The organism is Paenibacillus sp. J22P143, assembly GCF_059692035.1.
The window spans coordinates 115,344-230,686 of sequence record NZ_JCAUAQ010000006.1 but is presented as its reverse complement, the minus strand read 5'-3'; the positions used below and the strand labels follow the sequence as shown (position 1 = coordinate 230,686).

Below are 115,343 nucleotides of genomic sequence, written 5' to 3'. Positions count from 1 at the left end.
AGAGGCTTCAAATCCTTTGAATTAGGTGCAGATGGTACCGGAGGTCCTCTTCTGAAAATTGAAGGCGGCGGTTCCCGTAATCCAGCTTCACAGAACTCCCTTGACCAACGTTTGCATTATATCTATATGGCTGGAGCCGAGGTATTCAAGTTTGCTGTTCGCATTATGGGGAATGCAGCGGATGAAGCTCTGCGTAAAGCGGGCTGGGAAAAAACAGACATTGATCTGCTTGTCCCTCACCAAGCCAACATGCGAATTATTCAATCCTCACTGAATCGCTTGGAATTGTCGGCAGACAAATGTATGATTAACTTGGACAAGTACGGCAATATGTCGGCTGCCTCCATACCAGTTGCGCTAGCAGAAGCTTCTGAGCAGGGTAGATTAAGTCAAGGTGATCGTCTGGTCTTAGTTGGCTTTGGCGGCGGACTCACTTGGGGTGCTGCGGCTTTGGTTTGGTAATTCGTTTTCTAAATAAAAAATGACTGAATATACCGTGGAAGGGGATCCTTTTCTCGTATGGGTAAAATAGCATTTGTATTTCCTGGTCAAGGTTCACAGTCCGTGGGTATGGGGCAAGACCTATACACATCGCTGCCAGCGGCCAAAGCTTATTTTGACCGCGCGAACGCAGCGCTGGGCTTTTCCTTGTCTGATCTGATCTTCCAAGGTCCAGAGGACCAATTGAAGATCACGTACCACACGCAGCCCGCGCTGCTCACGACAAGCATCGCTTGTCTCGAAGCGTTCAAGGTTGCAGGCATCACGCCAGACTATGTCGCAGGACATAGTCTCGGTGAGTACAGCGCGCTCGTCGCAGCCGGCGTGCTCGCGTTTGAAGACGCGGTCCGCACCGTACGTGCCCGCGGCGAGTTCATGGAGCAGGCCGTCCCAGGCGGCCTGGGCGCCATGGCAGCCGTGCTGGGAGCCGAGCGCGGAGCGCTGGCGGAGCTTTGCGCGGCTATCACAAGCGGCGGCTCCGTCGTGGAGCTCGCCAATGTGAACTGCCCGGGACAGATTGTCGTCTCGGGCAGTAAGGAAGGCGTTGCAGCGGTTGTCGAACGCTGCAAGGAAGCTGGCGCGAAGCGTGCCATCCCGCTCGAGGTGAGCGGGCCGTTTCACTCTTCCCTCATGAAGCCAGCCTCGGAGCGCCTCGCAGAGGTGCTCGCGTCCATCGAGATGAGGGATGCAGCCGTGCCCGTTGTCGCCAACGTAACGGCGCGTCCTGTGACCCAGCCGAGCGATATTCGCGGCTTGCTGGTGGAGCAGGTGTATTCCCCTGTTCTTTGGGAAGACACGATTACGTACCTGATCAGCCAAGGCGTGGATACGTTCATCGAGCTAGGCTCGGGAACGGTGCTTGCTGGCTTGATCAAAAAGGTCGACAAAACGGTGAAATCCGTGTCGATTGGCAGCCTGGAAGCGCTGGATAAGTACATACAGGAGGTACACAATCATGTTAACGGGTAAAGTGGCACTCGTCACAGGAGCTTCACGCGGTATTGGCCGTGCGATTGCTTTGCATTTGGCTGAACACGGAGCAGATGTTGCTGTGAACTACGCAGGCAGCGAAGCAGCGGCTGGTGAGGTTGTAGCAGCGATTGAAGCAATGGGGCGCAAAGCTATTAAATTGCGCGCTGATGTGAGCAGCTATCAGGAATCCGAAGATTTGGTCAAGCAAACGATAGAAGTTTTTGGTAAAATTGATATTCTCGTGAATAATGCGGGCATAACAAGAGACAATTTAATCATGCGAATGAAAGAAGAAGAATTCGATCAAGTGATCGCGACGAATCTCAAAGGCGTGTTCAATTGTGTCAAAGCTGTTACACGTCCAATGATGAAGCAGCGCTTCGGTCGAATTATCAATATATCTTCTGTAGTTGGCGTGCTCGGTAATCCGGGTCAAGCTAACTATGTAGCAGCAAAAGCTGGCGTAATTGGCTTAACGAAAGCTACTGCGAGAGAATTATCTTCCCGTGGTATTACGGTTAATGCGGTGGCGCCAGGCTTTATTGAAACCGATATGACAGACAAATTGTCTGCCGAGATGCGTGAGCAAATGCTGAAGCAAATCCCGCTGGAACGCCTTGGGCAGCCAGAGGAGATTGCGAAGGTTGTTCGCTTCTTGGCTTCTGACGATGCCTCTTACATGACAGGGCAAACGCTCCATGTAGACGGCGGAATGTACATGTAAGTTTCTAGAAAATGAGAATTACAAAATTGCCTACTGGCAATCTGTCAAAGATTCTCGTATAATACCAAATGAGGAGGTGAACCGGATGTCCGACGTATTGGATCGTGTTAAACGAATTGTAGTCGATCGTCTAGGGGTTGATGAAGCTGAAGTCACCCTCGAAGCATCTTTCAAAGAAGATCTAGGTGCTGATTCTCTCGATGTAGTTGAATTAGTAATGGAATTAGAAGATGAGTTCGATTTAGAAATTTCAGATGAAGATGCTGAGAAGATTACGACAGTAGGAGAAGTTACGAATTACATAAAATCTCATACGTAATAGTCTACAGAGTCCCGTTTCTAATAAAGACGGGACTTCTCTCCATTCTCACAATAAAAAATATGGAATCACTACATAGAAGGTGGTACAAATGAACAGAGTTGTAATTACAGGTATGGGCGTAGTTACTGCCCTTGGTCAGGATTTAGAAACATTTTGGGGAAATCTGACTTCTGGTAAATCAGGCGTGGGTTTGATCGAGAATTTTGATGTAAGCGAATACCCGACAAGGATTGCAGCTGAGATCAAAGATTTCAACATTGAGAACTACGTAGATCGCAAAGAATCTCGTCGGATGGACCGTTTCGTTCAATTTGCGGTTGCAGGCGCTTTGAATGCGCTCAAGGACGCGAATTTGAACGTGAAGGATGATACCGATCCGGAACGCGTAGGCGTTTCAGTAGGATCAGGCATTGGCGGTTTGAACACGTGGGAAGAGCAACATCGCATTTTGTTGGAAAAAGGGCCTAAACGGGTTTCGCCTTTCTTTATCCCGATGATGATTGCGAACATGGCCTCTGGTCATGTATCGATGGTTACGGGTGCGAAAGGGCCGAACTCCACAGCCGTAACGGCTTGTGCAACAGGTACGCATTCCATCGGTGACTCATTCAAAATGATTCAACGTGGCGATGCTGACGTGATGATTTGCGGTGGTGCTGAGGCAACGATTACTCCGATTGGTGTAGCTGGTTTCTGCGCATTGCGTGCGATGTCAACTCGCAATGAAGAGCCGCATTTGGCAAGTCGTCCGTTTGATACTGGTCGTGATGGCTTTGTTATGGGTGAAGGCGCTGGTGTACTCATTCTGGAGTCACTTGAGCATGCTCAGAAACGTGGCGCACGTATCTATGCGGAAGTTATCGGTTATGGCATGAGCGGAGACGCCTATCACATGACAGATCCAGATCCAGATGGCGCTGCGCGTTGTATGGTGAAAGCGATTAAGGATGCGAAGATTGAGCCTGAGGCGATTTCCTACATTAACGCACACGGAACTTCGACACCTGTTGGAGATAAATCAGAGACGATTGCCATCAAGAAAGCGCTAGGCGAGCATGCCTACAAGGTCGCAGTTAGCTCGACGAAATCCATGACAGGTCATTTACTTGGCGCTGCAGGCGGTGTGGAAGCTGTGATTTGCGGTCTAACGATTGCAAACAGTCTCATTGCACCAACGATCAACTTGGACAACCAAGATCCAGAATGTGACTTGGATTATGTACCGAACACTGCTCGTGAAGCGAACGTAGGCATTGCGATGTCGAACTCCTTCGGCTTCGGCGGTCATAATGCAACCATCATCATGAAAAAGTTTGAAGCATAATTTACCTGCCTGCGACGAAAGATAACGGAATATCATTCTCTCCGGGTGGTGAAGTAAGGCGTGAACCGTGATATTAAGGATTTACAGAAGCAGATAGGTGTCTCGTTTCGCAAAACGGAGCTGCTGAAGCAAGCTTTTACACATTCGTCCTATGTGAATGAACATCGCATTGCTGGACACAAAGATAACGAACGGCTTGAGTTTCTTGGAGATGCCGTACTTGAATTAACAGTTTCGGAATTTTTATATGAATCTTATCCTGGGCGTTCTGAAGGTGAATTAACGAAGCTGAGAGCCTCCATTGTCTGCGAGCCCTCGCTTGTGACATTTGCCGAAGATTTGGATTTCGGTGCCTTTGTCTTACTAGGTAAAGGGGAAGAGTTAACGGGGGGACGATCACGGCCAGCACTTCTCGCAGATGTGTTCGAATCCTTTGTTGGCGCTCTATACTTAGACCAAGGCTTAGAAACCGTTAAAGCTTTTCTTCAGAAGCATGTATTCGCCAACATTTCCAGTGAAGGCAAGCTGCTCGTGATCGATTACAAGACGCAATTACAAGAGCATACCCAGCATCATAATATGGGTTCCTTGGAATACCGGATTGTGAACGAACGGGGTCCTGCACATGAGCGAGAGTTCGTTGCTGAAGTGCATATGGATAGCGAGCTATTGGGAACTGGTGCAGGTCGTTCGAAGAAAGAAGCGGAACAGCAGGCTGCTGCTGGCGCGCTGTCCAAATTAAACGTAACGGTACAACGATAGTGAAAAACCAGAAGAGGCGGCAGCTGCTGCCTTTTTTGTATTTTTCTCTTATTTTGACATGCGATATGTTACAATACTTTTTGAGGTGAGACCATGTTTTTGAAACGGATCGAATTATCCGGGTTTAAATCATTCGCGGACCGGACGGAACTCGAATTTGTGAGAGGCATTACCGCGGTTGTAGGTCCTAACGGGAGTGGAAAGAGTAATATCTCGGACGGGATTCGTTGGGTGTTAGGGGAACAAAGCGCGAAGTCCTTGCGTGGCGGTAAAATGGAAGATGTCATTTTCGCTGGCAGCGATGCACGTCGTGCAGTGAATTATGGGGAAGTCTCATTAACATTAGATAATTCATCGCAGTCGCTTCCGTTGGATTTTAATGAAGTTACCGTGACACGAAGAGTACATCGCAATGGGGATAGTGAATATTTGATCAACAAACAGCCTTGTCGATTGAAGGATATCACAGAGTTGTTCATGGACACGGGTATCGGGAAAGAAGCATATTCCATTATTGGACAAGGTCGTATTGAAGAAATTTTGAGTACGAAATCGGAAGATCGTCGAGGCATCTTTGAAGAAGCTTCGGGGATTGTTAAATATAAATCGCGGAAGCGCGAAGCAGAGAAGAAATTAAATGATACTGAGCAAAATTTGCTGCGAATTCATGATTTAGTCTCAGAGCTTGAGGATCAAGTTGAACCGTTGCGTGAACAATCGGAGAAAGCGATTCGTTTTAAAGAGCTGAAGGAAACACTCAAAAGCAGTGAGATCTCCATGTATGTCCATCAGATCGATCAGATTTATGTGGCTTGGAATGACGCTACGCAGCTGCTAGAAAAGTTAACGAAAGAGCAAACGGAGCTGTCAACGATCGTAAACCAGCATGATGCGCATTTGGAGAAGCATCGTTGGGAAACACGTAGGCTAGAAGAAGAGCTAGAAACGCTGCAAGAAAGTCTGCTAGGTCTAAGCGAAGAGTTCGAGAAGTGTGAGGGTCACGGTGAGGTTCTTAAAGAACGGAAAAAGAACTATGTGACGAATCATCAGCAGCTAAGCACGACAATCGCGATGCAAGAGCAGCGTAAATTAGATAAAGAAGCAGATTTGAGCGAGCAACGTGATAAAATCATCCAAATTGGCGCACAGCTATTCGAATTCCAAGCCAAGCTGACTGCGGAAGAGCAGCGCTTACAAGGGGTAAGCGGAGGCATCAGTTCCTCGCCTGAGGATCAGTTGAAGGGTGAATTGCTTGAAACCCTTAACCGCATGGCACAGTCTCGCAATGAAATTCGTTACGCCGAGCAGCAAATCGAAAGCATCGGACGCCGTTTGGACAGACTTGATGAAGAGCGTCAGAAATGGGCGGATCAGCGTGAGAGTATTTCGCGTCGTAAGCAAGAGCTATCAGCCAAGTTGGCAGAAACAGTAGGAGATATTGAGAAAGCAAGACAAGAATATGTCCAACTAACCCAAGCTCTCAAGAGCAAGCAAGGGCTGCTGGATGAAGCGCAAGCTATGGTGCGGAAATGGGAGCAAAAGCTCGATGGCTTAATTTCCCGCCGCGACACCATGAAGGAGATGGCCAATGATTACGATGGCTTCCAACAAGGTGTTAAGGAAGTACTTAAAGCGAAAACGCGCAAAGATCTACGCGGAATTCGCGGTGCGGTGGCTGAGCTTGTCAAAGTACCTGCCAATGTGGAAGTGGCCATTGAAACAGCACTAGGCGGTGCCCTGCAAAATATTATCGTTGAGACAGAGGCAGATGGCCGTGAAGCGATCGCATTCTTGAAGCGTCGTCAAATGGGACGAGCTACCTTCCTGCCTATGAATGTCATTCGCGGACGTTCGATCTCCGATCATGAGAGCCAAACATTAAAAGCTTCGAAAGGGTTTGTGGGGATTGCGGTTGATCTTGTCTCCTTCGATGCAACGTATACCAATATATTCTCCAGTTTACTGGGGAATGTGGTTGTAGCGGAGAGCCTAGAAGATGCTAACCACATCGCAGCCAAAGCGCAATATCGTTACCGTGTTGTGACACTGGAAGGTGATGTTGTCAATCCAGGCGGCTCCATGACGGGCGGAAGCTTGCAGAAGAAGTCGACGAATTTATTAGGCCGCCAGCGTCAGATCGAAGAGCTTGATGCTGAAATCGCAACATCCGAGGGTCAGCTTAGCGGTTTGCGCAGTCAATCTAGTTCATTGAAGCGTGAAATTACAGATGAAATGCTGAAGGTAGAACAGCTTCGACAATTGGGTGAGCAGCAGCGTATTACGGAGCAACAAATTCGCGCGGAACTGAATCCGTTGGAATCGGAAAGCCGTACCGTAGAACAGCAGCTAACACTGGATAGTCAAGATAGAGGCGCCCTACTGGAAGAACGTACTGAATTTAGCCGTAAAAAAGTCGAAAGCGAAGCAGCACTCGCTCAGCTCCAAGAAGAGGAAGCATCGCTACAACAAGCGATTCGTGATGCGGAGAGCTCTCGTAAAGCGAGTGAATCCGTGAAAGAAGAGCTGCAAAGCCAATTGACAGATTTGAAGGTCAAGGTAGCCTCGACATCGCAAGAGAAGCAGTCCCTTCAAGATCAACAACGACGCTTACAACAGGATCTAAGCGATGTGGAGCGTGAGGTTGAAGTCAATCGTGGCCTACTATCCCAATTGGACAGCGATATGGCAACACTTGAGCAGGAAACTGTGCAGCAAATTGAGCTTTTGAATGATTTGAAGCTAAAGAAGCAGCAATGCTCCGAAAGCATAGATTTCAAGCGGGCGGAACGTGCTGACTGGTTACAGAAACTTGAACACGGCGAAAATGAGACTCGTACGCAGCGTATTCAACTAAAGCAGGTTGAAGAAAATCTCCATCAAACCGAAGTGCGCGTAACGCGCCTAGATGTGGAGCTTGAGAATCTGCTCAAAAAGCTTGCCGAAGAATATGAGCTAAGCTATGAGCTGGCGAAAATGCGCTATCCTGTGCCTCAGGATATTCAAGGCACACAGAGTAGAGTGCGTGAGCTGAAACGTGAAATTGCTTCGCTGGGTGATGTGAACCTAGGAGCGATTGAGGAGTATGCGCGCGTATCAGAACGCTTCGAGTTCCTGAATTCGCAAAAGGATGATTTGATCGAAGCGAAAACAACACTGTATCAGGTTATTCGCGAGATGGATCAGGAAATGTCCAAACGATTTAAAACGACTTTCGATGCGATTCGCTCCCATTTTGGGGTCGTATTTGCGAAATTGTTCGGCGGCGGTCGCGCAGATTTAATTCTGTCCGAGCCTGAGAACATGCTCGATACGGGTATTGAGATTGTCGCTCAGCCGCCAGGCAAAAAGCTGCAAAATCTTCAATTACTGTCCGGTGGCGAACGTGCGCTGACAGCAATTGCTCTCTTGTTCTCAATTATTCGCGTGAAACCAGTGCCATTCTGCGTACTGGATGAGGTAGAAGCCGCGTTAGATGAAGCGAACGTATCTCGATTTGCCGAGTATTTGCGTGAGTTTTCAGAAATGACGCAGTTTATTGTAGTAACACATCGTAAAGGGACGATGGAAGAAGCCGACGTGTTGTACGGCGTCACCATGCAAGAGGGCGGCGTTTCTAAGCTTGTATCGGTAAGATTAGAAGACGAGGAAGCGACGATGACGGCGTCTTAAAATGAAATCAAAGGATTCATTTAGGAGGAACTATGAGTTTTTTTAAACGATTGAAAGATAGTATTTCGAGTAAGGCCGAGGCGGTAACGAATAAATTTAAGGAAGGTTTAACGAAAACGCGAGATGCGTTCGTGAACCGTGTCGATGATTTATTTAGCCGCCGTAAGAAAATAGATGAAGATTTTTACGAAGAACTGGAAGAAATCCTAATCGGGGCAGACGTTGGCGTGAATACGGTTCTGAAATTAATTGATGAACTGCGTGCTGAAGTTAAAAAACGTAAAATCGAAGATCCAGCCGAGCTTCAGCCAATTCTTTCAGAGAAATTGATTGAGTTGCTGAAAGGGGATGCTGATGCGGGGCTGAATATCAATCCCAATGGCCTAACAGTCATCCTGTTCGTTGGTGTAAATGGCGTAGGCAAGACGACGACAATCGGTAAAATGGCCCACATGTTCAAATCTCAAGGTAAAAAGGTGTTGATGGCAGCTGGCGATACGTTCCGTGCTGGCGCCATTGAGCAACTTGAAACTTGGGGAGAACGCGTTGGTGTTGATGTGATTAAACAACAATCCGGCGCAGATCCTGCCGCGGTTATGTACGATGCTGTACAAGCAGCCAAAACGCGTGGTGTGGATATCCTTTTATGCGATACAGCAGGTCGCTTGCAGAATAAAGTGAATCTGATGGAGGAGCTTAACAAGATCTATCGTGTTATCCAACGCGAAGTTCCTGATGCACCCCATGAAGTCATTCTCGTTCTAGATGCAACGACGGGGCAAAATGCCCTTAGCCAAGCCAAGCTTTTTGGTGATAAAACAGGTCTTACGGGCTTAGTATTATCGAAATTGGATGGAACAGCCAAGGGCGGAATCGTTGTGGCGATTCGTCAGGAACTCTCACTTCCGGTTAAGTTTGTAGGACTTGGTGAGAAAATGGATGACCTGCAGCCGTTCGATTCCGAGCAGTTTGTTCATGCGCTTTTTGGCAAATGGATAGGCGAACAGACTGACAAGGTATAATGCTTGACAATCATCTTGGAATTCAGTATGATAGGTTCTGTTGTGCTGCTGTCAAGTGTGCAACCTTTACGGAGGTAGATTATGACTGTCGATCCTATGTTGGAGAAAACGAATCGCATTAACCTGCTGTTTGATTTCTATGAACCATTGTTGACCGATAAGCAGCGAACCTTCCTTGAACTGTATTTCCATGATGATTACTCCCTCGGGGAGATTGCTGAGAACTTCACGATTAGCCGTCAAGCGGTCTATGAACATATCAAACGTGCCGAAGTGACACTGCAAGAATATGAGAGTAAGTTAAGACTGCTACATAAACACGAACAACGCATGAAGCTGCGTCAAGACTTGGTTGTTGGATTGGATGATTGTGATCCGGCGCTAAAGAGGAAAGTGACTGAGCTTTTTGATACAATAGTAGGCATGGATTGAAACCATTGGTAGAAGCAGGAGGTGAAGCGCATGGCATTTGAAGGATTAGCAAACCGATTGCAGAATGTTTTCGGCAAGCTGAGAAGCAAAGGTAAGCTGACGGAAGAAGATGTAGGCGAAGCGCTTCGCGAGGTACGATTGGCACTGCTTGAAGCGGACGTTAACTTTAAAGTCGTCAAAGACTTTATTGCGAAGGTGAAAGAGCAAGCGATTGGCGTAGACGTTCTCAAATCTTTTACACCAGGCATGGTTGTTATCGATATCGTGAACAAAGAGCTTACGGCCCTTATGGGTGGCACACAAAGTAAGCTAGCACGTTCGAATCGACCGCCAACGGTTATTATGATGGCAGGTTTACAAGGGGCAGGTAAAACAACAACCTCAGGTAAATTAGCTAAAATGTTATTGAAACAGAATCACAGACCGCTTCTTGTTGCGTGTGATATTTATCGTCCCGCGGCGATTAAGCAGTTGGAAGTGCTTGGCGAACAGCTGAAGGTACCGGTTTTCTCCTTAGGTGATAAAGTGAATCCTGTTGAGATTGCGAAAGCAGGTCTTCAACACGCGAAGGATAACGGCAATGACTATGTGATTATAGATACTGCAGGTCGTTTGCACATTGATGAAAACCTCATGGACGAGCTCAAAAATGTCCGTGCAGCAACAAGTCCTGATGAGATTTTGCTAGTCGTCGATGCAATGACGGGGCAGGATGCTGTCAATGTTGCAGAAAGCTTCCACCAACAACTTGAATTAACAGGCGTTGTGTTAACCAAACTAGATGGAGACACGCGCGGTGGTGCTGCGTTATCCGTTAAAGCAGTAACAGGTTGTCCGATCAAGTTCGTAGCTAGCGGTGAGAAAATGGATGCGTTAGAGCCATTTTATCCTGACCGTATGGCATCAAGAATTCTCGGTATGGGCGATATGCTCTCCTTAATCGAGAAGGCGCAAGCCGGTATCGATATGGATAAGGCGAAAGAGATGGAGCGCAAAATGCGCAACGCTGAATTCACCTTCGAGGATTTCATTGAACAGATGGAGCAAGTGAAGAAGATGGGTCCTCTGGACCAAATTCTTGAGATGCTGCCTGGTGCGAACAAGATTAAAGGCATGAAGGATATGAAGGTTGACGAGAAGCAGATGGCTCGCGTGGAAGCGATCGTGAAGTCCATGACGACTGAAGAGAAGCGTAAACCGGAGCTGCTGAATGCGAATCGTCGCAAACGGATTGCAGCGGGTAGCGGAAATTCCGTGCAGGAAGTCAATCGATTCATTAAGCAATTCGATGATATGCGCAAAATGATGAAGCAGTTCTCAGGTATGATGGGGCCGAAAGGTGCCAAAGGCATGAAAAAGTTAGGCAAAGGATTTAAATTTCCCTTTTAAATAAAGTTGTTTATTCTAAGTAGGAGGTGATTTTTCAATGGCAGTACGTATTCGTCTTAAACGTGTAGGCGCTCATAAAGCTCCTTTCTACCGTGTCGTGGTTTCGGATTCCCGTTCCCCGCGTGATGGTCGTTTTATCGAAGAAATCGGTACTTATAATCCAATTGCTGAACCAGCAGCTGTGGTTCTTGATGAGGAAAAAGCGCTTAAATGGCTTCAAACTGGCGCTCAACCGTCCGATACAGTTCGCAGCCTGTTCTCAAAAGCAGGTTTGATGACTAAGTTTCACGAGCTGAAATTACAGAAGTAATCTGTTATCTTTCGGAGGGTGGGTTCATGAAGGATCTTATCACCGTTATTGCTAAGGCTCTTGTCGATCATCCGGAAGAAGTACGTGTCGCTGTGGTGGAGAAAGAGGACAAGATCGAGTACAGGCTTTCTGTTCATCCCGACGATGTCGGAAAAGTGATTGGCAAGCAAGGCAAGATTGCGAAGTCGCTCCGCACGGTAGTCACGTCGGCAGCTGTGAAAGAAACGAAACGGGTAGCCGTTGAAATCGTTTCATAAGAAATGAGGTTAGGATTTATTTCCTAGCCTTTTTTCGCATATGGAGAAGAAGGTAATTTAATGTGGAGGTTGGGCAAGCGCATATGACGGAGAAATTAGTGACGGTTGGTAAAGTCGTAAATAGCCACGGGATACGTGGAGAGCTTAAAATAGTACCGGAAACGGATTTTCCTGAACGATTTGATGTAGGTAATACGTTAATCATTGTGGACTCTCAAAATAAGCAAACGCCGGTGACGGTGAAAACGTCCCGCTTACATAAAAACGTGTTTATCTTATTGTTTGATCAATTCTCGAACATTAACGATGTTGAGAAATATAAAGGCTCTCTTTTGAAAATTGAAGCTAAGAATCAGAAGCCTCTGGAAGAGGGAGAATATTATTATCACGAAATCATTGGTTGCAAAGTCGTTACGGAAGAAGACCAAGAATTAGGCTTGATTTCTGAAGTGCTAACACCAGGTGCGAATGATGTGTGGGTTGTTTCGTTGCCAAAAGGAAAACAGCTTTTGCTTCCGGTTATCGATGATGTCATCCTTAACGTGGATATTCCTAACAAAACGATTCGAATCCATCTGATGGAAGGGTTATTGGAATGAAAATTGATGTCTTAACCTTGTTCCCAGAAATGTTTGAGGGCGTGTTTTCATCTAGTATTCTGGGGAAAGCGCGTGATAAGGGAATCGTTTCGCTGAGCACGGTTAATTTTCGGGATTATTCCACGAACAAGCATAATACAGTCGACGATTACCCATACGGTGGCGGCGGGGGCATGGTACTCAAGCCTGAACCGATCTTTGGAGCAGTTGAAGATTTGCCGACTCATCAGACCGCTGAGGGGGAAGCCGTAAAGCCGCGCGTCATTCTGTTATGTCCGCAAGGGGAGACTTTTACGCAGAAAAAAGCAGAAGAACTAGCTGGTGAAGAGCATCTAGTCTTTATTTGTGGTCACTATGAGGGCTATGATGAACGGATCAGACAGCATTTAGTGACGGACGAGCTGTCCGTCGGTGATTATGTACTAACCGGCGGTGAAATACCCGCTATGGTCATTATAGATAGCGTGGTGAGGCTCTTACCAGGAGTACTCGGGAATGAGATGTCCGCTGTGACAGATTCTTTTTCAACAGGGCTTCTGGAGTATCCTCATTATACGCGGCCTGCCAAGTTCAGAGATTGGGAAGTTCCAGAAATGCTTCTATCGGGCCATCATGCCAATGTGAAAAAATGGCGCCTTAAAGAGTCGCTAATCCGAACCTTAGAGCGTAGACCCGATTTACTCGAGGGTAGAGTTTTATCCAAAGAGGAAAAGGTCTGGGTAGCGGAATGGCATAAGCAGAAGCAAGAACAGGAAATAAAGATGTGAAATGTGTCCTCGGAAACTTCTCTATTGAATTAATCCTTGGACTATGGTAATATATATTCTGTTGTGATTTTTTCAACAGTTCGAGTCTGGTGGTCCTCTACGCATAACAACTTAGATGTACTAACTATTAGCGGAATGAACACCTGTGTGGAAGGAGGGAGTCAACTATGAATCTTATTCAAGAGATTACGAAAGAGCAACTCCGTACGGATATTCCTAATTTCCGTCCAGGAGACACACTTAAAGTACACGTAAAAGTTATCGAGGGTACACGTGAGCGTATTCAGCTGTTCGAAGGTGTTGTTATTAAACGCCACGGCGGTGGAATCAGCGAAACGTTTACAGTTCGTAAAATTTCTTACGGTGTGGGTGTGGAAAGAACTTTCCCATTCCATTCTCCGAAGATTGACAAGATTGAAGTGGCTCGCCGTGGTAAAGTTCGTCGTGCGAAACTTTATTATCTGCGTGGTCTTCGTGGTAAAGCAGCAAGAATTAAAGAAATTCGATAGTAAAATGGGGGGCTTGTTCAGTCAAGTCTCCTTTTCGTTTTTTCTGTACATACTAGGATATAATAGAGATAAAACCAAAACTGGAAGCGAGGCCGTCAGTGATGGAAGAGAATGATCAAATGCAACCCAATCAGCCAATCAATGCTACCCAAGCAAAGATTGTGAAAGCAAAAAGTGAAACATGGGAATGGATTAAAGCGTTAGTAATTGCAGGTGTACTTGTCATTATTATTCGTTGGTTCCTGTTCTCCCCATTTATAGTTGATGGAGATTCGATGCATCCGAATTTCTTTACAGGTGAGCGACTGATCGTCAATAAAATTGTGTATGATATTCGTGATCCTAAACGAGGCGAAGTCATCGTATTTCATGCTCCTGAAGGTAAAGATTATATCAAACGTGTCATCGCGCTTCCTGGGGAAACTGTGAAGGTAGCAGGCGACAAAGTGTATATTAATGGTCAAGAACTGGCCCAACCTTATATTCAGGAAGCGATTGATCAAGCTGTTAAAGAAGGACATCCGTATAACACATTGTTGGATTTCCCTGAAACAAAAGTACCAGAAGGCGAGATTTTCGCCATGGGTGATAATCGTCCGAATTCCAAAGATAGTCGAACGAAAAGTGTCGGCTTTGTGCCTTACAATAAAATCGTTGGCCGTGCAGAAGTTATCTTCTGGCCGGTGAAAAAAATTAGTTTCATACATTTTTGAGGTGAAGAGAAATGACCATTCAATGGTTTCCCGGTCACATGACCAAGGCTCGCAGACAGATCGAGGAAAAGCTTAAACTGATTGACGTCGTGATTGAGCTCTTGGATGCCCGCATCCCGCTTTCCAGCCGGAACCCGATGGTTGATGAGATTTTAAAAGGCAAGCCGCGTCTCGTATTGCTTAACAAGAATGACCTAGCTGATCCACAAGTGACGGCCGAATGGGTGAAATATTTTGCGGATCAAGGCTTACCTGCCTTGCCGATAGACGCTGCAAACGGAACGCATGTGAAGGAGATTTTACCTAGAGTCAAACAGCTTTGGGCCCACAAAATTGAGACGATGCTGCGCAAAGGGATTAATCCTCGTGCGATTAGAGCGCTTATTGTTGGGATTCCGAATGTCGGTAAGTCCACACTGATTAATCAGTTAGCAGGCAAGAAAATTGCTGCGACCGGAGATAAGCCAGGTGTGACCAAAGGTCAGCAATGGATCAAGGTTGGCACGGAAATGGATTTATTGGATACGCCGGGTATTTTGTGGCCTAAATTCGAGGACCAGATGGTTGGCATGCGTTTGGCTGCAACTGGGGCAATCAAAGAAGAGCTTCTGCATTTAGATGACGTAGCATTGTTTACGATTAAATATATGGTTCAGCATTATGGAGCCGGTATTCAAGAACGCTTCGGTGTGCAGGAGCTACCAGATGATATGGATAATATTCAGGAAATGGTGAAGGTCATGGAGGCGATCGGGCGTAAGCGCGGCGCAATTGTGAGCGGGGGCAAAGTTGATTTGGACAAAGCTTCCCTCATCATTATACGTGATCTGAGAGCCGGGAAAATGGGCCGTATTTCCTTGGAAAGACCTTTTTAATCGAACGAAGCAGGAAGAACCTGGGGCGCAAGCCTTGGGTTTTTCTTTTTGTGCGGATAGGACGTAGAAAAAAATGGGTCTGGCTTGACGAAGCGCCGTTCCTTTATAATGAAATGATGGAAAGGGGCGGATGGCATGCTAGAACATGAGATAGATATATGGCAACAAGGTTACACGGCAATTGCTGGCATTGATGAGGTTGGTCGCGGGTGTTTGTTTGGGGATGTTGTGGCTGCTGCAGTTATTCTTCCTAAGGGATATGTTCTTGAAGGGGTCAATGATTCCAAAAAACTGTCGGAAAAGAAACGCGAACTGCTGTTTGATCAGATCATAGATGAGGCTATTTCGATTGGCATTGGCATTGTAGATGTCGAAGGCATAGAAGCATTGAATATCAAGCAAGCATCGAGATTAGCGATGAAACTAGCTGTTGAGAAGCTACATATTATACCGGACTACTTACTTGTTGATGCAGAAAAGGTGGAAATAGACCTGCCTCAATCAGCGATTATACATGGGGATGCGTTAAGTCAATCCATCGCAGCTGCTTCCATCATCGCCAAAGTGACGAGAGATCGCATGTGCGCGGAGTGGGACGAGCAGTTTCCAGAGTACGGAATTGCCGTACATAAGGGTTATGCAACGAAACACCATAGAGAAATGTTGCTTAGGTATGGTCCTACGCCTTTACACCGGAAATTATTTATCCGCAATATTATGGCGCAGCTCGAAGCGCAAGAGAATGAATTGCAAACGGAGCAATTAGTGTTTGACCTGATTTAACATTCTAATGTAACGAAACGGGCATGAAACGCCGATAATATACATACGTGTAATCAGATTTGAGGTGAGCAATTTGAATATTAGTAGTTTAATTCGTAGCTTGGTTGGGGATTTAACGGCAGCTGATCCGAAGACGCTCGAATTGAAGGTAGGACAGATTGTTAAAGGTGTTGTGCTTCAGCTCCTAAGTGAACAAGAAGCACTAGTGAATATAGGTGGTACGTTAGTTCGTGCAAAGCTGGAAACGCTGCTTAAGCAAGGTGATGTGACGATGCTGCAGGTTCAGCCCGAATCAAAGGGCGGTCAAATTTTGCTAAAGCCGCTGGTTTCTTCGGATGTGCAGATTGCGGATGATTCACTTGGTGAACTTCTTAAAGCTTTTGAAGTGAAAGATACAGCTAGCAATCGTCAAATGGTCCAGCACTTACAGCAGGAAGGCGTTCCTGTGTCTAAGGAAAATGTGAAGGCATTTGAGTCTGTGATGCGTGAGATGCCACAGGGAGCAAATAAAGAGGAATGGTTGCAAGCGGCCGTGCTTGCTTCGAAGAAGGGGCTGCCACTTACGCCTACGACAGTGGACGCTTTAAAGCAAGTAACCACCGGCCCTTCGGCAGGCCAGGTGTTGGAGAAGCTCGAGCAGCAGGCGACGGCGCTGCTCGAGCAAGACCCGACACACCCTGCGGCGGAAACCGCCAAGCAGGTTGTGTCGCTGCTCCAGGAGCTGCGCGCTACGGCCGCAGCTGTACGCCCTGCAGAGCTGGCTGCGCCAGGCTCCGCCGCGGACGAGCCTGCGGCTGCGCCGCGTGGCAGCGTGCCTGCGCTAGCTGCGGGCGAAGCACCTCCCGCGCCGGCTGCGCAGCCGGCAGCGGCACCAGTGGCCGCCTCGGCGCAGCCGGCGCCCTTGCCCGCGCAAGTCCCCCCTGCGAAGCAGGAGGGGGGGCTTGCCCCTAAAGAGGCGCAAGCAAGTGCGCCTCTCGCCCCACCCCAAGCTGATCCAGAAACGAACTGGATCAGCCGGATGCTCAAAGCCGTTGGCGTAGAGCATGAATCTACTGTTGCCGCGAAGCTTGACGAGCGCGGCAATCCAATGCCTGTGCGCCAACAAGCCACAGAAAACGCCTTTTCACTTTTTAGCGCAAACGCACCTGATCCACAAGGCGATACCACAAAGCCAGCTGCGGAAACGCTGAAAAGCCTTTTGCTTCAGCTTACAGCTTCTGACGATACACCTGCACCACTTAAAGAAGCCGCACAGCAAGCGGTTAGCCAAATTACGGGTCAGCAGCTAATGCTAACGAATGACAAGAATGCGATGTTTACGCAGATGACCATGTTTGTCCCATTCTTGGATAGTTCAGGTCAGCAAACGGCAGCTATTCATATTCAATCCCGCAAAGGAAGTCGTGGGGAGGTAGATGCCAGGAACTGTCGGCTTTTGTTTGATCTACAAATGAAGGTCATGGGCAATACATTGCTCGATGTGCAAGTCGTTAACAAAATTGTCTCGTTGAATGTTCAAAATGATCATCCGGCTTTAGCTGGGTTGATGGAGTCGTCCAAAGAAGAAATTGCCGCTGCCATGAACAGTGTCGGTTATCAGTTCATCTCATTAAAATGTTCGCCATATCCAAAACCTCTTGAAGTTCAGGAGGGCAAAGAAGAGGCAGCCCAAATAGGTTCTTTGGATGGACGCGTAGACTTAAGTGAGCTTTATCGACCTAAAACCTATAAAGGGGTTGATGTTCGCGCATGAGTCCTCCCAAAAAAACACTCGAGGAATCGCAGCTAACCCCCATAAAGAAAGCGGTAGCTCTCCGCTATTCACCAGAAGCACAGAAAGCCCCAACCCTCATTGCCAAAGGGAAGGGACATATGGCTGAGGCCATTTTACAAAAAGCGAAGGAAAATGGCATCCCGATTCAAGAGGATAAATCGTTAGTTGAGGTTTTATCTAAATTGGATTTGGATCAAGAAATTCCTCCAGAGTTGTATCAATTGGTGGCTGAGGTGCTTAGTTTTATTTATCGCTCAGATCAACGGATGAGACCAACGAGGCATGGGTAAATGGGCAATCTACATAAAGATGATCGAAAACAACTAGGGAAGCAAGGGGAGGATTTAGCAGTAGCAGTCCTACTTGAGCAAGAATTCCAGATTATCGAACGAAATTGGCGCTGTCGTTCTGGTGAGATAGATATCATCGCCGAGAAAGCGAATAAACTCATTTTCGTTGAGGTTCGAACGAGACGTCCTTCTAGCCGATTCGGTACTGCCAAAGAATCCGTGGATTACCGCAAGCAGGCGAAGATCCGAGACATTGCACAATTTTATTTGCATCGTTATCAGAAATACGAGCAATCTATTCAATTCGATGTCATCACAGTGGAAATGTCCGACATTAACGCGGAACCCCGAATTGTACATATACAAGGTGCCTTTTGACAGTCATTGCCATAATGACGTGTCAAAAGGCTTATATTTTTACCAGGTACTCCAGAAGTAGTAGTAGCTCTCAGGTCAAATCTCAATCTCTTCAATACGTTGATTTTTATCCAGATTCCGATATTGGATGGCTTCCGCTAGATGAGAAGGATGAATACGATCACAACCGTCTAAGTCCGAAATCGTGAGTGCGAGCCGCAAGATCCGATCATGCGCTCGTGCGCTGAGTCCCAATGCCTCGAACGAAACCCTCAAGAGCTGATCTCCTTCGGGTGTTAATTGGCAAATTTCCCGCATCAATTTCCCGCTTAATTCATTATTATGTTGAATGTCTGTTCCTACGTAACGGTTCTGCTGCCGTAAATGAGCCTGCATTACTTTAGCACGCATTTCGCTGGAGGATAAATTAAAGGCACTGTCTTTTAATTGGGCATAGCTTGGTTTAGGGACTTCTACATGGAGATCGATTCGGTCGAGAAGTGGACCCGAAATTTTGGAACGATAATGGACAATCTTAGCCGGGCTGCAGATGCAAGCATTTGTCTCAGTTTCAGAACCATAATAACCACAGGGGCATGGATTCATAGCTGCCGCTAAAATAAAATGAGAAGGAAATGTATATACGGCTCTTGCTCTTGCAATCATGACGTAGCGATCTTCAAGCGGTTGCCTGAGCACTTCGAGTGCGTTTCGTGTAAACTCTGGAAGCTCGTCTAAGAAAAGGATCCCACGATGAGATAAGCTCACTTCACCTGGCTTGGGGATCGTTCCTCCGCCAACAAGACCAGCAGCGGAGATGGAGTGGTGCGGAGCACGGAATGATCTTGTGCGCATCAGTGTGGAGCGATCCGTCAATTTACCTGAAGCGCTGTATATCTTCGTAACCTCTAGTGCCTCTCGATCAGTCATAGGAGGAAGAATGGAAGGCAGACGCTTGATAAGCATCGTTTTGCCAGTTCCTGGCGGACCAAGGAGGAGCAAATTATGCATGCCTGCAGCAGCGATCATCATGGCACGCTTAACCTGATGCTGTCCGTTGACATCGGCATAATCTTCAACATAATTTGGGGGCTTATTGACTGAGATAGAAGGCTCATTTGATTCGGGGTCAGTCTTCTGATAAATAAATTCGTGATACGAACTTTTGCTCCAATTTTTGAAATCAGATAGATTTGTTATGACACATACCTCAACACCCTCAATTAATGCGGCTTCAGACGCATTCGCAGTTGACAAGCAAACTCTCTTAATGCCCATCTTTTTGGCCGCATAAACCATCGACAACACACCAGGGATAGGACGAAGAGAACCGTCTAAAGCAAGTTCTCCTAGAAATAATGTGGTGGGATAGCCTTCTAAATGAACTTGTCCAGTGGTGATGAGAATGCCAACCGCAATGGCAAGATCGAAAGACGACCCTTCCTTACGCAAATCAGCAGGAGCGAGATTAACGGTAATCCGGTCCATAGGGAACGTGAACCCACAGTTTTTAATCGAAGAACGAACTCGTTCCACGGATTCTCGAATCGCAGAGTCTGGTAGACCAACCAGATTAATCTGAGGTAAGCCGCTTGAAATATCAACCTCGACTTCGATCGGTCTTCCTTCAATCCCTTGTAAACAAGCGCTCATGACTTTGCCATACATAAAAACACCTTCTTCTCCTTTGAAATCACAGTTGCAAGAACTGAGCTCGAATTGGATAAAAGGTGCTTCCTCATTGATCCGATTAATTTCTTTTATTATAATCGCAATTGGTAAAATTACGCAAATATTGTCAAGAGGTTTTCACGGTTTAAAAATGTGCGACATGCACATACTGGAAGATGAGGTGATGATATGCAAGAAAAACCATATTTTTGTCCCAATTGCCGGTCAAATCGTATTAAATTTAATGTAATCACGAGCTATTCGCAGTCATTTTTAAAGGACGCATTATCTGGGAATATTACTGAATTCCATGATCCAGGTGTCATTCCTGAGCCTGAACCAACGATTCAATGCTTGATCTGCAACTTTTCTGCGAATGAAATGCGTTTTATTAAGCAGGCAGAGCGTGAACCTCGGATCAACTCAACACCAACTTCGTTCTATTAACCAAGTTGAAGCATGACGTATTTTTCATTAAATGAGAAATACGTTTTTTTATTTGTAGAGTGATAGCTAAAGTTTTTCAGTGTGAAAGGAAAATTTGAATGGATTAACTAAAAAAATAAAGAAACTGTCGAAAATAATGTGTTACAATGGTTAGGGCTTGCGAAGAAGTGTGATACTAATTCCGGTAGCAAGATATATTCTCGTGCACAACGTCAATTGGAAGTTACACTTTTCCCTGTATAGCACGTATAGAAAGTCCATACTGATAGGAGGATTTAGGAAATGAATATCCATGAGTATCAAGGCAAAGAAGTCCTGAGACAGTACGGAGTCAGCGTTCCTAACGGAAAGGTTGCTTTTACTGTTGACGAGGCAGTTGAAGCAGCGAAAGAACTTGGAACTTCCGTTGTCGTAGTAAAGGCACAAATTCATGCCGGTGGTCGCGGTAAAGCAGGCGGCGTTAAGGTAGCCAAAAGCCTCGATGAAGTTCGTACATATGCTAGCGAAATTCTAGGTAAAGTACTTGTCACTCACCAAACAGGTCCAGAAGGTAAAGAAGTTAAACGCCTTTTGATCGAAGAAGGCTGTGACATTAAGAAAGAATATTACGTAGGTGTTGTTGTTGACCGTGCGACAGGCAGCGTCGTATTGATGGCTTCCGAAGAGGGCGGTACGGAGATTGAAGAAGTAGCCGAGCACTCCCCAGAGAAAATTTTCAAAGAAGTTGTTGACCCAGCAATCGGTCTTCAATCTTTCCAAGCACGTAGACTTGCTTACGCAATCAACATCCCGAATGAGCTTGTAAACAAAGCAGTTAAATTCATGCTTGCTCTTTACAAAGCATTCGTTGAAAAAGACGCTTCCATTGCTGAAATCAACCCATTGGTTGTAACTGGCTCTGGCGAAATTATGGCGCTTGATGCGAAATTAAACTTTGATTCTAACGCTCTATTCCGTCACAAGGATATCGTAGAACTTCGCGACCTTGAAGAGGAAGATGCGAAAGAAATCCAAGCTTCCAAATATGACCTGAGCTACATCGCTCTTGATGGTAACATCGGTTGTATGGTTAACGGCGCTGGACTTGCTATGGCCACTATGGACATTATCAAGCACTACGGCGGAGACCCTGCTAACTTCCTAGACGTAGGGGGCGGTGCTACGAAAGAGAAAGTTACTGAAGCTTTCAAAATCATCCTTTCTGATGAGCAAGTAAAAGGGATTTTCGTAAACATTTTCGGTGGTATCATGCGTTGTGACGTAATTGCTGAAGGTGTTGTAGCTGCTGCTAGAGAGCTAGGACTTTCCCGTCCGCTCGTAGTTCGTCTTGAAGGAACTAACGTGGAGCTTGGTAAAAAGCTTCTTAACGAATCCGGCTTGAACATTGTTGCTGCTGATTCCATGGCGGACGGCGCACAAAAAATCGTTGCACTTGTAAAGTAAACCCGAGCGGTTTGAAAAATAGATAAGGGATGTGAACAATCGATCATGAGTATTTTGGTCAATAAACATACAAAAGTCATTACTCAAGGGATTACCGGCGCTACGGGTTTGTTTCATACCAAAGGCGGTCTGGACTACGGCACGCAAATGGTGGGTGGCGTAACTCCTGGTAAAGGCGGTACTACCGTAGATATCACTTTGGAAAATGGTGAGCTTGTTAAGCTGCCTGTTTTCAATACAGTTGTAGAAGCTAAAAATGTAACTGGTGCTACAGCATCCGTTATTTATGTACCACCTGCTTTCGCAGCAGAATCCATCATCGAAGCGATTGAAGCTGAGCTTGAATTGGTTATCTGTATCACAGAAGGTATTCCTGTTCTTGACATGGTACGCGTTAAGCGTTACCTGGAAGGAAAAAATACCGTTCTGATCGGACCAAATTGTCCAGGTGTTATTACACCAGGCGAGTGCAAAATCGGTATTATGCCAGGTTACATCCATACACCAGGTCACGTAGGTGTTGTTTCGCGTTCCGGAACATTAACTTACGAGGCTGTTCACCAATTGACAACGCGTGGAATCGGACAATCCTCTGCAGTTGGTATCGGTGGAGACCCAGTTAAAGGATCCGAATTTATCGATATCCTTAAACGTTTTAACGAAGATCCAGATACGTACGCGGTTATCATGATCGGTGAAATCGGCGGAACGGCTGAAGAAGAAGCAGCGGAGTGGGTTGCGGCAAACATGACGAAACCTGTAGTTGGCTTCATCGGCGGTAAAACAGCGCCTCCAGGCAAACGTATGGGCCATGCTGGTGCCATTATTTCCGGTGGTAAAGGAACAGCAGCTGAGAAAGTTGCAACTATGGAAAGATGCGGTATTCGCGTAGCGGCTACACCATCCGAAATGGGTTCAACACTTGTTAGTGTACTTGAAGAAATAGGTATGCTAGATAAAGTCATCACGGTAAAATAAGCTTCGTTTCACGAAGGTAAGCAACCTTCCATTTCCCTTTTTTGGGATTTGGGAGGTTTTTTTATTTTTATCCAATGCATAGATTTGTCATTCATGGAAGGAGTGTATATACTAATGGATAATCGCAACTGTTTAATTGGTTTACATGAGCTTGAGGGGGTAGGGTGGAAAACGATTCACCAGCTCTTAAGTCGTTTCCCTGAACCTAGCGTATTATTAGCGTTATCGGCAGCAGAAATCGCTTCTTGTGGGATTCGTGCTTCGATAGCAGAACTAATTTCGACACGACTGACACCTGCTTTTATTGAACAAAAGCTACGTGTATATAGAAGTCAAGCGATTCAGATTGTAACTCGTTTCGACGAGGGGTATCCTGCTATTCTAAAGGAAATTGCGCAGCCTCCTTGGGTGTTATATGTGAAAGGCGATCCTTCGTTTCTAAAGGGTCACTTACTTGGTATGGTAGGTACGCGAACGCCAACGCTTTACGGGAAGAAAATCGCCGAAGAGTGGGCAGCTTCACTTTCGAGGGCAGGATTTGGGATTGTAAGCGGGCTAGCAAGAGGAATCGATAGCAAAGCTCATATAGGTGCCCTGCAAGGGAAGTCGAAGACAGTGGCTGTGCTTGGATGTGCGATCAATATGATATATCCGCGAGAGAATGCGCTATTATATCGCAACATTGAGCAGGAAGGTGTCATTATTTCGGAATATCCGATTGGCACTCGTATGCACCCTGGTATGTTTCCGCAGAGGAATCGTATTATAGCTGGATTATCTCTGGGTGTTACTGTAGTGGAAGCGGCTGAGGATAGTGGATCACTGATCACTGTTGCGTTTGCCGTAGATGCCTCGCGCGATGTCTTCGCTGTTCCAGGACCCATTAATTCTCGACAAAGCAGCGGTGTTCACAAGCTGCTGAAAGATGGCGCGAAATTAGTCACCAGTGCCCAGGAGATTGTCGAAGATTATAAACACATGATAAATCTGGATGAATTAAATGTTGCAATTAAGTCAGAACCGACTTTCATTCTATCCGAGGATGAAGTCGAAATTGTTCGAAAGTTGTCAGATACACCGATCTCAATTGACACTTTATTAGAAGACAGTCAATTTACGTTTGGACATTTGCATGCAGTTCTGTTATCTTTACTATTGAAAAAGGCGATTAAACAGCTTCCGGGTTCAACATACATTCGAGCATAGGCTAATCACGAAGTTTTGCTTCTCGCCAAGTAAACTTTACCTTGAAACCAAGAGGGGAGGAAGGACGAACCATGGCAGATTCGTTAGTCATTGTTGAGTCACCAGCAAAAGCCAAGACCATCGGCAAATATTTAGGCAGTAAATTCATCGTAAAAGCTTCGATGGGTCATATTCGCGACCTTCCGAAAAGCCAAATTGGCGTAGAAGTCGATAATAACTTTGAGCCTAAATACATAACGATACGTGGAAAAGGTTCTATCCTTAAAGAACTCAAAGACGCAAGTAAAAAAGTGAAAAAAATATATCTGGCGGCGGATCCGGATCGTGAAGGTGAAGCGATCGCCTGGCATTTAGCACACTATTTGTCTGTTGGTCCTGATGAGCTATGTCGTGTTGTCTTTAATGAAATTACGAAGGAAGCCGTTAAGGATGCTTTTAAGACGCCTCGGCGAATCAATCAAGATTTAGTGAATGCCCAGCAGGCGCGTCGGATTTTGGATCGTCTTGTCGGTTACAAAATTAGTCCTTTACTTTGGAAAAAGGTGAAAAAAGGGCTATCAGCAGGCCGTGTACAATCCGTGGCTGTTAAATTAATCCAAGATCGCGAAAACGAAATTAAAGCGTTTGAACCAGAAGAGTACTGGTCTATTACGGCAGTTCTTGATGCGGGCAAAACCGTATTTGAAGCCAAGTATCATAGCCACAATGGTGAGAAAAAAGAGCTGCATTCACAAGAAGATGTCGATTTGATTCTTGCTGCAATGGGTAACGATGCGTTTATTGTGAAAGAAGTGAAAGAGAAAGAACGTCAGCGTAATCCTTCCCCTCCTTTTATTACAAGCTCCATGCAACAGGAAGCAGCGCGAAAGCTTAATTTCCGTGCATCCAAAACTATGTCTGTGGCGCAGCAATTATATGAAGGTATCGATTTAGGTAAAGAAGGTACCGTCGGTTTAATTACGTATATGCGTACGGATTCTACGCGGATTTCTCCTATTGCCCAAGAAGAAGCCAAAGAATTTATTATGACCAAATACGGCCCAACCTTCTATCCTGAGACGCCTCGTCAGTATCTTAAGAAAAATGCGAATGCCCAAGATGCGCATGAAGGGATCAGACCGACTTCTGTACTTCGTGAACCAGATCAAATGAAGGAATTCTTGAGTAAAGATCAGTTCCGATTGTACAAGCTGATTTGGGATCGATTTATTGCGAGTCAAATGGCATCTGCTATTCTGGATACCATGACGATCGATCTGCATGCGGGAGAAACGATTTTTAGAGCAAATGGCTCTAAAATGAAGTTTGCTGGATTTATGAAGGTGTATGTTGAAAGTAATGATGACGGCACGACAGAAGAGGATAAGTTACTGCCACCGCTGTCAAAGGGCGATTCGTTGTCAAAACAAAGCGTAGAACCGAAGCAGCACTTTACGCAACCGCCTCCAAGATATACAGAAGCACGTTTAGTACGTGCGCTTGAGGAAATGGGTATTGGGCGGCCAAGTACTTACGCACCTACACTAGAAACGATTCAGAAGCGTGGCTATGTGGCAATCGAAGAAAAGAAATTCGTGCCAACGGAGCTAGGCGAACTCGTCATCCAATTAATGCAAGAGTTCTTCCCGGAAATTCTGGACATCGAGTTTACGGCTCATATGGAAGAAGAGCTAGACTTTGTTGAGGAGGGGAAAGAGGATTGGGTCAGAGTACTGGATACCTTCTACACTTCCTTTGAAAAGCGCTTAGAGTTTGCTGAAGAGGAAATGAAAGAAATTGAAATCCAGGATGAAGTTTCGGATGAGATTTGTGAGAAGTGTGGGAAGCACCTTGTCTATAAAATGGGACGCTTCGGTAAATTCCTAGCTTGCTCAGGTTTCCCTGACTGCCGGAATACGAAACCAATCATTAAGGATATAGGAGTCACATGCCCAACATGCCACTCTGGTAAGATTGTTGAACGAAGAAGTAAAAAGGGGCGAGTTTTTTACGGGTGCGATCAGTATCCAACCTGTGATTTCGTTTCTTGGGATAAACCTGTTAATAAGCCGTGTCCAGCTTGCAGTTCAATGATGATTGAGAAGCGAAGCAAAAATGGCGTAACGATACAATGTACACAATGTGATCATAAGGAAGAAATTGAAGATTCCGATCACACAGATGATATGAAAGATTAGAGGTGTCTGATTTTGCCGGAAAATCAAAGAGTAACAGTCATCGGAGCAGGATTGGCAGGCAGTGAAGCCGCGTGGCAAATTGCCCGTCAAGGCGTGCCTGTTACTTTATATGAAATGCGTAACAAACGAAAAACACCTGCACACATAACAGATCAGTTCGCTGAACTCGTATGCAGTAACTCTCTGCGTTCCAATGGTCTCACGAATGCCGTCGGTGTGTTAAAAGAAGAGATGAGACGTATGGACTCACTCATTCTAGCTTGTGCTGACGAGCATGCCGTACCTGCAGGTGGAGCATTAGCGGTTGACCGCGATGGTTTCTCTCAAGCAGTGACCAATACGTTGCGCAATCACCCATTAATTGAGGTTCGCAATGAAGAGCTTCAAACGCTTCCTGAGGGGATCACGGTGGTAGCAACAGGGCCGCTGACATCGCCAGATTTAGCTGCAGAGCTCAAAGCATTAATGGGTGAAGAGTATTTATACTTCTATGATGCTGCAGCACCGATTGTAGAGAAGGATTCAATCGATATGAATAAGGTATATTTGGCTTCTCGTTATGATAAAGGAGAGGCTGCATACCTGAACTGTCCAATGACAGAAGAAGAGTTTAATGTATTCTATGAGGCTCTAATTACAGCTGAAGTTGCAGAATTAAAGGAATTCGAGAAAGAAATCTATTTTGAAGGCTGTATGCCTTTAGAAGTTATGGCTAAACGCGGTAAACAAACGGTTTTATTCGGACCTATGAAGCCAGTAGGCTTAATTAACCCGCATACGGGTAAAATGCCACATGCTGTCGTGCAGCTTCGTCAAGATAATGCGGCTGGTACCTTATATAACCTGGTTGGATTCCAAACGCATTTGAAATGGGGAGAGCAAAAGCGCGTGCTTCAGCTTATCCCTGGTCTTGAGCAAGCGGAGTTCGTCCGTTACGGCGTTATGCATCGCAACACATTTATTAACTCACCTAAGCTACTTGAGCCGACTTATCAATACAAACGTCGTGAGAATCTATTCTTTGCGGGACAAATGACGGGTGTAGAAGGGTATGTAGAATCTGCTGCTTCAGGATTGATTGCGGGGCTTAATGCAGGTCGTATGGCGAAAGGTCAAGATTGCGTGATCTTGCCAGCTGAAACGACTTTAGGGAGTATGGCACAGTACATTACAACAGCAGACTTTAAACATTTCCAACCGATGAATGCAAACTTTGGACTTCTTCCTTCACTGCCAGAGCGTATTCGTAATAAAAAAGAAAAATACGAAAAGCTAGCTAACCGTGCATTAGAGAGTATTCAGAATTTTGTGAAAACAGCTGTTGAATAAGTTGTAATGAGTTGATTCACTGTGTTACTATAAATTAATGTTTTATTGCATTTTTCGTTCGTTTGATCATACATTTACCTCTAGATGCGGTCTTCTCACCATACAGGACCTCGCTAGAGGTTTCTCTCATTTTTGCGACCCGTGCCACACGCACTGTGAGATCTCTTTCGTGGATAAGATTCTTATTGAGGGGTGAATCGAAATGGAATCCAATCAAGCAACATTTCATGCGACGACGATATTTGCGATCCGTCATCAAGGCAAGGGAGCTATCGCTGGCGACGGTCAAGTGACATTTGGTAATAGTATGATCATGAAAAGCACAGCCAAAAAAGTACGGCGTTTACATAGAGGGAAAGTAATAGCTGGTTTCGCCGGATCCGTTGCTGATGCGATAACACTCTTTGAGAAGTTTGAAGGGAAGCTGGAAGAGCACCATGGCAACCTTCAGCGGGCTGCAGTTGAGCTAACCAAGGATTGGCGTCAAGATCGTGTGCTCCGCAGACTGGAAGCTATGATGATTGTTATGGATGCCTCTGGACTTCTGCTGCTCTCAGGTAATGGGGAAGTCATTGAACCGGATGATGGCATTTTGGCGATCGGATCTGGCGGGAGCTTCGCGCTTGCGGCGGGTAGAGCATTACATCGACATGCCCCTCAGCTAAGTGCGAAGGAAATTGCTCACGCGGCGTTGACGACAGCTGCTGAAATATGTGTGTTTACCAACCATAATATTATTGTTGAAGAGATTGAATAGACTAGAACGTATGTTCCTGTATGGAATCACGCACACGCTCTCAATTGATCAATTGGCTTTAGCCTAAATTTAAGGAGGGTACTACATATGGCAAACAACTCCCTTACACCTAAACAAATTGTCCATGAACTAGACCGATACATTGTGGGACAGAAAAAAGCAAAGAAATCCGTTGCGATCGCTTTGCGAAATCGATACCGGAGAAATCTTGTCGATGAAAGCATGAGAGATGAAATTGTGCCGAAAAACATTCTCATGATTGGACCTACAGGAGTTGGGAAAACGGAAATTGCGCGTAGACTTGCGAAGCTGGTCGGCGCACCTTTTATTAAAGTAGAAGCTACCAAATTCACAGAAGTGGGCTATGTTGGCCGTGATGTGGAATCGATGGTACGCGACTTGGTTGAGACAGCCGTGCGCATGGTCAAAGCAGAACGTATGGAGAAGGTTAAGGATCGTGCTGAGAAGCTTGCTAATGAGCGATTGGTATCTTTGCTTGCACCGAGTCCAACTCGTGCCAAAACACAACGTAACCCGCTTGAGATGCTGTTTGGCGGGCAAAACAAAGAAGAGCAAGAAGATACGACGCCTGATCCCAATCTGGCTTCTAAAAGAGCTCAAGTCGCCGAACAATTATCCAATGGTAAATTAGAGAACGATCACGTTGAAATAGAGGTAGAAGACACGGCGCCTTCTATGCTTGATATGCTTGGTGGTCAAGGTAATGAACAAGCCGGCATGAATATGCAAGAAATGTTAGGCAGTCTCATCCCGAAAAAGACGAAAAAACGGAAATTGCAAGTCAAAGAAGCAAGAAAAGTTCTGACGCAAGAAGAAGCGCAGAAATTAATTGATATGGATGATGTTATCCAGGAATCAATTAATCGTGCAGAGCAAAGCGGCATAATATTTATTGATGAAATTGATAAAATTGCAAGCAGCCGCGGCGGCGGCAGCGGACCAGATATTTCGCGAGAGGGTGTACAGCGAGATATTTTACCTATTGTCGAGGGTTCCACGGTAGTAACTAAATATGGCCCTGTTAAAACAGACTATGTGTTATTCATAGGGGCTGGGGCGTTCCATATTGCAAAGCCATCTGATCTCATTCCAGAGCTGCAAGGCAGATTCCCTATCCGTGTTGAACTTAGTGATTTAACATTAGAGGATTTTGTATCTATACTAACAGAGCCCAAGAATGCCTTGACCAAACAATACACAGCTTTATTACAAACAGAAGGTATAACTGTTGAGTTTGCAGAAGAAGCTATTCATGAAATTGCTCGAATTGCAGTTGAAGTAAACCAACAAACCGAAAATATCGGAGCTCGTCGTTTACATACGATTTTAGAAAAATTGCTGGAAGATTTGTCTTTTGAAGCACCAGAAATCACATTAGAGTCCATTGTGATCAATCCAGCTTATGTACGCGAGAAGCTAAGCAGTATTGTTCAGAATCGAGATTTAAGTCAATATATCTTATAAGATACATGCAGGTTGCAGTTAGTAGGAGGCAGTTACATGAGTTTATTAAACAAAACGAGAAGGCTCAATCGGTTGCTCCAAAAAGAAGCGGGCAATGCGGTTAGCTTTATGGATATGGCAGAAGTACTAAGGGATGTTGTAATCGCTAATATTTATGTGGTCAGCCGTAAAGGTAAGATTTTAGGCTATGCGGTTACGAATGATCCGGTATCTCCAGAAATGAATCAAACGATTCTAATTGAGCGCAGGTTCCCAATTGAATCTAATAATTTATTGCTAAAAATTGAGGAGACATCATCAACATCGGAGCCGGATAGCCCGTATTTTTATTACACGGATCAGATGAAAGATATGTTTCCATCTACACATACTACCTTAGTACCAATTATTGGTGGTGGGGATCGTTTGGGAACTTTAATTTTAAGTCGTAGTGAAGGGCTCTTTATCGATGATGATTTAGTTCTAGCTGAATATGGTTCGACAGTAATTGCGATGGAAATATTAAGAGAACGCGCGGAAGAAATTGAAGAGGAAGCTCGTAGCAAAGCAGTTGTTCAAGTCGCAATTGGCTCTTTATCTTTCAGTGAGATGGAAGCTGTCGAACATATTTTCGAGGAGTTGGATGGCAAAGAAGGGTTGCTGGTGGCCAGTAAAATTGCTGATCGTGTGGGTATAACGCGTTCAGTTATTGTAAATGCCCTACGTAAACTGGAAAGTGCTGGCGTTATTGAGACGCGATCACTAGGTATGAAAGGCACTTATATCCGTATTTTAAATGAACAATTAATGCAAAGTATTGAGCAAATGAAGTCAAAATTGTAAATATAAACTATGAAGTCCTATCTGGTAAAAAGATAGGGCTTTTTTCTTATTGTAACTTAACCTAATATCTTAGATGATAAAGAGAATAAGTCAAAGCTTTACATTATTCTACATATAGATCTATTTTTTATCGGGAATTGAGAAATATGTCGAAACAAGAAGGAATCAATTCTCCCAATGTGGAAGTAGTAACGTGAATATTATTTAGAGTGAAGGGGAATCGTTTATGTCTTTTTTAGACAAGCCTAATTGGAATATGATGGAGCGATCGCTGGATGCATCGACGCTAAGACAGAAGGTGGTAGCGAATAACATTGCCAATGTGGATACTCCTAACTTTAAACGTTCCGATGTTGCATTCGAAGAGCTTTTACAAGGACAAATGAATGCGAAGACACCATCAATAGATGGCTATAGAACAGACCCAAGGCATTTTGTGATTGGTAAATCCAATAAACTGCCAAATTCTGAGGTTCATACAGACAATTCGACAGCAATAAACAGTAACTTGAATAATGTGGATATAGACTACGAAATGTCATTAATGGCCAAAAACCAGCTTAAATACAATGCAATGATTCAACAGATGAACAGCGATTTCAAAAAAATGCACACAGTCATAGGGGGCAAATAATAAACGATGAGACTTACAAATGGATTTGACATCAGTTCATCTGCGTTAACTGCGCAACGACTGCGTATGGATGTTGTTTCATCTAATATTGCCAATGCGGACACCACGAGAGCAAAATTTGTTGACGGCAAATGGATGCCTTATACAAGAAAATTAGTCTCATTCGAAACGAAATCTCAACCAAGCTTTGCACAATCCCTAAATTCAGCAATGGCTGATGGAACTGGCGAGGGTGTGCGAGTAAACAAAATATTTGAAGATAAGTCTCCGCTAAAGCAAGTCTATAATCCTTCGCATCCAGATGCTGATTCGAATGGATTTGTCTACATGCCGAATGTTGATATTACCAAAGAAATGGTCGATATGATTTCAGCGACGAGATCATATGAAGCCAATGTGACGGCATTAAGTGCAACTAAATCGATGATTACTAAAGCATTGGAAATTGGTAGATAGGAGGTTTCGGGATGATTGACAAAATTAATTACAGTCCAATAAATATAAAGAGTTCCATTGGGCCGAAGGATAACGCGTCTGAGGGTGCAGATGACCTTGGGAAGAAATTTGGTTCATTTCTGAATGATGCAATGACGAATTTAAATGCGCAGCAAAAGCAAGTCGATCAGTTGAACGAAAGCTTCATTAAAGGGGAACTTTCCGATGTTCATCAATTGACAATTGCCTCTGAGAAAGCTTCTTTAGGACTTGAACTAACTGTTCAAGTTAGAAATAAAGTCATAGAGGCGTACCAAGAAATCATGAGAATGCAGCTGTAAGTATAGAGATGCTGCTAAATTTGGGTCAATGAGGTGACAGAGTGAACGAGAACCTGCTCCAGTACTGGGAAAAGGTGAAGCAATACTGGAATCGTTATAATCGAACGACGAAAATTATTTTTATAGCAACCGTTTTCTTATTGATTTTAACAGCTGCAATTATAAGTGTTAATTTGTCAAAGACAGATTATTCATTGGCGTATACAGAACTTCAGCCAACTGATGCTGCAAATATTAAATCATATCTGGACACAGCGAAAATCCCTTACCATTTGAGTACAGACGGCAAAAGTATAGAAGTACCGACAACGGAAGTCGCTAATGTAAAGCTTGCTGTAGAGTCACAAGGGTTGAATAAGAACGGATCACTAGGCTTTGAAGTGTTTAGCGGTAGCAGTTCATTCGGGATCACGGATAATGAATTTAAAGTAAAATATTTGAGCGCCATTCAAGGTGAGTTACAACAGTTAATTAATTTGAACCAAGCGATTTCAAGTTCCAAGGTTAACATATCTCTTCCAGAAGAAGGTCCTTTCTTACAGCAACAGGCAGAGAAGGCAACTGCATCTGTTGTTTTGCAACTCAAGCAGGGTTATTCATTGGACCAACCCAAAGTGGATACGATATACAATCTAGTCTCACATAGTATAAAGAATCTTCCAATTGAGAATATCACCATTTCGGATACAAATTTAAATTCTTATAAGTTTAGTGGTGAATCTTCAAACACACAGTTGGATAATACGGATATTAATACACAGTTCCGAAATGATTTGCAGAAGAATATCAACTCCATGCTTGGCACGATGTTTGGACGAGATAAAGTTAGTGTCAGCGTGTTTACAACAATGAATTTTGATCAGAAGAAAACAAAGGAGCAGCTTGTCCGAGCACCTAATGTAGCTGATCAAAAAGGGATAGAAATCTCTTTACAGGAAGCAAATGAGTCCTATCAAAATAAAGGGACAGATACAGGCGGTGTCCCTGGTACAGGCGAAACGGATGTTCCCGGTTATCCAGGAGCATCAAACTCTGGGAATTCTAGCTCAGAGAAAAACAGTAAAACTGTCAATTACGAAGTGGATCGTATTACGAATGATATCATTTCAACGCCTTATGTAGTGAAGGATGTAAGCATTAATGTCGGCATCGAGCCTCCAGTAAGAGATGATCCGAACTCACTAACGGCTGAAACGAAAACAGCCATTCAGAATGCGCTCGTGAATATTGTTAGAACAGCACTTGCTGATAATAAAACTACGTATTCAGACGATGAATTACAGAAAAAAGTTACCGTATTTGCACATTCTTTTGCTAGACCTTCGGATGCGAATGCAGCTACGACATCTACGTACTTGACTTATGGCGCATTAGCACTAGCGGCACTAGCCATTGGAGCATTTATCGGTATGGCAATTAGAAGACGCAAGAAAGCAGCTGCGCAACAACTAATTGATCAGGAAATGAACATTGCGTCCCAAAAAGCAGAGCTTCCTACAATTGATATCGAAAATGTAACGAATGACAATCAAGTGCGTAAGCAGCTCGAAACGCTTGCGAGAAAGCGGCCAGAAGAATTCGTCAACCTGCTGCGCACTTGGTTAGTAGATGAATAGAGGTGCACCTGTATGGCCAGAGCCGCTTTACAAGGGTTGACCGGACGACAAAAGGCAGCTATTCTTTTGATCAGTTTAGGCCCTGAGGTTTCTGCACAAATTTTCAAACATTTACGCGAAGAAGAAATTGAACAATTAACACTTGAGATCGCGAATGTGCGGAAAGTAGATACGCTGGAAAAGGATTCGATTTTAGCAGAATTCCATCAAATCTGCCTGGCACAAGAATTTATATCACAAGGTGGTATTGCCTACGCCAAAGATATTTTGGAGAAAGCGCTTGGTTCTCAAAAAGCGCTTGATATTATTAATCGTTTGACTGCCACACTTCAAGTAAGACCGTTTGACTTTGCTAGAAAAGCAGATCCAGCGCAAATTCTCAATTTCATTCAAAATGAGAACTCTCAGACGATAGCTCTCGTGTTGTCCTATCTGCAAGCGGAGCAAGCATCCATCATTTTGTCATCACTCCCACAGGAGAAACAAGCTGATGTTGCAAAGCGCATTGCACTTATGGATAGTACATCGCCTGAGGTTATTTCGCAGGTAGAACGTGTGCTTGAGCAAAAGCTTTCCTCAACAGTTACACAGGATTATACAAATGCTGGTGGTATTGCATCCATCGTTCAAATTTTGAATGGCGTTGACCGTGGTACGGAACGTACGATTCTCGATTCATTAGAAATCCAAGATCCAGAACTTGCCGAAGAAATCAAAAAACGGATGTTTGTATTCGAGGATATTGTCAATATCGACAATCGTTCCATTCAACGTATTATTCGTGACATTGAAAATGCTGATTTACAACTTGCGCTCAAAGTTGCTAGTGAAGAGGTCCGCGATGTGTTGTTCAAAAACATGTCCAAACGTATGGCTGATACCTTCAAGGAAGAAATGGAATTTATGGGACCTGTTCGTTTACGCGATGTAGAAGAAGCTCAAACCCGTATCGTTGCAACCATTCGTCGTTTAGAAGAGTCGGGTGAAATCATCATCGCACGTGGTGGAGGAGATGATATTATTGTCTAATGTCATTAAATCATTCGCATATTATCCCATTGATGATAAAAAGATCGTAGAAGTGATTTCACCTCTTTCTGAGGTAATTTCTGACCTGCAAACCGACGATGATGGTTTGACTCAGGAGATGAAGAATGAGATCAATGAAGCAACAACTTTGAAGAATCAGATCATTGAGGATGCCGAAGCTTTTGCCAGTGCACAAATCGATCAGGCCATGCAAGAGTGCGCGACAATCCGCCAGCAAACGGAATCAGATATTGCGGGATGGTGGGAAAGTAGACGAGTTGAGGATGAAGAACTAGTCAACCTTTCTAAGCAAGCTGGATTCGAAGAAGGCTATCAACAAGGTGTTGCTCAAGCGGAAGATGCATTGAGAAAAGAATATAGTGAAATGCTTGCCGAAGCTAGCTCTATTTTAGAACAATCATACAAATTAAAGCAGCAAATCATACAAGAATCGGAGCCTTTTCTAATTGACTTAAGCACTTCCATCGCTGAAAAAATCATTCTACGCCAATTATCTTTGGAGCCAGAATGGGTGATAGAGCTTATTCAAAAAGTGCTCGCACGTAGACGAGAAAAGGGGATTATCACTCTTTGTGTGGCTCCATCTCAATTTGCGTATATCCAAGATGCGAGAGAAGAATTGATCACTTCGATTGATTCGCAGGCCGAGCTCGAAATTATACCTGACTCCTCAGTTCAAGATCAAGGATGTGTGATTCGGTCTTCATACGGAAGTATTGATGCCAGAATTGATACGCAGCTGAAAGAAATCAAGTCAGCATTACAGCAATTGGCCATACAAAGTGAGGAATCATAATGACAAGGGCATCCATACCGAAGGCGGATAAATACAAGGAAGTTTTGCAAACGATTGATCCGATCAGGGTAAACGGTAAAGTAACGCAAGTAATTGGACTTACCGTGGAATCCGAGGGCCCGGATGTCAGTATTGGTGATCTTTGTTATATCTATCCGCATAAATCAAATAAGCCGTTAAAAGCTGAAGTGGTTGGTTTCCGTAGCAATAAAGTTATTCTGATGCCACTAGGCAACCTCGACGCAATTGGACCTGGTTGTGATGTTGTAGGCACAGGTAAGCCGTTAACAGTCCAGGTTGGACATGAGTTATTGGGCAAGGTTCTGGATGGGCTGGGTCAGCCATTAGATGGTTCGTATCTACCTTCTAGAATGGCGCAGTACTCAACAAATAATTCACCGAGTAATCCGTTGACACGTCCGCGAGTTCTCAACCCGATTTCGGTTGGTGTACGTTGTATTGATGGATTATTGACAATAGGTAAAGGTCAGCGTGTTGGTATTTTTGCAGGCTCCGGTGTTGGGAAAAGTACATTAATGGGTATGATTGCCCGCAATACTTCGGCTGATGTCAATGTCATTGCACTCATTGGAGAGCGTGGCAGGGAGGTATTGGATTTCATCGAGCGTGATTTGGGACCGGAGGGATTGGCGAGATCAGTTGTCATTGTGGCAACATCTGACCAACCTGCGTTAATTCGGATTAAAGGCGCTATGATAGCGACGAGTATTGCTGAGTATTTTAGAGATCGCGGCTTAAATGTCATGATGATGATGGATTCCGTCACGCGGTTTGCTATGGCACAACGTGAGGTTGGACTAGCTGTAGGTGAACCACCGGCTACGCGGGGATACACTCCTTCTGTATTTGCTATGCTGCCAAGGCTTTTGGAGCGCTCAGGTACGGGAGCTAAAGGCTCAATTACTGCATTTTACACTGTGCTTGTCGACGGTGATGATATGAATGAGCCCATTGCTGATGCTGTCAGGGGAATCTTGGATGGTCATATCGTCCTTAATCGTAGTATTGCGAATAAAGGTCATTACCCTGCGATTGATGTTTTATCCAGTGTAAGTCGAGTAATGAAAGAAATTGTTCCTTCAGAACATATGGAAGCTGCGGATCAACTTAAGCGACTTCTCTCTATATATAAAGATTCGGAAGATCTTATTAATATTGGGGCGTACCAAAAAGGATCTAACCCAAATATTGATGTTGCGATGGATAACATCGAGGCCATTTGGAATTTTACGAAACAAAAAACGAGTGAAAAGCTAACCTATGAAGAAGCTCAAGAACGATTAATCCAAGAATTTTATAAGGGATGAGGGTCCTAGATGAGTTTTCGCTATTCTTTCCAGCAAATTGTCGATTTGAAAAACAATGAACGAACACAAGCAGAGTGGATTTTATCTGAGGCAATGGGTCAGTTACGGAATGAAGAAACGAACTTGCACGGATTGTTTGAGCAGAAGGAAAACTTACACAATGAAATGGTTCAAGCATCAAGCCATTCCGTGACCATATCGAACATGCTTATGATGCAAAGCTATATGAATCATGTGGACAGTCAAATTGCTCGTAAGCACCAAGATGTTAAGCATGCTCGGCATGTCGTAACAGAAAAACAAGAGCATTTATCAGTGAAAATGATAGATGAAAAAGTTTGGACGAAGGCAAGAGAGAAGGCACATAACCAATTTCAAGTCATGATTGCGAAAAAAGAGCAGGATGCGCTTGATGAAATGGCAACGAATCGATTCAAGCGAGTTTCGTATTAAGTGAAAAAGGAGGGACGAAGAGATGGCCGATACAAACGTAGAGGGTGCATCTTATAGTGCACTGGAGCGATTTTTGATATGGTTTGTCATCCCCTTTGTGTTTACGGCGGTTCTACTCTTCGTGCTGCTTTCGATTTTTGATTATGATATCAAAAGTAGTATTCAAAAAGCACTGCACAATACGCCTGTCATTGGAATAATAGTTCCAGCGCCAAAAGAAACTGCTCCCGTGGCAGCTGAGGGGAAGGCAACTTCTCCCGAACAAAGCGTAAAACTTAAAGAGGATGAAATTGCGAAGCTGAATGCCCGAGTAACTGAACTAACAACAGCATTGCAAAAGGCAGACTCGACGACAGAGACTAAAGATCACTCTTTAAAGGAAGCAGTAGCGAAAGTTGCTGAACTTGAGGAGAAGCTAAAAGATAAGACACAATCGGAAGAAGAGTACACGAATCAAATTACTCAGCTTGCCAATATGTACGCAAAAATGACCCCTAGTAAAGTTGCGCCTATCATGGAGGCATTGACTCCGAATGAAATGGTCCTTGTTTTATCTATGATGAAGGCAGATAACAGAGGAGCTATTCTTGAAAAAATGGACGCTGCCAAGGCAGCTGCTGCATCCATGGGGTTAAAAGATATCGTGCCTGTTCGAGATAAAGAAATTGCTGCATTGCAAGAGAGATTAGCAACAAATAACACGAAGGATGCCAAAGCTGCGACAAGTACAGTAAGTTCTTCGGATCTTGGTCAAACTTTTGCAAATATGACACCAAAGAGTGCATCAAATGTTTTGCTGGAGATGAATAAAACAAATCCCACAAAAGTATTAACGATTTTAAGTGGAATGGATAATGCTTCTCGTTCTAAGGTTATGTCAGCACTCTCAGATGCCAATAAGGAAATCGCAGCATCCATTACAGCCAAGCTGGTTCAATAACATGTGCTGATTCTATGAAGGGGGGGTGAAAAAATGGACGTACAAATGACTAAAGTACCTGTAACGCAAACAGGAACAGCGAATTCAACTGCTGCTGGTAAAGGGACTTCCAAAGGAAATGCTGCAACGGGAACCTTCTCTGCTCTTCTCTCAGACCAAACTGCTCAGGAGAATGCGCCTAGTGTTGATGGACATCCTTCTGAGACTGAGCTTTCCATGAACATGATGCTGCAAATGCTGCAAAGCTTAGTTATGCCTGTTCAACCATCGGTGGATCAAGAAACTAAAGTCAGTTCGGATGATCATACACTTCCAGATTTACTATTAGAAGCGATGAATAGCAATTCCGCACTAGCTGACAAATTATTACAAGATGCGCAAGTGAAAAAGTGGTTTGAAAACGCTGAGGACATGTTGGCTGCTTTAGATAACACGCAAAGCACCAATACACTTGGAATGATAGCTTCTTGGCAACAGCCAGCAATGGAATCTTTGAGTTTGAAAGCGCAGAATACGTTGTTAACGCTATCAGCTTTATCTAAGCAGCAACCAGGCAATCCGATTCTAAACTACTTAAATACAGAACTTACGAATACGATTCAGCCGTTACTGCCAGACATAAATAAAAGCGAGATGGAACAATCGGTTGAAGGCAACCTTTCTGCTAACCTACATACGATTCAACCCAAGCAAGAGAAATTTGCAATTAAGCATATCCCGGTTTCTGTTATTGAACAAACTAGCTCGACTGAATCTCCTGCTCTAACGCTTGTTGATCTACCAATTGAAGCTAGTATAACAACGAACACGACTGTAACGATTGGTGATTTGCAAAAATCACAGCAGGTATCGATTGCGGCTGATAAAGCGCCACTGCCAGTTCTGTCAGCGGCTAATTTCACAGAAGAGATGACTTCGTTTGTCTTGAAAAATATGAAGATTACGATGTCAGAGGGCTTCTCAGAGGCTAAACTTTCTTTGTTTCCAAAGAATCTAGGTCACGTAGATGTGAAAATTTCGATGCACGATGGTCAACTCTTCGCACAGTTCGCAGCGGATTCCTTAGCAGGCAAGCAAATGCTTGAAAGTCAGCTTCCGCAATTACGTCATGCTTTACTTACACAAGGTTTACAAGTTGAGAAGCTAGAAGTTACTCTAAGTTCAAATATGTCATCTAGCATGTTCCAAGAACAGCGTCAGCCTCAAACCTTTAATCAATCACAACGTCAACCAAAAAATCGATCGAATGAGATCGATATGGATGCGCTTGATTTTAAAGAAGACATGGACCAATTGGCACAAAATCGGAATAATGCTAATGGTAATTCCTTCGATGTAACTGCTTAAACTGAAATCTAAAATGACCTAGTTGGAGGTGAAAGTATGGCAACAAGCCCAATTGTAGGTAATGTTTCTGATCTGATCAATACTGGGGCTAACGCGAAAGTGAAGGACAAGGAGAGCACAACCTTAGGTAAAAATGATTTCCTGAAAATCTTGATCACGCAGCTACAGAATCAAGATCCGACGCAGCCTTTGCAAGACAAAGAGTTTATTGCGCAAATGGCCCAATTTACTTCCGTAGAGCAATTGACGAATATGGCTAGCGAAATGAAGCTCATGAGGCAGTCACTTGGCTTTGTGTCAGGCTTAATCGGTAAGTCGATCTCTTGGGCAGGCGTAGATGCCTCAGGTGTTACGACAGACATGTCTGGCGTAGTAGATTCGATAACCTTTAAAGATGGTAATCAATTTGCCAGTGTCAATGGCGTGGAAGTTTCACTTGATAAGCTAAAGAAAATTGAGAATGTTGGAGAATCACAATGACAGAGAGAATATCCATAGGTCAACTTTATCCTAGTGCGGTTTCTCCTGGTACATCTAGACGATCACCTTCCCAACAACAGGTTCCGCCTACCGGAAATCCTACTTTCCAGAAGATTTTTCAAGAGCAATTCGTTCGGTTTAGTCATCACGCCGAGGTAAGACTCAAAGAACGTGGGATTCAACTTAAACCTGAGCAAATTGAGAAAATGAACAAAGCCATTGATAAAGCAGCGTCCAAAGGTGCTAAAGATGCGCTACTGATTTTAGCGGGAAATGGGTATATCGTTAATGTACCGAACCGAACCGTTGTGACTGCGCTTGATGGACAAGCCATGAATGAGCATGTGTTTACTCAGATCGATAGTGCAATGATAATTTCATAGGTATTTAGGGCTCGACCGTTCAGGAAGCCTGGAGTTGTGGAACGAATGAAGCAACTCATATTTTTACTATTCACATCCGATTTAGGAGGCCTATTTCATGTTAAGATCCTTATACTCAGGCGTTTCAGGTATGCGTGGTTTTCAAACGAAGTTAGATGTTATTGGTAATAACATTGCTAACGTAAATACCATCGGTTTTAAAGGTGGCCGTGTTATGTTTAAGGATATCCTTAGTCAAACAGTTTCAGGCGTGAGTGCAGCAGATGAGAACCGCGGTGGTGTGAATGCACAACAAGTTGGTTTGGGTGTAAGTTTGGCTGCAATTGATACGATCCACACAGCAGGCAGCGCGATGACAACGAATGTTGTTACAGATTTGCGTGTGAATGGGGATGGATTCTTCGCAGTTGGAACAGCTGAGCAAGTAGATGCTCCATATTTGACAAGAGCGGGTAACTTTACGGTGGATGCTAATCGAAATCTTGTTAATTCAGATGGGCTTCATGTCATGGGCGCAGAGGGTGCTGGTCCTATTGTTATTCCTGAGGATATCGTTTCTTTCTCAATCGCTCAAAATGGTGACATTATTGGTGTTAATGCTGATGGTGAAACGATTAATACAGGACAAAAAATTGGTGTTGTGAAAGTTACCAACCCAGCTGGCCTTGAAAAGATCGGTGGAAACTTGTATCAAATGACAGCAAATGCGAATCCAGAAGGAGAGATTGAAGTTGGAGCCGCTGGTAATCCGGAAACAGGAACTGGCACACTTATTTCAGGTCAACTGGAAATGTCTAATGTAGATTTAACCGGTGAGTTCACGGAAATGATTATCGCACAACGTGGTTTCCAAGCGAATTCTCGGATTATTACAACATCAGATGAAGTGCTTCAAGAGGTCGTTAATCTTAAGCATTAATGAGTAGTTGAATGAATAGAGGGGAGCCCTGCTCCCCTTACCCTGATTCAGGAGGAGAAAGATGATCTCTCTCACTCGTTTAAATGGCAGACCGCTTATTATTAATGCAATTCTGATTGAACTGATCGAAGAAACTCCGGATACGATGATTACATTGACGACAGGCAAGAAAATCACAGTTCTCGAAAAGGCAGAGGTTGTGGTAAGCTTAGTGCGGACCTACATGCAAGAAATTGGTTCCGTACGAGCGACAATTCAGTCCAGGGATACGGAGGGTTCGTAAGTGTTTAAGAACAAAATTTTCATTCTAATTGTTTCAATACTTATTGCAATCACACTCATTCTCACTGCAGCGTTTGTGTTGTGGAATTTCATGGAGAAGAACAATGAATCCAAGGATCCTGCTGTACAGGCTCAGGATGCTGTTGCAAGTGTGAAACCGACGAAAGCGCCATCAGCAGAAACGGTTAAGGCGAACACTTCCATCATCAAAGATATTTTAACCAATTTATCGGGCAGTCAGAATTTCATTAAAATTAGCTTCGCGTTTGAAATGGAAAATTCAAAGGCTAAGGCTGAATTTGATAGTTTGCTTGATTCTGCTGTTAAAGGAACTATTGTCCAGATTTTGGGTGATATGACGAAGGAACAAATCGAAGGAAGCAAAGGTTCAGATAGTTTAACTTCCACAATAATGAACAAACTAAACCCACTGCTGCATGAAGGTAAAATCAAACAAATTTGGATAACTGATAAAGTACTGCAGTAACTCGTCAATGATTTTGCTTAAAGGAGGTGACTCGAATGGTTGATGTTTTATCGCAAAATGAGATCGATGCCTTGTTGGCTGCTTTGTCCTCTGGCGAAATGGATGCAGATGAGCTTAAGAAGGAGGATACTCAGAAGAAGGTAAGGGCATATGATTTTAAGAGAGCAGTACGTTTCTCGAAAGATCATATTCGTAGCTTAACCCGGATTCATGAAAATTTTGCACGATTTTTAACGACTTATTTCTCAGCACAATTGCGTACGTTCGTTCAAATCAGTGTAGTCCAGGTTGAACAATTGCCCTATGATGAATTTATTCGTTCGATCCCGAAAATGACCATTTTGAACATCTTTGAAGCAGAGCCTTTAGAGGGTCGAATGGTGCTTGAGGTTCATCCCAATGTTGCTTTTGCCATGTTGGATCGATTACTAGGCGGAGCAGGCACAACGCCAACCAAAATTAATGCATTAACCGAGATTGAAACGATCGTCATGGAACGCATTTTCAGTAGAGCATTTGATAGCTTGCAAGAAGCATGGAAAACTGTTATTGATATACAACCTCGCTTAGAGGCACTAGAAACGAATCCGCAGTTTATGCAAATTGTTTCTCCCAATGAAACAATTGCATTAATATCGCTGAGCACCAAAATCGGGGATACAACAGGTATGATCAACTTATGTATTCCTCATGTTGTTATTGAACCAATCATGCCTCGACTTTCTGTGCATCACTGGTTTGTTTCCCAGAAGAAGACGAGAGCTCCTGAAGAAGTGGAAGCACTTCAATCCCGTTTGGAGAAAACCAAGTTACCTCTCATTGCAGAGTTGGGATCGTCTGAAATTTCAATCCGAGATTTCTTAGGTTTAACAATAGGCGACGTAATCCCGCTGCATAAATCCGTCGAAGATTCGCTTCAAGTCAAAGTGGGCGAGAAGCTGAAATATCTCGGAAGCCCTGGTACCGTAAAAGGGAAGATGGCTGTACAAATTACAGAAATCGTGAATGAAGGAGAAGAAGAATATGATGAATAACAGAGATTATTTGTCGCAGGAAGAGATCGATGCTTTATTGAGACAATCATCAGAAGAAAGTTCTGTCTCTTCTTTTCATAGGCCTCCGCAAGTTGAAGATTTTCTTTCCCCGCTCGAACAGGATGCACTTGGGGAAATTGGTAATATTACGTTTGGCAGCGCGGCGACAGCGTTATCGACGTTACTAGGCAAGAAAGTTGATATTACGACACCTAAAGTGTCTGTAATTAGTAAAGAAGAATTGGAAGAACAGTTTCCAAGACCTCATGTTGCCGTTCATGTTAACTATGTAGATGGCTTTGATGGCATTAACTTGCTTGTCATTCAAACGAAGGACGCACAAGTAATCGCTGATCTTATGATGGGTGGTGACGGCACTGGCGGTGATGAAAATCTTAGTGAAATTCATATCAGCGCCGTGCAAGAAGCAATGAATCAGATGATGGGTTCATCAGCCACATCCATGTCTACCATCTTTAATCGATTTGTCAATATCTCTCCCCCAGGAATCGACATATTAAATTTGTCGAAAGGAGAAGGAAAACTGCCTGACGAGGACGTATTTATAAAGATATCGTTCCGACTTGCTATTGGTGATCTTATTGATTCCAACATCATGCAGTTATTGCCTGTTCCTTTCGCCAAAGAAATGGTATCGATCCTAATGGGTGGTGGTGATACTGAATCAGCAATGGAAGCTGCACCGGCTGCGCAAGCACCGCCAGTTGTAGCTGCTCCTGTGCAAGAAGCTCCTATATCGCAGCCAGCACCAGTGTATGAGCAACCTGTTTACCAACAACCGATGTATGAACAGCCGATGTATCAGCAGCCCCCAATAGGACAGCCGATGTATCCACCGCAGCAGCCGATGTATCAACAACCTCCAGCTGCGTATGGTGGCATGCCAAATCGGAATGTGAATGTTCAACCCGTTCAGTTTGGTAATTTACAATCAGGCTCTTACGCGCAAGCGGATGATACGAACCTGAATTTACTTCTCGATATACCACTTAAGGTAACCGTCGAGTTGGGCAGAACAAATAAGGTGATTAAAGACATCTTAGAGTTGTCTCAGGGTTCTATTATCGAATTGGACAAGCTTGCAGGTGAACCGGTAGACATTTTGGTGAATAATAAGTTGATTGCCAAAGGTGAAGTTGTCGTCATCGATGAGAATTTTGGGGTTCGTGTTACTGACATTGTTAATCAATGGGAACGAATTCAAAAATTACAATAATTTAATTTTAGGGGGATATTTTCAATGGCTAACCGTATTCTAATAGTGGATGATGCAGCGTTTATGAGAATGATGATTCGTGATATTTTATCAAAAAATGGGTACGAAGTATGTGGCGAGGCGAATGATGGAGCGCAAGCTATCGAAAAATATAAAGAGTTGAAGCCAGATCTAATTACGATGGATATCACGATGCCTGAAATGGATGGTATTCAAGCTTTAAAAGAAATCAAGAAGATTGAACCAAACGCGAAAGTAATTATGTGTTCAGCGATGGGACAACAAGCCATGGTTATCGATGCGATTCAAGCCGGGGCGAAAGACTTCATTGTTAAACCATTCCAAGCTGACCGCGTTATCGAAGCTATCAAAAAGACTCTAGGTTAAACCGTCCGAATTTGGTTGAGTCTTACATAAACCGAAAGGGTTGTTCTTATGAAAAGACGTCAATCGAATAAGGCCATCTTAAGCATACTTAGTATGATCGCTATGCTCCTCTATACAAGCAGAGACGTCTACGCGGAAACAGAACCAAATCAAGAAAATCCAATATCCGATTATCCAGGTTCGATGGGATCAATGGACTCGATGTTCATGGTTGGTAAGGTTATTTTAGTCCTTGTATTCATAATTATTCTCTTTTATGTACTAATGAGGTATGTGGCGAAGAAAAATAAAGGTACGATGTTTGGGAACTCGATTCGCTCTTTAGGTGGAGTTCCCCTTGGTCAAAATAAATCGATTCAAATTGTTGAAATTGGGCATTCGCTCTTCGTAGTTGGCGTTGGTGAGAACATTCAGTTATTGGATAAAATCATTGACGCCGATGAAGTAGCCTATATCTCTGAGCTCCTGCAATCGTCTCAAGACGATCGAATGGGGTTTGGAATGATAAGCAAATGGATCAATAAGCTTCCTATGAAAAAGAACGATGTGGAAGAGGAAGTAGAGCTAACATCTTCGTTTCAACAAGTATTTCATGATAAATTACGGCGTGTAACGGATCGCAATAAGAATGTTGAAGAATGGTTGTCTGATCAAAAACAAACAGATCGGTTGAATGAAGAATGAAAAGAAATAAATTAGTAAGCATACTATTGCTTGTCGTGATATCCATTTTCATATTGTCTTTAACTGCTTCAGCTGCCGAAACGGATGTTACGAATCCGATTCCAGGATTAAATGTCAATATCGGAACGAGCACATCAACTGGGGGATCATCGAATACAGTAACTCTCCTTCTGTTGCTAACGGTGTTAAGCCTAGCTCCTTCTTTCTTGATTTTAATGACGAGTTTCACCAGAATTGTCATTGTACTGGGTTTTGTTCGAACATCATTAGGAACTCAACAAATGCCACCTAATCAGGTTTTAATCGGACTCGCTCTGTTTTTAACCTTTTTTATTATGTCTCCAACTTTAGGGGAAGTTAATCAAACAGCACTTCAGCCGTACTTGAAGGGTGAAATCAATCAAACGCAGGCTTTTCAGACTGCGTCGCTACCCATGAAGAAGTTTATGTTTAAACATACGCGCCAGAAGGATTTGAAGCTGTTTCTAGACTATTCTAAAGCTAAAGCGCCTACAGGGGTCGAAGACATACCAATCACGTCCTTGGTGCCTGCTTACGCGATTAGCGAATTAAAATCAGCATTCCAAATGGGATTCATGATTTTTATACCGTTTTTGGTTATAGATATGGTTGTATCCAGTACGTTAATGGCCATGGGGATGATGATGCTCCCGCCCGTGATGATTTCACTCCCATTTAAAATCCTTCTTTTTATTCTTGTAGATGGTTGGTATCTTGTGGTGAGATCGTTACTCTTAAGCTACGGTTAGTGACCAAGATATCGGAGGGAATCTAGATGGGTTCGGAATTTGTAATACGAATTGCTGGCGAAGCTGTTTACACCGTTCTTAAGGCTAGTGCGCCAATGCTACTTATAGGTTTAATCGTTGGTCTTGCTATAAGTATTTTTCAAGCGACGACACAGATTCAAGAGCAAACACTTGCCTTTGTACCGAAAATTGTTGCTGTACTGCTTTCCATTCTCGTTTTCGGTTCTTGGATTATGAATACTTTGGTTGATTTCACCTTTAATCTACTCAACAATCTTTACAAATTCGTTGGTTAGGTTGTGAGTGAAATGCCAACAATGATTCAAGCGATCCCTATCTTTCTGCTTATTTTTTGTCGAATTACATCATTTTTTGTCGTTGTGCCAATCCTTTCTTCTAGAAATGTTCCCATGATGTTCAAGGTGGGGCTTTCCGTCTTTATTTCGTTGATTATCTTAGCGACGATGGGGATGGAGCAATCCATACCGATTGATGGCGTTTACGTGCTTTTGATTATACGTGAAATGCTAATCGGTGTTTTATTAGGATTTCTGGCATATTTGTTTTTTACAGTTGTTCAGACAGCTGGTTCTTTCATGGATATGCAAATTGGATTTAGTATGGCGAGCGTAATAGATCCGCTAACAGGCGCATCTACTCCGATGCTAGGGAATCTGAAATATATGATCGCTGTGCTATTGTTTCTGTCTTTCGACGGACATCATTACTTGATCAGAGCGATTATTGACAGTTACAAATGGGTGCCAATCGATAACGATTTGTTTAGCCGCATTTATGACGGACAAGTTTCAGATTTTTTATTTAAATCGCTATCCAAAATGTTTTATCTCTCATTCCAACTGGCAGCACCAATTGTTGCAGCCTTATTTTTAACAGATTTAGGTTTAGGCCTTTTAACAAGGGTCGCACCGCAATTCAATATTTTTGTCATCGGTGCCCCATTGAAAATGATACTTGGATTTTTCCTTCTCGTTATTGTTTTTCCAGAATTAATGTCTCAATTCCAGCAATTATTCGGAACCATTTTTGACTACATGGAGAAAATGCTTCAAATGATTGGTGGAGCGCAGCAAACAACACCCAAGTAGGAGGAGAACCGTGTCCCAACAACTTCGTATACAGCTAGATTTACAATGGTTTGCTGGGGAAAAAACGGAATCTGCTACTCCGAAAAAAAGACAGGATGCCAGAAAAAAGGGTCAAGTTGCAAAAAGTATGGACTTGCCCGCGGCTTCCATTTTACTTTTTTCATTTGTGGCCTTTATGATGTTTGGCTCCTTCATGAAAGGTAAATTAATTCACATCTTTCGTAATGTTTATGAGAATCAACTTGGTATGGATATTACAATGGGGAATGTGCAAGTGTTATTCATGGATTTAACGCAACAAGGCTTGATTATTATGGCGCCAATCTTTATCTTAGTACTTCTTGTCGCTTTTATTGCAAATTATGCACAAATCGGTTTTATGTTTATCGGCGATCCCTTAATGATGAAGTTTGACAAGATTAATCCGATTGCTGGTTTTAAGAAGATTTTTTCCTTGCGAACAGTGATGGACTTTCTAAAGTCGACTATGAAAATGCTGATCATCGGCTATGCCGTGTATACGACCTTGATGGGTCATAAGGACAGGCTTCTTGGCCTAGGGCATGCACCTTTAGAGAGCACATTCACATTTATTGCTTCGGTTACATTAAGTTTAGGGATAAAAATAGGTGTGATTTTAATTGTTTTAGCAATCTTTGATTATATCTATCAAAAGTATGAACATGAGAAAAGCCTTAAAATGTCTAAACAAGATATTAAAGATGAGTATAAGAAAAGTGAAGGCGATCCTCTCATCAAAGGGAAGATCCGTGCCAAACAACGTCAAATGGCCATGCAGCGAATGATGCAGGAAGTTCCTAAGGCCGATGTCATTATTACAAATCCAACTCACTTTGCAGTTGCATTGAAATACGATTCAAAGAATATGCAGGCTCCTACCGTGATAGCAAAAGGTGCAGACTATGTGGCCTTAAAAATTAAAGAAGTCGCCAAACAGAATGGCGTCATGACGATGGAAAATAAGCCGCTTGCTCGAGCGATTTTTGCACAGGTGGAAATTGGTGATGCGATTCCATCAGACCTATTCCAGGCTGTGGCAGAAGTACTAGCGTATGTATATAAGATGAAGGGTAAGACGAACTAACGTAGAGGGAGGTGCAATCTGATGAAAATCAAGGATTTATTAGTTCTAATCGGTATTATTGGCATCGTGTTGATGATGATTGTACCTGTTCCGATCCCTTTGCTGGACTTTTTATTAATTATAAATATTTCAATAGCTTTAATGATTATCTTGGTCGCAATGAATACGAAGGAAGCACTCCAGTTTTCGATTTTCCCTTCCTTGCTCTTGATTACAACACTCTTTCGATTAGCTTTAAACGTGTCAACAACTCGTAATATTCTAGCGCATGCTGAAGCAGGCGACGTGGTCAGAACTTTTGGTTCATTCGTAGCACAAGGCAATATCGTAGTGGGATTCGTCGTGTTTCTCATCCTTGTCTTGGTTCAGTTTATTGTTATTACCAAAGGTTCTGAGCGCGTGGCCGAGGTTGCAGCTAGATTTACCTTAGATGCAATGCCAGGTAAGCAAATGAGTATCGATGCTGATTTGAATGCTGGCTTGATCAATGAGGTACAAGCTAGAGAACGAAGACAAAAGATTGAACGTGAAGCAGATTTCTATGGTGCGATGGATGGTGCCAGTAAATTTGTAAAAGGTGATGCGATTGCCGGTATCATTATCCTCGTCATCAATTTAATCGGTGGATTTATCATTGGGATGACGATGAAAGGGATGGATTTTCAAGATGCCTTACAAACCTTCTCGATCTTAACGATCGGGGATGGATTGGTAAGCCAAATTCCAGCCCTTTTAATTTCAACCGCCGCTGGTATCATCGTTACGCGAGCATCGTCTGAGGGTAACTTAGGTCATGATATTACGAAGCAATTAACTGCTCAACCCAAATTACTGTACATTGTTGCAGGAACATTAATTGTACTGGGCACGTTTACACCCATTCATTGGTTTACAACACATCCGATAGCTGGAATATTGATTTTCGCAGCTTTCAAAATGCAAAAGAATTTGGAACGTGAAGCAATCAAAGAAGAACAATTGGTTGAAGAACAACAAATTGAGGAAGTACGTAGTCCTGAAAGCGTCATTTCATTACTTCAAGTTGACCCGATAGAATTTGAATTTGGTTATGGTCTAATCCCTCTTGCAGATACTCAGCAGGGTGGAGATTTGTTAGATCGGATTATTTTAATACGTCGTCAATGTGCTTTGGAGTTAGGTGTTGTTGTACCAGTTATACGGATCCGTGACAATATCCAATTGCGACCGAATGAGTATATCATCAAAATTAAAGGCAATACAGTTGCACGCGGCGAACTACTCCTAAATCACTATCTGGCCATGAGTCCTGGATTTGATGATGATTCTATTTCAGGAATTGAAACGACGGAACCTGCATTCGGTTTACCGGCTATTTGGATCGATGAAATGAACAAAGAGAGAGCAGAGTTATCTGGCTATACAGTAGTAGATCCACCATCTGTTGTTGCGACTCATTTAACTGAAATTATTAAGAAACATATTCATGAGCTTCTGGGTCGTCAGGAAACGAAGGCTCTTATCGAAAATGTAAGGGAATCGTATCCTGCTCTTGTCGATGATTTAATTCCATCCGTGTTATCTGTAGGAGATATTCAGAAAGTTCTATCAAAGCTTCTCCGTGAGAAAATATCTGTCCGTGACTTGGTCACAATTCTAGAAACACTTGCTGATTATGGCACATACACAAAGGATCCTGAGATCTTAACAGAGTATGTGAGGCAGTCATTGTCTCGACAAATCACACAGCAGTTTACTTCGCATGGTGATTCGCTGAAAGTAATTACGGTGGGCCCATCCGTTGAGAAGAAAATTGCGGATTCCGTGCAACAATCAGATCAAGGTAGCTATTTGGCACTAGATCCTTCATCTTCACAAATCATTTATCATCGCGTTACTGAGCAAGTAACGAAGCTAATCCAATCCGGTCAACAACCTGTCATTTTAACTTCACCAACAATACGAATGTATGTTAGACAGCTATTAGAGAGAACGCTACAAGATATACCTGTCCTTTCTTACAGTGAATTAGAGCCGAGCGTTGAAATTCAAAGCATGGGGGTAGTCAATTTATGAGAGTAAAAAGATATGTTGTTGATTCCATGCCTGACGCTTTGCAGAAAATTCGTTCAGATCTGGGTAAAGATGCTGTGATTCTCAACACAAAGGAAATTCGTACAGGCGGTTTTCTTGGCATGTTTGGGAAGAAGAAGATAGAAGTCATTGCAGCCATTGATGGCGCAAATGCCAAACCTACCGCTGCTCCGCAAAGGGTAGCTCCACAGCCCCTTCAGCCCAAAGCATCTATTCAACCGGTTCAGCTCAAAAGTAATGTCCATCAATCTGATTTTCCAGATGTTCCTGACGTTCTAATGCCAACGGCGATGAGGAACGATCTTGTCGCCATAAATGCAGTTTCCGCACCAGAGAAAGTTATGAATCCGGCTCAACATCAAGCTTACTCACCTTCATCTGTTCAAACTTTAGCAAGAGCTTCGGTTAAAGATGATCAATTGATGGATGAACTCAAACAAATGAAAGAAATGATGAAGAAGCTTTCACAAGTGACCGATGAGGATAAGCTTCCAGAAGCCTTACAAAAGCTAGAACAAAGGCTTTTTGATCAAGAAGTGAATCCTACACTTGTTCGACAAATTATGGATGAAGTCATGGCGGATTTTAAACTTGCTGATGAGCCAGTTACAGAAGAATCTGCACACCAGCTTGTTAGATCAAAGCTTGGACAAATTTTTCAAACAGATCATAGCAAGCATATATCTGCACAAACACGCGTTGTTCATTTCGTGGGTCCAACTGGTGTTGGTAAAACAACAACAATAGCCAAACTGGCCGCGGAGCAAGTCTTGAAATATCACCGAAAAGTCGGGTTTATTACCTCAGACACATATCGAATTGCTGCTATTGAGCAGTTAAAAACATATGCAACCATTTTAAATGTACCACTCGAAGTCGTTTTTTCTCCGCAGGATCTGACGAAAGCATTTCAGAATTTGGCTGAATGCGACATTATTTTTATGGATACAGCTGGGCGCAATTTTCGGAATGAAATGTATGTATCAGAATTGAATTCTTTGCTGAAGACGCAAGGGAATAGTGAGACAATTCTCGTACTAAGCTTAACGACCAAATATCGTGATTTGCGGGCAATAACGAATAACTTTAGTAAGTTCAAGCTGGATAAAGTACTCTTTACCAAAATGGACGAAACAGATTCCTACGGAGCCATTCTAAATGTTGTTCATGAGTTTTCTCTTAAGCTTTCGTATGTGACAACTGGGCAAAGTGTACCCGATGATATTGCGGAAATGAACGAGTGGCAAATCATTGATCTGCTATTGGAGGAGCCTAGAACATGAAGGATCAAGCAGAAGGGTTGCGGAATCTGGTTCAGACGCAGGGTGATAAAGGCACTAGAACAACCAGGATTATTACCGTGACCAGTGGAAAAGGTGGGGTAGGTAAATCCAATTTTACGCTAAACTTCGCTTTATCACTGCAGTCTCTCGGTTACAAGGTACTTGTCTTCGATGCAGATATTGGCCTGGCGAACATTGACGTTTTAATGGGCATATCCTCGAAGTACAGTCTTTATCACTTGTTAAAAAAGGATAAAACAATCTGGGAAATCATCCAGAAGGGATCCAATGATTTAGAGTTTATCGCGGGTGGTTCTGGTTTTAATGACTTACTGCGATTAAGTGAAGAAGAGTTAGATTATTTTGCAGAGCAAGTCATGCAACTCAACGGTTACGTGGATTTTATCATTTTTGACACGGGAGCAGGCCTATCCAAAGAAACGCTGAAGTTTATTCTTGCCGCTGAAGAAGCAATCGTAGTAACGACACCTGAGCCAACATCCATTACAGATGCTTATGCCATTATCAAGATGGTGAATTCAATGGGGCATGATGTATCCTTTAAGCTAGTCATTAATCGTGTAACTGATGCAAGTGAAGGTAAACAAACAGCTGACAAAATTTCATTAGTAGCTAAACAATTCCTGAATATCCATATCCCAACATTAGGGTTTGTTGATGACGATCCGGTTGTTTCTAAAGCAGTGAAAAGGCAAATTCCTTTCTCAATTGCTTTTCCATATTCCGCGGCAACTAAAAGTATAAAAACGCTTACTGATAATTATATAAAAGGATATCGTGTCATAGAAACGCCTTCTACCGGTGTCAGGAGCTTTTTAAATAAAATGTTGAAACTTTTGAAATAGGATTTTTGAAAATCGTGTCGAATAAGCAGATAGAGGAGGGAAGCAGCTTGGCAATATATAACATTCTTGTCGTAGATGACTCCGTCTTTATGCGAAAAATAGTTAGTGATTTAATTTCTGAAAATCCGCAATTCAAGGTCATTGGTACTGCTAAAAATGGGCAAGAAGCAATTGAATTAGTCAAGCTGCTTCGACCGGATGCTGTGACGATGGATATCGAAATGCCTGTCATGAATGGATTGGATGCGCTTAAACACATCATGGAAGAGCAACCAACCCCCGTCATCATGTTAAGCTCCTTAACGCAAGAAGGAGCTGCTGAGACGATTAAAGCTTTGGAGTTGGGTGCAGTAGACTTTATTCGAAAGCCGTCGGGATCCATATCTCTGGATTTGTATAAGGTTAAACTATTGCTGCATGAGAAACTGCTTATGGCAGTTCGTTCGAAAATGCATGTGATCCAACCTACTCGTGCACCGTCTCCATTAGCAAATGTTAATCCATTGTCATTGAGATCAATGATGATGAAAGAAAATCTGAAACAGTCAGATACGAATGTTCCGGTTATCCAAACTTCTACACATTTTAGTCATGTAGTTGCGATAGGAACTTCAACCGGTGGTCCACGAGCTTTACATCAGGTGATTTCCAATATTCCTGCAGGTTTCCCAGCTCCAATTTTAATAGTTCAGCATATGCCGCCTAATTTCACCAAATCTCTTGCCCAACGTTTGAATGATATTTCTCAAATTAGGGTTGTTGAAGCGGCGGATGGCGAAATCCTTCAAACTGCTACTGCTTATGTGGCTCCGGGGGGATGGCATATGGTTATCTACAGAGATCCGAACCGAACGTACAAAATTAAATTAACCAAAGATGAACCTGTTTCTGGTCACCGACCATCTGTTGACGTCATGTTTGAATCCTTACTAAGCATGAATGAATTAAAGCGACATGTCGTTTTGATGACTGGTATGGGAAGTGATGGAGCCAAAGGGATGCTTTCTCTGAAGCTATCAGGTGCAACAACAACGATTGCCGAATCAGAAGAAACCTGTATCGTGTATGGGATGCCAAGAGCAGCAGTAGAAAATCAAGCTGCAATGCATGTTTTACCTCAACAGGATATAGCAGTCCGTTTATCAAGGTGTGTACTGAATGAAATGAATTGAAGCAAACATAGGGTACTGGATGATTCTATTGGAGGTGTGTGGTAGTGGAACTTAGTCAATATCTATCGATGTTTATCGATGAATCAAAAGAGCATTTGCAATCATTGAATGAAAATCTTCTGAATTTAGAAAGTAGTCCAAAAGACATAAGTATAGTACATAATATTTTTCGTTCGGCTCATACGTTAAAAGGTATGTCCGCAACAATGGGGTTTGAGGACATCGCGGCTCTTACACATGAAATGGAAAATGTGCTTGACCTCGTACGTAATAGCAAAATTGATATGGATTCATACATATTTGATTGTATTTTTAAAAGTTTGGACTCCTTGGAATCCATGGTGGAAGATATTATTCAAGGCGGTTCAGGCATAGCGGATGTAAGTCCGATCGTTGTTTCATTAAGATCCATCGTGACAGGAGACTACAAAAAAACGCAAGCTCCTGCAGCAGCTGTTCCTGTGAATGAACCAGTCAAAGGCATTGAAGTGGATGAGTTTCAATATTCCATTCTTAAACAGTCGATAGAATCAGGTTTTTTGGTATTCTATATCGAAGTTAGTGTCAATGAAAACTGCGTGTTGAAAGCAGCACGTGCTTACATGGTTTTCGATGCTATGGAAAAAATGGGCGAAATCATGAAGTCAACGCCTACCGTGCAAGAAATTGAACAAGAGAAGTTTGATCGCTCTTTTTCACTCTACTTTATTTCCAAAGTAGATCAAGCAACACTAGAGAAAGAGATTTTGAATGTTTCTGAGATTGCTTCTGCCGTTATTATCACCGTAGATACAGAATCACTAGCAGAATTGTCTCACCCAGCTAAGGAAATTGAAACGGCACGCCAAGAAATTGCAGCGGCTGTTGCTGCAACAATTACGGCTGCTGATGCACCTGAATCGAAAACTATCGATCCAGTAGTAACGGCTGCAAAACCTGTAGTAGGTGGAGCTCCGGTGGCAAGTCGTACGATTCGTGTTGATATTGAGCGTTTAGACACATTGATGAATTTATTCAGTGAGCTATTGATTGACCGTGTTCGCTTAGAGCAGTTAGCGAGTGAAGTAAAACGCAATGATTTGACGGAAACTGTTGAACACATGTCTCGTGTAAGCAGCGATTTGCAAAATATCGTTTTGAAGCTTCGCATGGTTCCAGTAGATTCGGTATTTAATAGATTTCCTCGAATGATCAGAGACTTAGCGAAATCCTTGGATAAAAAAGTAGAGCTTGTGATTACGGGTGCGGATACAGAATTAGACCGTACGGTCATTGATGAAATTGGTGATCCGTTAGTCCATTTATTGCGAAATGCTGTCGATCATGGGATTGAATCGATCAGTGAGCGTGTGGCAGTAGGTAAACCAGAGCAAGGAACTATTCAGCTTCGCGCATTCCACAGTGGTAACCATGTCTTTATCGAGATCGAGGAAGATGGCAAGGGTATTTACCGTGAGAAGGTTTTGAAAACAGCTTTGAAAAATGGTCTAGTTACAGCAGAACAAGCTGCAAAATTAACGGATCATGAAGTATACAACTTACTATTTGCATCTGGATTTAGTACGGCTGAGAAAATTTCTGATATTTCAGGTCGCGGTGTTGGTTTAGATGTTGTTAAGACGAAGATTCAAATGTTGGGTGGACATGTTCAAGTTGATTCGAAGCCAGGCTTCGGAAGCAAATTTTCCGTACAGTTACCACTGACTCTCTCTATTATTTCTGCGATGCTAGTGCGTCTGGGTAGTGAGAAATATGCGATACCATTGTCTTCCATTGTTGAAACTTCAGCTATTCAAAAGTCTCAGATCCGTAACATCCAAGGAACTAAAATGATAGATTATCGCAAATCGGTCATCCCATTAGTGTCCGTGAGTTCCTTATTCCAGGTTCCTGATTTCAATGAGGATTTGGAAGAAGAAACAGAAATCGTTGTTGTTCGCAAAGGTGATAAACAAGTAGCGCTAATGGTTGATGAATTTATTGGTCAGCAAGAGATCGTATTAAAAACACTCGGTAAATATTTAACTGGTATTTTCGCAATTTCAGGAGCAACTATTCTTGGAGATGGACAAGTTGCATTGATTATTGATCCTAATGCAGTAATTAAATAAAACCATATTCGATTAAAGCTGATGCTTACGAAGTCAGTTTTCTGACGAAAACTTTGAGGAGGATTTCAAAATGGGAGAAGAAAAAAAGGTAATTGTCTTCGCACTTGGATCGGAAGAGTATGGTGTTGAGGTAGAAAAGGTTAGAACGATTGAAAGAATGCAGCCAATGACACGTGTGCCAAAAGCACCAGAATTTATTAAAGGTGTTATTAATCTACGTGGTATTGTTATTCCAATTATTGATCTACGTTCGCGATTCGGACTTGAAGAGGTAACAAGTACGGATGCTACTCGTATTATCATCGTTTCTGCTGCGGATTTTGAAGTAGGGCTCATTGTTGACTCTGCCAACGATGTTATAGATGTCGATACGGATAATATTAATACACCGCCAGAAGTTGTTGGTGGCATCAAAGCAAAATACTTGGATGGTATCGCGCGTGTTGGCGAAAATAGATTGTTGGTACTCCTTAACCTAGAGCAAGTTTTGAATCGTAGTGAAATTCAGCAGCTAGAAAGATTCGAGGAATAACTTGTGGACGTTTTTAGCCGACTAGAGGATTTTCAATTAGATGTGCTTAAGGAAGTTGGGAACATCGGCGCTGGGCATGCTGCAACTGCGCTTTCAACCCTGCTGGATAAGCCAATCGATATGCTTGTTCCTAAAGTAAGAATGCTGCCTTTTGAAGAAATTTGTGAGAGCGTTGGCGGTGCCGAGACTGTGGTCTTGGCCATCTTCTTACGAGTTGAAGGGGATGCACCAGGGAATATGTTTTTCATTCTTGACTTGGATGCTGCCAAAAATATACTTCGAGACTTGGTTGGTTTATCACTTGCTAAACAAGAAGAGTATTCAGAGCTTGAATTATCTGCACTAAATGAAATTGGCAATATACTTGCCGGATCTTATTTATCCTCACTTGCTGATTTTACGAATTTAAATATGCAGCCGACGGTTCCAGCGCTGGCGATCGACATGGCTGGTGCAATTTTAAGCTATGGTTTATTGCAATTTGGTCAAATGGGAGATCAGGCTCTTCTCATTGATACTAAATTTTTGGAAGGGGACAATGAAGTGCAAGGGCACTTTTTCTTAATCCCTGATCCGGAATCGTTTGGTAAAATCTTTTCGGCATTAGGGGTAGTCTCTCCATGACGCAAGAAAACTTAATTAAAGTAGGTATGGCTGACTTGAATGTTGCTCATCAAATTGGTGTTTTGAAGACAACAGGCTTGGGTTCATGTGTAGGGGTTACGCTATTCGACAGCCGTTCAAAAGTAGCAGGAATGGCACATGTCATGCTGCCTTCTTCTGAAATAGCACGTGAAGGCAATTTGAACATTGCCAAGTATGCAGACACGGCAATTCCTGAACTTATTTCTAGGATGGAAAAGCTTGGAGCAAACATAAGTAAATTAGAAGCTAAGCTTGCTGGCGGCGCCCAAATGTTTGCTTTTGCAGGAAATAATGATACGATGAGAATTGGACCGAGGAATGTAGAATCTTGTAAGGAAATGTTGAATCGTTACAAGATTCCAATTCTAGCTGAGGATACAGGAGCTAATTATGGTCGTACGATTGAATTTTTTAGTGCGACTGGCATCTTACTGATCCGCAGTGTTCAATTGGGAGTAAAGGAAATTTAATGATGATTGGAACTATACGAATAAATCTCATCGTAGCATTGTTAGCTGGTTTGTTTACTTTTACTTTATCGATTGGCAATAACTTATTCCTATCATCCTGCATTAAAAGTGGTTACAGCTTTCTCATTTTATTCGTAGTAACATTTGGATTTAGATGGGTTTTAGGGCTATTAATTGGTCCTTTATCTTCTATTGAGGATTCAACAGACGTGAATCCCTCATCCACGGTTGGTCAAAACCTAGATTTGAGTACTCCCGATGAGGATAAGGAAACGCGGGAAATGATGAAGTTGAATCACACGAACAATAATAAAGATGCACATTCTAATGAAATGCAATTTTCACCATTGAATCCACCTAAGCTAGTCACCAAGAATAATTTGGACCCTGAACAACTGGCGGGTGCCTTGAGGCGAATGTCTGAAGATTAAGGATGGTGAATCTTAAATCATGATTGATCAAAAGCAAGTTCAACTTGCGAATATTGAATGGTGGAAGCAGTGGAAGGAACAGGGCATAATTGCAGCGAGACAAGCACTAATTGAGAACTATTTACCTTTAGTGGAGTATGTTTCAGGTAGATTAGCTATTGGTCTTCCAAAAAGTGTTTCAAAAGACGATTTATCTAGCTTTGGGGCTATGGGATTAATTGATGCCATCGAGAAGTTTGATTATGCACGAGGCTTACAATTTGAAACCTATGCATCATGGCGAATTCGCGGATCTATTATTGATGGTTTACGACAAGGGGATTGGGTTCCAAGGTCCGTAAGGGAAAAGGCCAAAAAGGTAGAAGAAGCCTATCAAAAGCTGGAACAGAAATATCTGCGATCTGTAACGGATACTGAAATAAGTAGTTATCTGCAAATCAGTGAGCAGGATTTCCAACAAATGCTTCAAGATATTTCTATTACGACTATTTGTTCGATTGATGATCCCATTCGAGAAGAAGAATCGGAAACCAGACTTTCTCTCATTGTTGATGAGAAAGCCAAAAATCCAGAATCTCAAGTGAATGAGTTTTATCTCAAAGATTCCTTGGCGAAAGCTATAGACCGATTGACGGATAAAGAGAGAACGGTTGTTTCACTATTTTATTTTGAAGAGTTATCCTTAAGTGAAATTGCAGAAGTCATGTCATTATCTCCGTCACGCATTTCACAACTGCATTCTAAAGCGATCTTACGACTAAAAGGTGTACTCGGAAGATTTAAAAATCAACTTTTTCAAGATAATTAAACTTATTCTGAAAGTATGGAAAGGTGGTATGTCCGTGAGTGAAGGGAACATGCCTTTGGATTACTACATTAGTATTACAGTGTCAGATGATAAGTTATCTGCTCATTTACTGATCAGTAATACGGATGATACGTTTAAGGTCTCAATTGGGCAATTATTGGATTTGGTTCAAAAAAACAGAATTATTCATGGTGTAAATCAATTTGTACTTGCAGAAATTGCAGAAAACCCAAAATCTTTTTCTCTTAAAAAGACATTAATTGCGACGGGAACCAAACAGATTGATGGTCAAAATGGATATATTAAATTAGCATTTAATTTTGATGAAAATGACAAAAAGCCTTTGGAGCTGGAAGACGGCCGGGTCAACTATAAAGAAGTCGTGTCACTTCACAATGTTAGAAAAGGGCAATTAATCGGTCAACGATTTTTAGCTACAGCTGGCTCGCCAGGTCGTGCAGTTACTGGGGAGACGCTTTTTACCAAAGCAAGCAAAGAAGCTAGATTCAAATTAGGTAAAAATGTTGTAACGGACGCTGAACAAATGGGGCTATATGCAACGATTGATGGCATGGTGGTTCGGACCGATCGTGATAAAATTAATATTTTCCCCATTTACGAGATAAATGGGAATGTCGATTACAATGTTGGGAATATTGATTTTATCGGTACCGTTGTCGTTAGAGGCAATGTACTTCCAGGCTTCAAAGTTCGTGCAGCCGGCGACATTCGTGTAATTGGTGGAGTAGAAGCCGCGGAGCTTGAAGCAGAAGGATCGATTGAAATATCAGCAGGTATTGTAGGGCAGAACAAAGCTTTTATCAAAGCAGGTGGAAATGTCAAAAGCTCTTTCATCCAAGACGCAACAATTGAAGTTGCAGGTGAACTAAACGTTTCTCAAAGTATCATGCACTCAACGGTGAGAGCTGGTAAAAGTGTCACTTGTGCGGGGGCAAAAGGTTTAATCGTTGGTGGAACCATTCAAGCTGGTGAACGAGTTACCGCAAGAACGATCGGAAACTCAATGTCAACGACAACGGTTATTGAAGTAGGTGTACTGCCTGAACTTCGTAATGAAATGATGCAACTTCGTAACCAGCTTAAGTCATTGATGGAGAATAATGAAAAAACTAGTAAAGCGCTTACTTTGTTGGACCAATTAGCTGCCACAGGACAGTTAAGTCTTGATAAGCTCGCAATGCGTATTAAACTCAATAATACCAAGAAGCAAGCCGTAGACGAGCAAATATCAATTAAAGAACGAATTTTGGAAATTGAGAAATCCCTTGAGGATTCTGAGAATGCTAAAGTTCAAGTTGTGTCTACTATTTATGGCGGTACGAAAATTGTAATTGGACGTTATACGAAATTTATAAAAGATCCAACGAACCGAATGATATTCCGATTAAGTGATGGCGATATAATAATGAGTGCAAACGTGTAAGTGAGGGAGGGCGTAGACGATGAGTTTTAAAGCCATCGATTTACAATTCGCTGTACACAAGAATGATGAGGCGGGTATCAAACAAAATCAATTGATGCAGAAACCGCGGCAGGATGGCACCATTTTAGAAACTCAAGCCACACAAACGACGGAACGTGCTCGACAGCGGACAAGCAGACTCGAAGAGAGTGGGCGTTCAGATATCATGGATCGTCGTGAACAGAAGAAATCACAATTAGGCAAAAGTAAGGCGAGAGGGACACTAGAGAGTGCTTCATCGGACACTGAACACCATCCAGAGCATCCCTATAAAGGTCATCGTATTGACTTATCCCTCTAACTTGCTATAGAAAAAGGTGAACCCTATGGTTATGCAGCCGGTGCTATACGTCATCCTTCTTGGTCTTGTGATGATTGTTTACGCAAGATTTATACCGAAGGATCAGGCGACGGCTTCATCCGCTAAAGCAACGGTTGTGAAGGAAATCGAAGATACGATTGAACACTTCGCAGCTGAAATGGATGAACAAAATCAAGTAATGCTTGATCTGTTTTCAAAAACAAAGCAAGATTATGAAGTAGAGCTTGCTAAATTAGCTGGTCGTTTGGAAACTTTAGAAAGACAAAAGCACGAACTGTCGAAGGAGCTCACGACCTTACATGTTAATCAGCAACCAACGCTTACAGCAAGTGAGATGCTTAGTGCTTTAAATAAGCCTACTCAACAAGAAATTCTTACAACTACAAATGTACAAACGATTGTTTCTGAACCTCCTCCAGAGGAACCCATCTATGTGGGTTTAAGCATGAAAAGTAGATACTCCGAATTGTTTACCTTGCATGATCAAGGGAAAAGTGTGGAAGCTATAGCCAAAAAGCTCAGTATGAATAAAGGCGAGGTCAGTTTGATCCTTCAGCTTTCGAGACAGGAGGAACGGACACGTGTTTAAAAATAGAGCTTTAGTTTCTGGTATTGGAATAGGTATAATTGTAGGCGCAATCCTTCTTCAAGTGATGCTTTTTCGACCATCAACACCAAGTCAATCAGGTATTTCGTTAGAGGAGATGGACCCTCAGAAGCTAAGGGACGAAGCCTCCAAATACTATCAAGTTTTCGAGAAAAATGTAAAGATGTATACCCAAGCGGAATTGGATGCCGCTATTCAGAAAAAACTTAAAGAAGAGTCAGATAAGCTAGTAGTGACCAAACCACAAGATTCGCCCAAAGCGTCTCAGCCTGCGGCTTCTTCTAAGATCGTCATTTATGTTCAGCAAAACCTTGATGCATCGACCGTGGCTGATTTGCTATATCGCTCAGGTGTAATTTCAGATCGCAAAGCATTTGTTACTGAACTCGATAAGCAAGGTGGCAGCACCAAAATCCAAGTTGGTTACCATGAGTTTGAAGGTGTGATGGATATGCCAACCATCGTAACGAATCTTATTACAGTTCAATAGTTTAACTTACAAAAGGATCTTTGTTTAGAGATCTTTTTTTGTTTGTTTATACATAAACTATCCATTTCAAGGGAAGAATGACATTCAGGATAAAAGGTTGCACCTTGTTTTCAGTTGTGGTATATTTATTCACGGTGTTAAAAACTCACGCCCGTCAATTTGCATAATGGTGCTTACTTCGGTAGGTTTTATGCAAAGATGCGAGGGGCGGCGGATACCAAATAAACCACTTAGAGGAGGGATTGGGGATGGCAGTTATCTCCATGAAACAGCTTTTAGAAGCTGGCGTACATTTCGGTCACCAAACACGTCGTTGGAACCCGAAAATGGACAAGTATATCTTTACTGAAAGAAATGGTATTTACATCATCGATCTTCAAAAAACGGTTAAAAAAGTTGAGGAAGCTTACAACTTTGTTAAATCCGTATCCGAAGATAATGGTACTATTCTTTTCGTAGGAACGAAGAAACAAGCACAAGATTCCGTAGCTGAAGAAGCAGAACGTTGTGGCATGTACTTCATCAACCAACGTTGGTTGGGTGGTACATTAACTAACTTCCAAACGATTCAAAAACGTATCGATCGCTTGAAAACTCTTGAAAGATGGGAAGAGGATGGCACTTTCGAAGTTCTTCCTAAGAAAGAAGTTATCATTCTTCGCAAAGAGAAAGAGCGTCTTGAGAAATTCCTAGGCGGAATTAAGAACATGAAAGGTTTGCCAAGTGCACTTTTCATTATCGATCCTCGCAAAGAGCGTATTGCTGTAGCAGAAGCTCGTAAATTGGGTATCCCAATCGTTGGTATCGTTGATACAAACTGCGATCCAGACGAAATTGATTACGTGATTCCTGGTAACGATGATGCGATTCGCGCAGTTAAATTGTTAACAGCGAAAATTGCTGATGCAGTTATCGAAGCACACCAAGGCGAGCAAACAACAGCTTAAATTATAGCAAAGTGAAAAGGGTGGTTGGAAGGTGTAACAGCCTGTCACCACCCTTTTTTTAGAGAATAAACTGGTGTTACATACCGACAATAACAATTTAACAGGAGGTTTCTTACAATGGCAGTTACAGCAGCACAAGTAAAAGAATTACGTGAAAAAACAGGTGCAGGAATGTTAGATTGCAAGAAAGCACTTGAAGAAGCAAACGGCGATATCACCAAAGCAGGAGAACTTCTTCGTGAAAAAGGTCTTTCTGCTGCAGCTAACAAAGCTGGACGTATTGCTACAGAAGGCGCTGTAGAATCTTACATCCACGCTGGCGGTAAAGTTGGCGTTCTTGTTGAGATCAACTGTGAAACTGACTTCGTTGGTAAAACAGAGCAATTCAGAACTTTCTGCCGCGACATCGCTATGCACATTGCAGCAGCAAACCCAAGCTATGTTCGTCGTGAAGAAGTACCAACAGAAGCTTTGGAAAAAGAAAAAGAAATTCTTCGTAACCAAGCTTTGAACGAAGGCAAACCAGAGAAAATCATCGATAAAATGGTTGAAGGCCGTATTGGTAAATACTACGAAGAGTTCTGCTTAATGGAGCAAGCATTCATTAAAGACCCAGACAAAACAATCGACCAATTGTTGAATGAGAAAATCGCTGCTATCGGCGAGAACATCTCCATTCGCCGTTTCGTTCGTTTCGGTCTTGGTGAAGGTCTTGAGAAAAAACAAGAAAACTTTGCGGAAGAAGTTATGTCCCAAGTTAAACTATAATAGGCATTCAAAAAGTTGGAACACTTGGTGTTCCTTCTTTTTTAGCCCTTAAAGACATGGAGTTATGCATGGAAACGGAGGTCATACAAGTTGGGTCAACCTTTTTATAAAAGAATAGTGCTTAAATTGAGCGGCGAAGCTTTAGCCGGACAGCAGGGATATGGCATTGATTCAGAAGTGATCACCTCCATTGCTCAACAAGTGAAAGATGTTGTAGAATTAAATGTTGAGGTCGCTATCGTTGTTGGCGGCGGGAATATTTGGCGTGGAATCGCAGGTAGTGAGAAGGGCATGGATCGTGCAACAGCAGATTACATGGGAATGCTTGCTACTGTCATGAATTCATTGGCTTTACAGGATGCTTTGGAAAACATTGAGGTACCAACAAGAGTCCAGTCCTCCATTACTATGCAACAAGTTGCTGAACCTTACATACGCAGGAGAGCTATGCGCCATCTTGAAAAGGGTAGAGTTGTTATTTTCGCCGCGGGGACAGGTAACCCTTACTTCTCCACGGATACGACAGCTGCCTTAAGAGCGGCAGAGATTGAAGCTGAAGTTATTCTAATGGCTAAAAATAAAGTGGATGGCGTCTATTCAGCCGATCCTTTCAAAGATCCGACAGCGAAGAAATTCGAAACGTTAACCTATATGGAAGTTATTAGTAACAACCTTGGTGTCATGGACTCCACTGCATCTTCCCTTTGTATGGATAACAACATTCCGTTAGTTGTATTTAACATCACGGAAAAAGGGAATATCAAACGAGTGGTCCTTGGCGATAAAATTGGGACTACAGTTAGAGGGAGTGTATAAACCATGCCGCAATCAGTGAAGAAGAACGCAGAAGATCGGATGGATAAAGCAATTGGAGCGCTAAGAAGAGATTTGACTTCCCTTCGTGCGGGACGTGCTACGCCATCTTTATTAGATCGCATTCAAGTGGAATACTATGGAGCGATGACACCAGTAAATCAACTAGCTAATTTGACTACACCAGATTCTCGTACCCTTCTCATTCAACCATGGGATAAAAGCTCTATGTCTTCTATTGAGAAGGCTATTATGAAGTCTGATCTAGGATTAACACCATCGAATGACGGGATCGTTATTCGTATTGTTATCCCTGCTTTAACGGAAGAACGTCGTGCTGACTTGGTGAAAATGACGAAGAAGTTTGGCGAAGAAGCTAAAATTGCGATTCGTAATATTCGCCGTGATGCGAATGACGAAATTAAAAAGCTTGAAAAAGCAGGTATTTCTGAAGATGAATCCCGTAAGCATCAAGAGGATATTCAGAAATTCACTGATAAATTCGTGGCTGAAGTTGAGAAAGTTTTGGCTGCTAAAGAAAAAGAAATCATGGAAGTATAAGATAGATATGCCCCCGGGTATTCATTTGCTGGGGGTTTTTCATCTTTCCCTAGTTGGGAGGAACAACTGTGCTCAAGCTATTTAAGAAGTGGTTAAACCAAAAGCGTAAGCCTGTGGCAACGTCTGAGATAGAGCTGGATAAAGTTCCGGCACATGTTGCGATTATTATGGATGGCAATGGTCGATGGGCCAAACAAAGAGGCTTGCCTCGCGTAGCTGGTCATCATTCGGGCATGAAAAATGTAAAGAAGATAACGATGGCAGCTAATGACATTGGTGTCAAAGTATTGACGATGTACGCTTTCTCCACGGAAAATTGGAAACGACCGAAAGAAGAAGTGGAATTTCTGATGAAGCTTCCACAAGAGTTTTTCCCATTGGAAATTGAAGAATTAATTCAGAACAATGTGCGTATTCGCATGACCGGTTGGAAGGAAGGTTTACCAGACTATACGCTGAAAGCGATAGAAGGTGCAATCGAGCGGACAAAGGATAACACGGGTCTTATTCTGAATTTTGCTTTAAATTATGGCGGACGTAAGGAAATCATTGCAGGTGTTCAGGATATGATGAAGGATCTGCAAAATGGAAACTTGAAGCCAGATGAATTGGATGAAGGACTATTTTCTTCCTACATGTTAACGTCGGATTTGCCAGACCCTGATTTGTTAATTCGAACGAGCGGGGAATTACGATTGAGTAATTTTTTGCTGTGGCAATTAGCTTATTCGGAATTATGGTTCACAGACGCTTATTGGCCAGAATTCACAGAGGACTTATTTATGCAAGCCATTGCTGAATATCAGCGCCGCGGGAGAAGATACGGTGGTATTTAACATCTGATCGTGTAATCGTTTTGTCACTAAAATGGATGGCGTAGAGATAAATGTTGTTCATCTAGGGGGATTCAACTTGAAACAAAGGATCATTACAGGCGTTATTGCTGGTCTCGCATTTATTACACTTCTCGTACTCGGCGATTTGTGGTATGCAGGTTTAATTGTACTCGTTTCAATAATTGGATACCGCGAGTATTTACAAATGAATGGATATATGTCTTATAAACTAGCAGCAGCTTTGGGACTCATTGCACTGTTATGTTTAACGATTCCATGGGGTCTGATCGGCGTAACATTTACGTTTTCGTTTACCGCGGTTATATGGCTTGCCATGTTTTCGTTGCTTTTCATCACAGTAGCCTCCAAAAACAAAATAACGATTGATCAAGTTTCGGTGATCTTACTTGGCATCGTATACATTGGAATTGGTTTTAACTACATGATTGAGGCACGATTGGCGGAAAATGGATTGTTTTGGACGATCATGATATTCGTTTGTATTTGGGCATCGGATGCCGGTGCATATTTTGTCGGTTCCAAGTTAGGAAAACACCCACTGTGGCCTCAGATAAGCCCTAAAAAGTCTATTGAAGGCGCACTAGGCGGTATAGTTATCGCGATGATATTAGCATTGGGGTTCGCTTGGTATTCGCCAGAACTTTTAAGTGTTGCTAAGGCACTTTTACTAGGTTTTGTCATCGCGGTAGTAGGACAAGTTGGTGATTTAATTCAATCCGCCTATAAGCGTGTGAAAGGAATTAAAGACACGGGAACTCTGCTGCCAGGACATGGTGGCGTACTCGACCGGATGGATAGTTGGCTAATCGTATTTCCTTTTATTTATCTGCTCGATTTGATTCCTAACTAATTCTCATGAGCGGAGTGGAGTTTAAACAAATGAAGAAAATTGCCATCTTGGGATCGACAGGATCCATTGGGACTCAAACCTTGGATATTGTGCAACATTCGCCTGAAAAGTTTCAAGTCGAAGCCATATCAGCTGGTTATAATGGTGATCTCGTTATTGAACAGGCCAAACAGTTTCGACCCAAGCTTGTGTCTGTTGCTACAAAAAAATTGGCGGAAGAAGTTGCAAGTCAAATACCTTCAGGCATTAAAGTTCTTTATGGTGAAGAAGGACTATTGGAAGTCGCATCTTCGACAGATGCAGATTTGCTTGTAAGTGCACTAGTAGGTAGTCAAGGTTTAAGACCTACTTTAGCGGCCATTGAAGCAGGCAAAGATATTGGACTTGCCAACAAGGAGACATTAGTAAGTGCAGGTCATATCGTAACGGAAGCCGTGGCTCGAAAAGGAGTTGCCTTACTACCTATTGATAGTGAGCATTCTGCGATATTTCAATGTTTAAATGGTGAAAAGCGGTCCCAAATTGCTCATATAACAATAACGGCGTCTGGTGGTTCCTTCCGCGATCGTACACGAGAAGAATTAGTGGGTGTAACGGTGGAGGATGCACTCAAGCATCCGAATTGGTCCATGGGTGCCAAAATTACGATTGACTCTGCTACGATGGTCAATAAAGGGCTTGAAGTGATGGAAGCACATTGGCTTTTCGGGTTGTCGTATGAAGATATTAAAGTATTACTGCATCCAGAAAGTGTCATTCATTCCTACATTGAATTTGTTGATCATAGTATCATCGCACAGCTAGGTAATCCAGATATGAGGGTTCCGATTCAATATGCGTTAACCTATCCTGACCGATACCCTACACCAACAACTAGACTTGACCTTGCCGCGATAGGCAAGCTTCATTTCCGTGAAATGGATTACGTGCGGTTCCCTTGCTTGCGTATGGCATTTGAGAGTGGTAAACAAGGTGGAACTACACCAACAGTTTATAATGCTGCTAATGAGATTGCTGTGGCTCGTTTTCTAAAAGGTGACATCTCATTTTTACAAATTGAAGATATTATCGAAGCTGCGTTGGACAAACATGAGTCCTATGCGAATCCTACAATCGAGATCATTCAGGAGCAAGATCAGTGGGCTAGATTATTTGCTGCATCTATCCGCTTCTAAATGTTAGGAAGAGCAAAGGTCAGCTTGCGTGGCTCTGCTCTTTTTTTCAATTTCCAAAACCTAGGCTGGAAAGTAAAGTCTAATTATTTCTCTGCGTTCGTATACTGACCGGAGCGGGCATAGCTTGTATTCAGCAGTTCAATAGTGGTAATCTAAGAACAAGAACAGCTGATCATAAGTAGATGCTTAGAAGGTAGGTTTTTAACTGAAAGCGTCTGGTCATAGTTACATAGGATAGTTTTCTGAAGAAAACCCGAAGGAGGAAATACGACTTGTCGGCCATTGAAGTTGGGTTAAAGGTTATTTTGTTGTTTTTCGTTCTAGTTACGATTCATGAATGGGGTCACTTTTACTTTGCAAAACGTGCAGGTATTTTAGTTCGTGAATTTGCAATTGGTTTCGGACCCAAAATTTTTTCATATAAAAAAGGGGAGACTCGGTACACGCTGCGAATTTTACCAATTGGTGGATTTGTTCGTATGGCGGGAGAAGACCCGGAAATCGTCCAAGTAAATCCTGGACAGACCGTTGCTGTTAAATTAAATAAATCTAATCAAGTAACTTTCTTATATTTGGATCAGTTAGATCGTCGTTCGAATGTGATCATTGGCGTTGTGGAACAAATTGATTTAGATAGAACGCTAAGTATTTCGCTTGACGTAGACGGTGAGAAAGTTACCTATCCGGTTGATTCGCAGGCTATGATGGTGACCAAAGGAACGGAAACGCAAATCGCACCTTATGATCGTCAGTTTGGTTCAAAAACAGTGGGGAAACGTGCTATTGCCATTGTCATGGGACCCGTGATGAACTTTATTTTAGCTATTGTTTTGTTTTTCATTGTTGTGATCATGTCTGGTGTTTTCACAAATGTGAAGCTGGATACAGTACTTGCTGGTAAAGCAGGTGAGAAGGCTGGTTTGCACAAAGGTGACATTATCATGTCCATTGATAAGCAACCAATCGGCGATGATCGGGAGAAAATGGTTTCAGCGATTCAGTCCTCAGCAGGGAAAACGATGACTTGGGTCATTGATCGTGCTGGCAATCCGCTTACACTTCAAGTTACACCTGAAATGGAAGATGGGGCTGGTAAGCTTGGCGTTGTGATTAGTGGTGATCGTAGAAGCGCTACCCTTGGTGAAGTATTCACAGGGACCTATGATTCCGTTGTTGGTACAACAATTGGTATTGTGACAGGTTTGCAAAAGCTTGTTATGCTCCAATTTAAACTTGATGATCTTGGTGGTCCGGTTCGGACTGCACAAGTATCTGCTCAATTTGCTAAAATGGGACTTAGCTCCTTGATTGCATGGGCAGCCACATTGAGTCTGTATCTTGGGATTTTTAATCTGCTGCCAATTCCGGCTTTAGACGGAAGTCGTCTGCTATTTATGGGATTAGAAGCATTGCGAGGTAAACCGATAGATCCGAACCGAGAAAGTATGGTTCACTTTGTTGGTTTTGCATTGCTTATGCTGCTTATGGTAGCTGTTACGTACAATGATATTTTACGATTGATTAAGGGTTAGTCCTAATCTGTGGGAGGGTTTATGTCAAACGATAAGCAATTTGTAAAGGAAATTACACCGCAAGGAGAAGATTTCTCCCGTTGGTACATAGATGTCATTAAGAAGGCAGATTTAATGAGTTACTCACCTGTACGTGGATGTATCGTATTTAAGCCTGATGGATATGAGATTTGGGAAAATATTCAGCGTGAGCTGGATAGCAAATTTAAAGAAACGGGACATCGCAATGCGTACTTCCCATTGTTTATTCCGGAGAGCTTTTTCCAAAAGGAAAAAGAGCACGTCGAGGGCTTTAATCCAGAACTACCATGGGTAACTGAAGCAGGTGGAGAGAAGTTAGAAGAGCGTTTGGCTATTCGTCCAACTTCTGAAACGATGATCGGTCACATGTACGCGGAGTGGATAAATTCCTATCGTGATCTTCCGTTGCTAATCAATCAATGGGCGAACGTGGTTCGTTGGGAGAAACGGACGTTACCTTTCCTTCGTACGACTGAGTTCCTTTGGCAGGAAGGACATACCGCGCATGAAGATGAGCAGGATGCCCGTCGTGAAACGATGCAAATGCTTGATGTTTATCGTCAATTTGCAGAAGATTTCCTTGCCATTCCAGTTATTGTAGGTCAAAAGACACCATCCGAGCGATTTGCGGGTGCGATTGATACGTTCTCCATTGAAGCGATGATGAAAGACGGTAAAGCGGTTCAAGCAGGTACTTCCCATTACCTAGGCACCAAATTTGCAGTGGCCTTCGATATTAAATTCCTAGATCGTGAGAATCAACACCAATTTGCGCATACGACATCATGGGGAGTAAGTACGCGTTTAATTGGCGCTCTTATCATGGTTCACGGGGATGATCGTGGCCTAGTCCTCCCGCCCAAAGTTGCACCTACACAAGTCATCATGATTCCAATCGGGCCTCCAAAAACACGTGAGCAAGTAATTGGACGCGTTGACGAGCTTTTTGCGGAGCTGAAGAAAGCCGGCGTTCGTGTCAAAGTGGATGATCGTGCTGATCAAAGTCCAGGTTGGAAATTCAACGAGTATGAGATGCGCGGTGTTCCAATTCGTGTAGAGCTCGGTCCTCGTGACATGGAAAATGGCGTAGTTGTTCTAGTTTCTCGCGTAAGCGGAGAAAAGAAAATCGTTCAACAATCCGACTTCGTACAAGAAGTTCAAAATTTACTTGCTGAGATTCATCAGCAGATGTATGATAAAGCGAAGCAATTCCGTGACGAGCATTACATCGCGGTAGATACGATCGATGAATTTAAGACATTCCTGGAGACGAAACGTGGATTTGCCTTGGCTGGCTGGTGTGGATCAGACGCTTGCGAATCGCAAGTGAAGGAAGAAACAGGAGCAACAAGCCGTAATATCCCGTTCACACCATCCGAAACCAAATCGACTTGTCTTGTTTGCGGCGAAGCTGCCGAACATACGGTTGTCTTTGGTCGAAGCTATTAATTACAATCAAGGGCATATGGAGGTCTAACTCCATTGCCCTTGGTATGTTTATAGGAGGCTGTTCATGAGTAATTTGGCTGATAAACGGAATCGCTTTGAGCTTTTGATGCAGCAAGCCGAGATTCCAGCCGATGTTGTACGGTCATATTTTGCAGAAGGCTACATTGATCAAGTAGAAATTAGTCGAAAAAACCGCGACTGGACATTCTATTTGGTTAAAAACGACCTTGTGCCTCTGAACATATATCGTTCATTTTGTAAAATGATTCAAGAAAAATTCGCGCAAATCGCGAAAATTCGCTTTATTTGGAAGTTTGAACAGGCTGAACCAGCCACGCTAGTTGAGGAGTACTGGGGTTTATTTATGGAATGGTTACAGAGGGAAGTTCCTTCTGTGAATGGCTGGATGTCGAAGGCAAGGTTCGAGGTACAGGGGAATGCACTTTCATTAATTATGCTGGATGCTATTGGTCTTGAGCTAGCAAAGAAAAAAAATATCGATATGTTTATTCGGAACTTTTTTCATAATTTTTTCCAAACGGAATTATCCATCAAATATGCCATGAGTGATTCGACTGAAATCGTTGCAGAGTATGAGAAATTTGCAAAGCAGCGAGAGCAGGGCGAGAAAACATACACCCAAGAAATCATGATGTCCATTGACATGGAGGAAGAAGAGTCCTCATTACCTGAGGGCGATTTGAAGCTTGTCATGGGTATTGATATAAAAGAAGTTCCTACGCCTTTGAAGAATATCCAAGAAGAAGAGAAGAAGATTACCGTTCAAGGTACAGTGTTTGGCTTGGATGTCAAGGAATTAAGAAATGGGAATACGTTATTTACTTTTAATATTACGGATTTCAGCGATTCACTAGCTATGAAGGTTTTTGCCAAGACCAAAGATGATGTGAAGATCATGAGTCTGCTTGCCAATGGTACTTGGATTCGAGCAAGAGGGAAAGTCGAGTACGATCGTTTCATGCAAATTCCTGAACTTGTGATGATACCGAATGATCTGTACGAAGTGATGGCACCAAGGGATCGCACGGATGACGCTGCGGAGAAACGTGTAGAGTTTCATTTGCACACGACGATGAGTACCATGGACGCACTGACACCTATAGATCAGTATGTGAAAATGGCGGCCAAATGGGGACATAAAGCAATCGCTGTTACGGATCATAGCAATATTCAATGTTTTCCTGATGCCGGTAAAGCGGCCAAAAAGCATGGCATTAAAGTGATTTTTGGTGTTGAAGCGAATGTCGTTAATGATTCAGTACCCATTGTTATGAATGGGCGAGATCTCGATTTAAAACAAGCGACTTATGTTATTTTCGACGTGGAGACGACGGGGCTTTCGGTAACCAATAATCGCATTATCGAGCTAGCCGGTGTGAAAATGCAGGATGGCAAAGAAATTGATCGATTTGCTACGTTCATTAATCCGCATGAGAAGATACCTTATAACATCCAGCAGTTAACGAATATCAATGATGATATGGTGAAGGATGCCCCGGATATCGAGGATGAGCTTCCTAAGTTTGTTGAATTTATTGGGGATTGCGTGCTTGTTGCGCATAATGCACGATTCGATATGGGCTTTCTGCAAACGAATTTAAAGCGGATGAACCTGCCTGAGGTAACTAATTCAGTGCTCGATACATTGGAGCTCGCGAGATTTCTCTTCCCATCTATGAAAAATCATCGTTTAAATACGCTATCAGATAAATTTAAAGTAGGTCTAGATAATCATCACCGTGCGATTGATGACTCGATTGCATTGGGTTATGTGCTCTATCATTTAATTAATGAGGCTAACGATCGTCAAATTACGAGCCTTGCTAAATTAAATGATTATGTTGGAAAAGATCTATCCAATCAACGTCCTTTTCATTGCTGTGTATACGCACTAAATGCAGTAGGTAAGAAGAATTTATTCAAATTGATCTCGATGTCGCATACAACTTATCTACAGCGCGCGGCAACGATTCCCAAAAGTGTATTAGTCGAGCATAGAGAAGGCCTCTTGATCACGTCAGGTTGTGAAAAAGGAGAGTTTTTCGAAGCTGTTCTTAATAAATCGATTGAAGAGGCAGAGCAGGTTTCGGAGTTTTATGACATACTCGAGATTCAGCCCGTTAGCTATAACATGCATCTTGTTGAAAAAGGTTTGGTTGGCTCTGTGGAGGATCTTGAGAACGCCGTACGTCGTGTGTGTGAGATCGGATATAAAACAGGCAAACCGGTCATTGCAACGGGGAACGTCCATTACCTGAATCCGCGAGAGAAAGTTTGTCGTGATATTACGATCAACGGAATTACTGGGTTTAGTCCACTGAAAGCGATGAAGAAGCCGGATGCGCATTTCCGCACAACCAAGGAGATGCTCGAAGAGTTTAAGTTTTTGGGTGAAGAGAAGGCCATTGAAGTTGTCATTCGCAGTACGAATGATCTGGCAGATCGTTTTGAATCCATCGAACTTTTCCCAGACAAGCTATTTACACCAATTATTGAGGGTGCTGACGAAGAGATTCGTACGACTTGTTATGATACCGCGAAAAGCATGTATGGCGATGAGCTTCCAGAAGTGATTATTGCTCGATTAGAGAAAGAGCTTGTTCCAATTATTAAATTCGGATTCTCTGCCAACTATTTGATTTCCGAACGTCTCGTTAAAAAGTCCAATGCGGACGGCTATCTCGTAGGTTCTCGGGGATCTGTTGGTTCTTCTGTCGTTGCGATGATGTTAGGGATATCCGAGGTTAATCCGTTACCTCCGCATTATATATGTCTTACCTGTAGACACAGTGAGTGGTTCCTTGACGGCAGCGTGCCGAGTGGTTTCGACTTACCTAATAAAGTGTGCCCTTCCTGCGGCGGGAATTTAAAAGGGGATGGACATGACATTCCGTTCGAAACATTCCTAGGCTTTAAAGGGGATAAGGTTCCCGATATCGATTTGAACTTCTCTGGGGTGTATCAGCCGGTTGCCCATAATTTCACGAAGGAGATTTTTGGACCAAAGAATGTATTCCGTGCAGGGACCATTGGTACAGTCGCTGAGAAAACGGCTTTCGGATTCGTGAAGAAGTACGAAGAAGAACAAGGTCAGAAATGGCGCGGAGCAGAAATTGCTCGATTAGCTTCAGGTTGTACAGGAGTAAAAAGAAGTACAGGTCAGCATCCAGGTGGAATTGTCGTTGTTCCGGATTACATCGAGGTCGATGATATCACGCCGGTTCAATTTCCAGCAGACGATAAAAATTCGGAATGGATGACAACTCATTTTGACTATCATGCTTTCGATGCGAACTTGCTTAAATTAGATATTCTAGGTCACGACGATCCGACGATGATGAGAATGCTACAGGATTTGACTGGCATCGATCCAACAACTATTCCAATGAATGATGCGAAAGCTATGAGTATCTTTAATTCTACGGATGCATTAGGGGTAAGACCAGATCAGATCCGTTCCCCGGTTGCTACGTATGGCGTTCCTGAGATGGGTACCAAATTCGTTCGTCAGATGCTTCAAGAAACACAGCCTTCTTCTTTTGCCGATTTATTGCAGATCTCAGGGTTATCCCATGGAACAGGTGTTTGGTTAGGGAACGCACAGGAGCTAATCAAAAAAGGGATTTGTAACATTAAGACAGTTATTGGATGTCGGGATGATATCATGCTCTATTTGATCTATAAAGCGGGTATGGATGCAGGTCTTGCTTTTAAAATTACGGAGAGCGTTCGTAAAGGAAAGGGCCTAACTGACGAATGGAAAGATGAGATGAAACGCTGTAATGTTCCTGCTTGGTATATTGAATCCTGCGAACGGATTGAATATATGTTCCCTAAAGCGCATGCTGCAGCTTACGTTATCTCCGCTGTTCGTACCGCTTATTTCAAGGTGTACCATCCAATCGCTTATTATGCCACTTACTTTAGTGTTCGTGCAGCTGACTTTGATCTTGAACTGTTATGTCAGGGATATGATGCGATTCTCAGACAACTAGTTGAGATTGAAGCGAAAGGTTTCCAAGCGCTGCCGAAAGAGAAAGCCATGGTCTCCATTCTTGAAATGTCATTGGAAATGACGTCGCGTGGTTTTAGTTTCAAGCCGATTGATATTTATCGTTCGGATGCGACGAAGTTTATTATTGATGGCAATTCGTTAATTCCGCCTTTTGCTGCTATGTCAGGGATCGGTGAGAGTGCTGCCAAAAATATTGCAGCGGCTAAGGAAGAAGGGGATTTCCTTTCTATCGAAGATTTCCAGAATCGCTCCAAAGCCTCCAAAACGGTGATTGAATTGTTGAGTCAAATGGGTTGCTTCCGCGGCTTGCCAGAATCCAATCAACTCTCATTGTTCTAGTAGGGGATTGCTTACGAAATTAGTTTTTCTTCAAAAAACTTTAAAGTCGATGCTTCCGAAGTCAGTTTTTCTCCGAAAAACTTTAGGCTGTCAAGTGAAAATGATTAACAAGTTTGCTATTGTAATGCAAAGAATGGTTATGGTATAATTTTTATTGGCAATAATGAGGATATCATCTTGTGATTAAAGAGTGGGGAAACCCACTCTTTACATTTTGATATAGGACTTTTCCGGTTACGACAAGGAGAAGTCAATTTAGGAGGTACACATATCTGTGGCTACACAAGAGCAAATCAAATCCATCATTGAGGACATGCTGAAGGATTTTGTTGAACAAAATGGATTTGAAATCGTTGATATTGAATATGTCAAAGAAGGCAGCAATTGGTTCCTTCGTGTCTATGCTGACAAAGAAGGCGGAATTGATATAGATGATTGCGGCCGCATCAGTGAATACTTAAGTGTTCAATTGGATGAGAAAGATCCGATTTCTGATGCTTATTTCTTGGAAGTTTCTTCACCTGGGGCAGAACGTCCGCTCAAGAAAACACAAGATTTTTACAAAGCCGTAAATAGTCACGTATTTGTTACCACGTATGAGCCGATCGATGGTTCCAAGGAATTTGAAGGATTGTTGCAGTCCTATGATGAGGAAGTTCTCGTGATAGAGATTGGTAAAAAGAAAATCAGCATACCGGTTGCGAAATTAGCTAGCGCACGACTTGCTATCGTATTTTAGTCATCGTTACTTATTGAAGGGGGGGACTCAGTTCAAATGAACACGGATTTTATTGAAGCGCTGTCGGAAATTGAACGAGAGAAGGGTATCTCCAAGGAGCTACTCATTGATGCTATTGAAGCGGCGATGATTTCAAGTTATAAACGTAATTTCAACACTGCACAGAACGTACGTGTAGATATCAATCGACATACGGGGCTTATTAAGGTATATGCACGGAAGACCGTTACAGAGGAAGTATTGGATCCAAGATTGGAGATTTCTGTTCATGCTTCGCGTGAAATTAATCCGAATTACCAATTGGAAGATATTGTTGAAATTGAAGTGACGCCTCGTGATTTTGGAAGGATTGCTGCACAAACCGCTAAACAGGTTGTAACGCAACGTATCCGCGAAGCCGAGCGTGGCTTAATTTATAATGCTTTTATCGATAAAGAAGAAGATATCGTAACAGGAATCCTACAACGTCAAGATCAACGAAATATATATGTTGACTTGGGTAAAGTAGAAGCGGTTCTTCCACTTACGGAGCTTATGCCTACGGATAAGTTCAAACAAGGCGATCGTATTAAAGCGTATATTACGAAAGTTGAGAACACGACAAAGGGGCCTCAAATTATTTTATCAAGAACACATCCAGGTTTGTTAAAGCGTCTTTTTGAGCTTGAAGTTCCTGAGATATTTGATGGCGTAGTTGAGATTCGTTCCGTTGCTCGTGAAGCAGGCTTCCGCTCGAAGATTGCTGTTCATTCTCGCAACCCTGAAGTTGATCCTGTAGGTTCCTGTGTAGGACCCAAAGGATTGCGTGTTCAAACGATAGTAACTGAACTTCGCGGAGAGAAAATTGATATCGTACGCTGGATGGAAAACGTGGAAGAGTACGTAGCGAATGCGCTTAGCCCTTCTAAAGTGCTTGAAGTCCAGATTCATGAAAATGAAAAAATGGCACGTGTCATTGTTCCTGATTATCAGCTTTCTTTGGCAATTGGGATTAAAGGGCAGAATGCGCGACTAGCTGCCAAACTGACTGGCTGGAAGATCGACATCAAGAGTGAAACACAAGCAGAACAAGAATATGGTAGAGTGAAAACTTACTCGGAAGAGATGCATCAGGATTCGATTAGCATCGATTAAGTTTTTGTAAAAATATAAGAATGTATATGTTTCACACAATACAATGCTTATATTTCTCCATAAACGCTCCCGTCCTTGAAGGACGAGTAGCCGTTTATTTTGGGAACAAGGGGTGATCGGAATGAAGCAGAGAAAAATCCCTCTGAGAAAATGCGTTGCCTGCCAGGAAATGATGCCGAAGAGGGACTTGATCCGCGTCGTCAAAACGCCTGAGGATGACATTCTCATTGATCTCAAGGGAAAGAAGTCTGGGCGCGGTGCCTACCTGTGCGGTAAAGTTTCTTGTTTTAAATTGGCAAAGAAAAGCAAAGCCCTGGATAGAGCTCTGAAGCAGGTCGTAGGCGTAGATATTTATGACCAACTGGAACAAGATTTCATTCGTGTTGAAGATGAATTCCTTTCTTCGAAAGAGGAGGAATCGGAAGATGAATCCTAAATTTTTAAATCAATTAGGATTGGCAATGAGAGCCGGGAAACTCGTAACGGGTGATGAAGGTGTTTTCAAAGCAATTCGCGCGGGTGAAGCCAAGCTTGTTATCATGGCGGAGGACGCTTCAGCTAATACACGTAAGAAATTTCAAGATAAATGCCTATTTTATGGGGTTAAGCTCATGGAAGTCGGTACGAAGTATGAATTGGGCCGCAGCATTGGGAAAGAAATGCGTGTCACCATAGGTGTATTGGACGGAGGCTTCGCGCAGATGCTGCAGAAGAGTCAAGAAAATCCTGCGGAGGTGAAACATATTGACCAATAAACAAGATAATAAAGATAAGACTCGCGTGTACGAATACGCGAAGCAGCTCAATATGAGCAGCAAAGAAATTATAACCATTCTCAAACGATTAAATATACCTGTTAACAACCATATGAGTGTTATGGAGAATGATGCAGTTAGCAGTGTGGAAAAGTTTTTTAGAGATATTAAAGCTAATGCGGCTGCCAAACGAGCAGCTACGGACGGAGGAAATGTGAGTTCATCTACGACGAATCAGAATCCTGCATCGCAGGCTCCAGCACAAGAGAATAAAGGTGCAGTAACACCAGCGGCAAAGCCGGCAGTTACGGAACAATCAAGTAGTCAACCAACGACTACAACGGGTGCAGTTACTCCAGGGCAAGGTCAGTCTACACAAAACACAACAAGTCGTCCGCCACAGTCACGTCCAAGTGGTCAAAACAGCAACTATCAGGGTGGAAATCGTCCTAGTAGCCAAGGTGGACAACGTACGGGCTATCAAGGTTCCAATCCGAATGGTGGACGTCCAAGTGGTCAAGGATCTAGCCAAGGTGGACAACGTACAGGTTACCAAGGTTCCAATCCAGGTGGTCAGCGTCCAGCAGGCCAAGGATCTAGCCAAGGTGGACAACGTACAGGTTACCAAGGCTCCAACCCTGGTGGTGGGCGTCCAGCAGGTGGAAGCAGTGGGGGATACAACAGCAGCCGTCCAGCTAGCCAAGGCTACAGCCAAGGACAAGGTCAAGGGCAAGGTGGAGCACCACGCACAAATAGTAACTATGCAGGTTCCCGTCCTAGTCAAGGTGCTGGTGGTCCAGGAGCAGGTAGTGGTCAAAGCGCGAACAGCGGACGTCCACAATCCAGTCCGAACCGCAGTGCTGGCCCTAATCGTCAGACTAAGCCATTTGAGAACCGCAACAACAACCAAAGTGGAAGACCGGTTGTTCAAGAAGCTAAACCGCAATTCCATGTTGGCGCAACAGCGGCTGAGTTGGATGATGCAGCAGCAAAAGCTGGTGTCATTACAACAAAGAAATCCAAACCAACACCAAAACGTTTTGATGATAACAGATCAGGTGGTAATCGTGGTCCTGGTGGCAACAATAGAGGCAACCAACGCGGAAACAACAGAGGTCGTTACCAACAAGACATGGTTAAGAAAGAGAAAGTGGATAACACACCTAAGAAGATCATCGTTCGTGGCAATATGACTGTTGGTGAAACAGCGAAATTGCTTCACAAAGATGCTTCTGAAGTTATTAAGAAGCTTTTGTTCCTTGGAACAATGGCAACGATCAACCAAGAACTAGATCTGGAAACCATTCAATTGATTGCGACTGAATTTGGTGTTGAAGTTGAAATCAAGATTAAAGTCGAAGAAGATAACTTCGAAACCTTTGAAGAAATCGATGACGAGGCTGATTTGCTTGAGCGTCCACCTGTTGTTACGATCATGGGTCACGTCGATCATGGTAAAACAACATTGCTTGATGCCATTCGTAAAACGAGTGTAACAGAAGGTGAAGCAGGCGGAATCACGCAGCACATCGGTGCTTATCAAGTCGAAGTTAATCATAAGAAAATTACTTTCTTGGATACGCCAGGTCACGAAGCGTTTACAACAATGCGTGCCCGCGGTGCTCAAGTTACGGATATTACGATTATCGTTGTTGCAGCTGATGACGGTGTTATGCCACAAACTGTAGAAGCGATTAGTCATGCTAAAGCAGCTGGCGTACCGATCATTGTAGCAGTGAACAAGATTGATAAAGAAGGCGCTAATCCTGATCAAATCAAGCAAGCTCTTACGGCATACGAGTTAGTTCCGGAAGAGTGGGGCGGCGATACCATTTTCTGCGAAATTTCCGCAAAACAACGTATTGGTCTAGAAAACTTACTTGAAATGATTTTGTTGGTAGCTGAAGTACAAGAGTACAAAGCTAACCCGAACAAACGTGCTAGAGCGACTGTTATTGAGGCTGAATTGGATAAAGGAAGAGGCCCTGTGGCTAGAATCCTAATCCAGCATGGTACTTTGAAAGTTGGAGATAGCTTCGTTGCCGGCGTATGCTTCGGTCGTGTTCGTGCGATCGTCAATGATAAAGGTAAACGATTGAAAGAAGCGGGTCCTTCAACACCAGTTGAAATCACGGGTCTGACTGAAGTTCCACAAGCAGGAGATCCGTTCTTGGCTTATGAAGATGAGCGTAAAGCGAGAGATATCGCTGATCGTCGTGCGATTGCACTTCGTCAATCAGAGATGACTGCTAATTCACGTGTTACACTGGAAGACCTCTTTAAACATATAAAAGATGGCGAAGTGAAGGAACTTAATGTCATTATCAAAGGTGACGTTCAAGGGTCTGTTGAAGCTCTGAAATCCTCTCTTGAGAAGATTGAGGTTGAAGGTGTTCGCGTTAAAATTCTTCATAATGGCGTTGGGGCAGTAACAGAATCTGATATTATTCTGGCTTCTGCATCAAATGCAATTATTATTGGATTTAACGTTCGTCCTGAGCCTGCTGCGAAAGCAACAGCAGATCAAGAGAAAGTCGATATCCGTCTGCATAACATCATTTACAACGTAATTGAAGAAATCGAGCAAGCGATGAAAGGCATGTTGGATCCAATCTTCAAAGAAGTTGTTCTTGGTCAAGCTGAAGTTCGTAATGTTTTCAAAATTACGGGTTCAGGTACAATTGCAGGTTGCTACGTAACTTCAGGTAAAATTGCCCGTAATGCGCAAACTCGCTTAGTTCGTAGCGGTATTGTCGTTCATGAAGGTAAAATTGACTCCTTGAAACGATTCAAGGATGATCAAAAAGAAGTTGCACAAGGCTACGAGTGTGGTATATCTCTTGAGCGTTATCATGATATTAAAGAGGGCGACATCATCGAAGCCTTTATCATGGAGTCCGTTGAGAGGTGATAATAAATGGCTAGAGTTCGTGTAGGTCGAGTTGGCGAACAAATTAAAAAAGAGTTAAGTCAAATCATTCAAGCGGAGCTGAAAGATCCTCGTATTGGATTCATGACCGTTACTGGTGTCGAAGTGACGAATGATTTATCCCTGGCTCGTGTTTACCTAAGTGTAATGGGAACTGAAGAAGAGAAAGCTGCCACCCTTAAGGCGCTTTCTGTAGGTTCAGGATATATTCGCTCTGAGTTAGGCAAACGAATTCGTTTGCGGAAAATTCCAGAGCTACAGTTTAAATTTGATGCTTCTATCGACTATGGGTCTCACATCGACCAATTGTTGTATAAGCTCAATCAGGAAGGAAATAGAAACGTATGAATAACGGAATGATCCATGCCACCGAATACTGTCAGCAGCTGGCAGCAGCAGCTGCATTTATCGAGCAGCATGATGATTTCCTGGTCGTGTCACACATCCAACCAGATGGTGATGCTGCCAGTTCAACGTATGCAACGGGTTGGATTCTAAGTCAACTTGGGAAGTCATTCACGATGATCAATGAGGGCGCTATGCCCTCTAAATTTTCCTATTTAGAAGGAAGTAAGCAAACCATTGATTATAGTGAATTGGCACCGAATCGATTATACCAAACCATCATAAGTGTAGATTGTGCTGATTTCTCCAGAATGGGTAGGATCAGCACTCTTTTTGATGAGCAGGCACAGTTACTCAATATTGACCATCATCCAACGAATGATCATTTTGGTTCCTGTCATTTAATTAAGCATGACGCCGCGGCAACAGTTCAAATATTGTATGATTTGGCGATACATATGAAGCTGCAACCTGACATCACGTTTGGTGAATGCATTTATACCGGATTGCTGACGGATACAGGCGGCTTTCGATACTCAAACACCACATCAGAGGTCATGAAAATCGGAGCTACGATGTTGGAGTTAGGTGTCAAGGGTGCCGAAATCGCTGAACTTGTTCTTGAACGTATGACGTATGCGCAAATTGTACTTCTCCAAAAAGCATTATCCACACTTTCCTTTGCGTATGATCGCAAACTGGCTTGGCTAGCTGTCTCTCTTGCTGACTTAGAGTTGACGGGTGCGTCGAGTGATGATTTGGATGGACTGGTCAATTATCCGCGTAATGTGGAAGGTGTCGAAGTGGGTATGCTGATTAAGGAGAAGGAAGCCGGTGTCATTAAAGTAAGTCTTCGCTCTTCTGGACTAGTTGATGTAGCTGCTATTGCTCAATCGCTAGGCGGTGGAGGGCATGTTCGGGCGTCAGGATGTACAATCTATGGTACGCTAGACGAAGCTGTTGCTAGAATGGTTAAGGAAGTAGGGGACAAGCTGAAATGACGCTAGAAGGCATTCTGCCTGTTTGGAAACCAGCGGGCTTTACATCACATGATGTTGTCGCCAAAGTTAGAAGGATATTGAGTATTAAAAGAATTGGTCATACTGGGACACTTGACCCGCAAGTGACAGGTGTTCTGCCACTTTGCATTGGACGAGCGACTCGGATGGTTGAATATATTCAAGAATTACCGAAGGAATATGAAGCTGTTTTACGTATTGGGTTATCTACAGATACCGAAGATATGACGGGCAATGTGTTGGAAGAAGTGTCACATGTTTCACTCGGGGAAGATCAAGTGCGAGAAGTACTAGAATCCTTCGTCGGGGACATCGAGCAGATTCCACCCATGTTCTCAGCTGTCAAAATAGATGGTAAACGTCTTTATGAATTGGCGAGAGAAGGCAAGGAAGTTGAACGAAAATCACGGAAAGCAACGATCTTTGAACTAGAAATTCTCGAACTGGGCCTAGATCAGAAGCATCCTGAAATTCGTTTCCGGGCCATGTGCTCCAAAGGTACTTATATCAGAACATTGTGTGTAGATATTGGGAAAGCACTTGGATATCCTGCCGTTATGGTAAGCTTGATACGTACGTCGACAGGGAAGATTCGCGAAGAGCAATGTCTAACATTTGAGCAAATTGTTCTAATGAAAGAAGCGGGAACCTTACAGCAACATATGATTCCTATGGACATTGCCATTTCGCATATTCCTTCCATTTCCCTTACGGATCAAGAAGCTGTTCATTCCTTGCAAGGTAAGAAAATAGCTCTAGCTGCGAATCGGGTGGCTCATGCAGATGCTTCACAAACCATATTTCGGGCCTATTCACCTGATGAACGATTTCTTGGTCTGTTTGAATGGAAAAGCACTAGCCACGTCTTGGTCCCGGCCAAAGTTTTCCTTTAATCATAACGTCGCGGGACGGGTTGAAATGGGTAGGTGACGAACTTATATGAAAATAATACCAATATCATATCCGATGGATCTGGATCAGCTTGCTCACACGATAGGTAAACAAGTGGTGGCCATTGGTGACTTTGATGGTGTGCATCTAGGGCATCAAGAGGTTATTGGCCGGGCCTTGCTTACGGCTAAGACGCTTGGTCTGAAGTCAGCTATTATGACCTTCTATCCTCATCCTAGAGCCGTAATGGGTCAAGATAAATACGTGGATCTTCTGACTCCGATGAAAAAGAAGATGGAGATATTTGAGAGCATGGGTGTGAATCATACGTACGTTGTGACGTTTGATGCTTCCCTGATGCGATTATCTCCGGAGCAATTCGTGGATCAAGTCCTTGACAGACTTGGCGTTGATAGCGTCATTTGTGGTTTTGATTTTACCTTTGGTTTTCAAGGTAAAGGTACTCCAGATTCACTCTGCGAGTTGAGTCATGGGAAATTCTCTGTTGAAGTGGTGAGACCTTTTCATATGAATGGTGAAAAAGTAAGTAGTACACGTATACGTGAAGCATTACAGCAAGGTCAACTGGAAACAGTGACTAGGCTGCTAGGACGTCCATATAGCTTAAGCGGCATTGTCGTTGATGGTGCGAAGAGAGGAAGAACGCTTGGTTTTCCTACAGCTAATCTTCAATTGGACGAGCCTTATGTCAGTCCTACGAATGGAGTTTACGCGATTAAAGCTACCGTTCGTGGGGAAGTTTATCAAGGAGTCATGAATATTGGTGTGAAACCAACTTTCGAGACAGGGGAATTAAAACCATCGTTTGAAGCGCATTTATTCGAATTTTCTGAGCAAATTTATGGAGAAACGGTGATGGTTGAGCTTATTTCTTTCCTTCGACCAGAACGTAAATTCACCTCATTAGACGAATTAGTTGCTCAAATTAAGCTTGACGCTGAAGAAGCTAAGTATAAATTGACGACAGAGTTGTAATCATACATTTACTTCTTCGAGTCAATTGTGATATACTTATTAACGTTGTCAAATGGACGTGTTCCTTTGGCATGAACCTTAGCTTGGATTGACGTTTTCATCGGCGCTTTCGAGGCTAGCGGGGATACTAATAGAATTTAGGAGATGAACGATTATGGCAATTACGCAAGAGCGCAAAACACAACTGATTCAAACTCACAAGGTACACGATACCGACACAGGTTCACCTGAGGTACAAGTAGCAATCCTTACAGAAAACATTGTTAACCTTACAGACCACCTTCGTACGCATAAGAAAGATCACCACTCCCGTCGTGGTTTGCTTAAAATGGTTGGACAACGTCGTAAGTTGCTAGCATATGTTAAAAACAAAGATGTAAGCCGCTATAGTGCTTTGATTGCAAAGCTTGGTTTGCGTCGATAAAACCGACAATGAGAAGCAACCTGTTGCTCCTTTGCTAGGCTTGATAAAGCTCTGGCAGAGAGCAGCAAAAGGTTGCTTTTTCTTGTATTTTTAAAACGGGAAAAGAAGGAAATACTAGACATAACGCAGAAATAGAGCAATACTCCACAGATAGTTCATTTTGCATACATAGGGAGTAGATTCGGATTGGTCTCTGGATCTTACGATTTCTGTACATGTTTACAACACATATTTTGAAATTTAAACCATGCCTTAGGAGGATTTTATGGAGACAAGGGTACAAATGGAACTTGGCGGTAAGCCGTTCATTCTTGAAACTGGCCGACTAGCCAAACAAGCCAATGCAGCAGTAACTGTTCGCTATGGCGACACGGTAGTGCTTAGCACAGTAACGGCATCCAGCGGACCGAAAGATTTAGATTTCTTTCCGTTAACAGTGAACTATGAAGAAAGATTATATGCGGTTGGTAAAATCCCTGGTGGTTTTATCAAGCGTGAAGGACGTCCAAGTGAGAAAGCGATTCTTGCGAGCCGTTTAACGGATCGTCCGATTCGTCCTCTGTTCCCAGAAGGTTTCCGGAATGATATTCAGATTGTGTCTATTGTCATGAGCGTAGACCAAGAATGTCCGCCAGAAATGGCAGCAATGATCGGGACGTCCGCAGCACTTGCGATCTCTGATGTTCCATTTAATGGACCTGTCGGTGGCGTGATTGTTGGTCGTGTAGATGGTCAATTCGTTATCAACCCCACTGGCGAAGTAGCGGAGAAGAGTGATCTGCACCTTACAGTCGCTGGTACCAAAGATGCGATTATGATGGTTGAAGCTGGAGCGAAAGAAGTTTCTGAGGAAGTTGTCCTAGAAGCGATCATGTTCGGTCATGATGAAATTCGCAAGATCGTCGCGACGATTGAGGAATTGGTTGAGCAAGTCGGCAAGCCGAAAATGGAAGTTAAACTTCATGCGGTTGATGCTGAAGTGAATAGCGCGGTGCGCGAATTTGCGCAAGCAAGATTAGTTGATGCGATCAAAATCCCTGAAAAGCATGCAAGACAAGAAGCAATCGATGTTGTGAATGCGGATGCTGTAGCACATTTCACTGCGTTGTATGTAGAAACGCCAGGACTTCTAGGTGACGTGAAAGAAACACTTTATGATATCGTAAAAGAAGAAGTACGTCGCTTGATTACGCATGATAAAGTAAGACCAGATGGACGTAAACCTGATGAAATTCGCCCGATTGAGTGCGATGTCAACTTGCTGCCGCGTACACACGGCTCTGGCTTGTTCACACGTGGACAAACACAAGCACTAAGCATTTGTACATTAGGTGCCCTGGGCGATGTTCAAATCTTGGATGGTTTAGATCTGACAGAAACCAAACGTTTCATGCATCACTATAACTTCCCGCCATTCAGCGTTGGGGAAGCAAGACCATTGCGTCCGCCAGGCCGTCGTGAGATTGGACATGGTGCGTTAGGTGAGCGTGCTATTGAAGCGATCATTCCGAACGAAGTTGAGTTCCCTTACACAATTCGTCTTGTGTCTGAAGTTTTGGAATCGAACGGTTCAACATCCCAAGCAAGTATTTGTGCAAGTATTCTTGCGCTTATGGATGCTGGTGTTCCGATTAAAGCTCCAGTTGCAGGTATTGCGATGGGCCTTATCAAAGACGGCGATCATTTCTCCATTCTGTCCGATATTCAAGGTATGGAAGATCACCTTGGCGATATGGATTTCAAGGTTGCAGGTACAGCTGAGGGGATCACGGCGTTACAAATGGATATCAAAATTGATGGCATCGACCGCAGCATCTTGCAACAATCTTTGCAACAAGCCAAAGAAGGTCGTTTACACATTTTGAGCAAAATGGTATCCCGTATTTCCAGACCAAACAAAAATCTATCTCAATATGCGCCTAAGATTCTAACCATGAACATCAATCCGGACAAAATCCGTGATGTTATTGGTGCAGGCGGTAAAATCATCAATAAAATCATTGAGGAAACTGGCGTGAAGATCGACATCGAGCAAGACGGCCGCGTATTCATTGCATCGTCGAATCAAGAAATGAACGAGAAAGCTCGTTCCATTATTGAAGGCATTGTACGTGAAGTTATCGTTGGTGAAACTTACCTAGGTACAGTTAAACGCGTAGAGAAATTTGGCGCATTCGTTGAAATCCTACCTGGTAAAGAAGGTCTCGTTCATATTTCACAAATTTCTACGGAGCGTGTAGCAAAAGTAGAAGATGTCGTGAACATTGGCGATCAAATAACAGTTAAAGTTACGGAAATTGATCAACAAGGAAGAGTTAATCTTTCGCGCAAAGCAACATTAACTTCACAAGTCTCTGCTCAAAGCTAGAGATTCATCAATCGTGAGGCCGTTTCATTCATAGTAAAGGATAAAGAGTCAGAGCTATCTGTCTCTTTTTTGCTTTTCGCTGCTTAGTTGGACATGCACAGGTTCTACTCTTGTCCCAACCTTCATACAATCAGGTGATGAAGAAAGGGGATCTGTTTATGCTCCGCAAAAAATGGATACTGCTTGGGAGTTTTTTGACAATGGTTCTATTGAGTTTGAATGCGATCCCAAGTGTACGGACCTATATAGAAAGTGTGAAAAACGATCAAACTCATTTTATTGGCGAGAAAGATGGGAAAAGGGAAGAAGTGCGTCCTGTTTTTGCTTCTGCTAAGCAATCTACCTTATTAGAAGCAATAACCAAAGAAGCGGAGAACCGTAAGATTGCTCCAATTAATGCCAAAGTAGATTCCGTGTGGAAAGCGATCCCCGGTTACAACGGATTAGAGGTGGATATCGAGGAGACATTGAAGTTAGCAGAGCATCAGTTAACGCCAAATAAAATTAATTATGTGATGAAGGAAATAGAGCCAAGAATTCAATTAGATGATCTTGGACCCAATCCTATATATAAAGGCAATCCGAAGAAACCTATGGTGTCTTTTATGATTAATGTCGCATGGGGCAATGAATTTCTGCCAAGTATATTAGAAGCGCTACGCAACGAAAATGTCCATGCGACTTTTTTCTTTGATGGCTCTTGGTTAAAGAAAAATACAGAGATGGCCAGACGCATTCAGAGTGAAGGGCACGAAATATCGAATCACGCTTATTCTCACAAAGATATGCGAAGCATTTCGCGCAGCAAAGCGGTAGAGGAAATTTCGAAAACCGAAGATTTACTAAAGCAGCTCGGTGTTAAAAATACATTGTTCGCACCGCCTTCCGGTTATTTTAATCAAGAAACCATTCAGGTGGCCGCGGAGTTCAAGTTGCAAACGGTGTTGTGGACCTTTGATACCATAGATTGGAAAAATCCAGGTGCAAGCCGTATTATCGAACGCTTATCTTCCAATGTTGAACCCGGAACTCTTATTCTGATGCATCCAACGGTTTCGTCTCGTGATGCGTTGCCAGGTATGATCAATCTGATTAAGAAAAAAGGTCTAGTGCTTGGAACGGTTTCCGACCTTCTTTCCTCAAAAAGGATCACTGGACAGGGACAAATCACGAATTAGCCATGAATTACTGCCTCGAATTTGAGTCCAAGGCACATTTTTGTTAGACTTAGGAAGTATAATAGGAGAATTGGACTTTTAGGTGTACCATTTCGAGGAGGAACCTTGGTGATCAAATATCGCTTACATAATGGCTTGAGAGTCGTCATGGAACAAATCCCTACATTTCGATCGGTAACTTTCGGGATTTGGGTAAAAACAGGCTCGCGTAATGAGTCGCAGACGAATAACGGTATTTCACATTTCATTGAGCATATGTTGTTCAAAGGAACGGAACGTCATTCGGCGAAAGATATCGCAGAAATTTTTGATGGCATTGGCGGAAATGTGAATGCTTTCACGTCCAAAGAATATACGTGCTATTATGCCAAAGTGCTGGATGAACATCTGCCTTTAGCGATGGATGTACTTTCGGATATGTTTTTCAATTCGACCTTTGATGAAGGTGAGTTAGAAAAAGAGAAGAACGTGATTTACGAAGAAATTTCAATGTATGAAGATACACCTGATGACCTCGTACATGACTTGTTAGCCAAAGCTTCTTATGGTCCACACGCTCTAGGGTATACGATTTTAGGAACGCAAGACAATTTGTCCAAAATGAAATCCGATGATCTTCGATCCTATCTCAAGCAAAATTATAATACGGAGAATACCGTGCTAAGTATTGCTGGGAACATTGATGATAGTGTAAAAGAACTGATTGAGAAGCATTTCGGTGATTTTTCACAATCCGGTGTTGAAACAAGCTATGATGCACCAAATTTTATGAGCGAAATGATTTTCCATGCCAAGAAAACAGAACAAAACCATATTTGTTTGTCGTTGCCTGGCTTGTCGCTTCAGGAGGAAAATCTGTATCCGATGGTCTTACTTAACAATGCGATAGGCGGAGGAATGAGCTCAAGACTTTTCCAAGAAATTCGTGAGAAACGTGGATTAGCTTATTCAGTTTATTCGTATCACTCTTCTCATATTGATAGCGGTATGTTTACCATTTATACGGGAACAGCACCTAAGCAAACAGAAGAAGTACTGAAAGTGACGATGGAGCTGCTTCATGACATAGCTGTTAATGGCATGACAGATTCTGAGCTGAAGAAGGGGAAAGAGCAGTTGAAAGGCAGCCTTATTCTTAGTTTAGAAAGCACGAGCAGTCGGATGAACCGTTATGGTAAAAATGAATTGATGACTGGTAAGCATTATAGTCTGGACGAAATGATCGCACGCATTGAAAGTGTGAACATGGAACATATACGTCAGTTGACGAAAACGCTATTTTCAACACCTTTTGCTTTATCCATGGTCGGAAATGCGGATGATGTGATTAGCGGCTTCAGGAGGGATCAGCTTGTCTCTCTTTGATTTTGAAGTGCAAATGAAACGTATGGAGGGTCAAGAAGACGTTCTCTTACCGCAGAAAATGTCCGAAGCAGCTAGCGGGTATGATTTGCATGCCGCGGTTAGCGAACCAGTCGTGCTCGCACCTGGTGGGCGTCAATTAATTCCAACCGGCTTCGCGCTTAGTATGCCGCCAGAACTAGAAGCACAGATTCGCCCGAGAAGCGGGCTAGCTTATAAACATGGCATTACAACACTCAATTCTCCAGGGACTATTGATGCGGATTATCGCGGTGAGGTTAAAGTATTGCTGATTAATCATGGTCAGGAGCCATTCGTTATTCAGCGAAATGAACGTATCGCGCAGATGGTATTTCAGCGTGTGCCACAAATTCAATTGACCGTAGTTACTGAGTTATCAGAAACGGTACGTGGATCTGGCGGCTTCGGCCATACAGGGCGATAAAATTACCTTTATCATCGAAGTATTCAAGAAACGACCTCTTCTTAGGAAGGGGTTTTTCTTGTTTTGGAGGAAACAAAGACGGAAGTCACCCATCCTTAGGCGAACGCATAGTATAACTTATCGAAACGGACCGAGGAAGGGGTGTAAGCAAGAATGCTTACTGGGATTTCGGTTGCTATTATGGGGGGAGACGCCCGGCAACTTGAAGTAATTCAGAAATTTACTGAGCTAGACGCTACCGTTATATTACTCGGATTTGACAATCTCGGGCGGCAATTTCACGGTGTTACGAATGTGAAGTTAGATCCGGAATTGTTTGCGCATGTGGATGCACTTATTTTGCCAGTTGTAGGTACGGATGAGACAGGACAAGTGGAATCTATTTTCTCAAGTGAAGAAATGATTCTGACGGATGAGCATATTTCTTCATTGCCGAAGCATGCCAAGGTTTACACAGGTATGGCGAAGAGCTACTTGAAGAAGCTCGTTTTGGCACATGATATTGAGCTAGTTGAGCTGTTAGATCGTGATGATATTGCCATTTACAATTCGATTCCAACTGCAGAGGGTGCGCTGATGATGGCCATCCAGAACACCGATATTACCATTCATGGATCCGTTTGTATGGTTTTGGGCTTTGGTCGAACAGGGTTCACAATGGCTAAAACCTTGCAAGGATTAGGGGCAACCGTCAAGGTTGGCGTCAGGAAACCGGAGCATTACGCAAGGGCGTGGGAGATGGGTTTTCAGCCTTTTTATACGAAGGATCTGTACCCGGAAGTGGGGAATATTGACTTGCTTTTTAACACAATTCCGACTATGATAGTCACAGCGCAAGTTATTACCAATATCCCACATCGCGCGCTTATTATCGATTTAGCTTCAAGACCCGGCGGAACGGACTTTCGATTTGCCGAGAAGAGAGGCATTAAAGCGATGCTAGCGCCCGGTTTACCTGGAATCGTCGCCCCCAAAACAGCTGGCCGAATTATGGCTAACACGTTAAGTCAGCTGATCGAGGAAGACTTCAAAGACAGGAGCGATGTGGAATGAATTGGCAAGGGAAAACAGTCGGTTATGCATTAACCGGATCTCACTGTACACTTGAAGAGGTCATGCCTCAAATTAAGAGATTTGTAGATGCGGGTGCACGCGTCATTCCGATTGTATCGAATACAATTATGACGACCGACACACGATTTGGTAAATCAGCTGATTGGCAGCAAATGTTGAAGGATATTACGGGGAATGAGATTATTTCTACCATTGTAGATGCAGAACCGCTAGGTCCATCCAAGTTATTGGATGTGATGGTGATTGCTCCTTGTACGGGTAATACGACTAGTAAACTAGCAAATGCAATGACAGAAAGTCCTGTTCTTATGGCAGCTAAAGCACAAATGAGAAACTTGAGACCGCTTGTATTAGCGATTTCAACGAATGATGGTTTGGGCTTAAATGCGATGAATATCGCAAAGCTACTCATTACGAAAAATATTTATTTTGTGCCATATGGTCAAGATGCACCTGGAGCCAAACCAAATTCGTTGGTGGCTCGGATGGACTTGATTATGGAAGCTTGTGAAGCTGCGCTTGAAGGTAAACAATTGCAGCCTATGATTATTGAGAGATTTCAATACTAACTTATAGATATCAACTTGAGGGGGAGAGACCAGCATATGTCCAACCAGAAGCTATTTAATGTTGCAGTTGTAGGCGCTACAGGCGCTGTAGGCGAGCAAATCATACGTCTATTAGAAGAACGGAATTTCCCCATCAAGGAATTGAAATTACTTTCTTCCGCTCGCTCAGCGGGTGTAAAGCTTTCTTTTAAAGGTCAAGAAGTTGTCGTCCAAGAAGCAACTCCTGAAAGCTTTCAAGGCGTAGATATTGCTCTCTTCAGTGCTGGTGGCGACGTCACGAAAGCATTGGCACCGCATGCGGTTGAAGCGGGTGCGATTTGTATTGATAATACAAGCGCTTACCGTATGGATCCAGATACGCCACTTGTTGTTCCTGAAGTAAATGTTGAGAAAATCAATGAACATAAAGGGATTATCGCGAACCCGAACTGTTCCACGATTCAAATGGTTGCAGCGCTTAAGCCGCTATATGACCGTTATGGGATTTCCCGCATTATCGTCTCTACGTACCAAGCCGTTTCCGGTGCTGGTGCAAAAGCGATTAATGAAATGCTTAGACAATCCAAAGAAGTATTAGAAGGTAATGAGTCGAACCCCGATATTCTACCGGTCGGTTCCTTACCAGTGAAGCATCAAATCGCTTTCAATGCGATTCCTCAAATCGATAAATTCCTGGACAATGGATTTACAAATGAAGAAATGAAAATGATTCTTGAAACGAAGAAAATTATGGGCGATGAGTCCATTGAAGTTACAGCTACTTGCGTGCGTATTCCTGTTGTTTATGGACACTCGGAATCCGTGTATGTAGAATTGAAAGAAGATTTTGATGTTGAAGAAGTGAAAACACTGCTTGCAAATGCACCTGGTATTGTCCTTGTTGACAATCCGGCAGAACAACAGTACCCACTTGCTACAGATGCTGCAGGTAAGCTCGAAACTTTCGTAGGACGTGTACGTCGCGATTTGAGTAACCCTAAAGCGCTTAACATGTGGATTGTTTCTGATAATTTGTTAAAAGGTGCTGCTTGGAATGCGGTACAAATTGCAGAATATATTGCTATAGAGCAATAATCAGCATACTGCTTACATGTAGCAGTGAAAATGGGGGAAACTCATGCGAATTCTTGTCCAAAAATTCGGAGGTACTTCGCTTTCCACCGCACAAGCTAGAGAACACGTTATTGGACATATTCAAGATGCACTAATCCAACATTATAAATTAGTTGTTGTCGTTTCTGCGATGGGAAGAAAAGGGGAACCCTATGCGACAGACACGCTTCTAGAGCTCGTTCGTAAGAACGGGGAGGGGCTGCCTGCAAGGGAACTCGATATGTTGATGGGCTGCGGAGAATTAATATCTGCAGTGCTTTTGTGTAGTCTATTAAACAAAACAGGTATCCGAGCAACAGTTTTGACGGGTGGGCAAGCAGGTCTGATCACGAATGAGAATCATGGCAATGCTCAGATCATCGCAATGAAGCCGGGTCGGATCCTTGAATTGTTAGAGCAAGACCAGGTAGTCATTGTCACGGGGTTTCAAGGGAAAACAAGCAACGATGAGTTGACAACATTAGGCCGCGGTGGCAGTGATACATCAGCAACTGCACTTGGTGCTGCACTCAAAGCAGAAATTGTTGATATCTTCACAGATGTTAATGGTATTTTGACAGCGGATCCAAGGATCGTTGAAGATGCTAAGCCTTTACAGCGTGTAAGCTTTAGTGAGATATGCAATATGGCACATAATGGCGCGAAAGTCATTCATCCGCGAGCTGTTGAAGTTGCCATGCAAGCGAATATTCCGATTCGTGTGAGGTCAACATTCACCAAAGAAGAAGGAACGCTAGTCACGGCATCTGACACACTATCAGAAGTTAACCATGTTAAAGATCGCTTTGTTACGGGGATTGCTCATTTTACGAATATTACACAGATCCAGGTCGCTGCCGTTGATGGTGAATTCGATCTTCAGCTTCGTGTATTCAAAACGATGGCTCAGCATCAGATTAGTGTTGATTTTATTAATGTGAACCCTTCTGGCGTTGTATATACGGTCTTCGATTATGAAGCAGAACGTGCGGTTCAATTACTCAAGGCGCAAGGCTATGAGCCTAAGTTCACAAGCGGCTGTGCGAAGGTATCCGTGATTGGTGGCGGAATGAATGGTGTACCTGGCATTATGGCGCACATTGTTGAAGCATTGACCGTGGAAGATATCCGAATTCTGCAATCAGCTGATTCAAACACAACCATCTGGGTGCTTGTTCAAGGTGTGGATATGATCAAGTCAGTTCGAGCACTTCATCGAAAATTCAATTTATATAAATAAAATAAGAAAGTCAGGAGGCGTCCAAGTGAGTTTTGGAAGAGTAGTCACGGCAATGGTTACACCATTTGACGAGCAGTTGCAGGTCAATTGGGATCAAGTAGAGCCCCTAATTAATTATTTAATTGAAGATCAACATTCAGATAGCCTTGTGATCTGTGGGACGACAGGGGAATCGCCGACATTATCAGAGGATGAAAAGTTGAAGCTTATTGAGCTTTCCGTTCGTGTTGCGGCTGGTCGTTGCAAGATCATTGCAGGTACTGGAAGTAACGCCACCGCTCATACCATCGCTTTTTCACGTAAAGTTGAGCAGCTTGGTGTGGATGCGTTACTTCTCGTTGCACCGTATTACAACCGTCCTTCACAGGAAGGGTTGTATCAGCATTTTAAAGCGATTGCTGAGGCGGTAAAGGTTCCAGTCGTGCTCTATAATGTGCCTGGCCGAACAGGTGTTAACCTAGATGCTGACACAACGATTCGTCTTTCCCAGATCCCGAATATCGTGGCAACCAAAGATTGCTCGAATACGGATCAAATGACGCGTATTCTTACGCATGCAGCTCCTAATTTCCTTGTTTACAGCGGAGATGATAGCAATACATTGCCAGCCTTATCAATTGGTTGCGAAGGAATAATCAGTGTAGCAAGTCATGTGATTGGAAAAGAAATGCAAACTATGATAAAGTATTATTTAGAAGGCAACATTCAGCAGGCTGCAGAGCTTCATCGTAAGCTTCATCCTGTATTCACTGGTATTTTCTGTGCACCAAGCCCAGCGCCAATTAAGCATGCGCTTGCACTCAAAGGCATTGAAACAGGCGGCGTTCGACTTCCGTTAGTTCGTGTATCCGAGCAAGAAGGACAATTCATTCAATCACTTTTTGTATGATCATGCCTAATGAATCGGTGCTTCCGGCATCGGTTTTCTTTTTTTGGGAAATCTAAACGTATTCAGTATTAACTTGTATTTGCTGTTTTTTTTCATGTATAATGGTTGCAAGTGACTAGTTCGGTTTTTTCATTTAAAATTCGTCGTCCAATCTATGAAGGAGGTATATTCTTGTCCAAAAAAAATATTGATAAACTTTTGATCTTCGCTCTTGGCGGCGTGGGCGAAATCGGAAAAAATATGTATTGCGTTCAGTATGCGAACGATATAATCGTCATTGACAGTGGTTTGAAATTTCCTGAGGAGGACATGCTCGGAATTGACATTGTCATCCCAGATATCGGGTACTTAACAGAAAATCGGGATAAAGTACGCGGCATCATCATCACCCACGGCCATGAGGATCACATTGGTGGCTTACCTTACGTGCTGAAACACCTTAATGTTCCCCTCTACGCAACGAAGTTAACGATGGGACTTATAGAAGCTAAGCTGAAGGAAGCTAACCTGCTCGGAACGACGAACCGTATTCTAATCAATTCGGAATCCGTTCTTCCCCTAGGCGTGCTTACGGCAACATTCTTTAAAACCAATCATAGTATACCGGATTCTGTGGGTGTAGCACTTGATACACCTGAGGGTGTTGTTGTTCATACGGGAGATTTTAAATTTGACCAAACGCCAGTTAATGAACAATATGCAGATTTGCATCGTATGGCTGAGATCGGAAAGAAAGGCGTTCTTGCCTTGCTTTCAGACAGTACGAATGCAGAACGTCCAGGCTACACGGGCTCTGAGCGCGGTGTAGGTATTGAGATTGAAGAAGTGTTCCGTAAAGCGAAGCAAAGAGTTATTATTGCGACTTTTGCATCGAATATTCACCGTGTTCAACAGGTGTTTGATGCAGCAGCTGCAACGAATCGCAAAGTAACAGTTATTGGACGCAGTATGGTGAACGTGGTTTCGATTGCTAGCGAATTAGGCTATTTGCATATTCCAGACGGCATGTTGATTGAGCCTGAGGAAGTAAACAAGCTTGCAGCTGATCGTGTTGTAATCCTTTCCACGGGTAGCCAAGGTGAGCCAATGTCAGCTCTTACAAGAATGGCGCGTTCAACCCATCGTAAAATTGATATTTTACCTGGAGATACAGTCATTATTGCGGCAACTCCAATTCCAGGAAACGAGCGTTATGTTGGTAGAACGGTTGATGAATTGTTCCGTATCGGTGCAAATGTTATTTACGGACCGGGATCAGTAACGGGTGTTCATGTATCAGGTCACGGAAGTCAGGAAGAATTGAAGCTTATGCTGAACCTGATGAAACCGAAATACTTTATTCCGATTCATGGCGAATACCGCATGCTGCGTCAACATGCCATTCTTGCCGAATCTGTCGGCATTCCTAAAGAAGATATTTTTATGTGCGATATTGGCGACACGGTTGAAATTCAAAATGGTGCTGCTCGCAAAGGATCGAAAGTTCAAAGCGGTAACATCCTAATTGATGGACTTGGTGTTGGGGATGTAGGCAATATCGTATTGCGTGACCGTAAATTACTGTCGCAAGATGGAATTCTAGTTGTCGTGGTTACATTAAGTAAACAAGATGGCAAAATTTTGTCCGGCCCAGATATTATTTCACGCGGATTTGTTTATGTTCGTGAATCCGAAGGACTTCTAGAGGAAGCTAATCGTATCGTAACAAATACGTTAACTAAACTAATGAATGAAAATGTAAATGAATGGGCATCTTTAAAAACAAATGTGAAAGATGTTCTCGGACGCTTTTTATATGAACAAACCAGAAGAAGACCAATGATTCTTCCGATCATTATGGAAGTTTAGGTACTCGAACAAGTCACTTGAGCCTATGCAAATAGTAAAGCTCTCTCCAATTGGGGGAGCTTTTTCTTGTTCTCGCAAAGTGAAGTATGCATGAAAGTCTACAAGTTTATTCATACTATGGGAGACATGGAAAGAACTTGAGTTCTACCATATTTTGAAAGGGGATTATGAAGTGGCATCAGCACCAGGCTCGAAGGAACAAGAACAGGGAACAGAGGAAGCTAAGAAAAATGCAGTTCTCGAAAATATTCAACAATTAGGACAAACTAACACCGTTTCTGGCGAATCGAATATTTTTTGTCTAACGATAATTGGGCAGGTAGAGGGGCATATTGTGCTACCACCTCAGAATAAAACAACCAAATATGAACATCTAATTCCACAGCTCGTAGCTGCCGAGCAGAATTCCAAGATTGAAGGCGTAATGATCATTTTAAACACGGTAGGCGGTGATGTAGAGGCGGGTCTAGCCATCGCTGAAATGATCGCGACGTTATCGAAACCAACTATTGCATTGGTTCTAGGAGGCGGACATAGTATCGGTGTTCCAATTGCAGTCTCAGCAGACTATTCGATCATCGCCGAAACAGCAACGATGACGATCCATCCGATTCGTATGAATGGTTTGGTTATTGGCGTACCGCAAACCTTTGAATATTTAGATAAAATGCAAGAGCGTGTCGTACGATTTGTAACTAAGCATTCGAACGTAACGGAAGAGAAGTTTAAAGAACTTATGTTTAAGACTGGTGAGCTTACGAGAGATATCGGGACAACGGTGATTGGGATCGATGCTGTTAAATATGGATTAATCAATCAAGTTGGAGGTATAGGTGATGCTATCAAGGAGCTGAACAGCCGGATAGAAGCCAAGAAAGCGACGAGTGCAGGGGGGGTTGTTCAATGATTCATTATTCAGTGATTCCGATGGAAGTCATATTTGATGGATTCGATTCCTTTGCTCCCCAATACGTAGATGTCGAGCAGGATGGCTTCATGATGCAAATTGAACCTCTAAGCGGCTATCAAGCGCGTATTGTAAGGCTGTACAGCTGCAATCCACAGGACTATTTAAATGAACAATATGCGCCAGGTAGCATCATTTCCTATCGTCCTCAGATCGAGGCGATTTCAGGCAGGTAAGTCGTGTTCCCGTATCATCCCTCAAGTTAATTATGGTATAATGTGGACTTGGGGGTGACAATCTTGGCGAAACGCAGGAAAAAGACGAAGGCTGTAAAAACCAGCTTATTATTCGAGCTGTACGGTATCCTCATCTTGATATTCTCCGTCATTGCCCTTGCACATCAAGGACATGTGGGGAATTCATTGGTTTATTTGTTTCGCTTTTTTGTGGGGACTTGGTATTCACTTATACCTCTCATTTTCATTTATGTGGCACTGTATGCCATGATCAAAAGAGCATGGCCCCAAATGGTAACTCCCAAGAAAGCGGGCATTTTGTTATTCATTCTTGGAATATTAATCAAGAATCATATTGATTTATTTGCACAGCTATACCCAAGTAACGATTTCACGTCAGGTAAAGTCATTTCTTCAACATGGTCAGCAATGTTAAATGGCTTGCACCCAACGGAAGCTGGCACGGCCTCGTTAGAGAACGAAATTGGCGGAGGAATGATAGGTGCATTTTTATACAGCATACTCTATTTCCTTTTTGATTACCTAGGTGCGAGATTAATCCAATATACGTTTTTTGTTATGGGTTTTATTCTGGCGACAGGTGTCTCCTATGTGGATCTAGGTAATATCGTGAAGGGTCGATTCAGCAACGTAGGACAAAATTTCAAAGACAGAATGAAAGAATGGCTGCAAGACCGAGAAGGGCGTGGGCCGGAGGCAGCTAAAGCAGGGAGTACCCCTGCTAAGGTGAAGAAGACAGCCTACGTGCCTGTAGATGATGAATTTGATGAAGAGGTTTTCCAACCGGTGAAACGGACAAAGAGAGCACCATTGTTTATGGAACTCCTTCGTCCACTCAAGGAGAATCGCAAGAAGTCAACTGCTAGGGAACGCGATGATGTAGAAGAAAACTTGTCAGCGTCGGATGCTGAAGATGTCCCGGAGGAAGTTGTCTACTCGAACACGGTTCATCCAACGGCAGAACCTATACATAATTCAGGTGAACAGTCTGGTGCTCCAATTATTCGCGATTTTCAAGAACAGGTTATTCAAGAAGCTCAGCAAGTAGTTAGGCCGTTAGCAGTACCTACACCTGTAGCAACGAATGTAACGACAACGGCACCCACTGGTGTTGATGATGAGAATGAACCGATCACACTTGAATTTCAAGTAGATACACCTGTTATCGTGACACGTCCATATGAAATACCTTCGCTTGATCTATTAGCACGACCTGCTCTAGGCAAGGGAAGCGAGATGGCGGACTACAAGGCGAATGCAAGGAAGCTTGAAGCGACATTAGAAAGCTTTGGTGTTCGAGCTAAGGTCCTAGAGGTAGTTAGAGGTCCTGCGGTTACACGATATGAAATTCAACCTGATGTGGGTGTGAAAGTCAGTCGAATTGTTTCATTGACTGATGATATCGCACTTGCACTTGCAGCGAAGGATATCCGGATGGAAGCTCCAATCCCCGGTAAATCTGCAATTGGAATCGAAGTTCCTAACTTAGAAGTTTCTATTGTTACAATGCGAGAAGTCATGGAAACGACTGCTTTTCAGGAGTCTAGCTCACGCTTATCAGTAGTTCTAGGACGAGATATTTCTGGCCAGCCGATTGTTGGCAATCTGGCAAGAATGCCACATTTACTAGTTGCCGGTGCCACAGGATCTGGTAAATCTGTCTGTATCAATGGGATCATTACGAGTATTTTGTATAAAGCCAAACCAAATGAAGTGAAGTTCTTAATGATCGATCCGAAGATGGTTGAGCTGAATGTGTATAATGGAATCCCACATTTATTAGCTCCAGTGGTTACGGATCCGCGTCGAGCATCTTTAGCGCTAAAGAAAATCGTGGTCGAAATGGAGAAACGTTACGAGTTATTCTCCAAGAGCGGGACAAGGAATATTGAAGGCTATAATGCTATGTTGACTGAGAGTGGTACGTCGGCACCGCTGCCATACTATGTAATTATCGTAGATGAGCTAGCAGATCTAATGATGGTTGCGGCTAATGATGTCGAAGATTCGATCTGTCGTCTTGCTCAGATGGCGCGGGCAGCCGGTATTCACTTAATTATCGCCACGCAACGTCCGTCTGTTGACGTCATTACAGGTGTTATCAAGGCAAATATTCCTTCCCGTATTGCTTTTGGTGTGTCGTCACAAGTGGATTCGCGGACGATCTTGGATATGGTTGGCGCGGAGAAGCTGCTAGGTCGAGGGGATATGCTTTACTTGCCAGTTGGTGCATCCAAGCCGGTTCGTATTCAAGGGGCATTCCTCTCCGATGGAGAGGTTGAGCAGGTTGTTGGCTTCGTACGTACACAAGAACAAGCCAACTATCGCGAGGAACTAGTTCCACAAGTCGAGGAAATGCCTGAGCAACAAAATGAATTTGAGGACGAGCTATACGATCAGGCCGTACAAATTGTTTTGGAAGCGAAGCAAGCTTCCGTTTCACTGCTTCAACGGCGAATGAGAGTCGGTTACACACGTGCTGCTAGACTTGTCGATGCGATGGAAGCCAAAGGCGTTGTTGGCCCTTATGAAGGCAGTAAACCTCGTGAAGTACTTCTCTCGCTTGAACAATATCATCATAATCGGATTAGCTCTTAATCCGAAATGGACGAACACTCTCCTATGGAGAGTGTTTTTATTTGCATAATCATTGACTCGCTTTCTCATAATAAGCAAGAAAAGGCTGTAATTTGAAAAGTGAGGTTGAGAAGGGGAATGAATAAACGACTAATTGTCATTACATTTTGTATCGTCTTTGTTTTGGTGGTTTCCTTTCAATTGAAGGGGCGGTTTAATCCACCGACTGAAGAAACATTCAGTAAAAATGAAGTGCGCTATGGTGCCACAGGTTCAGATGTGAACGAACTACAAGGCAGATTGAAATTCATTGGCTTTTATAACGGCAGCATAGACGGCGATTATGGCTACAAGACATTAACAGCAGTGAAGCGATTCCAAGGTGAATTTGGCATGAAGGTAGACGGGATTGTTGGACCGAAAACCAAGCTTAAGCTATGGGAAGCAACGAAAAGTTGGAAACCTACAGCTCCAGAAACAGCTAACAATCAAGGCGGTAACAATGCAACGGCCGGAGGAGATCAGAAACCTGCTAATCTAACACCCTCCAATAATCAAGGGTATTCCGAGCAAGATATTAACTTAATGGCCAATGCCGTCAATGGAGAAGCGCGAGGTGAGCCGTTCATTGGACAAGTAGCTGTAGCAGCAGTCATCTTAAACCGAGTGAAATCGGCGAGTTTTCCGAATACAATTTCCGGTGTTATTTTCCAACCTGGTGCTTTCACAGCCGTAGCCGATGGTCAAATATGGTTAACACCGAATGAATCATCCAAAAAAGCCGTAAGGGATGCTTTGAGTGGTTTGGATCCATCTGGTGGTTGTATTTATTACTTCAATCCAGAAACGGCAACGTCTAAATGGATTTGGACGAGAAAACAAGTTAAAAAAATCGGAAAGCACATTTTCTGTGTATAATTTAGAGAAGGACAAGGAGAAGGAACCAGCATTGGTTGCTTCTCCTCTTCGTATAGGAATATAATGGATATATTACACGGACATAGAAGGGAGACTGACCTTTGAAGCCTAATCAATTTGAGCGCAGCAGTTGGAAGCATATTCGTATGCATGTTTTACCGACAGATCGTTTCAAAACATTTGCCATTTCTGTCTACATAGGCCGTCAATTAGAAGAGGAAACGGTCACAAGTACGGCATTAACACCTTTTATCCTTCGAAGAGGTACAGAACTGCGTCCTGAGACCAAACAATTCCGGGAGTATTTAGATGATTTATACGGCGCTGGGTTTGGCTTTGATATTTATAAGCGCGGCGACTACCAGATCGTACAGCTACGAATGGACATCATCAATGATCGCTTCGTGAAATCAACTGATTCCTTACTGAAGCAGGGTCTTGAATTTGTTGGTGAAACATTAACTCGGCCAGCTTTAGAAGATCAGCATTTTCGCACGAAATATGTAGATGCAGAAAAGCAAACACTGCGTAAACGAATTGAATCCGTCATCAACGATAAAATCCGCTATGCTGCTGAGCGTTGTATGGAAGAAATGTGCAGCGGGGAACCTTACCGACTTCATCCATTAGGCAAAATTGATGATCTCGACGGCATGAATGCGGAGCAGCTTTACGAACAATATAAACAATGGCTCCAAACGTCTCCAATGGACATCTACGTCGTTGGCAATACAACACTTAGTGAGGTAGAAGAAATTGTGAAGCAATCGTTCGCCATTGAGCGAAATGTTGATGTTAGCTATGTCACTTCCGCGCCGCGTGGTGTAACAGCTGATGTGAAAACGATCGTCGAACGCTTGGATGTTAACCAAGGGAAGCTGAATATGGGATTACGTACGAATATTTCATACAGCGATGATCAATACCCGGTTGCACTGATGTACAATGGGGTTCTTGGCGGATACCCGCATTCCAAATTATTTACCAATGTTCGTGAGAAAGCGAGTCTTGCGTACTACGCTTCTTCTCGGTTTGATGGACATAAAGGCATTTTGACGATTCAGTCTGGTATCGAAATGGCTAACTATGAAAAAGCCGTTGACATTATACGTAAACAACTTAAAGCGATGGAACAAGGAGAAATTACAGACATTGAGTGGAGTCAAACAAGGGCTATGATTTCCAATCAATTACGTGAGATCCAAGATTCCGCGTTTGAGCTGATCTCGTTTGATTTTAATGCTATTTTATCAGGGAAAGAGCGCACGGTTGCGGGTTTGATCTCAGCTGTCGAGCAAGTCGATATCCCTACCATCGCAGAAGCGGCGAAGCGAGTGCAATTGGACACGATATACTTTTTACGGGACCAGAAGGGGGAGTAGACCATGCAGAGTATTCCATATCCACATCTCGGTGAAACCATTTATCATGAAAAGCTTGATAATGGGCTGCATGTGTTTGTGTTACCCAAAGAAGGCTTCCAAAAAACGTATGCCACCTTTACAACCCAGTATGGCTCCATCGATAACCATTTTCAGGTTCAAGGTAAAGAAGCTGTACGAGTACCGGACGGTATTGCGCATTTCTTAGAGCACAAAATGTTCGAGGAACCCGAAGGGGACATCTTTGCGACGTTTGCTACCAATGGTGCATCAGCCAATGCCTTTACAAGCTTTGATCGAACAGCCTATTTATTTTCATCGACCGATCGCTATTTAGAAAACTTAACGACATTAATTAATTTCGTCCAGAATCCTTATTTTACGGATGAGAATGTAGAAAAGGAAAAAGGGATTATTGGGCAAGAGATCAAAATGTACGAGGATAATGCGGACTGGCGCAGTTATTATGGTTTGATCGAATCCTTGTATGCGAAGCATCCGATTCATATTGATATTGCAGGTACTGTAGCGTCTATTGCAGAAATTACCAAAGAGACGTTGTATGAGTGTTACAACACGTTTTATCATCCGAGCAACATGAGTTTGTTCGTTGTAGGTGGCGTAGATCCGCAAGAGGTCATTACTTTAGTAAAAGAAAATCAAGCCGCCAAAACCTTTCCACCGCAAGGCGAAATCGAGCGGTTCTTCCCTGAAGAACCCGTGGATGTTAAGGAAGCCCGCAGACTTATTTTACTCCCAGTGTCGTTACCAAAATGTTTGATGGGGTTCAAGGAAACGGCATCGGCGGTTACTGGTAAACCTTTATTAGTGCGAGAACTGACGACGAAATTAATGTTGGATATCTTATTTAGCTCCAGTTCGGATATGTATCAAACACTTTACGATGATCAGCTTATTTCTGATAATTTCGGTCATGAGTATAACTGTAGTGACGGCTATGCCTTTTCCATTGTTGGCGGAGATACCAAGGATCCTGATCAGTTGATCGCAAGAATTCGTGAAGAAGTTGAGAAAAGAAAAGCAACTGGGCTTGATGAGGTCACGTTCGAACGCAGTCGGAAGAAGAAAATTGGCAGTTTCTTAAGGATGATGAATTCTCCTGAATCGATTGCTAACGAATATACGAAATATCGCTTCAAAGGGATCGATCTCTTCGATATTTTACCCGTGTATGAGCAACTAACTCTTGAAGATGTGAACCGTCGATTCCGTGAGCATTTTGATTGGAGTAAGCTGGCTGTTTCCATCGTACAGAGTCGTGAACCATCGTGAATGATGTAAAGCCCTTTAGTGAACAAACCGTGCTAATTACGGGTGCTAGCAGAGGAATTGGAGCTGCAATCGCACAACGTTTTGCCGCGGTAGGCATGCAGATTGTGATTCATTATCGCGATTCACATGAAGCAGCGAATGAAATTGCCCGAACTTGCATGAAGCAAGGGGCAACGGTTTTGACGGTAACAGCGGATATTCAATCACATGAGCAAATTCTCAAAATGAGAGATAAGCTGGAGCAAATGAACATGATTCCAGATATCGTCGTTAATAATGCAGGTATCTCCCATTATGGTATGCTTTCCGATGTGACCGAAGAAGACTGGGATCGCGTCATGAATGTCAACTTGAAGGGCTCATTCCTTTGCACACAAGCGTTCATGGCGGCAATGGTTAGGCAAAAATACGGTCGTATCATTAATGTATCTTCGATTTGGGGGATCTCAGGGGCTTCGTGTGAGGTCTTATATTCAACGGCCAAGGGTGGCTTAAATGCCTTCACGAAGGCTTTGGCTAAAGAACTAGCTCCGTCAGGTGTTACGGTGAATGCCGTAGCGCCTGGAGCCGTTCAGACAGATATGATGGCTGGCTTTCAGTCAGAGGAGATCGATGCCATAACGAATGAGATTCCCGTGGGGCGTCTTGCATCTCCCCATGAAGTGGCATCGCTAGTCTACTTTCTAGCCTTGCCTGAATCTGGCTATATTACAGGGCAAATCATCTCCCCTAATGGAGGTTGGCTCACTTAATTACAAGGACCATGGCAATGAAGCCCACGCATAATTCCGTTTTGAGAAGCGCATATTACGTATGTAATGACCATTTCTCATAACTCAAAGGAGGCTTCTTACAATGGCTACTGTACTTAAGGTGTTCGACAAATGGAAAGAGTTTTTGGCTGAACGCGTGAGTCAGGCTGGACATGCAGGGATGAGTGATGAAACCATCTCAAAGCTCGCTTTTCAAATTGGTGAGTTTTTGGCAGACAAGGTGGATCCTCAAAATGAGCAAGAACGAGTTCTCAAAGAGTTGTGGGATGCAGGGGATGAGCAGGAAAAGCATACTCTTGCGCGCCTCATGGTAAAATTAGTAGACAAAGGTTAATAACCGTTTTACAATTCAATAGGGTATGATGTGAAAGCCTCCTCTTTCGGAGGCTTTTGCATGCTTTATAAGCTGGAAAGGAATTATCACTGTATGCATAAGTTACGAATTTTACTTATATTAATTCTAATATCATCTTTATTTGCTGGATGCGGGAATCGTGGAATTCCAGTCATTAAGCAAGAAGTGCTTGATCAGAAAATGTCCGTTCTAATGCTCTCAAGTGCGGGGGTGACGGCATCTGCGAAAGAAGCCCTTGGGCAAACATTAAAGAATTGGCGAGATGCAAACTCGATTGCATACGACTGGGTTAAAGATTTAAATGCACTGGATGATAGTGTGGTTTCGAAAATAAAAACGAAATCATATGATTACATATATGTGGTTGGAAACGAACTGTTCACTTCTGCCAATGAAACGATGTCATTAGGACTTTCTTCAAGCAAATGGACTTTTTTACAAAGTCATCCATTTACAGAGGGCAGCGCAGTTACTGTGAATGATCAGGCATCCATGCTCCAATTAGACACGCAACAGATGGAAGCATTGAAAAACAAAGCGATTCAAGATTTGCTATTTCAAAATGTGGTTATAGAATGGGTAACGCAAAGTGACCGTCCAATCCCATCTGCTTGGGCACCTTCTGAAGAAGCCGATCACATTGTATTGCTAAACAACAGCCAGTGGTTTCAGCAGCTGACATTTCAAGTACATCAACATCATGCAACATGGGTTATTTTTTACAGCCCAGTAGATGAAGCGCAACTTCAGAAAGCGAAATCCCTTGGGGTCTCTGTAATGGACTTTTCAGGTGCATTAACCGCTGATCTCAATTGGACTCAGATTTTTGATAATCGGCTTGTGATGATGAAAACGCATGCTTGGCAAAAAGGTATTCAAAATTACAATTCTCAAGAGCTAAAAGAACTAAAAATGAAATAATGTCAGGTATATTAGGTTTTGGAGAAGGATAATGGCGGATTTTGTAGAAATTAATTAGATGGACGTGAACAGTTTAGTTCATTTACAGATATTCGTGATAGAGATGATGATGAGGTGGAACAATTGGACGTTAAAGAATGGTATATGGAATACAAAATTCACAAGAACCGTCCTGGTTTATTAGGTGATATAGCTTCATTGATGGGGATGCTGGATATTAACATTGTGACGATTAATGGGGTTGAAGATCGCACACGCGGTATGCTGCTACAAACAAATGATGAAGAAAAAATTGATTTAATGGGTAAAATGTTGAGAAAAGTAGATAATATTACTATTACTGCATTGAGACCCCCAAAATTAGTTGATATTCTGGCTGTTCGTCACGGCAGATATATTGAACGCGATTCCGACGATCGTAAAACATTTCGTTTTACGCGAGACGAGCTAGGCTTATTAGTTGATTTTCTTGGTGAAATCTTCAAGCGTGAGGGTAACCAAGTTGTTGGACTTCGCGGTATGCCGCGTGTTGGCAAAACAGAGTCGATCATCGCCGGTAGCGTCTGCGCGAATAAACGTTGGACTTTCGTTTCCTCAACACTATTGAGACAAACCGTTCGCAGCCAACTTTCTGAGGATGAAATGGCCCCGAACAATGTGTATATCATTGACGGAATCGTTTCTACGATTCGTTCCAATGAGAAGCATTACAGCCTTTTACAAGATATTATGGGTCTGCCTTCAACGAAAGTTATCGAGCATCCAGACATTTTTATTCGTGAATCGGAATACACCTATAATCACTTTGATTATATTATCGAGCTTCGGAACAGTCCTGATGAAGAAATTAACTATGATTCATTTACGTATACATCTGAACCTTTTTAATCGTTCAAACGTCAATAACAGGAATCATAATTCCTTCGGGGAGGTGACCATATGTCTGACTTAGGCTATATTTTGCGCAAAACACGACAGGAAAAAAAGATATCGCTGGATGATCTTCAGGAAGTTACCAAGATACGCAAACGCTATCTAGAGGCCATTGAAGAAGGTAACTACAAGGTGCTGCCTGGGAGTTTCTACGTGAGGGCTTTTATTAAAAGCTATGCGGAAGCATTGGGGCTTGATCCGAATGAAGTTCTCAATATGTATCAGTCGACGCTTCCTGCTCCAACGATTGAGAAGCCTGTTGTCGAAGCGATTCGCAAGAATAGATCGAGTGTTCGTAATACAGAAAAGATGAGCCGCTGGGCATCCAGCCTTATGTTTGTCTGTTTTATTTTGCTTATATTTGGGATCGTATATTACTATACATATAAGAATTATAAAGGAACGCCCGCGGATGAGAAGCCAACGCAAACGCAATCACCGCGGATTACGGATTCCACGAATCCGTCGCCGAGCTCGTCTGTCAATGCTTCGGGGGATGGTAAAGCTACAGTTCTTTCAACGCCAACTCCAACACCAGCGCCGACACCAACGCCGCCAGCGGTTCAGGTTAAATTCAGTTCTAATGAAAAAGGTGTAGATAACTACATCATTACAGGAACTGCAAATCTAAATATTCAATTCAAGATAACGGGATCTTGTTGGATTGCTGTTAATGCCTTAACTGCACAAGGGGATAAAGGGGAAAAGCTTAGAGAGAAGACATATATCTCTGGAGAAACAGATGTTTTTAATGTAGAGAGTTCAGTCTACATAAATGTTGGCGCAGCTAGTGCCTTGCAGCTCATGGTCAATGGCACACTCGTACCTGTTGGAGATACACCGAATCCTAAGAAAGTACAACTCAATTTGCAGAAAAGCTAGCATTTTGGCAATTCCTGCGCTTTCCCGGGTAATGAAAATAGGTTAATAGGAAATATTCGAAGCCTTATGGCGGTAGGATATTTCTTTTTTTTTGCGTTCTTGCTATAATGCTAATGTAATTTGATGGAAGGGATGTTGGGATGTAGATGAGTACAGAGAGTTCGTTTGATATTGTATCCAAAGTGGATATGCAAGAACTAAATAATGCCATACAACAAGCGGAGAAAGAGATTTTAACCCGTTTTGATTTTAAAGGAAGCAAGAGCAGCATTAAATTGGATAAAGATCAGCTTGTTGTCACTTCGGATGATGAGTTTAAGCTTCAGAACGTTCTAGATATCATGCATGCAAAAATGACGAAGCGCGGAATCTCGATTAAGAATCTCGAATATTCCAAAGTAGAGCCAGCTGCTGGCTCCACGGTAAGACAGAAAATTAGCATGAAGCAAGGCGTCGATCAAGACAATTCCAAGAAAATCAATATATTGATTCGTGATTCAAAGCTGAAGGTGAAAACTCAAATTCAAGGGGATCAAATTCGTGTAACCGGGAAGAGTCGCGACGATTTACAAGCCGTCATTGCTCTGCTGCGGAAAGCAGATATTCCTTTGGACTTGCAGTTCGTTAATATGAAATAATCTGGAAAATTAAGTTACAATACGGGAAACCCCCTGGTTGCAGGGGGTTTTTACATTTTGACACCCCATTGGGCTTGTATTATACTGGTAGGGAGTGTTTTTTTTAGGACTATTGGAGGTTGTTTCTTTCATGACAGAAAAGGTTAAAGTAGTTACTCTCGGATGTGAGAAGAATTTAGTTGATTCCGAGATTATGTCAGGCTTAATTCATGGCCGTGGTTTTCAACTTGTTGATAACAAGGAAGATGCCACAGTCATTATCGTGAACACTTGCGGGTTCATTGATGCTGCAAAAGAGGAATCCGTAAATACAATTTTGGATATGGCAGAACTGAAACAAACAGCGAATCTTAAAGCGCTAATCGTTTCGGGCTGTTTAACACAACGATACAAAAAGCAGTTGATGGAAGAGATGCCTGAGATTGATGGCATTGTCGGTACGGGCGATTTTGATAAAATTAATCATATTGTTGATGAAGCGCTCAGAGGGAAGAAACCGGTTCTGGTAGGGAATCCGGTGTTTAACTATGACGCAGATCTACCTAGATTGATGACAACTCCTCGTTATACAGCGTACGTGAAGATTGCGGAAGGCTGCGATAACGCTTGTACATTCTGCAGTATTCCCATTATGCGTGGTGCCTTTAAAAGTAGAAGCATGGAATCTGTTGTTGCAGAAGTGGCGAACCTTGCTTCACAAGGCGTTAAAGAAATCAGCTTAATCGCGCAAGATTCAACAAACTACGGTACGGATATCTATGATAGCTTTATGCTTCCTACTTTGTTGAACAAAGTAAGTGAAGTTGAAGGTATTGAGTGGGTGCGTCTGCACTATGCATACCCAGGCTTCTTCAGTGATGAACTAATCGAAGTGATGGCAACGAATCCTAAAGTGTGCAAGTACATTGATATGCCTTTACAGCATAGTGAAGATTCGATTCTTAAACGTATGCGTAGACCAGGCCGCCAAAAGGATACACGCGAACTCGTTCGTAAAATTCGCGAATCCATTCCGGATGTTGCCCTCCGTACTTCTCTTATTGTTGGTTTCCCAGGTGAAACTGAACAAGATTTTGAGAACTTGAAACAATTCGTGCGTGATGTTCAATTCGATCGTCTTGGTGTTTTTGCGTACTCCAAGGAAGATGATACGCCAGCAGCAAGACTGCCGGATCAAGTGCCGGATGATGTCAAAGAATACCGTGCTAATGCGATTATGGAAATACAACGTGAGATTTCCAATATCCGCGGCGGTCGCCGAATTGGTCAAGAAATTGATGTGCTTATTGAAAGATACGATGGCAGAAGTGATGTTTATATCGGCCGTTCCCAGTTCGATGCACCAGAAATTGATGGTGAGGTATTCGTATCGAATGCGAAATTGAACATTGGAGAGCTTGCCAAAGTTCGCATTACCCACTCCTATGAGTTTGACTTATCCGGGGAGGTAATTGCATGAACTTAGCTAATCGCATCACCGTAGCGAGAATTTTATTAGTACCCATCATCATGTTTTTTCTGTTGATTAAGGTAAAATTTCCTCAAATACGGATAGAGGAGTTTAGCATAACGTATAATCAAATTATTGCTGCTTTAATTTTTATTATTGCTGCGAGTACAGATAGCTTAGATGGTTACATTGCTAGGAAACGTAATCTTGTCACGAATTTGGGCAAGCTGCTAGATCCTTTGGCAGACAAGCTGCTTGTTACCGCTGTACTTGTTTCGTTAGTAGAAATGGATAAAGTTGATGCTTGGATCGTTATTGTCATTATTAGCAGAGAGTGGGCAGTTACTGGACTTCGTCAAATTGCTCTCTTAGAGGGTACTGTTATGGCGGCCAGCAAATGGGGTAAGGCGAAGACGGCGGCTCAGATTACAGCCATCATTGCACTGCTAATTAATAATTTTCCATTTACGTTTCTAGATTTCCCCTTTGATGTTATAGCTAGTTGGGCAGCAGCAATTATTACCGTTTATTCAGGCGTGGAATATTTCGTGAAAAATAAGCATGTCATAGATTTTTCGGAAAAATCATAATAGATTCAACATACCTCTAAACGCGGTCGATCTTCATTGAACGATCTCGTTAGAGGTTTTCTCATTTTAAGGAGGGTTCAGTAGATGAAAGCTGAAATCATTGCGGTAGGAACAGAATTGCTACTTGGTCAAATTGTGAATACTAATGCGCAATTTTTATCGAGGGAATGTGCTGCACAAGGGATTGATATTTTCTTTCAAACTGTCGTCGGAGATAACGAGCAGCGTTTGTTCGATAGCCTTAAAATAGCTGCATCAAGAGCGGATGTCGTGATTTGTACGGGTGGTCTAGGGCCCACGCAGGATGATTTAACCAAAGATGTTTTAGCGGCATTTACGGGGCGTAAATTGATCATTCACGAGCCTTCTATGGAGTCTATTACAGCGATGTTTGCATCAAGAGGGATTCATATGGTGGAAAGCAATCGACGTCAAGCCCATATGCTAGAAGGCAGCGATCCCTTACATAATGATACAGGCTTGGCAGTCGGGAATGCATTTACGTTCAAGCGGACACATTTCGTTCTATTGCCGGGTCCACCGAAAGAAATGAAGCCGATGTTTACAAATTATGCCGTGCCATGGCTTAAATTGTTAATGACAGATGAAGTTCCGCTTTACTCGAAGATGTTGAAATTTGCAGGCCTTGGCGAGTCCAATTTGGAGCATCAATTGTTGGATTTGATTGGGGCGCAATCTGACCCGACAATTGCCCCTTACGCCAAAGAAGGTGAAGTCACGATTCGTTTAACAACGCGTGCACATTCGACCGAAGAAGGCGAGATCAAATTACAAGCGACAGAAGCTGAGATTAAGAATCGGCTAGGGGAGTATCTCTACGCGGATCAAGACGTCCCTATTGAGACGATCGTTTTGCAGCTACTTGCAAAGAGCCAGAAGACTCTTGCAGTAGCTGAGAGCTGTACAGGAGGCTTGCTCAGTGATCTAATAACGGCAGTACCAGGTAGCTCAGAATCATTCCTAGGAGGCATTATCGTCTACTCAAACGCTTTAAAACATAAGCTGCTTGGTGTGCCGATGGATATTTTGGAGGGAGAGGGCGCCCCAGGTGCTGTTAGCAGCGAGACAGCTGTTATTTTAGCTGAACAGTTGTTAGTTAGGACTGGTAGTGACTTTGGGATCTCCGTGACCGGTGTGGCGGGTCCAAGTCCGTCTGAAGGGAAGCCTGTTGGTCTTGTTTATGTTGGATTGGCACAAAAGCATGCGAAGACAGAAGTATTTACACTCCAATTATCTGGGAATAGAGAGATTATCAAACAAAGAGCTGCGAAGCGTTCACTCTATCAATTGTGGAAACAGTTGAAAGAAAACTAGATATCCTCTATAATCAGAAATAGTTAACGGAAGAACCGTAGCAAAGCGATAACTTTGTTACGGTTTTTTGTTTGTTCGCAAAAAAAAACGAATGTATGTTCGAAAAAATGCTTGGCAAACATGCCAAAACAAGTTATCATATACCTATAATGATAGAAGGAAGTGGTCGTTTTGTCAGATCGTCGTGCCGCACTTGATAACGCATTACGTCAAATTGAGAAACAGTTCGGAAAAGGCTCCATCATGAAACTTGGAGAATCTACACATATGCAAGTTGAAACGATCTCATCGGGTTCACTTGCCCTTGATATCGCGCTTGGAATAGGTGGATTTCCACGTGGAAGAATTATTGAAGTTTACGGACCAGAGTCATCAGGTAAAACAACCGTAGCACTACACGCGATTGCTGAAGTTCAAAGAGTGGGCGGACAAGCTGCCTTTATCGATGCGGAGCATGCGTTGGATCCTTCCTATGCAAGTAAGCTTGGTATTAATATAGATGAACTATTGCTTTCCCAACCAGATACAGGCGAGCAAGCGCTTGAAATCGCGGAAGCACTTGTACGTAGTGGCGCGGTAGATATTATTGTTATCGACTCCGTAGCAGCGTTAGTACCAAAAGCGGAAATTGAAGGCGACATGGGGGATTCTCACGTAGGTCTTCAAGCGCGTTTGATGTCACAAGCACTTCGTAAGCTGTCTGGTGCAATCAATAAATCTAAAGTTATTGCTATATTCATCAACCAATTGCGTGAGAAAGTTGGCGTGATGTTCGGTAACCCTGAGACAACTCCGGGCGGTCGTGCACTGAAGTTCTACTCTTCCGTTCGTTTGGATGTTCGTCGTATTGAAACTATCAAACAAGGTAATGACATGGTTGGTAACCGTACGAGAATTAAGGTTGTTAAGAATAAAGTAGCACCTCCATTTAAGCAAGCTGAAGTTGATATTATGTACGGTGAAGGTATCTCACGTGAAGGTAGCATTATTGATATCGGAACTGAGCTTGATATCGTGAATAAGAGCGGCGCTTGGTATTCGTACGAAGGTGAACGTCTTGGTCAAGGTCGTGAGAACGCAAAGCAATTCTTGAAAGATAACAAAGCGATCTCGGAAACAATTGAACTGAGAATTAGAGAAAACAGCAACTTGATTAAAGTGGTTGGTCCAAATTCGGATGATGAAGAAGATGATTTGGAAACAGCATTCGAATAGGTTTAGAAATATAGGATGGAAGAAGCACCTTAACCTTGTGTTGGGGTGTTTTTTCTTCATTATTGGAGGTTTGTGGAAATGAATCAAGAAGAGGTACAGGAAGTGGAACAGGAACAGGTAATAACCAAGGTAGAGAAACAAAAACAAGGAAGACATCGCTATAACATCTATCTAAATGAGGAGTATGCTTTTTCTGTTCATGAGGATATTCTGATCAAACATCGATTAAACAAAGGTGAATCCTTATATCAACAAGTAATAGAAGCCATCATCCTAGATGAAGAGCGGAATTTGGCTTATGTTAAAGCACTATATATTGTTGGGAGACGTCCTCATTCCCTATCAGAGGTAAAACGAAAGCTGAAGGAAAAAGGGTTCGAAGCTCCGATCATTGAATGGGCGAGTGAGAAGCTTATCGAAAACAAGTACATCAATGATGAAGAATTTGCGAAGATGTGGACAGACAACCGTGTTATTTCTGCGCGCAAAGGGCGTAACTTGATTCGACAAGAACTTCAACAAAAGGGAATTCATCAAGATGTGGTTAAAAGTACCATGGAGACAATAAACCCGGAAGATGAGTATGTTGGAGCATTAAAAATAGCCAGAACGAAATGGAAGCAAACATCAGGAAAGCTGATGGATAGAAAGCGTAAGACTGCGGCATTTCTAATGCGAAGAGGTTATACAGGCGCGATTGTTACTAAGGTCTTGGGGTTGATCAGCACTGAAACAGATGATGAGGAAATGGCGTTTTTGGAAGATGGTTTCGATGATAATTAATCACGTTAATTAGTTTTCAAGTAATTTAATGTGGTTAATTATTTCTCCTTAGATACTGGGCCTAAATGATCAACTCTTGGACATTCGCTTGACAAGCTTCTTCGACAAAAGATAAAATAACATTGTATATTTTCATAATGTATTCAAAATCATACTAATTTCATTGATTTTGAGATGACAGCTGTAAAAATCGCCAATTTTTATACTGTTGATTATGGATTATTAGCACTAGAGTGCCCAAATGCACGGTGCGCATTCATTTAAAAGCCATGCTCTTTCTTTGAGTAAGGGTATGTATGACTAGTCAACAATTGAATCGGATTAAAAACCGAAGGTATCCCAAGCTAACACCTTGGAGAAACCAACGAGGAGGTGAACAAGATGACTGCCATCTGGATCGCGATCATTCTCGTTGTTGGAGCTGCATGCTTAGGGATTGGTTATTTTATCCGTAAATCTCTTGCAGAAGCGAAGATTTCCAGTGCTGAAACAGCCGCTGAGCAGATTATTGAGTCTGCCAAGAAGGAAGCAGAAGCACTGAAAAAAGAAACGGTTCTGGAAGCAAAGGACGAAGTGCATAAGCTAAGGTCCGAAGCTGAAAAAGACATTCGTGAGCGTCGAAATGAAATTCAACGACAAGAAAGACGATTGTTGCAAAAAGAGGAATCGCTGGATAAAAAATTAGAATCTCTCGAGCGTAAAGAAGAGTCAGTAGCCAACAAAGAGAAGCGTATCGAAGATACACAAACACAGATTGATCAGCTTTATAAAAGCCAAGTTTCCGAATTGGAACGAATTTCTGGGCTTACTATGGAAGAAGCTAAGAGCATTATTCTTACAAACGTAGAGCAAGAAGTTCGCCATGAAACTGCGCAGCTTATCAAAGAGATTGAACAACAAGCCAAAGAAGAGGGCGATAAGAAAGCGCGTGAGATCATCACACTTGCTATTCAGCGTTGTGCGGCAGATCACGTAGCTGAGACCACGGTTTCAGTTGTCTCGTTGCCTAATGAAGAAATGAAAGGCCGTATTATCGGTCGTGAAGGTAGAAATATCCGTGCATTGGAAACATTGACAGGTATTGACCTTATTATTGATGATACGCCTGAAGCAGTAATCTTATCAGGTTTTGACCCAATCCGTCGTGAAATTGCTCGCACATCACTTGAGAAACTTGTGGCGGATGGACGTATTCATCCAGCACGTATCGAAGAGATGGTTGAGAAGTCCCGCAAAGAAGTGGACGAACGTATCCGCGAATATGGGGAGCAAGCGACGTTTGAAGTTGGGGTACACGGATTGCATCCTGACTTAATCAAAATTTTGGGGCGCCTGAAGTTCAGAACAAGTTACGGACAGAACGTGTTGAAACATTCCATGGAAGTAGCGTATCTGGCTGGTTTAATGGCCGGGGAGCTCGGGGTAGACGTAACTTTGGCGAAACGTGCCGGGCTGCTTCATGACATTGGTAAAGCGTTAGACCATGAAGTTGAAGGGTCTCACGTTGAAATCGGTGTTGAGATAGGTAAGAAATACAAAGAGCATCCAATCGTTATTAATAGTATTGCTTCACATCACGGTGACGTGGAAGCAACCTCTGTTATTGCAATGCTCGTCGGTGCTGCAGACGCATTGTCCGCGGCGAGACCAGGTGCTCGTAGAGAAACACTAGAAACGTATATCAAACGTCTTGAAAAGCTGGAAGAGATTTCA

At 43.0% G+C, this 115,343-nt stretch carries 116 protein-coding genes (2 of these 116 cut by a window edge); 115 read left to right on the top strand and 1 reads right to left on the bottom strand.

Translation table 11 applies throughout. The annotated features are described in order from the left end of the window. The 21 genes from AC58PQ_RS13345 to AC58PQ_RS13245 all read left to right on the top strand — a co-directional run. On the top strand, positions 1-462 hold the 3' portion of the coding sequence (locus tag AC58PQ_RS13345; protein WP_497242405.1) for a beta-ketoacyl-ACP synthase III. Its footprint begins 525 nt before the window's first position; the window shows 462 of its 987 coding nt (coding positions 526-987); its start codon lies beyond the left edge, outside the window; the stop codon is at positions 460-462. Positions 463-519: 57 nt separating this feature from the next. Beyond that, the gene (gene fabD, locus AC58PQ_RS13340; RefSeq protein WP_497242404.1) at positions 520-1,470 is read left to right on the top strand and encodes an ACP S-malonyltransferase; all 951 of its coding nucleotides are present in this window, start codon (positions 520-522) and stop codon (positions 1,468-1,470) included. After that, complete coding sequence (gene fabG, locus AC58PQ_RS13335) at positions 1,457-2,197, top strand: 3-oxoacyl-[acyl-carrier-protein] reductase (protein WP_497242403.1); 741 nt, start codon at positions 1,457-1,459, stop codon at positions 2,195-2,197. The genes fabD and fabG overlap by 14 nt, the downstream gene beginning before the upstream one ends. 85 nt (positions 2,198-2,282) lie before the next feature. Further along, complete coding sequence (gene acpP / locus AC58PQ_RS13330; protein WP_028558238.1) at positions 2,283-2,516, top strand: acyl carrier protein; 234 nt, start codon at positions 2,283-2,285, stop codon at positions 2,514-2,516. A gap of 91 nt (positions 2,517-2,607) precedes the next feature. Then, positions 2,608-3,843 (top strand): beta-ketoacyl-ACP synthase II, encoded by a 1,236-nt coding sequence (gene fabF / locus AC58PQ_RS13325; RefSeq protein ID WP_497242402.1) that lies wholly within the window; start codon positions 2,608-2,610, stop codon positions 3,841-3,843. Positions 3,844-3,903: 60 nt separating this feature from the next. Then, complete coding sequence (gene rnc, locus AC58PQ_RS13320) at positions 3,904-4,605, top strand: ribonuclease III (RefSeq protein ID WP_497242401.1); 702 nt, start codon at positions 3,904-3,906, stop codon at positions 4,603-4,605. Positions 4,606-4,698: 93 nt separating this feature from the next. Next, a complete protein-coding gene (gene smc / locus AC58PQ_RS13315) occupies positions 4,699-8,274 on the top strand; it encodes a chromosome segregation protein SMC (protein WP_497242400.1) in 3,576 nt (1,191 codons plus the stop codon). Between the two features lie 32 nt (positions 8,275-8,306). After that, complete coding sequence (ftsY, locus tag AC58PQ_RS13310; RefSeq protein WP_497242399.1) at positions 8,307-9,296, top strand: signal recognition particle-docking protein FtsY; 990 nt, start codon at positions 8,307-8,309, stop codon at positions 9,294-9,296. Positions 9,297-9,377: 81 nt separating this feature from the next. Continuing rightward, on the top strand, positions 9,378-9,728 hold the full coding sequence (locus AC58PQ_RS13305) for a putative DNA-binding protein (RefSeq protein WP_497242398.1): 351 nt from the start codon (positions 9,378-9,380) through the stop codon (positions 9,726-9,728). A 30-nt stretch (positions 9,729-9,758) separates the two neighbouring features. After that, positions 9,759-11,117 (top strand): signal recognition particle protein, encoded by a 1,359-nt coding sequence (ffh, locus tag AC58PQ_RS13300; protein WP_497242397.1) that lies wholly within the window; start codon positions 9,759-9,761, stop codon positions 11,115-11,117. A gap of 37 nt (positions 11,118-11,154) precedes the next feature. After that, on the top strand, positions 11,155-11,427 hold the full coding sequence (rpsP, locus tag AC58PQ_RS13295; protein WP_028558245.1) for a 30S ribosomal protein S16: 273 nt from the start codon (positions 11,155-11,157) through the stop codon (positions 11,425-11,427). Between the two features lie 26 nt (positions 11,428-11,453). Then, the gene (locus tag AC58PQ_RS13290; RefSeq protein ID WP_028558246.1) at positions 11,454-11,684 is read left to right on the top strand and encodes a KH domain-containing protein; all 231 of its coding nucleotides are present in this window, start codon (positions 11,454-11,456) and stop codon (positions 11,682-11,684) included. 83 nt (positions 11,685-11,767) lie between these two features. Continuing rightward, positions 11,768-12,283, top strand: coding sequence for a ribosome maturation factor RimM (gene rimM / locus AC58PQ_RS13285; RefSeq protein WP_497242396.1), 516 nt, complete (start codon positions 11,768-11,770; stop codon positions 12,281-12,283). Further along, complete coding sequence (trmD, locus tag AC58PQ_RS13280; protein WP_497242395.1) at positions 12,280-13,050, top strand: tRNA (guanosine(37)-N1)-methyltransferase TrmD; 771 nt, start codon at positions 12,280-12,282, stop codon at positions 13,048-13,050. The genes rimM and trmD overlap by 4 nt, the downstream gene beginning before the upstream one ends. Before the next feature lie 167 nt (positions 13,051-13,217). Further along, the gene (gene rplS, locus AC58PQ_RS13275) at positions 13,218-13,559 is read left to right on the top strand and encodes a 50S ribosomal protein L19 (protein ID WP_028558249.1); all 342 of its coding nucleotides are present in this window, start codon (positions 13,218-13,220) and stop codon (positions 13,557-13,559) included. A 101-nt stretch (positions 13,560-13,660) separates the two neighbouring features. Beyond that, positions 13,661-14,272, top strand: a complete 612-nt coding sequence (gene lepB, locus AC58PQ_RS13270) for a signal peptidase I (protein WP_497242394.1) — start codon at positions 13,661-13,663, stop codon at positions 14,270-14,272. Between the two features lie 11 nt (positions 14,273-14,283). Further along, positions 14,284-15,147, top strand: coding sequence for a ribosome biogenesis GTPase YlqF (ylqF, locus tag AC58PQ_RS13265; RefSeq protein WP_310500337.1), 864 nt, complete (start codon positions 14,284-14,286; stop codon positions 15,145-15,147). Between the two features lie 135 nt (positions 15,148-15,282). Continuing rightward, a complete protein-coding gene (gene rnhB / locus AC58PQ_RS13260) occupies positions 15,283-15,930 on the top strand; it encodes a ribonuclease HII (RefSeq protein ID WP_497242393.1) in 648 nt (215 codons plus the stop codon). 73 nt (positions 15,931-16,003) lie between these two features. Further along, positions 16,004-17,683 carry a TP0910 N-terminal domain-containing protein gene (locus AC58PQ_RS13255; RefSeq protein ID WP_497242392.1) on the top strand — a complete coding sequence of 560 codons (1,680 nt, stop codon included), beginning with the start codon at positions 16,004-16,006 and terminating at the stop codon, positions 17,681-17,683. Then, on the top strand, positions 17,680-17,994 hold the full coding sequence (locus AC58PQ_RS13250; protein WP_497242391.1) for an EscU/YscU/HrcU family type III secretion system export apparatus switch protein: 315 nt from the start codon (positions 17,680-17,682) through the stop codon (positions 17,992-17,994). The genes AC58PQ_RS13255 and AC58PQ_RS13250 overlap by 4 nt, the downstream gene beginning before the upstream one ends. Next, positions 17,995-18,372 (top strand): YraN family protein, encoded by a 378-nt coding sequence (locus AC58PQ_RS13245; RefSeq protein WP_497242390.1) that lies wholly within the window; start codon positions 17,995-17,997, stop codon positions 18,370-18,372. Positions 18,373-18,447: 75 nt separating this feature from the next. Here AC58PQ_RS13245 and AC58PQ_RS13240 read toward each other — a convergent pair whose 3' ends face one another. Then, the gene (locus AC58PQ_RS13240) at positions 18,448-20,019 is read right to left on the bottom strand and encodes a YifB family Mg chelatase-like AAA ATPase (protein ID WP_497242389.1); all 1,572 of its coding nucleotides are present in this window, start codon (positions 20,017-20,019) and stop codon (positions 18,448-18,450) included. A gap of 192 nt (positions 20,020-20,211) precedes the next feature. Between AC58PQ_RS13240 and AC58PQ_RS13235 the strand changes: the two genes are divergently transcribed. From AC58PQ_RS13235 to rny, 94 genes are all read left to right on the top strand, one after another. Beyond that, positions 20,212-20,469 (top strand): hypothetical protein, encoded by a 258-nt coding sequence (locus AC58PQ_RS13235; protein ID WP_497242388.1) that lies wholly within the window; start codon positions 20,212-20,214, stop codon positions 20,467-20,469. 282 nt (positions 20,470-20,751) lie between these two features. After that, complete coding sequence (gene sucC / locus AC58PQ_RS13230; protein ID WP_497242387.1) at positions 20,752-21,912, top strand: ADP-forming succinate--CoA ligase subunit beta; 1,161 nt, start codon at positions 20,752-20,754, stop codon at positions 21,910-21,912. Between the two features lie 45 nt (positions 21,913-21,957). Continuing rightward, positions 21,958-22,890 (top strand): succinate--CoA ligase subunit alpha, encoded by a 933-nt coding sequence (sucD, locus tag AC58PQ_RS13225; protein WP_497242386.1) that lies wholly within the window; start codon positions 21,958-21,960, stop codon positions 22,888-22,890. Positions 22,891-23,004: 114 nt separating this feature from the next. After that, positions 23,005-24,096, top strand: a complete 1,092-nt coding sequence (gene dprA / locus AC58PQ_RS13220; RefSeq protein WP_497242385.1) for a DNA-processing protein DprA — start codon at positions 23,005-23,007, stop codon at positions 24,094-24,096. Between the two features lie 71 nt (positions 24,097-24,167). Beyond that, a complete protein-coding gene (gene topA, locus AC58PQ_RS13215; RefSeq protein WP_497242384.1) occupies positions 24,168-26,273 on the top strand; it encodes a type I DNA topoisomerase in 2,106 nt (701 codons plus the stop codon). A 12-nt stretch (positions 26,274-26,285) separates the two neighbouring features. After that, positions 26,286-27,602: an FADH(2)-oxidizing methylenetetrahydrofolate--tRNA-(uracil(54)-C(5))-methyltransferase TrmFO gene (gene trmFO / locus AC58PQ_RS13210; protein WP_497242383.1), complete on the top strand. Its 1,317-nt coding sequence runs from the start codon at positions 26,286-26,288 to the stop codon at positions 27,600-27,602. Positions 27,603-27,804: 202 nt separating this feature from the next. Continuing rightward, positions 27,805-28,359, top strand: coding sequence for an ATP-dependent protease subunit HslV (gene hslV / locus AC58PQ_RS13205; RefSeq protein WP_497242382.1), 555 nt, complete (start codon positions 27,805-27,807; stop codon positions 28,357-28,359). Between the two features lie 87 nt (positions 28,360-28,446). Then, a complete protein-coding gene (gene hslU / locus AC58PQ_RS13200; RefSeq protein WP_497242381.1) occupies positions 28,447-29,844 on the top strand; it encodes an ATP-dependent protease ATPase subunit HslU in 1,398 nt (465 codons plus the stop codon). Positions 29,845-29,880: 36 nt separating this feature from the next. Then, the gene (gene codY / locus AC58PQ_RS13195; protein WP_497242380.1) at positions 29,881-30,666 is read left to right on the top strand and encodes a GTP-sensing pleiotropic transcriptional regulator CodY; all 786 of its coding nucleotides are present in this window, start codon (positions 29,881-29,883) and stop codon (positions 30,664-30,666) included. A gap of 226 nt (positions 30,667-30,892) precedes the next feature. Continuing rightward, positions 30,893-31,300 (top strand): flagellar basal body rod protein FlgB, encoded by a 408-nt coding sequence (gene flgB, locus AC58PQ_RS13190; RefSeq protein ID WP_497242379.1) that lies wholly within the window; start codon positions 30,893-30,895, stop codon positions 31,298-31,300. 6 nt (positions 31,301-31,306) lie between these two features. Beyond that, complete coding sequence (gene flgC, locus AC58PQ_RS13185) at positions 31,307-31,756, top strand: flagellar basal body rod protein FlgC (RefSeq protein WP_497242378.1); 450 nt, start codon at positions 31,307-31,309, stop codon at positions 31,754-31,756. Positions 31,757-31,767: 11 nt separating this feature from the next. Beyond that, positions 31,768-32,076: a flagellar hook-basal body complex protein FliE gene (gene fliE / locus AC58PQ_RS13180; protein WP_497242377.1), complete on the top strand. Its 309-nt coding sequence runs from the start codon at positions 31,768-31,770 to the stop codon at positions 32,074-32,076. A gap of 41 nt (positions 32,077-32,117) precedes the next feature. After that, on the top strand, positions 32,118-33,692 hold the full coding sequence (gene fliF, locus AC58PQ_RS13175; protein WP_497242376.1) for a flagellar basal-body MS-ring/collar protein FliF: 1,575 nt from the start codon (positions 32,118-32,120) through the stop codon (positions 33,690-33,692). A gap of 12 nt (positions 33,693-33,704) precedes the next feature. Beyond that, positions 33,705-34,721 carry a flagellar motor switch protein FliG gene (fliG, locus tag AC58PQ_RS13170; protein WP_171635799.1) on the top strand — a complete coding sequence of 339 codons (1,017 nt, stop codon included), beginning with the start codon at positions 33,705-33,707 and terminating at the stop codon, positions 34,719-34,721. Then, the gene (locus AC58PQ_RS13165; RefSeq protein ID WP_497242375.1) at positions 34,714-35,538 is read left to right on the top strand and encodes a FliH/SctL family protein; all 825 of its coding nucleotides are present in this window, start codon (positions 34,714-34,716) and stop codon (positions 35,536-35,538) included. The genes fliG and AC58PQ_RS13165 overlap by 8 nt, the downstream gene beginning before the upstream one ends. Further along, a complete protein-coding gene (gene fliI, locus AC58PQ_RS13160) occupies positions 35,538-36,866 on the top strand; it encodes a flagellar protein export ATPase FliI (RefSeq protein WP_497242374.1) in 1,329 nt (442 codons plus the stop codon). Before AC58PQ_RS13165 ends, fliI begins: the two co-directional genes overlap by 1 nt. Positions 36,867-36,875: 9 nt before the next feature. After that, positions 36,876-37,319 carry a flagellar export protein FliJ gene (gene fliJ / locus AC58PQ_RS13155; protein ID WP_497242373.1) on the top strand — a complete coding sequence of 148 codons (444 nt, stop codon included), beginning with the start codon at positions 36,876-36,878 and terminating at the stop codon, positions 37,317-37,319. A gap of 22 nt (positions 37,320-37,341) precedes the next feature. After that, positions 37,342-38,259: a MotE family protein gene (locus AC58PQ_RS13150; protein ID WP_497242372.1), complete on the top strand. Its 918-nt coding sequence runs from the start codon at positions 37,342-37,344 to the stop codon at positions 38,257-38,259. A 33-nt stretch (positions 38,260-38,292) separates the two neighbouring features. After that, positions 38,293-39,606, top strand: coding sequence for a flagellar hook-length control protein FliK (locus tag AC58PQ_RS13145; RefSeq protein WP_497242371.1), 1,314 nt, complete (start codon positions 38,293-38,295; stop codon positions 39,604-39,606). 36 nt (positions 39,607-39,642) lie between these two features. Further along, positions 39,643-40,086 (top strand): flagellar hook capping FlgD N-terminal domain-containing protein, encoded by a 444-nt coding sequence (locus tag AC58PQ_RS13140; RefSeq protein WP_497242370.1) that lies wholly within the window; start codon positions 39,643-39,645, stop codon positions 40,084-40,086. Next, the gene (locus AC58PQ_RS13135; protein WP_497242369.1) at positions 40,083-40,469 is read left to right on the top strand and encodes a TIGR02530 family flagellar biosynthesis protein; all 387 of its coding nucleotides are present in this window, start codon (positions 40,083-40,085) and stop codon (positions 40,467-40,469) included. Before AC58PQ_RS13140 ends, AC58PQ_RS13135 begins: the two co-directional genes overlap by 4 nt. A 97-nt stretch (positions 40,470-40,566) precedes the next feature. After that, positions 40,567-41,388 (top strand): flagellar basal body rod protein FlgG, encoded by an 822-nt coding sequence (gene flgG / locus AC58PQ_RS13130; protein WP_497242368.1) that lies wholly within the window; start codon positions 40,567-40,569, stop codon positions 41,386-41,388. 61 nt (positions 41,389-41,449) lie between these two features. Further along, positions 41,450-41,671 carry a flagellar FlbD family protein gene (locus AC58PQ_RS13125; RefSeq protein WP_497242367.1) on the top strand — a complete coding sequence of 74 codons (222 nt, stop codon included), beginning with the start codon at positions 41,450-41,452 and terminating at the stop codon, positions 41,669-41,671. Beyond that, the gene (locus AC58PQ_RS13120; RefSeq protein ID WP_497242366.1) at positions 41,672-42,157 is read left to right on the top strand and encodes a flagellar basal body-associated FliL family protein; all 486 of its coding nucleotides are present in this window, start codon (positions 41,672-41,674) and stop codon (positions 42,155-42,157) included. Positions 42,158-42,192: 35 nt separating this feature from the next. Next, positions 42,193-43,191: a flagellar motor switch protein FliM gene (gene fliM / locus AC58PQ_RS13115; RefSeq protein ID WP_057315694.1), complete on the top strand. Its 999-nt coding sequence runs from the start codon at positions 42,193-42,195 to the stop codon at positions 43,189-43,191. Next, entirely contained in the window at positions 43,184-44,428 is a 1,245-nt protein-coding gene (gene fliY / locus AC58PQ_RS13110) for a flagellar motor switch phosphatase FliY (protein WP_497242438.1), read from the top strand. The genes fliM and fliY overlap by 8 nt, the downstream gene beginning before the upstream one ends. Before the next feature lie 24 nt (positions 44,429-44,452). Then, the gene (locus AC58PQ_RS13105; protein WP_028558282.1) at positions 44,453-44,815 is read left to right on the top strand and encodes a response regulator; all 363 of its coding nucleotides are present in this window, start codon (positions 44,453-44,455) and stop codon (positions 44,813-44,815) included. Between the two features lie 48 nt (positions 44,816-44,863). Continuing rightward, the gene (locus tag AC58PQ_RS13100; protein ID WP_497242365.1) at positions 44,864-45,499 is read left to right on the top strand and encodes a flagellar biosynthetic protein FliO; all 636 of its coding nucleotides are present in this window, start codon (positions 44,864-44,866) and stop codon (positions 45,497-45,499) included. Next, positions 45,496-46,269: a flagellar type III secretion system pore protein FliP gene (gene fliP, locus AC58PQ_RS13095; RefSeq protein ID WP_497242364.1), complete on the top strand. Its 774-nt coding sequence runs from the start codon at positions 45,496-45,498 to the stop codon at positions 46,267-46,269. The genes AC58PQ_RS13100 and fliP overlap by 4 nt, the downstream gene beginning before the upstream one ends. A gap of 26 nt (positions 46,270-46,295) precedes the next feature. Beyond that, a complete protein-coding gene (gene fliQ / locus AC58PQ_RS13090; RefSeq protein WP_497242363.1) occupies positions 46,296-46,565 on the top strand; it encodes a flagellar biosynthesis protein FliQ in 270 nt (89 codons plus the stop codon). A 12-nt stretch (positions 46,566-46,577) separates the two neighbouring features. After that, positions 46,578-47,378 (top strand): flagellar biosynthetic protein FliR, encoded by an 801-nt coding sequence (gene fliR, locus AC58PQ_RS13085; protein ID WP_497242362.1) that lies wholly within the window; start codon positions 46,578-46,580, stop codon positions 47,376-47,378. A 10-nt stretch (positions 47,379-47,388) separates the two neighbouring features. After that, positions 47,389-48,483 (top strand): flagellar biosynthesis protein FlhB, encoded by a 1,095-nt coding sequence (gene flhB / locus AC58PQ_RS13080; RefSeq protein WP_497242361.1) that lies wholly within the window; start codon positions 47,389-47,391, stop codon positions 48,481-48,483. A gap of 21 nt (positions 48,484-48,504) precedes the next feature. Then, positions 48,505-50,538 carry a flagellar biosynthesis protein FlhA gene (gene flhA, locus AC58PQ_RS13075; protein ID WP_497242360.1) on the top strand — a complete coding sequence of 678 codons (2,034 nt, stop codon included), beginning with the start codon at positions 48,505-48,507 and terminating at the stop codon, positions 50,536-50,538. Next, positions 50,535-51,839, top strand: a complete 1,305-nt coding sequence (gene flhF, locus AC58PQ_RS13070) for a flagellar biosynthesis GTPase FlhF (RefSeq protein ID WP_497242359.1) — start codon at positions 50,535-50,537, stop codon at positions 51,837-51,839. Before flhA ends, flhF begins: the two co-directional genes overlap by 4 nt. Continuing rightward, on the top strand, positions 51,836-52,705 hold the full coding sequence (locus AC58PQ_RS13065; protein ID WP_497242358.1) for a MinD/ParA family protein: 870 nt from the start codon (positions 51,836-51,838) through the stop codon (positions 52,703-52,705). The genes flhF and AC58PQ_RS13065 overlap by 4 nt, the downstream gene beginning before the upstream one ends. A 47-nt stretch (positions 52,706-52,752) precedes the next feature. After that, complete coding sequence (locus tag AC58PQ_RS13060; protein WP_497242357.1) at positions 52,753-53,877, top strand: protein-glutamate methylesterase/protein-glutamine glutaminase; 1,125 nt, start codon at positions 52,753-52,755, stop codon at positions 53,875-53,877. 44 nt (positions 53,878-53,921) lie between these two features. Continuing rightward, a complete protein-coding gene (locus AC58PQ_RS13055; protein ID WP_497242356.1) occupies positions 53,922-55,988 on the top strand; it encodes a chemotaxis protein CheW in 2,067 nt (688 codons plus the stop codon). A 70-nt stretch (positions 55,989-56,058) separates the two neighbouring features. Continuing rightward, entirely contained in the window at positions 56,059-56,520 is a 462-nt protein-coding gene (locus tag AC58PQ_RS13050) for a chemotaxis protein CheW (RefSeq protein ID WP_477596210.1), read from the top strand. A 3-nt stretch (positions 56,521-56,523) separates the two neighbouring features. Then, positions 56,524-57,144: a chemotaxis protein CheC gene (locus AC58PQ_RS13045; protein WP_497242355.1), complete on the top strand. Its 621-nt coding sequence runs from the start codon at positions 56,524-56,526 to the stop codon at positions 57,142-57,144. Beyond that, positions 57,141-57,635, top strand: coding sequence for a chemotaxis protein CheD (locus tag AC58PQ_RS13040; RefSeq protein ID WP_497242354.1), 495 nt, complete (start codon positions 57,141-57,143; stop codon positions 57,633-57,635). The genes AC58PQ_RS13045 and AC58PQ_RS13040 overlap by 4 nt, the downstream gene beginning before the upstream one ends. After that, complete coding sequence (locus AC58PQ_RS13035; RefSeq protein WP_497242353.1) at positions 57,635-58,066, top strand: hypothetical protein; 432 nt, start codon at positions 57,635-57,637, stop codon at positions 58,064-58,066. The genes AC58PQ_RS13040 and AC58PQ_RS13035 overlap by 1 nt, the downstream gene beginning before the upstream one ends. A 19-nt stretch (positions 58,067-58,085) precedes the next feature. After that, positions 58,086-58,874 carry a FliA/WhiG family RNA polymerase sigma factor gene (locus AC58PQ_RS13030; protein ID WP_497242352.1) on the top strand — a complete coding sequence of 263 codons (789 nt, stop codon included), beginning with the start codon at positions 58,086-58,088 and terminating at the stop codon, positions 58,872-58,874. Positions 58,875-58,908: 34 nt separating this feature from the next. Then, positions 58,909-60,318, top strand: coding sequence for a flagellar assembly protein A (locus AC58PQ_RS13025; RefSeq protein WP_497242351.1), 1,410 nt, complete (start codon positions 58,909-58,911; stop codon positions 60,316-60,318). Between the two features lie 19 nt (positions 60,319-60,337). Further along, on the top strand, positions 60,338-60,658 hold the full coding sequence (locus AC58PQ_RS13020; RefSeq protein ID WP_497242350.1) for a hypothetical protein: 321 nt from the start codon (positions 60,338-60,340) through the stop codon (positions 60,656-60,658). Between the two features lie 31 nt (positions 60,659-60,689). Next, positions 60,690-61,268 (top strand): hypothetical protein, encoded by a 579-nt coding sequence (locus AC58PQ_RS13015; protein WP_497242349.1) that lies wholly within the window; start codon positions 60,690-60,692, stop codon positions 61,266-61,268. Beyond that, complete coding sequence (locus AC58PQ_RS13010) at positions 61,261-61,776, top strand: hypothetical protein (protein WP_497242348.1); 516 nt, start codon at positions 61,261-61,263, stop codon at positions 61,774-61,776. The genes AC58PQ_RS13015 and AC58PQ_RS13010 overlap by 8 nt, the downstream gene beginning before the upstream one ends. Before the next feature lie 248 nt (positions 61,777-62,024). Beyond that, on the top strand, positions 62,025-62,723 hold the full coding sequence (gene rpsB / locus AC58PQ_RS13005; RefSeq protein ID WP_056625008.1) for a 30S ribosomal protein S2: 699 nt from the start codon (positions 62,025-62,027) through the stop codon (positions 62,721-62,723). A 117-nt stretch (positions 62,724-62,840) separates the two neighbouring features. Next, positions 62,841-63,491, top strand: a complete 651-nt coding sequence (tsf, locus tag AC58PQ_RS13000) for a translation elongation factor Ts (RefSeq protein ID WP_057315674.1) — start codon at positions 62,841-62,843, stop codon at positions 63,489-63,491. Between the two features lie 90 nt (positions 63,492-63,581). Next, the gene (gene pyrH / locus AC58PQ_RS12995) at positions 63,582-64,307 is read left to right on the top strand and encodes a UMP kinase (RefSeq protein WP_477596514.1); all 726 of its coding nucleotides are present in this window, start codon (positions 63,582-63,584) and stop codon (positions 64,305-64,307) included. A 3-nt stretch (positions 64,308-64,310) separates the two neighbouring features. Then, positions 64,311-64,865, top strand: a complete 555-nt coding sequence (gene frr, locus AC58PQ_RS12990; RefSeq protein ID WP_310500291.1) for a ribosome recycling factor — start codon at positions 64,311-64,313, stop codon at positions 64,863-64,865. A gap of 68 nt (positions 64,866-64,933) precedes the next feature. Further along, on the top strand, positions 64,934-65,701 hold the full coding sequence (uppS, locus tag AC58PQ_RS12985; protein WP_497242347.1) for an undecaprenyl pyrophosphate synthase: 768 nt from the start codon (positions 64,934-64,936) through the stop codon (positions 65,699-65,701). A 76-nt stretch (positions 65,702-65,777) separates the two neighbouring features. Then, positions 65,778-66,572 (top strand): phosphatidate cytidylyltransferase, encoded by a 795-nt coding sequence (locus AC58PQ_RS12980; RefSeq protein WP_497242346.1) that lies wholly within the window; start codon positions 65,778-65,780, stop codon positions 66,570-66,572. A 29-nt stretch (positions 66,573-66,601) separates the two neighbouring features. Then, positions 66,602-67,747: a 1-deoxy-D-xylulose-5-phosphate reductoisomerase gene (locus tag AC58PQ_RS12975; protein WP_497242345.1), complete on the top strand. Its 1,146-nt coding sequence runs from the start codon at positions 66,602-66,604 to the stop codon at positions 67,745-67,747. A 272-nt stretch (positions 67,748-68,019) separates the two neighbouring features. Then, entirely contained in the window at positions 68,020-69,279 is a 1,260-nt protein-coding gene (rseP, locus tag AC58PQ_RS12970; RefSeq protein ID WP_497242344.1) for an RIP metalloprotease RseP, read from the top strand. A gap of 21 nt (positions 69,280-69,300) precedes the next feature. After that, a complete protein-coding gene (gene proS, locus AC58PQ_RS12965; RefSeq protein ID WP_497242343.1) occupies positions 69,301-70,749 on the top strand; it encodes a proline--tRNA ligase in 1,449 nt (482 codons plus the stop codon). Positions 70,750-70,813: 64 nt separating this feature from the next. Further along, positions 70,814-75,124, top strand: a complete 4,311-nt coding sequence (locus AC58PQ_RS12960; RefSeq protein ID WP_497242342.1) for a PolC-type DNA polymerase III — start codon at positions 70,814-70,816, stop codon at positions 75,122-75,124. Positions 75,125-75,398: 274 nt separating this feature from the next. Further along, entirely contained in the window at positions 75,399-75,863 is a 465-nt protein-coding gene (gene rimP, locus AC58PQ_RS12955; RefSeq protein ID WP_497242341.1) for a ribosome maturation factor RimP, read from the top strand. 36 nt (positions 75,864-75,899) lie between these two features. Then, positions 75,900-76,997: a transcription termination factor NusA gene (gene nusA / locus AC58PQ_RS12950; protein ID WP_065853835.1), complete on the top strand. Its 1,098-nt coding sequence runs from the start codon at positions 75,900-75,902 to the stop codon at positions 76,995-76,997. A 121-nt stretch (positions 76,998-77,118) separates the two neighbouring features. Beyond that, positions 77,119-77,433 carry an RNase P modulator RnpM gene (gene rnpM / locus AC58PQ_RS12945; RefSeq protein ID WP_497242340.1) on the top strand — a complete coding sequence of 105 codons (315 nt, stop codon included), beginning with the start codon at positions 77,119-77,121 and terminating at the stop codon, positions 77,431-77,433. Continuing rightward, on the top strand, positions 77,423-77,752 hold the full coding sequence (locus AC58PQ_RS12940) for a L7Ae/L30e/S12e/Gadd45 family ribosomal protein (protein WP_239696555.1): 330 nt from the start codon (positions 77,423-77,425) through the stop codon (positions 77,750-77,752). The genes rnpM and AC58PQ_RS12940 overlap by 11 nt, the downstream gene beginning before the upstream one ends. Then, complete coding sequence (infB, locus tag AC58PQ_RS12935; RefSeq protein ID WP_497242339.1) at positions 77,742-80,663, top strand: translation initiation factor IF-2; 2,922 nt, start codon at positions 77,742-77,744, stop codon at positions 80,661-80,663. Before AC58PQ_RS12940 ends, infB begins: the two co-directional genes overlap by 11 nt. 6 nt (positions 80,664-80,669) lie before the next feature. After that, complete coding sequence (gene rbfA / locus AC58PQ_RS12930; RefSeq protein ID WP_497242338.1) at positions 80,670-81,029, top strand: 30S ribosome-binding factor RbfA; 360 nt, start codon at positions 80,670-80,672, stop codon at positions 81,027-81,029. Further along, positions 81,026-82,027 (top strand): DHH family phosphoesterase, encoded by a 1,002-nt coding sequence (locus AC58PQ_RS12925; RefSeq protein WP_497242337.1) that lies wholly within the window; start codon positions 81,026-81,028, stop codon positions 82,025-82,027. Before rbfA ends, AC58PQ_RS12925 begins: the two co-directional genes overlap by 4 nt. Further along, the gene (gene truB / locus AC58PQ_RS12920; RefSeq protein ID WP_497242336.1) at positions 82,024-82,938 is read left to right on the top strand and encodes a tRNA pseudouridine(55) synthase TruB; all 915 of its coding nucleotides are present in this window, start codon (positions 82,024-82,026) and stop codon (positions 82,936-82,938) included. The genes AC58PQ_RS12925 and truB overlap by 4 nt, the downstream gene beginning before the upstream one ends. 46 nt (positions 82,939-82,984) lie before the next feature. Then, entirely contained in the window at positions 82,985-83,932 is a 948-nt protein-coding gene (locus AC58PQ_RS12915) for a bifunctional riboflavin kinase/FAD synthetase (protein ID WP_497242335.1), read from the top strand. Positions 83,933-84,086: 154 nt separating this feature from the next. Next, on the top strand, positions 84,087-84,356 hold the full coding sequence (gene rpsO, locus AC58PQ_RS12910) for a 30S ribosomal protein S15 (protein WP_028558319.1): 270 nt from the start codon (positions 84,087-84,089) through the stop codon (positions 84,354-84,356). A gap of 265 nt (positions 84,357-84,621) precedes the next feature. Beyond that, on the top strand, positions 84,622-86,724 hold the full coding sequence (gene pnp, locus AC58PQ_RS12905) for a polyribonucleotide nucleotidyltransferase (protein ID WP_497242334.1): 2,103 nt from the start codon (positions 84,622-84,624) through the stop codon (positions 86,722-86,724). Between the two features lie 200 nt (positions 86,725-86,924). Continuing rightward, positions 86,925-87,902 carry a polysaccharide deacetylase family protein gene (locus AC58PQ_RS12900; RefSeq protein ID WP_497242333.1) on the top strand — a complete coding sequence of 326 codons (978 nt, stop codon included), beginning with the start codon at positions 86,925-86,927 and terminating at the stop codon, positions 87,900-87,902. A 108-nt stretch (positions 87,903-88,010) separates the two neighbouring features. After that, a complete protein-coding gene (locus AC58PQ_RS12895; RefSeq protein ID WP_497242332.1) occupies positions 88,011-89,267 on the top strand; it encodes a M16 family metallopeptidase in 1,257 nt (418 codons plus the stop codon). A 13-nt stretch (positions 89,268-89,280) separates the two neighbouring features. Beyond that, positions 89,281-89,709, top strand: a complete 429-nt coding sequence (gene dut / locus AC58PQ_RS12890; protein WP_497242437.1) for a dUTP diphosphatase — start codon at positions 89,281-89,283, stop codon at positions 89,707-89,709. A gap of 153 nt (positions 89,710-89,862) precedes the next feature. Continuing rightward, on the top strand, positions 89,863-90,762 hold the full coding sequence (gene dpsA / locus AC58PQ_RS12885) for a dipicolinate synthase subunit DpsA (RefSeq protein WP_497242331.1): 900 nt from the start codon (positions 89,863-89,865) through the stop codon (positions 90,760-90,762). Next, complete coding sequence (locus AC58PQ_RS12880) at positions 90,759-91,352, top strand: dipicolinate synthase subunit B (RefSeq protein WP_056625070.1); 594 nt, start codon at positions 90,759-90,761, stop codon at positions 91,350-91,352. Before dpsA ends, AC58PQ_RS12880 begins: the two co-directional genes overlap by 4 nt. Before the next feature lie 36 nt (positions 91,353-91,388). Continuing rightward, positions 91,389-92,426: an aspartate-semialdehyde dehydrogenase gene (locus AC58PQ_RS12875; protein WP_497242330.1), complete on the top strand. Its 1,038-nt coding sequence runs from the start codon at positions 91,389-91,391 to the stop codon at positions 92,424-92,426. Between the two features lie 43 nt (positions 92,427-92,469). Continuing rightward, positions 92,470-93,684 (top strand): aspartate kinase, encoded by a 1,215-nt coding sequence (dapG, locus tag AC58PQ_RS12870; protein ID WP_497242329.1) that lies wholly within the window; start codon positions 92,470-92,472, stop codon positions 93,682-93,684. Positions 93,685-93,709: 25 nt separating this feature from the next. Then, positions 93,710-94,573, top strand: coding sequence for a 4-hydroxy-tetrahydrodipicolinate synthase (dapA, locus tag AC58PQ_RS12865; protein WP_497242328.1), 864 nt, complete (start codon positions 93,710-93,712; stop codon positions 94,571-94,573). 171 nt (positions 94,574-94,744) lie between these two features. Next, positions 94,745-96,421: a ribonuclease J gene (locus AC58PQ_RS12860; protein ID WP_497242327.1), complete on the top strand. Its 1,677-nt coding sequence runs from the start codon at positions 94,745-94,747 to the stop codon at positions 96,419-96,421. Positions 96,422-96,593: 172 nt separating this feature from the next. Continuing rightward, positions 96,594-97,328 (top strand): ClpP family protease, encoded by a 735-nt coding sequence (locus AC58PQ_RS12855; protein ID WP_497242326.1) that lies wholly within the window; start codon positions 96,594-96,596, stop codon positions 97,326-97,328. After that, positions 97,325-97,564, top strand: a complete 240-nt coding sequence (locus AC58PQ_RS12850) for a YlzJ-like family protein (protein WP_497242325.1) — start codon at positions 97,325-97,327, stop codon at positions 97,562-97,564. The genes AC58PQ_RS12855 and AC58PQ_RS12850 overlap by 4 nt, the downstream gene beginning before the upstream one ends. A 63-nt stretch (positions 97,565-97,627) precedes the next feature. Further along, the gene (locus AC58PQ_RS12845; protein ID WP_497242324.1) at positions 97,628-100,183 is read left to right on the top strand and encodes a DNA translocase FtsK; all 2,556 of its coding nucleotides are present in this window, start codon (positions 97,628-97,630) and stop codon (positions 100,181-100,183) included. Between the two features lie 117 nt (positions 100,184-100,300). Then, complete coding sequence (gene sleB / locus AC58PQ_RS12840) at positions 100,301-101,080, top strand: spore cortex-lytic enzyme (protein WP_497242323.1); 780 nt, start codon at positions 100,301-100,303, stop codon at positions 101,078-101,080. Positions 101,081-101,181: 101 nt separating this feature from the next. Further along, a complete protein-coding gene (gene yfmF, locus AC58PQ_RS12835) occupies positions 101,182-102,462 on the top strand; it encodes an EF-P 5-aminopentanol modification-associated protein YfmF (RefSeq protein ID WP_497242322.1) in 1,281 nt (426 codons plus the stop codon). A gap of 3 nt (positions 102,463-102,465) precedes the next feature. Beyond that, positions 102,466-103,755 (top strand): EF-P 5-aminopentanol modification-associated protein YfmH, encoded by a 1,290-nt coding sequence (gene yfmH, locus AC58PQ_RS12830; protein WP_497242321.1) that lies wholly within the window; start codon positions 102,466-102,468, stop codon positions 103,753-103,755. Then, positions 103,752-104,507, top strand: a complete 756-nt coding sequence (ymfI, locus tag AC58PQ_RS12825; RefSeq protein WP_497242320.1) for an elongation factor P 5-aminopentanone reductase — start codon at positions 103,752-103,754, stop codon at positions 104,505-104,507. Before yfmH ends, ymfI begins: the two co-directional genes overlap by 4 nt. A gap of 103 nt (positions 104,508-104,610) precedes the next feature. Further along, positions 104,611-104,862, top strand: a complete 252-nt coding sequence (locus tag AC58PQ_RS12820) for a DUF3243 domain-containing protein (protein ID WP_028558337.1) — start codon at positions 104,611-104,613, stop codon at positions 104,860-104,862. A 60-nt stretch (positions 104,863-104,922) separates the two neighbouring features. Next, positions 104,923-105,804, top strand: a complete 882-nt coding sequence (locus tag AC58PQ_RS12815; protein ID WP_497242319.1) for a hypothetical protein — start codon at positions 104,923-104,925, stop codon at positions 105,802-105,804. A 144-nt stretch (positions 105,805-105,948) separates the two neighbouring features. Continuing rightward, a complete protein-coding gene (locus AC58PQ_RS12810; protein ID WP_376769543.1) occupies positions 105,949-106,692 on the top strand; it encodes a DUF3388 domain-containing protein in 744 nt (247 codons plus the stop codon). 51 nt (positions 106,693-106,743) lie between these two features. Further along, positions 106,744-107,619, top strand: a complete 876-nt coding sequence (locus tag AC58PQ_RS12805; protein WP_497242318.1) for a helix-turn-helix domain-containing protein — start codon at positions 106,744-106,746, stop codon at positions 107,617-107,619. Between the two features lie 146 nt (positions 107,620-107,765). Further along, positions 107,766-108,257, top strand: coding sequence for a YajQ family cyclic di-GMP-binding protein (locus AC58PQ_RS12800; protein ID WP_065853810.1), 492 nt, complete (start codon positions 107,766-107,768; stop codon positions 108,255-108,257). Positions 108,258-108,387: 130 nt separating this feature from the next. Continuing rightward, positions 108,388-109,716, top strand: a complete 1,329-nt coding sequence (gene rimO / locus AC58PQ_RS12795) for a 30S ribosomal protein S12 methylthiotransferase RimO (protein ID WP_477596376.1) — start codon at positions 108,388-108,390, stop codon at positions 109,714-109,716. Further along, the gene (pgsA, locus tag AC58PQ_RS12790; RefSeq protein ID WP_056625118.1) at positions 109,713-110,297 is read left to right on the top strand and encodes a CDP-diacylglycerol--glycerol-3-phosphate 3-phosphatidyltransferase; all 585 of its coding nucleotides are present in this window, start codon (positions 109,713-109,715) and stop codon (positions 110,295-110,297) included. The genes rimO and pgsA overlap by 4 nt, the downstream gene beginning before the upstream one ends. An 84-nt stretch (positions 110,298-110,381) precedes the next feature. Then, entirely contained in the window at positions 110,382-111,632 is a 1,251-nt protein-coding gene (locus tag AC58PQ_RS12785) for a competence/damage-inducible protein A (protein ID WP_497242317.1), read from the top strand. Between the two features lie 171 nt (positions 111,633-111,803). Beyond that, positions 111,804-112,847: a recombinase RecA gene (recA, locus tag AC58PQ_RS12780; RefSeq protein ID WP_497242316.1), complete on the top strand. Its 1,044-nt coding sequence runs from the start codon at positions 111,804-111,806 to the stop codon at positions 112,845-112,847. Positions 112,848-112,925: 78 nt separating this feature from the next. Further along, complete coding sequence (locus AC58PQ_RS12775; protein ID WP_497242315.1) at positions 112,926-113,630, top strand: regulatory protein RecX; 705 nt, start codon at positions 112,926-112,928, stop codon at positions 113,628-113,630. 381 nt (positions 113,631-114,011) lie between these two features. Then, positions 114,012-115,343 carry the 5' portion of a ribonuclease Y gene (gene rny, locus AC58PQ_RS12770; RefSeq protein WP_497242314.1) on the top strand. Its footprint extends 207 nt past the window's final position, so 1,332 of the gene's 1,539 nt are visible here — the first part of the coding sequence; the start codon lies at positions 114,012-114,014; the stop codon falls past the right edge of the window.

Excerpts from the sequence above, each read along its gene's own strand:
- fabD (WP_497242404.1), top strand. The coding sequence starts at position 520 with ATGGGTAAAATAGCATTTGTATTTCCTGGTCAAGGTTCACAGTCCGTG.
- fabG (WP_497242403.1), top strand. The coding sequence starts at position 1,457 with ATGTTAACGGGTAAAGTGGCACTCGTCACAGGAGCTTCACGCGGTATT.
- acpP (WP_028558238.1), top strand. The coding sequence starts at position 2,283 with ATGTCCGACGTATTGGATCGTGTTAAACGAATTGTAGTCGATCGTCTA.
- fabF (WP_497242402.1), top strand. The coding sequence starts at position 2,608 with ATGAACAGAGTTGTAATTACAGGTATGGGCGTAGTTACTGCCCTTGGT.
- smc (WP_497242400.1), top strand. The coding sequence starts at position 4,699 with ATGTTTTTGAAACGGATCGAATTATCCGGGTTTAAATCATTCGCGGAC.
- ftsY (WP_497242399.1), top strand. The coding sequence starts at position 8,307 with ATGAGTTTTTTTAAACGATTGAAAGATAGTATTTCGAGTAAGGCCGAG.
- AC58PQ_RS13305 (WP_497242398.1), top strand. The coding sequence starts at position 9,378 with ATGACTGTCGATCCTATGTTGGAGAAAACGAATCGCATTAACCTGCTG.
- ffh (WP_497242397.1), top strand. The coding sequence starts at position 9,759 with ATGGCATTTGAAGGATTAGCAAACCGATTGCAGAATGTTTTCGGCAAG.
- rpsP (WP_028558245.1), top strand. The coding sequence starts at position 11,155 with ATGGCAGTACGTATTCGTCTTAAACGTGTAGGCGCTCATAAAGCTCCT.
- AC58PQ_RS13290 (WP_028558246.1), top strand. The coding sequence starts at position 11,454 with ATGAAGGATCTTATCACCGTTATTGCTAAGGCTCTTGTCGATCATCCG.
- rimM (WP_497242396.1), top strand. The coding sequence starts at position 11,768 with ATGACGGAGAAATTAGTGACGGTTGGTAAAGTCGTAAATAGCCACGGG.
- trmD (WP_497242395.1), top strand. The coding sequence starts at position 12,280 with ATGAAAATTGATGTCTTAACCTTGTTCCCAGAAATGTTTGAGGGCGTG.
- rplS (WP_028558249.1), top strand. The coding sequence starts at position 13,218 with ATGAATCTTATTCAAGAGATTACGAAAGAGCAACTCCGTACGGATATT.
- lepB (WP_497242394.1), top strand. The coding sequence starts at position 13,661 with ATGGAAGAGAATGATCAAATGCAACCCAATCAGCCAATCAATGCTACC.
- ylqF (WP_310500337.1), top strand. The coding sequence starts at position 14,284 with ATGACCATTCAATGGTTTCCCGGTCACATGACCAAGGCTCGCAGACAG.
- rnhB (WP_497242393.1), top strand. The coding sequence starts at position 15,283 with ATGCTAGAACATGAGATAGATATATGGCAACAAGGTTACACGGCAATT.
- AC58PQ_RS13250 (WP_497242391.1), top strand. The coding sequence starts at position 17,680 with ATGAGTCCTCCCAAAAAAACACTCGAGGAATCGCAGCTAACCCCCATA.
- AC58PQ_RS13245 (WP_497242390.1), top strand. The coding sequence starts at position 17,995 with ATGGGCAATCTACATAAAGATGATCGAAAACAACTAGGGAAGCAAGGG.
- AC58PQ_RS13240 (WP_497242389.1), bottom strand. The coding sequence starts at position 20,019 with ATGTATGGCAAAGTCATGAGCGCTTGTTTACAAGGGATTGAAGGAAGA.
- AC58PQ_RS13235 (WP_497242388.1), top strand. The coding sequence starts at position 20,212 with ATGCAAGAAAAACCATATTTTTGTCCCAATTGCCGGTCAAATCGTATT.
- sucC (WP_497242387.1), top strand. The coding sequence starts at position 20,752 with ATGAATATCCATGAGTATCAAGGCAAAGAAGTCCTGAGACAGTACGGA.
- sucD (WP_497242386.1), top strand. The coding sequence starts at position 21,958 with ATGAGTATTTTGGTCAATAAACATACAAAAGTCATTACTCAAGGGATT.
- dprA (WP_497242385.1), top strand. The coding sequence starts at position 23,005 with ATGGATAATCGCAACTGTTTAATTGGTTTACATGAGCTTGAGGGGGTA.
- topA (WP_497242384.1), top strand. The coding sequence starts at position 24,168 with ATGGCAGATTCGTTAGTCATTGTTGAGTCACCAGCAAAAGCCAAGACC.
- hslV (WP_497242382.1), top strand. The coding sequence starts at position 27,805 with ATGGAATCCAATCAAGCAACATTTCATGCGACGACGATATTTGCGATC.
- hslU (WP_497242381.1), top strand. The coding sequence starts at position 28,447 with ATGGCAAACAACTCCCTTACACCTAAACAAATTGTCCATGAACTAGAC.
- codY (WP_497242380.1), top strand. The coding sequence starts at position 29,881 with ATGAGTTTATTAAACAAAACGAGAAGGCTCAATCGGTTGCTCCAAAAA.
- flgB (WP_497242379.1), top strand. The coding sequence starts at position 30,893 with ATGTCTTTTTTAGACAAGCCTAATTGGAATATGATGGAGCGATCGCTG.
- flgC (WP_497242378.1), top strand. The coding sequence starts at position 31,307 with ATGAGACTTACAAATGGATTTGACATCAGTTCATCTGCGTTAACTGCG.
- fliE (WP_497242377.1), top strand. The coding sequence starts at position 31,768 with ATGATTGACAAAATTAATTACAGTCCAATAAATATAAAGAGTTCCATT.
- fliG (WP_171635799.1), top strand. The coding sequence starts at position 33,705 with ATGGCCAGAGCCGCTTTACAAGGGTTGACCGGACGACAAAAGGCAGCT.
- fliI (WP_497242374.1), top strand. The coding sequence starts at position 35,538 with ATGACAAGGGCATCCATACCGAAGGCGGATAAATACAAGGAAGTTTTG.
- fliJ (WP_497242373.1), top strand. The coding sequence starts at position 36,876 with ATGAGTTTTCGCTATTCTTTCCAGCAAATTGTCGATTTGAAAAACAAT.
- AC58PQ_RS13150 (WP_497242372.1), top strand. The coding sequence starts at position 37,342 with ATGGCCGATACAAACGTAGAGGGTGCATCTTATAGTGCACTGGAGCGA.
- AC58PQ_RS13145 (WP_497242371.1), top strand. The coding sequence starts at position 38,293 with ATGGACGTACAAATGACTAAAGTACCTGTAACGCAAACAGGAACAGCG.
- AC58PQ_RS13140 (WP_497242370.1), top strand. The coding sequence starts at position 39,643 with ATGGCAACAAGCCCAATTGTAGGTAATGTTTCTGATCTGATCAATACT.
- AC58PQ_RS13135 (WP_497242369.1), top strand. The coding sequence starts at position 40,083 with ATGACAGAGAGAATATCCATAGGTCAACTTTATCCTAGTGCGGTTTCT.
- flgG (WP_497242368.1), top strand. The coding sequence starts at position 40,567 with ATGTTAAGATCCTTATACTCAGGCGTTTCAGGTATGCGTGGTTTTCAA.
- AC58PQ_RS13125 (WP_497242367.1), top strand. The coding sequence starts at position 41,450 with ATGATCTCTCTCACTCGTTTAAATGGCAGACCGCTTATTATTAATGCA.
- fliM (WP_057315694.1), top strand. The coding sequence starts at position 42,193 with ATGGTTGATGTTTTATCGCAAAATGAGATCGATGCCTTGTTGGCTGCT.
- fliY (WP_497242438.1), top strand. The coding sequence starts at position 43,184 with ATGAATAACAGAGATTATTTGTCGCAGGAAGAGATCGATGCTTTATTG.
- AC58PQ_RS13105 (WP_028558282.1), top strand. The coding sequence starts at position 44,453 with ATGGCTAACCGTATTCTAATAGTGGATGATGCAGCGTTTATGAGAATG.
- AC58PQ_RS13100 (WP_497242365.1), top strand. The coding sequence starts at position 44,864 with ATGAAAAGACGTCAATCGAATAAGGCCATCTTAAGCATACTTAGTATG.
- fliP (WP_497242364.1), top strand. The coding sequence starts at position 45,496 with ATGAAAAGAAATAAATTAGTAAGCATACTATTGCTTGTCGTGATATCC.
- fliQ (WP_497242363.1), top strand. The coding sequence starts at position 46,296 with ATGGGTTCGGAATTTGTAATACGAATTGCTGGCGAAGCTGTTTACACC.
- fliR (WP_497242362.1), top strand. The coding sequence starts at position 46,578 with ATGCCAACAATGATTCAAGCGATCCCTATCTTTCTGCTTATTTTTTGT.
- flhA (WP_497242360.1), top strand. The coding sequence starts at position 48,505 with ATGAAAATCAAGGATTTATTAGTTCTAATCGGTATTATTGGCATCGTG.
- flhF (WP_497242359.1), top strand. The coding sequence starts at position 50,535 with ATGAGAGTAAAAAGATATGTTGTTGATTCCATGCCTGACGCTTTGCAG.
- AC58PQ_RS13065 (WP_497242358.1), top strand. The coding sequence starts at position 51,836 with ATGAAGGATCAAGCAGAAGGGTTGCGGAATCTGGTTCAGACGCAGGGT.
- AC58PQ_RS13050 (WP_477596210.1), top strand. The coding sequence starts at position 56,059 with ATGGGAGAAGAAAAAAAGGTAATTGTCTTCGCACTTGGATCGGAAGAG.
- AC58PQ_RS13040 (WP_497242354.1), top strand. The coding sequence starts at position 57,141 with ATGACGCAAGAAAACTTAATTAAAGTAGGTATGGCTGACTTGAATGTT.
- AC58PQ_RS13035 (WP_497242353.1), top strand. The coding sequence starts at position 57,635 with ATGATGATTGGAACTATACGAATAAATCTCATCGTAGCATTGTTAGCT.
- AC58PQ_RS13030 (WP_497242352.1), top strand. The coding sequence starts at position 58,086 with ATGATTGATCAAAAGCAAGTTCAACTTGCGAATATTGAATGGTGGAAG.
- AC58PQ_RS13020 (WP_497242350.1), top strand. The coding sequence starts at position 60,338 with ATGAGTTTTAAAGCCATCGATTTACAATTCGCTGTACACAAGAATGAT.
- AC58PQ_RS13015 (WP_497242349.1), top strand. The coding sequence starts at position 60,690 with ATGCAGCCGGTGCTATACGTCATCCTTCTTGGTCTTGTGATGATTGTT.
- rpsB (WP_056625008.1), top strand. The coding sequence starts at position 62,025 with ATGGCAGTTATCTCCATGAAACAGCTTTTAGAAGCTGGCGTACATTTC.
- tsf (WP_057315674.1), top strand. The coding sequence starts at position 62,841 with ATGGCAGTTACAGCAGCACAAGTAAAAGAATTACGTGAAAAAACAGGT.
- frr (WP_310500291.1), top strand. The coding sequence starts at position 64,311 with ATGCCGCAATCAGTGAAGAAGAACGCAGAAGATCGGATGGATAAAGCA.
- AC58PQ_RS12975 (WP_497242345.1), top strand. The coding sequence starts at position 66,602 with ATGAAGAAAATTGCCATCTTGGGATCGACAGGATCCATTGGGACTCAA.
- proS (WP_497242343.1), top strand. The coding sequence starts at position 69,301 with ATGTCAAACGATAAGCAATTTGTAAAGGAAATTACACCGCAAGGAGAA.
- AC58PQ_RS12960 (WP_497242342.1), top strand. The coding sequence starts at position 70,814 with ATGAGTAATTTGGCTGATAAACGGAATCGCTTTGAGCTTTTGATGCAG.
- nusA (WP_065853835.1), top strand. The coding sequence starts at position 75,900 with ATGAACACGGATTTTATTGAAGCGCTGTCGGAAATTGAACGAGAGAAG.
- rnpM (WP_497242340.1), top strand. The coding sequence starts at position 77,119 with ATGAAGCAGAGAAAAATCCCTCTGAGAAAATGCGTTGCCTGCCAGGAA.
- AC58PQ_RS12940 (WP_239696555.1), top strand. The coding sequence starts at position 77,423 with ATGAATCCTAAATTTTTAAATCAATTAGGATTGGCAATGAGAGCCGGG.
- rbfA (WP_497242338.1), top strand. The coding sequence starts at position 80,670 with ATGGCTAGAGTTCGTGTAGGTCGAGTTGGCGAACAAATTAAAAAAGAG.
- AC58PQ_RS12925 (WP_497242337.1), top strand. The coding sequence starts at position 81,026 with ATGAATAACGGAATGATCCATGCCACCGAATACTGTCAGCAGCTGGCA.
- truB (WP_497242336.1), top strand. The coding sequence starts at position 82,024 with ATGACGCTAGAAGGCATTCTGCCTGTTTGGAAACCAGCGGGCTTTACA.
- AC58PQ_RS12915 (WP_497242335.1), top strand. The coding sequence starts at position 82,985 with ATGAAAATAATACCAATATCATATCCGATGGATCTGGATCAGCTTGCT.
- rpsO (WP_028558319.1), top strand. The coding sequence starts at position 84,087 with ATGGCAATTACGCAAGAGCGCAAAACACAACTGATTCAAACTCACAAG.
- pnp (WP_497242334.1), top strand. The coding sequence starts at position 84,622 with ATGGAGACAAGGGTACAAATGGAACTTGGCGGTAAGCCGTTCATTCTT.
- AC58PQ_RS12900 (WP_497242333.1), top strand. The coding sequence starts at position 86,925 with ATGGTTCTATTGAGTTTGAATGCGATCCCAAGTGTACGGACCTATATA.
- dut (WP_497242437.1), top strand. The coding sequence starts at position 89,281 with ATGAAACGTATGGAGGGTCAAGAAGACGTTCTCTTACCGCAGAAAATG.
- dpsA (WP_497242331.1), top strand. The coding sequence starts at position 89,863 with ATGCTTACTGGGATTTCGGTTGCTATTATGGGGGGAGACGCCCGGCAA.
- AC58PQ_RS12880 (WP_056625070.1), top strand. The coding sequence starts at position 90,759 with ATGAATTGGCAAGGGAAAACAGTCGGTTATGCATTAACCGGATCTCAC.
- AC58PQ_RS12875 (WP_497242330.1), top strand. The coding sequence starts at position 91,389 with ATGTCCAACCAGAAGCTATTTAATGTTGCAGTTGTAGGCGCTACAGGC.
- dapG (WP_497242329.1), top strand. The coding sequence starts at position 92,470 with ATGCGAATTCTTGTCCAAAAATTCGGAGGTACTTCGCTTTCCACCGCA.
- AC58PQ_RS12850 (WP_497242325.1), top strand. The coding sequence starts at position 97,325 with ATGATTCATTATTCAGTGATTCCGATGGAAGTCATATTTGATGGATTC.
- sleB (WP_497242323.1), top strand. The coding sequence starts at position 100,301 with ATGAATAAACGACTAATTGTCATTACATTTTGTATCGTCTTTGTTTTG.
- yfmH (WP_497242321.1), top strand. The coding sequence starts at position 102,466 with ATGCAGAGTATTCCATATCCACATCTCGGTGAAACCATTTATCATGAA.
- AC58PQ_RS12820 (WP_028558337.1), top strand. The coding sequence starts at position 104,611 with ATGGCTACTGTACTTAAGGTGTTCGACAAATGGAAAGAGTTTTTGGCT.
- AC58PQ_RS12815 (WP_497242319.1), top strand. The coding sequence starts at position 104,923 with ATGCTTTATAAGCTGGAAAGGAATTATCACTGTATGCATAAGTTACGA.
- AC58PQ_RS12810 (WP_376769543.1), top strand. The coding sequence starts at position 105,949 with ATGGAATACAAAATTCACAAGAACCGTCCTGGTTTATTAGGTGATATA.
- AC58PQ_RS12805 (WP_497242318.1), top strand. The coding sequence starts at position 106,744 with ATGTCTGACTTAGGCTATATTTTGCGCAAAACACGACAGGAAAAAAAG.
- AC58PQ_RS12800 (WP_065853810.1), top strand. The coding sequence starts at position 107,766 with ATGAGTACAGAGAGTTCGTTTGATATTGTATCCAAAGTGGATATGCAA.
- rimO (WP_477596376.1), top strand. The coding sequence starts at position 108,388 with ATGACAGAAAAGGTTAAAGTAGTTACTCTCGGATGTGAGAAGAATTTA.
- pgsA (WP_056625118.1), top strand. The coding sequence starts at position 109,713 with ATGAACTTAGCTAATCGCATCACCGTAGCGAGAATTTTATTAGTACCC.
- AC58PQ_RS12785 (WP_497242317.1), top strand. The coding sequence starts at position 110,382 with ATGAAAGCTGAAATCATTGCGGTAGGAACAGAATTGCTACTTGGTCAA.
- AC58PQ_RS12775 (WP_497242315.1), top strand. The coding sequence starts at position 112,926 with ATGAATCAAGAAGAGGTACAGGAAGTGGAACAGGAACAGGTAATAACC.